Annotated in this window: 106 protein-coding genes, 1 tRNA gene and 1 pseudogene (1 of these 108 only partly in view); 54 read left to right on the top strand and 54 right to left on the bottom strand. The window is 67.1% G+C overall.

What is annotated here, in order from left to right; genetic code table 11:
• From GH2_RS17935 to efeU, 4 genes are all read right to left on the bottom strand, one after another.
• Positions 1-108 carry the beginning of an ABC transporter substrate-binding protein gene (locus GH2_RS17935; protein ID WP_066171238.1) on the bottom strand. Its footprint begins 795 nt before the window's first position, so the window shows 108 of its 903 coding nt (coding positions 1-108); it begins with the start codon at positions 106-108; its stop codon lies off the left edge, out of view.
• 145 nt (positions 109-253) lie between these two features.
• Positions 254-1,582: an iron uptake transporter deferrochelatase/peroxidase subunit gene (gene efeB, locus GH2_RS17930; RefSeq protein ID WP_066171354.1), complete on the bottom strand. Its 1,329-nt coding sequence runs from the start codon at positions 1,580-1,582 to the stop codon at positions 254-256.
• Between the two features lie 27 nt (positions 1,583-1,609).
• Positions 1,610-2,827 (bottom strand): iron uptake system protein EfeO, encoded by a 1,218-nt coding sequence (gene efeO / locus GH2_RS17925; protein ID WP_066171235.1) that lies wholly within the window; start codon positions 2,825-2,827, stop codon positions 1,610-1,612.
• A gap of 38 nt (positions 2,828-2,865) precedes the next feature.
• The gene (gene efeU, locus GH2_RS17920; protein ID WP_066171232.1) at positions 2,866-3,759 is read right to left on the bottom strand and encodes an iron uptake transporter permease EfeU; all 894 of its coding nucleotides are present in this window, start codon (positions 3,757-3,759) and stop codon (positions 2,866-2,868) included.
• A 266-nt stretch (positions 3,760-4,025) separates the two neighbouring features.
• Here efeU and GH2_RS17915 point away from each other — a divergent pair, with 266 nt between their 5' ends.
• From GH2_RS17915 to GH2_RS17895, 5 genes are all read left to right on the top strand, one after another.
• Entirely contained in the window at positions 4,026-4,742 is a 717-nt protein-coding gene (locus GH2_RS17915; RefSeq protein WP_066171229.1) for a lytic transglycosylase domain-containing protein, read from the top strand.
• A gap of 73 nt (positions 4,743-4,815) precedes the next feature.
• Positions 4,816-6,099 carry a phosphopyruvate hydratase gene (gene eno, locus GH2_RS17910; protein ID WP_066171226.1) on the top strand — a complete coding sequence of 428 codons (1,284 nt, stop codon included), beginning with the start codon at positions 4,816-4,818 and terminating at the stop codon, positions 6,097-6,099.
• A gap of 13 nt (positions 6,100-6,112) precedes the next feature.
• A complete protein-coding gene (locus tag GH2_RS21420; RefSeq protein ID WP_084247607.1) occupies positions 6,113-6,784 on the top strand; it encodes an FtsB family cell division protein in 672 nt (223 codons plus the stop codon).
• Positions 6,785-7,318 carry a DUF501 domain-containing protein gene (locus GH2_RS17900; RefSeq protein WP_066171223.1) on the top strand — a complete coding sequence of 178 codons (534 nt, stop codon included), beginning with the start codon at positions 6,785-6,787 and terminating at the stop codon, positions 7,316-7,318.
• Positions 7,315-8,268 (top strand): Ppx/GppA phosphatase family protein, encoded by a 954-nt coding sequence (locus GH2_RS17895; RefSeq protein WP_066171220.1) that lies wholly within the window; start codon positions 7,315-7,317, stop codon positions 8,266-8,268. Before GH2_RS17900 ends, GH2_RS17895 begins: the two co-directional genes overlap by 4 nt.
• A 16-nt stretch (positions 8,269-8,284) precedes the next feature.
• On the opposite strand, the gene GH2_RS17890 is transcribed toward GH2_RS17895, so the two are convergent.
• Positions 8,285-8,785, bottom strand: coding sequence for a DUF4395 domain-containing protein (locus tag GH2_RS17890; RefSeq protein WP_066171348.1), 501 nt, complete (start codon positions 8,783-8,785; stop codon positions 8,285-8,287).
• A gap of 272 nt (positions 8,786-9,057) precedes the next feature.
• Here GH2_RS17890 and GH2_RS17885 point away from each other — a divergent pair, with 272 nt between their 5' ends.
• Entirely contained in the window at positions 9,058-9,954 is an 897-nt protein-coding gene (locus GH2_RS17885) for an endonuclease domain-containing protein (RefSeq protein ID WP_066171218.1), read from the top strand.
• A gap of 86 nt (positions 9,955-10,040) precedes the next feature.
• Here GH2_RS17885 and recQ read toward each other — a convergent pair whose 3' ends face one another.
• Positions 10,041-11,873: a DNA helicase RecQ gene (gene recQ / locus GH2_RS17880; protein WP_244885423.1), complete on the bottom strand. Its 1,833-nt coding sequence runs from the start codon at positions 11,871-11,873 to the stop codon at positions 10,041-10,043.
• A gap of 7 nt (positions 11,874-11,880) precedes the next feature.
• Positions 11,881-12,174, bottom strand: coding sequence for a hypothetical protein (locus GH2_RS17875; RefSeq protein WP_066171209.1), 294 nt, complete (start codon positions 12,172-12,174; stop codon positions 11,881-11,883).
• A 203-nt stretch (positions 12,175-12,377) separates the two neighbouring features.
• On the opposite strand from GH2_RS17875, the gene GH2_RS17870 reads away from it, so the two are divergent.
• Positions 12,378-13,565, top strand: coding sequence for an acyl-CoA dehydrogenase family protein (locus GH2_RS17870; protein ID WP_066171206.1), 1,188 nt, complete (start codon positions 12,378-12,380; stop codon positions 13,563-13,565).
• A 54-nt stretch (positions 13,566-13,619) separates the two neighbouring features.
• Entirely contained in the window at positions 13,620-14,456 is an 837-nt protein-coding gene (locus tag GH2_RS17865) for a mycofactocin-coupled SDR family oxidoreductase (protein ID WP_066171203.1), read from the top strand.
• A 78-nt stretch (positions 14,457-14,534) separates the two neighbouring features.
• On the opposite strand, the gene GH2_RS17860 is transcribed toward GH2_RS17865, so the two are convergent.
• Positions 14,535-17,171 carry a LuxR C-terminal-related transcriptional regulator gene (locus GH2_RS17860; protein WP_066171200.1) on the bottom strand — a complete coding sequence of 879 codons (2,637 nt, stop codon included), beginning with the start codon at positions 17,169-17,171 and terminating at the stop codon, positions 14,535-14,537.
• A gap of 281 nt (positions 17,172-17,452) precedes the next feature.
• Between GH2_RS17860 and GH2_RS17855 the strand changes: the two genes are divergently transcribed.
• From GH2_RS17855 to GH2_RS17845, 3 genes are read left to right on the top strand one after another with little or no spacing between them, the layout of a single operon-like run.
• Positions 17,453-17,848: a nuclear transport factor 2 family protein gene (locus GH2_RS17855; protein WP_066171345.1), complete on the top strand. Its 396-nt coding sequence runs from the start codon at positions 17,453-17,455 to the stop codon at positions 17,846-17,848.
• 9 nt (positions 17,849-17,857) lie between these two features.
• Entirely contained in the window at positions 17,858-18,394 is a 537-nt protein-coding gene (locus GH2_RS17850) for a flavin reductase family protein (protein WP_066171197.1), read from the top strand.
• 28 nt (positions 18,395-18,422) lie between these two features.
• On the top strand, positions 18,423-18,827 hold the full coding sequence (locus GH2_RS17845; RefSeq protein ID WP_066171194.1) for a hypothetical protein: 405 nt from the start codon (positions 18,423-18,425) through the stop codon (positions 18,825-18,827).
• A 743-nt stretch (positions 18,828-19,570) separates the two neighbouring features.
• Here the strand turns inward: GH2_RS17845 and GH2_RS17840 are convergent.
• Positions 19,571-21,217, bottom strand: a complete 1,647-nt coding sequence (locus GH2_RS17840; protein ID WP_066171343.1) for a class I adenylate-forming enzyme family protein — start codon at positions 21,215-21,217, stop codon at positions 19,571-19,573.
• A 103-nt stretch (positions 21,218-21,320) separates the two neighbouring features.
• On the opposite strand from GH2_RS17840, the gene GH2_RS17835 reads away from it, so the two are divergent.
• The 3 genes from GH2_RS17835 (at position 21,321) to GH2_RS17825 (ending at position 24,665) form a co-directional block, all read left to right on the top strand.
• Positions 21,321-22,184: a TetR-type transcription factor C-terminal domain-containing protein gene (locus tag GH2_RS17835; RefSeq protein WP_066171191.1), complete on the top strand. Its 864-nt coding sequence runs from the start codon at positions 21,321-21,323 to the stop codon at positions 22,182-22,184.
• Positions 22,185-22,304: 120 nt separating this feature from the next.
• The gene (locus tag GH2_RS17830; RefSeq protein ID WP_066171188.1) at positions 22,305-23,720 is read left to right on the top strand and encodes a 4-hydroxyphenylacetate 3-hydroxylase N-terminal domain-containing protein; all 1,416 of its coding nucleotides are present in this window, start codon (positions 22,305-22,307) and stop codon (positions 23,718-23,720) included.
• A gap of 186 nt (positions 23,721-23,906) precedes the next feature.
• The gene (locus tag GH2_RS17825) at positions 23,907-24,665 is read left to right on the top strand and encodes a helix-turn-helix transcriptional regulator (protein ID WP_066171185.1); all 759 of its coding nucleotides are present in this window, start codon (positions 23,907-23,909) and stop codon (positions 24,663-24,665) included.
• Between the two features lie 13 nt (positions 24,666-24,678).
• Here the strand turns inward: GH2_RS17825 and ribB are convergent, their stop codons facing one another.
• From ribB to GH2_RS17795, 6 genes and pseudogenes are all read right to left on the bottom strand, one after another.
• Positions 24,679-25,890, bottom strand: a complete 1,212-nt coding sequence (gene ribB / locus GH2_RS17820) for a 3,4-dihydroxy-2-butanone-4-phosphate synthase (RefSeq protein ID WP_066171182.1) — start codon at positions 25,888-25,890, stop codon at positions 24,679-24,681.
• The gene (locus tag GH2_RS17815) at positions 25,887-26,423 is read right to left on the bottom strand and encodes a flavin reductase family protein (protein WP_084247604.1); all 537 of its coding nucleotides are present in this window, start codon (positions 26,421-26,423) and stop codon (positions 25,887-25,889) included. The genes ribB and GH2_RS17815 overlap by 4 nt, the downstream gene beginning before the upstream one ends.
• Before the next feature lie 64 nt (positions 26,424-26,487).
• A complete protein-coding gene (locus tag GH2_RS17810; protein ID WP_066171179.1) occupies positions 26,488-26,898 on the bottom strand; it encodes an SRPBCC family protein in 411 nt (136 codons plus the stop codon).
• Positions 26,899-26,901: 3 nt separating this feature from the next.
• Positions 26,902-28,068, bottom strand: coding sequence for an LLM class flavin-dependent oxidoreductase (locus GH2_RS17805; RefSeq protein ID WP_066171176.1), 1,167 nt, complete (start codon positions 28,066-28,068; stop codon positions 26,902-26,904).
• Positions 28,069-28,165: 97 nt separating this feature from the next.
• Positions 28,166-29,333, bottom strand: a pseudogene (locus GH2_RS17800) (fatty acid desaturase family protein).
• A gap of 5 nt (positions 29,334-29,338) precedes the next feature.
• A complete protein-coding gene (locus GH2_RS17795; protein ID WP_066171174.1) occupies positions 29,339-30,415 on the bottom strand; it encodes a ferredoxin reductase in 1,077 nt (358 codons plus the stop codon).
• Positions 30,416-30,585: 170 nt separating this feature from the next.
• Between GH2_RS17795 and GH2_RS17790 the strand changes: the two genes are divergently transcribed.
• The 4 genes from GH2_RS17790 to GH2_RS17775 all read left to right on the top strand — a co-directional run bounded on the left by GH2_RS17790 (position 30,586) and on the right by GH2_RS17775 (position 34,851).
• Entirely contained in the window at positions 30,586-31,281 is a 696-nt protein-coding gene (locus GH2_RS17790) for a TetR family transcriptional regulator (RefSeq protein ID WP_066171171.1), read from the top strand.
• Positions 31,282-31,349: 68 nt separating this feature from the next.
• Positions 31,350-32,903 (top strand): serine/threonine-protein kinase, encoded by a 1,554-nt coding sequence (locus tag GH2_RS17785; RefSeq protein WP_066171169.1) that lies wholly within the window; start codon positions 31,350-31,352, stop codon positions 32,901-32,903.
• Between the two features lie 55 nt (positions 32,904-32,958).
• A complete protein-coding gene (locus GH2_RS17780) occupies positions 32,959-33,849 on the top strand; it encodes a serine hydrolase (protein WP_084247603.1) in 891 nt (296 codons plus the stop codon).
• Positions 33,850-33,990: 141 nt separating this feature from the next.
• Positions 33,991-34,851, top strand: a complete 861-nt coding sequence (locus tag GH2_RS17775; protein WP_307825488.1) for a serine hydrolase — start codon at positions 33,991-33,993, stop codon at positions 34,849-34,851.
• A 111-nt stretch (positions 34,852-34,962) separates the two neighbouring features.
• Here the strand turns inward: GH2_RS17775 and GH2_RS17770 are convergent, their stop codons facing one another.
• Genes GH2_RS17770 through GH2_RS17755 form a run of 4 tightly spaced genes read right to left on the bottom strand, consistent with a single transcriptional unit; the run spans position 34,963 to position 38,551 of the window.
• On the bottom strand, positions 34,963-36,324 hold the full coding sequence (locus tag GH2_RS17770) for a dipeptidase (RefSeq protein WP_066171167.1): 1,362 nt from the start codon (positions 36,322-36,324) through the stop codon (positions 34,963-34,965).
• Positions 36,325-36,352: 28 nt separating this feature from the next.
• The gene (locus tag GH2_RS17765) at positions 36,353-37,111 is read right to left on the bottom strand and encodes a pirin family protein (protein WP_066171165.1); all 759 of its coding nucleotides are present in this window, start codon (positions 37,109-37,111) and stop codon (positions 36,353-36,355) included.
• 25 nt (positions 37,112-37,136) lie between these two features.
• Positions 37,137-37,580 (bottom strand): MarR family winged helix-turn-helix transcriptional regulator, encoded by a 444-nt coding sequence (locus tag GH2_RS17760; protein ID WP_066171163.1) that lies wholly within the window; start codon positions 37,578-37,580, stop codon positions 37,137-37,139.
• Positions 37,577-38,551 carry a pirin family protein gene (locus GH2_RS17755; RefSeq protein WP_066171162.1) on the bottom strand — a complete coding sequence of 325 codons (975 nt, stop codon included), beginning with the start codon at positions 38,549-38,551 and terminating at the stop codon, positions 37,577-37,579. The genes GH2_RS17760 and GH2_RS17755 overlap by 4 nt, the downstream gene beginning before the upstream one ends.
• Positions 38,552-38,669: 118 nt before the next feature.
• On the opposite strand from GH2_RS17755, the gene GH2_RS17750 reads away from it, so the two are divergent.
• The 3 genes from GH2_RS17750 to GH2_RS17740 all read left to right on the top strand — a co-directional run bounded on the left by GH2_RS17750 (position 38,670) and on the right by GH2_RS17740 (position 40,843).
• Complete coding sequence (locus tag GH2_RS17750; protein WP_066171159.1) at positions 38,670-39,083, top strand: hypothetical protein; 414 nt, start codon at positions 38,670-38,672, stop codon at positions 39,081-39,083.
• 106 nt (positions 39,084-39,189) lie between these two features.
• Positions 39,190-39,999, top strand: a complete 810-nt coding sequence (gene aqpZ, locus GH2_RS17745) for an aquaporin Z (RefSeq protein ID WP_066171157.1) — start codon at positions 39,190-39,192, stop codon at positions 39,997-39,999.
• Between the two features lie 4 nt (positions 40,000-40,003).
• A complete protein-coding gene (locus GH2_RS17740; protein WP_066171155.1) occupies positions 40,004-40,843 on the top strand; it encodes an alpha/beta hydrolase in 840 nt (279 codons plus the stop codon).
• A 33-nt stretch (positions 40,844-40,876) separates the two neighbouring features.
• Here GH2_RS17740 and GH2_RS17735 read toward each other — a convergent pair whose 3' ends face one another.
• Positions 40,877-41,725: an SDR family NAD(P)-dependent oxidoreductase gene (locus tag GH2_RS17735; protein ID WP_066171152.1), complete on the bottom strand. Its 849-nt coding sequence runs from the start codon at positions 41,723-41,725 to the stop codon at positions 40,877-40,879.
• 4 nt (positions 41,726-41,729) lie between these two features.
• A complete protein-coding gene (locus GH2_RS21800; RefSeq protein WP_169802480.1) occupies positions 41,730-41,891 on the bottom strand; it encodes a hypothetical protein in 162 nt (53 codons plus the stop codon).
• A gap of 218 nt (positions 41,892-42,109) precedes the next feature.
• Here GH2_RS21800 and GH2_RS17730 point away from each other — a divergent pair, with 218 nt between their 5' ends.
• Positions 42,110-43,270, top strand: a complete 1,161-nt coding sequence (locus tag GH2_RS17730; RefSeq protein ID WP_157086138.1) for a DUF3089 domain-containing protein — start codon at positions 42,110-42,112, stop codon at positions 43,268-43,270.
• Between the two features lie 19 nt (positions 43,271-43,289).
• On the opposite strand, the gene GH2_RS17725 is transcribed toward GH2_RS17730, so the two are convergent.
• The 7 genes from GH2_RS17725 to GH2_RS17695 all read right to left on the bottom strand — a co-directional run bounded on the left by GH2_RS17725 (position 43,290) and on the right by GH2_RS17695 (position 51,859).
• Positions 43,290-44,801, bottom strand: a complete 1,512-nt coding sequence (locus tag GH2_RS17725) for a serine/threonine-protein kinase (RefSeq protein WP_066171149.1) — start codon at positions 44,799-44,801, stop codon at positions 43,290-43,292.
• Between the two features lie 70 nt (positions 44,802-44,871).
• Positions 44,872-45,567, bottom strand: a complete 696-nt coding sequence (locus GH2_RS17720) for a hypothetical protein (RefSeq protein ID WP_066171328.1) — start codon at positions 45,565-45,567, stop codon at positions 44,872-44,874.
• Positions 45,568-45,626: 59 nt separating this feature from the next.
• A complete protein-coding gene (locus GH2_RS17715; protein ID WP_066171147.1) occupies positions 45,627-46,250 on the bottom strand; it encodes a TetR family transcriptional regulator in 624 nt (207 codons plus the stop codon).
• A 9-nt stretch (positions 46,251-46,259) separates the two neighbouring features.
• Complete coding sequence (locus GH2_RS17710; RefSeq protein ID WP_066171144.1) at positions 46,260-48,506, bottom strand: MMPL family transporter; 2,247 nt, start codon at positions 48,504-48,506, stop codon at positions 46,260-46,262.
• 81 nt (positions 48,507-48,587) lie between these two features.
• Positions 48,588-50,009 (bottom strand): YibE/F family protein, encoded by a 1,422-nt coding sequence (locus GH2_RS17705; RefSeq protein WP_066171142.1) that lies wholly within the window; start codon positions 50,007-50,009, stop codon positions 48,588-48,590.
• Positions 50,010-50,049: 40 nt separating this feature from the next.
• Positions 50,050-51,207 (bottom strand): acyl-CoA dehydrogenase family protein, encoded by a 1,158-nt coding sequence (locus tag GH2_RS17700; protein ID WP_066171137.1) that lies wholly within the window; start codon positions 51,205-51,207, stop codon positions 50,050-50,052.
• Positions 51,208-51,247: 40 nt separating this feature from the next.
• A complete protein-coding gene (locus tag GH2_RS17695; RefSeq protein WP_066171135.1) occupies positions 51,248-51,859 on the bottom strand; it encodes a TetR/AcrR family transcriptional regulator in 612 nt (203 codons plus the stop codon).
• Between the two features lie 113 nt (positions 51,860-51,972).
• Between GH2_RS17695 and GH2_RS17690 the strand changes: the two genes are divergently transcribed.
• Positions 51,973-52,593 carry a phosphoribosylanthranilate isomerase gene (locus tag GH2_RS17690; RefSeq protein ID WP_066171132.1) on the top strand — a complete coding sequence of 207 codons (621 nt, stop codon included), beginning with the start codon at positions 51,973-51,975 and terminating at the stop codon, positions 52,591-52,593.
• On the opposite strand, the gene nagE is transcribed toward GH2_RS17690, so the two are convergent.
• Entirely contained in the window at positions 52,586-54,637 is a 2,052-nt protein-coding gene (nagE, locus tag GH2_RS17685) for an N-acetylglucosamine-specific PTS transporter subunit IIBC (protein WP_084247602.1), read from the bottom strand. The genes GH2_RS17690 and nagE overlap by 8 nt on opposite strands.
• A gap of 173 nt (positions 54,638-54,810) precedes the next feature.
• On the opposite strand from nagE, the gene GH2_RS17680 reads away from it, so the two are divergent.
• The gene (locus GH2_RS17680) at positions 54,811-55,776 is read left to right on the top strand and encodes a siderophore-interacting protein (protein WP_066171126.1); all 966 of its coding nucleotides are present in this window, start codon (positions 54,811-54,813) and stop codon (positions 55,774-55,776) included.
• A 4-nt stretch (positions 55,777-55,780) separates the two neighbouring features.
• On the opposite strand, the gene GH2_RS17675 is transcribed toward GH2_RS17680, so the two are convergent.
• Positions 55,781-56,323: a Uma2 family endonuclease gene (locus tag GH2_RS17675; protein ID WP_066171124.1), complete on the bottom strand. Its 543-nt coding sequence runs from the start codon at positions 56,321-56,323 to the stop codon at positions 55,781-55,783.
• Positions 56,324-56,428: 105 nt separating this feature from the next.
• Here GH2_RS17675 and GH2_RS17670 point away from each other — a divergent pair, with 105 nt between their 5' ends.
• Entirely contained in the window at positions 56,429-57,835 is a 1,407-nt protein-coding gene (locus GH2_RS17670) for a class II fumarate hydratase (protein ID WP_066171121.1), read from the top strand.
• 72 nt (positions 57,836-57,907) lie between these two features.
• Here the strand turns inward: GH2_RS17670 and betT are convergent, their stop codons facing one another.
• Complete coding sequence (gene betT / locus GH2_RS17665) at positions 57,908-60,022, bottom strand: choline BCCT transporter BetT (protein ID WP_066171118.1); 2,115 nt, start codon at positions 60,020-60,022, stop codon at positions 57,908-57,910.
• Between the two features lie 450 nt (positions 60,023-60,472).
• Between betT and GH2_RS17660 the strand changes: the two genes are divergently transcribed.
• From GH2_RS17660 to GH2_RS17625, 8 genes are all read left to right on the top strand, one after another.
• On the top strand, positions 60,473-61,558 hold the full coding sequence (locus GH2_RS17660; RefSeq protein ID WP_066171114.1) for an aromatic ring-hydroxylating oxygenase subunit alpha: 1,086 nt from the start codon (positions 60,473-60,475) through the stop codon (positions 61,556-61,558).
• Positions 61,555-62,274 (top strand): FCD domain-containing protein, encoded by a 720-nt coding sequence (locus tag GH2_RS17655; RefSeq protein ID WP_084247601.1) that lies wholly within the window; start codon positions 61,555-61,557, stop codon positions 62,272-62,274. Before GH2_RS17660 ends, GH2_RS17655 begins: the two co-directional genes overlap by 4 nt.
• 85 nt (positions 62,275-62,359) lie before the next feature.
• Positions 62,360-63,157, top strand: coding sequence for an SDR family NAD(P)-dependent oxidoreductase (locus GH2_RS17650; protein WP_066171108.1), 798 nt, complete (start codon positions 62,360-62,362; stop codon positions 63,155-63,157).
• Positions 63,154-64,545 (top strand): NAD-dependent succinate-semialdehyde dehydrogenase, encoded by a 1,392-nt coding sequence (locus GH2_RS17645; RefSeq protein ID WP_239589105.1) that lies wholly within the window; start codon positions 63,154-63,156, stop codon positions 64,543-64,545. Before GH2_RS17650 ends, GH2_RS17645 begins: the two co-directional genes overlap by 4 nt.
• A gap of 22 nt (positions 64,546-64,567) precedes the next feature.
• A complete protein-coding gene (locus GH2_RS17640) occupies positions 64,568-65,560 on the top strand; it encodes a PDR/VanB family oxidoreductase (protein ID WP_084247600.1) in 993 nt (330 codons plus the stop codon).
• 30 nt (positions 65,561-65,590) lie between these two features.
• Complete coding sequence (locus tag GH2_RS17635; protein WP_204701040.1) at positions 65,591-67,045, top strand: aldehyde dehydrogenase family protein; 1,455 nt, start codon at positions 65,591-65,593, stop codon at positions 67,043-67,045.
• 42 nt (positions 67,046-67,087) lie between these two features.
• A complete protein-coding gene (locus GH2_RS17630; protein ID WP_066171102.1) occupies positions 67,088-69,067 on the top strand; it encodes an oxidoreductase in 1,980 nt (659 codons plus the stop codon).
• A gap of 36 nt (positions 69,068-69,103) precedes the next feature.
• Positions 69,104-69,865: an SDR family NAD(P)-dependent oxidoreductase gene (locus GH2_RS17625; RefSeq protein ID WP_066171098.1), complete on the top strand. Its 762-nt coding sequence runs from the start codon at positions 69,104-69,106 to the stop codon at positions 69,863-69,865.
• Positions 69,866-69,994: 129 nt separating this feature from the next.
• Here GH2_RS17625 and GH2_RS17620 read toward each other — a convergent pair whose 3' ends face one another.
• The 4 genes from GH2_RS17620 to GH2_RS17605 form a co-directional block, all read right to left on the bottom strand.
• Positions 69,995-70,540 carry a Uma2 family endonuclease gene (locus GH2_RS17620; protein WP_066171095.1) on the bottom strand — a complete coding sequence of 182 codons (546 nt, stop codon included), beginning with the start codon at positions 70,538-70,540 and terminating at the stop codon, positions 69,995-69,997.
• Between the two features lie 123 nt (positions 70,541-70,663).
• A complete protein-coding gene (locus GH2_RS17615; protein WP_066171316.1) occupies positions 70,664-72,364 on the bottom strand; it encodes a fumarate hydratase in 1,701 nt (566 codons plus the stop codon).
• Positions 72,365-72,444: 80 nt separating this feature from the next.
• On the bottom strand, positions 72,445-72,852 hold the full coding sequence (locus GH2_RS17610; protein ID WP_066171092.1) for a hypothetical protein: 408 nt from the start codon (positions 72,850-72,852) through the stop codon (positions 72,445-72,447).
• Between the two features lie 33 nt (positions 72,853-72,885).
• Complete coding sequence (locus GH2_RS17605) at positions 72,886-73,419, bottom strand: DUF2231 domain-containing protein (protein WP_066171313.1); 534 nt, start codon at positions 73,417-73,419, stop codon at positions 72,886-72,888.
• A 79-nt stretch (positions 73,420-73,498) separates the two neighbouring features.
• Here GH2_RS17605 and GH2_RS17600 point away from each other — a divergent pair, with 79 nt between their 5' ends.
• Entirely contained in the window at positions 73,499-74,179 is a 681-nt protein-coding gene (locus GH2_RS17600) for a helix-turn-helix transcriptional regulator (RefSeq protein WP_066171090.1), read from the top strand.
• Positions 74,180-74,390: 211 nt separating this feature from the next.
• Here GH2_RS17600 and GH2_RS17595 read toward each other — a convergent pair whose 3' ends face one another.
• On the bottom strand, positions 74,391-74,843 hold the full coding sequence (locus tag GH2_RS17595; RefSeq protein WP_066171087.1) for a MarR family winged helix-turn-helix transcriptional regulator: 453 nt from the start codon (positions 74,841-74,843) through the stop codon (positions 74,391-74,393).
• A 162-nt stretch (positions 74,844-75,005) separates the two neighbouring features.
• Between GH2_RS17595 and GH2_RS17590 the strand changes: the two genes are divergently transcribed.
• Both GH2_RS17590 and GH2_RS17585 read left to right on the top strand, forming a co-directional pair.
• On the top strand, positions 75,006-76,214 hold the full coding sequence (locus GH2_RS17590) for an MFS transporter (protein ID WP_066171085.1): 1,209 nt from the start codon (positions 75,006-75,008) through the stop codon (positions 76,212-76,214).
• A gap of 51 nt (positions 76,215-76,265) precedes the next feature.
• Positions 76,266-77,090, top strand: coding sequence for an aldo/keto reductase (locus GH2_RS17585; RefSeq protein WP_066171080.1), 825 nt, complete (start codon positions 76,266-76,268; stop codon positions 77,088-77,090).
• A gap of 1 nt (position 77,091) precedes the next feature.
• On the opposite strand, the gene GH2_RS17580 is transcribed toward GH2_RS17585, so the two are convergent.
• The gene (locus GH2_RS17580; RefSeq protein ID WP_066171079.1) at positions 77,092-77,943 is read right to left on the bottom strand and encodes a patatin-like phospholipase family protein; all 852 of its coding nucleotides are present in this window, start codon (positions 77,941-77,943) and stop codon (positions 77,092-77,094) included.
• Positions 77,944-78,000: 57 nt separating this feature from the next.
• Positions 78,001-78,531, bottom strand: a complete 531-nt coding sequence (locus GH2_RS17575; RefSeq protein WP_066171076.1) for a DinB family protein — start codon at positions 78,529-78,531, stop codon at positions 78,001-78,003.
• A gap of 162 nt (positions 78,532-78,693) precedes the next feature.
• On the opposite strand from GH2_RS17575, the gene GH2_RS17570 reads away from it, so the two are divergent.
• From GH2_RS17570 to GH2_RS17560, 3 genes are read left to right on the top strand one after another with little or no spacing between them, the layout of a single operon-like run.
• A complete protein-coding gene (locus GH2_RS17570) occupies positions 78,694-80,412 on the top strand; it encodes an ABC transporter transmembrane domain-containing protein (RefSeq protein ID WP_066171073.1) in 1,719 nt (572 codons plus the stop codon).
• Complete coding sequence (locus GH2_RS17565) at positions 80,409-82,160, top strand: ABC transporter ATP-binding protein (protein WP_066171070.1); 1,752 nt, start codon at positions 80,409-80,411, stop codon at positions 82,158-82,160. The genes GH2_RS17570 and GH2_RS17565 overlap by 4 nt, the downstream gene beginning before the upstream one ends.
• A 24-nt stretch (positions 82,161-82,184) precedes the next feature.
• Positions 82,185-83,453: a competence/damage-inducible protein A gene (locus GH2_RS17560; RefSeq protein WP_066171066.1), complete on the top strand. Its 1,269-nt coding sequence runs from the start codon at positions 82,185-82,187 to the stop codon at positions 83,451-83,453.
• Positions 83,454-83,484: 31 nt separating this feature from the next.
• On the opposite strand, the gene GH2_RS17555 is transcribed toward GH2_RS17560, so the two are convergent.
• Together GH2_RS17555 and GH2_RS17550 are read right to left on the bottom strand one after the other, a co-directional pair.
• Positions 83,485-84,507 (bottom strand): NADP-dependent oxidoreductase, encoded by a 1,023-nt coding sequence (locus tag GH2_RS17555; RefSeq protein WP_066171063.1) that lies wholly within the window; start codon positions 84,505-84,507, stop codon positions 83,485-83,487.
• Between the two features lie 35 nt (positions 84,508-84,542).
• A complete protein-coding gene (locus GH2_RS17550; protein ID WP_066171060.1) occupies positions 84,543-84,932 on the bottom strand; it encodes a DUF1304 domain-containing protein in 390 nt (129 codons plus the stop codon).
• A gap of 99 nt (positions 84,933-85,031) precedes the next feature.
• Between GH2_RS17550 and GH2_RS17545 the strand changes: the two genes are divergently transcribed.
• Positions 85,032-85,622: a TetR/AcrR family transcriptional regulator gene (locus tag GH2_RS17545; protein WP_066171058.1), complete on the top strand. Its 591-nt coding sequence runs from the start codon at positions 85,032-85,034 to the stop codon at positions 85,620-85,622.
• 18 nt (positions 85,623-85,640) lie between these two features.
• Here the strand turns inward: GH2_RS17545 and GH2_RS17540 are convergent, their stop codons facing one another.
• On the bottom strand, positions 85,641-86,225 hold the full coding sequence (locus GH2_RS17540; RefSeq protein WP_066171055.1) for a helix-turn-helix domain-containing protein: 585 nt from the start codon (positions 86,223-86,225) through the stop codon (positions 85,641-85,643).
• 151 nt (positions 86,226-86,376) lie between these two features.
• Here GH2_RS17540 and GH2_RS17535 point away from each other — a divergent pair, with 151 nt between their 5' ends.
• Positions 86,377-87,315 (top strand): threonine/serine dehydratase, encoded by a 939-nt coding sequence (locus tag GH2_RS17535; protein ID WP_066171052.1) that lies wholly within the window; start codon positions 86,377-86,379, stop codon positions 87,313-87,315.
• Positions 87,316-87,606: 291 nt separating this feature from the next.
• Positions 87,607-88,596: an HNH endonuclease gene (locus tag GH2_RS17530; protein ID WP_066171049.1), complete on the top strand. Its 990-nt coding sequence runs from the start codon at positions 87,607-87,609 to the stop codon at positions 88,594-88,596.
• 368 nt (positions 88,597-88,964) lie between these two features.
• On the opposite strand, the gene GH2_RS17525 is transcribed toward GH2_RS17530, so the two are convergent.
• Positions 88,965-89,627, bottom strand: a complete 663-nt coding sequence (locus GH2_RS17525) for a hypothetical protein (protein WP_066171044.1) — start codon at positions 89,625-89,627, stop codon at positions 88,965-88,967.
• Positions 89,628-89,943: 316 nt separating this feature from the next.
• Between GH2_RS17525 and GH2_RS17520 the strand changes: the two genes are divergently transcribed.
• Genes GH2_RS17520 through GH2_RS22205 form a run of 3 tightly spaced genes read left to right on the top strand, consistent with a single transcriptional unit; the run spans position 89,944 to position 92,092 of the window.
• Positions 89,944-90,675: a recombinase family protein gene (locus tag GH2_RS17520; RefSeq protein ID WP_066171041.1), complete on the top strand. Its 732-nt coding sequence runs from the start codon at positions 89,944-89,946 to the stop codon at positions 90,673-90,675.
• 2 nt (positions 90,676-90,677) lie between these two features.
• Positions 90,678-91,415 carry a tyrosine-type recombinase/integrase gene (locus GH2_RS22210; protein WP_307825494.1) on the top strand — a complete coding sequence of 246 codons (738 nt, stop codon included), beginning with the start codon at positions 90,678-90,680 and terminating at the stop codon, positions 91,413-91,415.
• Positions 91,388-92,092, top strand: coding sequence for a site-specific integrase (locus tag GH2_RS22205; RefSeq protein WP_307825495.1), 705 nt, complete (start codon positions 91,388-91,390; stop codon positions 92,090-92,092). The genes GH2_RS22210 and GH2_RS22205 overlap by 28 nt, the downstream gene beginning before the upstream one ends.
• Before the next feature lie 9 nt (positions 92,093-92,101).
• Here the strand turns inward: GH2_RS22205 and GH2_RS17510 are convergent, their stop codons facing one another.
• The 4 genes from GH2_RS17510 to GH2_RS17495 all read right to left on the bottom strand — a co-directional run bounded on the left by GH2_RS17510 (position 92,102) and on the right by GH2_RS17495 (position 94,191).
• Positions 92,102-92,563, bottom strand: coding sequence for a Swt1 family HEPN domain-containing protein (locus GH2_RS17510; RefSeq protein WP_204701042.1), 462 nt, complete (start codon positions 92,561-92,563; stop codon positions 92,102-92,104).
• 132 nt (positions 92,564-92,695) lie between these two features.
• Entirely contained in the window at positions 92,696-93,298 is a 603-nt protein-coding gene (locus GH2_RS21690; RefSeq protein WP_157086137.1) for a DUF5343 domain-containing protein, read from the bottom strand.
• A 189-nt stretch (positions 93,299-93,487) separates the two neighbouring features.
• A tRNA-Leu gene (locus tag GH2_RS17500) sits at positions 93,488-93,561 on the bottom strand.
• Positions 93,562-93,591: 30 nt separating this feature from the next.
• Complete coding sequence (locus GH2_RS17495; RefSeq protein WP_066171035.1) at positions 93,592-94,191, bottom strand: TetR/AcrR family transcriptional regulator; 600 nt, start codon at positions 94,189-94,191, stop codon at positions 93,592-93,594.
• Between the two features lie 71 nt (positions 94,192-94,262).
• Between GH2_RS17495 and GH2_RS17490 the strand changes: the two genes are divergently transcribed.
• From GH2_RS17490 to GH2_RS17480, 3 genes are all read left to right on the top strand, one after another.
• Positions 94,263-95,687, top strand: coding sequence for a DHA2 family efflux MFS transporter permease subunit (locus GH2_RS17490; protein WP_066171032.1), 1,425 nt, complete (start codon positions 94,263-94,265; stop codon positions 95,685-95,687).
• 70 nt (positions 95,688-95,757) lie between these two features.
• Positions 95,758-96,345: a hypothetical protein gene (locus tag GH2_RS17485; RefSeq protein WP_066171030.1), complete on the top strand. Its 588-nt coding sequence runs from the start codon at positions 95,758-95,760 to the stop codon at positions 96,343-96,345.
• A gap of 81 nt (positions 96,346-96,426) precedes the next feature.
• Positions 96,427-97,137 carry a DsbA family oxidoreductase gene (locus GH2_RS17480; protein WP_066171027.1) on the top strand — a complete coding sequence of 237 codons (711 nt, stop codon included), beginning with the start codon at positions 96,427-96,429 and terminating at the stop codon, positions 97,135-97,137.
• A 64-nt stretch (positions 97,138-97,201) separates the two neighbouring features.
• Here the strand turns inward: GH2_RS17480 and GH2_RS17475 are convergent, their stop codons facing one another.
• The 5 genes from GH2_RS17475 to GH2_RS17455 all read right to left on the bottom strand — a co-directional run bounded on the left by GH2_RS17475 (position 97,202) and on the right by GH2_RS17455 (position 103,389).
• Positions 97,202-98,860 carry an ABC transporter permease gene (locus GH2_RS17475; protein WP_084247597.1) on the bottom strand — a complete coding sequence of 553 codons (1,659 nt, stop codon included), beginning with the start codon at positions 98,858-98,860 and terminating at the stop codon, positions 97,202-97,204.
• Between the two features lie 6 nt (positions 98,861-98,866).
• Entirely contained in the window at positions 98,867-99,910 is a 1,044-nt protein-coding gene (locus tag GH2_RS17470) for an extracellular solute-binding protein (protein WP_066171024.1), read from the bottom strand.
• Positions 99,911-100,041: 131 nt separating this feature from the next.
• The gene (locus GH2_RS17465) at positions 100,042-101,094 is read right to left on the bottom strand and encodes an ABC transporter ATP-binding protein (RefSeq protein WP_066171021.1); all 1,053 of its coding nucleotides are present in this window, start codon (positions 101,092-101,094) and stop codon (positions 100,042-100,044) included.
• Between the two features lie 52 nt (positions 101,095-101,146).
• Positions 101,147-102,277: an Rv3169 family protein gene (locus GH2_RS17460; RefSeq protein ID WP_066171018.1), complete on the bottom strand. Its 1,131-nt coding sequence runs from the start codon at positions 102,275-102,277 to the stop codon at positions 101,147-101,149.
• Positions 102,274-103,389, bottom strand: a complete 1,116-nt coding sequence (locus GH2_RS17455; RefSeq protein WP_066171016.1) for a phosphotransferase family protein — start codon at positions 103,387-103,389, stop codon at positions 102,274-102,276. Before GH2_RS17455 ends, GH2_RS17460 begins: the two co-directional genes overlap by 4 nt.
• Positions 103,390-103,518: 129 nt before the next feature.
• Between GH2_RS17455 and GH2_RS17450 the strand changes: the two genes are divergently transcribed.
• The 4 genes from GH2_RS17450 (at position 103,519) to GH2_RS17435 (ending at position 109,130) form a co-directional block, all read left to right on the top strand.
• Positions 103,519-105,732, top strand: coding sequence for an MMPL family transporter (locus GH2_RS17450; protein WP_066171307.1), 2,214 nt, complete (start codon positions 103,519-103,521; stop codon positions 105,730-105,732).
• 9 nt (positions 105,733-105,741) lie between these two features.
• A complete protein-coding gene (locus tag GH2_RS17445) occupies positions 105,742-106,389 on the top strand; it encodes a TetR/AcrR family transcriptional regulator (RefSeq protein WP_066171011.1) in 648 nt (215 codons plus the stop codon).
• An 89-nt stretch (positions 106,390-106,478) separates the two neighbouring features.
• A complete protein-coding gene (locus tag GH2_RS17440) occupies positions 106,479-107,345 on the top strand; it encodes a Bax inhibitor-1/YccA family protein (protein WP_066171304.1) in 867 nt (288 codons plus the stop codon).
• Positions 107,346-107,630: 285 nt separating this feature from the next.
• Entirely contained in the window at positions 107,631-109,130 is a 1,500-nt protein-coding gene (locus GH2_RS17435) for an MDR family MFS transporter (RefSeq protein ID WP_239589106.1), read from the top strand.
• An 80-nt stretch (positions 109,131-109,210) separates the two neighbouring features.
• On the opposite strand, the gene GH2_RS17430 is transcribed toward GH2_RS17435, so the two are convergent.
• The gene (locus GH2_RS17430; protein WP_066171004.1) at positions 109,211-110,428 is read right to left on the bottom strand and encodes an acetyl-CoA C-acetyltransferase; all 1,218 of its coding nucleotides are present in this window, start codon (positions 110,426-110,428) and stop codon (positions 109,211-109,213) included.
• Between the two features lie 99 nt (positions 110,429-110,527).
• Between GH2_RS17430 and GH2_RS17425 the strand changes: the two genes are divergently transcribed.
• Entirely contained in the window at positions 110,528-111,943 is a 1,416-nt protein-coding gene (locus GH2_RS17425; protein ID WP_066171301.1) for a cystathionine beta-synthase, read from the top strand.
• Positions 111,943-113,085, top strand: coding sequence for a cystathionine gamma-synthase (locus GH2_RS17420; protein ID WP_066171000.1), 1,143 nt, complete (start codon positions 111,943-111,945; stop codon positions 113,083-113,085). Before GH2_RS17425 ends, GH2_RS17420 begins: the two co-directional genes overlap by 1 nt.
• A 58-nt stretch (positions 113,086-113,143) precedes the next feature.
• Here the strand turns inward: GH2_RS17420 and GH2_RS17415 are convergent, their stop codons facing one another.
• Positions 113,144-113,689, bottom strand: coding sequence for an endonuclease domain-containing protein (locus tag GH2_RS17415; protein ID WP_066170997.1), 546 nt, complete (start codon positions 113,687-113,689; stop codon positions 113,144-113,146).
• 95 nt (positions 113,690-113,784) lie between these two features.
• A complete protein-coding gene (locus GH2_RS17410; RefSeq protein ID WP_066170994.1) occupies positions 113,785-114,291 on the bottom strand; it encodes an SRPBCC family protein in 507 nt (168 codons plus the stop codon).
• Between the last annotated feature and the right edge of the window lie 48 nt (positions 114,292-114,339).

Below are 114,339 nucleotides of genomic sequence, written 5' to 3'. Positions count from 1 at the left end.
CGACGACGGATGCTCAGCGTCGCCGGACGAGCATGCCGCTGCGCCCAACGCGAGTGGGACGGCGGCGCAGACGGCAATGATTCGTTTGGTGCGCAAAGAGATTCGCATCGTCCAACCTTGCTGTGGTTTGCCCGCTGCCGATCGCAGCGTCACCTACGCATCATCCCGGTCAACCGCGGCGACGTCACCTGGAAGCGGAAATTCGATGGCCGGGCACCGCGGGCGTCGGTCGACGCGCAGCGGGGAGTCGCGACTACTTCTCGAACAGCCGCTGACCCCACCACTCGCCGGGCTTCAGACCGGGTGGGACGGCGAAATTGGCCGAGGCGTTCGGAATCAGGTACTCGGTCATCGCATCCTTGCGGGACAGCACGTGCTGAATCGGCACGAACTGTTTGAAGGTGTCGCGGTTGAACGCGATGAAGAACAGGCCGGCGTCCAGGTGGCCGAAGCCGTCGGAGCCGTCGGTGAAGTTGTAGCCGCGCCGCAGAATCTGCGCACCGCCGTTCTGATCCGGATGCGCCAGCCGCACATGGGAGGTGGCGGGAATGATCGGCGCTCCGTACGAGGTGATCTTGAAATCGGGCTCGTCGAACTCCGCGCTCTTGCCCAGCGGGGCGCCCTCGCCCTTGGTGCGGCCGATGATGTTCTCCTGCTCGAGCAGGTTGGCACGGTCCCACGGCTCGATGTCCATTCGGATACGACGTGCGACGAGGTAGGTGCCGCCGGTCATCCACTGGGCGGCGGGCGGATTGTCCTCGGCGCCGACCCACACCCACTTGTCGACGACGTCGGTGTCCTCGGCGCGGATGTTCGCGGTGCCGTCCTTGAACCCGAACATGTTGCGCGGCGTCTGCTGTGCCTGCGTCGTGGAGGCGGTCCGGCCGAACCCCAACTGCGACCAGCGCACCGACACCACGCCGACGCCCATCCGCGCCAGGTTGCGGATGGCGTGCACGGCGACCTGCGGGTCGTCGGCGCACGCCTGGATGCAGATGTCGCCGAACGAGCGCGAGGGTTCGATCTTCTCCTGTGCGAACGCGGGGAGATCGGCGAGCGCCGCCGGTTTGCGGTGGGCGAGACCGAACCGGTCTTTCGCGTCCGGGTTGGCCGCGCTCGGCCCGAACAAGCCGGGGCCGAATCCGATGGTGAGCGTCAGGTGCGCCGCCGAGAGGCCGAGCGCCTCGCCGGTGTCGGCGGGCGGGTGGTAGTCGCCCATGTCGAGCGCGCCGCCCTCCTGCGTCTCCTCGCCCCGGGTCATCCGCTCGGCGGCGGCCGTCCACCGTTTGAGCATGTCGATCAGGTCGTCGCGCGAGTCGGTGATGACGTCGAACGACGCGAAGTGAAGCCGATCCTGAGCCGCCGTGACGATGCCCGCCTGATGATCGCCCCGGAACGGGACCACCTGGTCGGCATCCTCTTCTCGGGGGCTCGAGACGGTGGCGCCCAGCGCGCCGCCGCCCGCCAGGCCGGCGACCACGCCGATTCCGGCGGCACCGAGCACCGTACGACGACTGACGCCGGACTTGCCGTCGGTCGCGCCCGAATCGGTCGCGCCCGACTCGGCCCCGGTCGGCTCCACTTCGCGTTCGTTCACGAGATCGTGCTCCTACTTCTGCATGACGATGCCGGGCACCATCGACAAGGTGGCCGACAGCGCGTCGACCTTGTCCGAGAGCTCCCTGCGCTGATCGGTCGTCACCTTGTCGTAGGAGACGTATCCGTCGCCCTCGCGGAACTGCTCGATGAACTTGCTGACGTCGGCGAACTGCGTGTTGATCTTCTCCATCAGGTTCGCGTCCTTGCTGGAGATGATGGCCTCCAGCTCGGCGATCAACGTCTGCGATCCGTCGATGTTGGCGGCGATGTCCCAGAGGTCGGTGTGGCTGTAGCGATCCTCCTCGCCGCCGACCTTGGTCTTCGCGATCTCGTCGATCAACGCCTGAGCGCCGTGGACGAACATCTGCGTCTCGAACTCGAAGTCCTTGGCGTCGACCTGGGTCTGCAGCGACTTGACGTCGGCGACCAGCTGATCGGCGATCTTGTCGATGTTGGCCTTGGTGTCGGCGACCTTGGCGTCCTTCTCGTCCGACGGCGCCACCTGGCCCTCGGCCTCACCCACCTCGTCGGCCTGGGGCGGGAAGAGGAAACGCTCGATGCGGTGGAAGCCGGTGAAGTCGGTCTTGCCGTCCTCGGTGTCGTCCCACCGCATGTCGATCTTCGGATCGAGGTCGGGGAACGACTCGGCGACCGGCTCGATGCGCTCGTAGAACGTGCGGACCAGACCGAACTGGCTGCGTGCCTTGTCGAGGTCGCCGCTCTTGACGTCGTTCGCGAAGGTCTCGGTCTGCGCGACGAGGCCGCTCAGCTGACCCCGGACGTAGTCCAGGTAGCGGACCTTGGCCTGCTCGACGTCGGCGGGCGCCTGGCTCTTCTCCTTGGTCTCACCGGTCACGGTGACGTCCTGCCGGATGCCGGCGCCGACCATGCCGGGCTTGCAGGCGACCGAGTACGTGCCCGGCTCGGTGATCTCCACGTTCAGCTTGCCGGTGAGCCCCGGACCGATGTTCTCCACCTCGGCGAGAACGCGGTTGTTCTTGCCGTACACGTAGAACTCGGTGACCTTGCCGCCGCCGTTGGTGATCTCGAAGTCCACCTTGCCGGTCTGCAGATCGGTGCTCGACAACTCGCAGGCGTCGTCGGTGGAGTTGACGGTGATGGCACCGTCGCCGCTGGATTTGGCTTCACAGGCGGCGAGCGCGAGCGGGGTGGCGGCCACGACGCCGAGGACGACGGCGCTGCGCAGAACAGGGGAGAGCTTGGCCATGAGGTTCCTTTCGGGGTTCCTTCGCGAAGAGAAGGACGTCAGTCGGCGGTGTTGAGCGCCGGGGTCGCGGGCGTGGGTTTGGCAGTCACCGAGCGCCCGCGCGCGATGAACAGTCCGCCGACGATGAGCACGTAGCCGACCCATGCGATCACCTGGAGCACCGTGGGCTCCGGCCGGAAGTTGAAGATGCCGGCGAGGATCACGCCGTACCAGGCGCCGTGGTCGTACCAGGACGAGATGTCGAACGCGATGGCGTCCAACCCGGGGAGCCAGCCGTACACCTGCAGTGCCCGGACACCGTAGGCGAGGATGCCCGCGGCGACGACGATGAGGAACAGTCCGGTGTACAGGAAGAACTTGCTGAAGTTGATCCGGATGGCGCCCTTGTAGAGCAACCAGGTCAAAACGACGGCGACCAGCATCCCGAGCAGCAGACCGACCAGCGGCCACACGCCGCCGGAGACGCTCTCGGCGTATCCGACCATCAACAGTGCGGTCTCGAAGCCCTCGCGTCCGACGGCGAGGAACGCCAGGCCGAACACGGCGCCGGCGCCTGCGGTCATCGCCGTGCTGAGCCCGGCCTTCAGATCACCCGCGATGTGTGCGGACGCCTTCCGCATCCACAGCACCATGAACGTGACGATCCCGACCGCGACCAGCGACGCGATGCCCGCGATCAACTCCGCACCCAGGCTGGTGATGGTCGACGAGCCGAACTGTATGATGAGGAACGCGGTGATCATCATGGCCAGCGCGGCGAGCACGCCGAGCCAGATCCACTTGAGCGAGTCGCGCCGGTCCGACTTCACGGCGAAGGCGATGAGTACCATGACGACGATTCCCGCCTCGAGGCCCTCGCGGACACCGATCAGCCCGCTGCCGACCATCTGGGTGACTACTGAGGGCCCTCCTTGGGCGATGAATGCCGTCATCGGACTCCTTCCCGGCGCAAGGGTTGGTGAGCCAACCCATAACTGACCGGAAAAGAATAACGCAGCGGGTGTGAGGGCTGCCTCATCTGATCGGTCACAGTGGATCCTCGGGAACTCGCGCGGCGTTTTCGGAGTTGAGCAGAGGGTGTGGGACGCTGTCTTGCGGCCGCGGGCCGTGGCGTCCGCAGTGATGCGGCGCAAGAAAGACAATAAGGAGAAGGGGGACGCGCGCAGTGAGTTCGACGATTCGTCGTCGCCGGTGGTTGATGGCACCCATCGCCGCAGTCGCGACAGTGACCGTCGCGTCGTGCAGCATGCAGATGCCCTGGGACCGACCGGACATCCCTGACGGTCTCCCGCCCGGCGTCGGCACGCAGCAGCCGTACATCGACATCAACGCGCCCGGCCGGACTGCCGACACGATGCGCGAGTGGGCCACGCCGATCTCCGACGCCACCGGCATTCCGCTCACCTCACTCGAGGCCTACGGCAACGCCGCCGAGATCCAGCGCCAGCAGCATCCCGAATGCGGCATCGGCTGGACCACGCTCGCGGGCATCGCTGCCCGCGAGACCAAGCACGGTCGCTATCACGGAGCGAGTGTCGCGCCGAACGGCGACGTGAGCCCCGAGATCCGCGGACCCGCGCTCGACGGCACCAACGGCAACCGCGTCATCCGCGACACCGACGGCGGCAAGCTCGACGGCGACAAGACCTACGACCGCGCTATGGGGCCGTTCCAGTTCATCCCCGAGACCTGGCAGCGGTACGGCGTCGACGCCAACGGCGACGGCGTGGCCGACCCCGACAACATCGACGACGCCGCGCTCTCGGCCGCCCGTTACCTGTGCGTGTATTCGGGCGGCGACATGACGACGCCGGAGGGCTGGGAGAAGGCCGTCCACGCGTACAACAATCACACCGCGTACGTGCTCGACGTGCGCAACTACGCCAACGCGTACTCCGTGAACATTCGCTACTGATCTGCGTTTATCCTGGAGCGGTACTCGTCGGCGGAGCTTCCGTCGACCCGACGAACCGAATTGGGGCTGACAAGTGGCAATTATCGAGCAGGTAGGCGCGCGCGAGATCCTCGACTCCCGCGGCAACCCGACCGTCGAGGTCGAGGTGGTCCTGGACGACGGAACGTTCTCGCGGGCTGCCGTGCCTTCGGGCGCATCGACCGGTGAGCACGAGGCCGTCGAACTGCGCGATGGCGGTGACCGCTACCTCGGCAAGGGCGTCAAGAAGGCTGTCGAGGCAGTCCTGGGCGACATCGCCCCCGAGGTCATCGGCATCGAGGCCGACGACCAGCGCGTCGTCGACCAGACCCTGGTTGATCTCGACGGCACCCCCGACAAGTCGCGCCTGGGCGCCAACGCGCTGTTGGGCGTCTCGCTCGCCGTCTCGAAGGCGGCCGCGGAGTCGGCCGGACTGCCGCTGTTCCGCTACGTCGGCGGCCCGAACGCGCACATCCTGCCGGTCCCGATGATGAACATCATCAACGGTGGCGCGCACGCCGACAACGGCATCGACTTCCAGGAGTTCATGATCGCGCCGACCGGTGCGTCGACATTCGCCGAGTCGCTCCGCTGGGGCGCCGAGGTGTACCACTCGCTGAAGTCGGAGCTCCACAAGCAGGGCATGAGCACCGCGCTCGGCGACGAGGGCGGCTTCGCCCCCGACCTGCCCAACACGCAGGCCGCCATCGACGTCATCGCCAAGGCCGTCGAGAACGCCGGTTACAAGTTCGGCAGCGACATCGTGATCGCCCTCGACGCGGCGTCGACCGAGTTCTTCACCGACGGCGCCTACCAGTTCCAGGGCAAGCCGCATTCGGCCGACGACATGATCAAGTTCTACGAGAAGCTCGTCGCCGATTACCCGATCGTGTCCATCGAGGACGGACTCGGTGAGGACGACTGGACCGGCTGGGCGGGACTGACCGAGGCCGTCGGCGACAAGGTGCAGCTGGTCGGCGACGACCTGTTCGTCACCAACCCGGAGCGCCTGGAAGAGGGCATCAGCAAGGGAATCGCCAACGCGCTGCTGGTCAAGGTCAACCAGATCGGCACCCTGACCGAGACCCTCGACGCCGTCGCACTGGCCCACAACAGCGGCTACAAGACGATGATGAGCCACCGTTCCGGCGAGACCGAGGACACCACCATCGCCGATCTGGCCGTCGCGTGCGCCTCGGGCCAGATCAAGACCGGTGCACCCGCTCGCTCCGAGCGCGTCGCCAAGTACAACCAGCTGCTCCGCATCGAAGAGGGCCTCGGCGACGCCGCGCGCTACGCCGGTGACCTGGCCTTCCCGCGTTTCTCGTTCGGTGCGTGATTAGCTAGTACGTATGGGTGTGGGCGAGACCGAGGGCGACGCGGGGGCTTCCCGGCGTCGGAGTTCGCGGAGTCGGGGTGATCGTCGGACCAGTGCGTCCCGGCGATCACGTCCCGATCCGCGGCGCACTCGGTCTCGCTCCGCATCATCTGCGCGCGCCGAGCAGACGACGCAGAGCCCCGATGCCGGCGTCGCCTCGGCGTCGCACGTCGGCGCCCGGAGACGTCGACCGACCGACCGACCCAACGGACACCCGTCCGGCGATCTGCCCGCCGCACCGTCTCGGCTCGCGCTGTTCGCGCAGCGTCGTGGAGTCAGCGTCACCACCATCGGGATCGCGATCGGTCTCGCCGTCTTCCTGATGCTGACCCTCGCGGTGCCGGTGCGGACGTACATCGCCCAGCGCAACGAGTTCCACAATCTGCAGCAGGCGAACGCCGAGTTGAAGCGGGAGACGGCCGAGTACAAGAGCCGCCTCGCGCAGCAGAGCGACCCCGCCTACATCGAGGCGGAGGCGCGCAAACGGCTGCAGATGGTCATGAAGGGCGATAAAGCCGTCGTGATCATCAACCCGTCGCGCGAAGAGCGCGAAGCCGCGCAAGCCCAGGAGCGCAAACGCAAGGCGACGCCCTGGTACGAGAACCTGATGAATGCGGTGTCGACACCGCCGGAGACCCGAGGGTAAGTGAGCATCACCGAAGCCGACCTGCAGGCGGTCGCGAAGCAGTTGGGACGTGAGCCGCGGGGCGTGCTCGAGATCAGTTATCGGACGCCGGACGGGCAACCCGCCGTGGTCAAGACCGCGCCGCGGCTGCCCGACGGGACGCCGTTCCCCACGCTGTACTACCTGACCGATCAGCGGCTCACAGGTGCGTGCAGTCGGCTGGAGTCCGGCGGCGTGATGCGCGAGATGCAGGCGCGTCTGGCCGACGACGCTGCACTGGCCGCCGGATACCGCGCCGCCTACGAGAGCTACCTGGCCGAGCGCGACGCGATCGAATCGCTCGGCACCGACTTCGCCGGCGGCGGCATGCCCGACCGGGTGAAGTGCTTGCACGTGCTGGTGGCGCATTCGCTCGCCAAAGGACCGGGGGTGAACCCGCTCGGGGACGAGGCCGTCGCGCTGCTGGCCGACGTGGAGAAGCTGCGCGGCATCGCCGTCCCCGGCGACTGGCCCGCGCTGCCTGCGCATCCCGTCGACGCGGAGGCGGACGCATGACGCGCGTCGCGGCCGTGGACTGCGGCACCAACTCGATCAGACTGCTGATCGCCGACGTCGACGCCGGCGTCCTGACCGACGTCGAACGCGACATGAAGGTGGTGCGACTGGGGCAGGGCGTCGACGCGACCGGACAGTTCGCCGACGAAGCGATCGAACGCGTCCGCGTCGCACTGACCGGCTATGTGGAGCGGATGCTGGCCGCGGGGGTGGAGCGTGTGCGGATGGTCGCGACGTCCGCGACCCGCGATGCGAGCAACCGTGACGAGTTCTTCGCCATGACCGCCGAGCTGCTCGGGAAGGTGCAGGCGGGAGCCGTCGCGGAGGTCATCACCGGCGACGAGGAGGCGAGGCTGTCGTTCCGCGGCGCCGTGGGCGGACTCGACCCGGCCGACGGACCGTTCGTCGTCACCGACCTCGGCGGCGGCAGCACCGAGGTGGTCGTCGGATCGGTGGTCGGCGGCGAAGCGGTGGTGGCGGGGGCGTACTCCGCCGACATCGGCTGCGTCCGGCTCACCGAGCGGGCGTTGCCGTCCGACCCGCCGACGCTCGACGAGCAGGCCCGTGCCGCGCTGATCGCCGCCGAGGAGTTGGCGAAGGCCTTCGCCGCGGTCGACGTGTCCGCCGCGCGCACCTGGGTCGGCGTCGCAGGCACCCTGACCACGTTCGCCGCCGTCCACGCCGGACTGGCCGCGTACGACCCCGAGGTGATCCACCATTCCCGGATCTCCCTCGCCGACCTGCACGTGCTGTGCGGGAGGATCGTCGCGATGACGCGGGACGAGCGACTGGCGCTGGGCCCGATGCATCCCGGTCGCGCTGACGTGATCGGCGGCGGCGCGCTGGTGACCCGCGAGCTGGGCCGTCAGTTCGCCGACCGCGCAGCCATCACTGAGATGGTGGTCTCCGAGCACGACATCCTCGACGGAATCGCCCTGGGCCTGGCCTGATCGGCCAGGGCTGGCCTCACCGTCCGAAGTTGTTGCAGCTCTCGCAGACGCTGTCGGGGATGACGCCTGCGCGCTGGAGCAGGCCGAAGCCGATGCAGCCGAGGCAGAGGCCGAACGCGAACTCCAGGAACGCGGCGGCGATGAGCGCGCCGACGACGATCTGCGCGGCCAGACCCAGCCCGAACAGCGAGAGCACGAACGCCGTTCCGGAGAACACCAGGCCGATGGTCTGGGCGAAGCGCTTCGGCGGTCCGGGGACCGTCTTCTCCTTCTTCCAGACCTGCGGCACGATCACGTGGACTGCCAGGCGACCGAACGGCGAGTACCGGGGACCGCCCGCCACCCGCAGCGCGAACCCGAGCGCCAGGATCCCGTACAGCCACGGCTGGTCGACGACGATCGAGACCGCGGCCAGCACGATCACCAGTCCGGCGGTGGAGCGGGCGGCGTAATCGTTGACCGGGTTCGGGAAGTCGAGCAGGCCGCGATGCCACGACGGGGTCTCTTCGACTGCGATCGACGAGTCGACCTGGGTGAAGACGTCAGAGTTGGTCACGGATACTCCTCCTAGCGATGACGATTCACCCTAAGTCCCCGCTGCGGGCGCGCCTAGGGTTTGCCTCACGCTGATCAGAATGCGCGGATGCCCCACGGTGGTCGAGTGCCGCCAGGATCTGTCTTCTCAGAGCCCTCCGCTGGAACATTGCCTGCGGAGGCCGCCCACACGACAGATCTTGGGAGCATCGGCGCGTCTCGGAACCGAACTGTGGCCGCGCGCGTCCAATCACTATGAAGGATGCAGGAATTTATCCGCGGGCCCAGCTGCTGGCGATGGGATACGACGACCATTCGATCCGAAAGGCGGTCCGGGCCGGTTCGCTCATTCGCCTCCGCATCGGATGGTTCGCCACCCCGAACGCCGACGAGACCGCGATGGCAGCAGTTCGCGACGGCGGCGTCCTGACCTGCGTCGACGCCCTGGCCTTCCACGAGTTGTGGATCCCGCCGGGGCATAAGGATCGACTGCACATGCGGCGAAGCAGGAGCATGCGTGGGAAGAACCGCGCGTGTCGGCCACTGCAGGGGTATCTGACCACTGCCGATCGTGCGGTGGACTCCATCGCCGTCGCACTCAGCTGCGCCGCGCGGTGCCTGAGCGCGGAGGAGTGGATCGCCGTCTGCGACTCATATATGAACGCGACGGGCAAGAGTCTCGGGGATCTCGCGCAGGAACTCGACGGCGCGGGGCCGACGGTGACGGACCGGCTCGGCCGGACCGAGCGGCTCTCGCAGTCGGGGACCGAGAGCATCGCTCGTCTTCGGCTGCGGGCGGTGGGATACAACGTGGTGGTCCAACCGCAGGTGGACGGGGTCGGTCGCGTCGATCTGCGGATCGGGGTGTTGCTGATCGAGTGCGACAGCATGCTCTATCACGCAAGCAAGGAAGACTACGAGCGCGACCATCACCGAGACAGACGCGCGATGGTGGCGGGATGGTTGAAGCTCCGACTGACCTACGACGACATCATCTACGACTGGGAGGGTGTGCTCGCGGACATCCGCGAGATCACCAGGGCGGAACGGCATCGCGCCCGCTCGGTCAGGAAGCGCGCCCTGGTGGAACGATCAGTACGGCAGTCGCTGACCGGTGGAAGCGTGCCGTCGAACGAGGACTGGGGATGTTGACGCCTAAGATCTGCACGGTGAGCGGCCTCCGCTGGAACATTGCCGGCGGAGGCCGCTCAGGGAGCAGATTGTAGCGATAGTCGTCGCTAAGCCGACTCGAACTCGGCGAGGATCTCCAGAACCTGGTCGCCGTAGTTGTCGAGTTTGGCCTGACCGATGCCGGAGACGCCGAGAAGCTCGTCGCGGCTCGACGGTTTGACGGCGGCGATCTCCTCGAGCGTCTTGTTGCTGAACACCGTGAACGCGGGGGCGCCCGCCTCTTTCGCGACCCCGGCGCGCCACCGGCGCAGCACCTCGAACAGGTTCCGATCCTCGTCGGACAGATCCGGTGCGGCCGACACCGGCCGCGACGCTTTGCGGACGCGAGGGGTGGCCTTGACGTCTTCGCGCAGCATCACAGTCTGCTCGCCGCGGAGAACCGGGGCGGCCTTCTCTGTCAGTCGGAGGACGCCGTAGTCGCCGTGCGGGACGATGATCCCGAGCGCCACCAGCTGTCGTACCACGCTGCGCCAGCCGCTGCCGTCGAGTTCGGTGCCGATCCCGTAGGTGCTCAGTCGAGTATGTCCCTGCTGCTGGATGCGGGCGTTGTCGGCGCCGAGCAGGATGTCGATGAGATGTCCGGCGCCGTAGGCCGACCGGTTGAACTCGCGGTCCAGACGGAAGACGGTCGACAGCAGTTTCTGCGCGGGCACGGTGCCGTCCCAGGTGGCGGGCGGCGCCAGACACGTGTCGCAGTTGCCGCACGGCTCGATCTGCTGGTCGAAGTAGCCGAGCAGCTGCTGCCTGCGGCAGGTCGGCGTCTCACACAGGGCGAGCATCGCGTCGAGCAGTTGGGATTGGACGCGGCGGTGAGCGGCGTCGCCGTCGGACTGGTCGATCAGTCGTCGCTGATTCATCACGTCGGCCAGCCCGTACGCCATCCACGCCACCGACGGCAGCCCGTCGCGGCCGGCACGACCGGTCTCCTGGTAGTAGCCCTCGATGCTCTTCGGGAGATCGATGTGCGCGACGAACCGGACGTCGGGTTTGTCGATGCCCATGCCGAACGCGATGGTCGCGACCACCACGATCCCGTCCTCACGGAGAAAGCGGTGCAGCGTGTCCTCGCGGACGCGTCGATCCAGCCCTGCGTGGTACGGGACCGCGTTGACACCGTTCGCTGCCAGGAACTCGGCGATCTTCTCGACGCTCTTGCGGCTCAGCGCGTAGACGATGCCAGTCGCGGGCTCGCCGTCGACGACGCCCTCGGTGCGGATGAAGTCCAGCAGCTGCTTGTTGGCGCTGGCCTTGGGTTCGATGCGGTAGGTGATGTTGGGGCGGTCGAAGCTGGAGACGAAGTGGCGGGCGTTCTCCAGGTGCAGCCGCGACGTCAGCTCCTCGTGGGTCCGACGCGTGGCCGTCGCGGTGAGCGCGATCCGCGGGACGTCGGGCCAGATCTCGGCGAGCTCGCCGAGTGCGAGGTAATCGGGTCGGAAGTCGTGGCCCCACTGGGACACACAGTGCGCCTCGTCGATCGCGATCAGCGCGAGTCTGCCGCGCGCGAGGAACTCGCGGGTGCCGCGCTGGCTGAGTCGTTCCGGGGCGATGTAGATGAGGTCCAGTTCGCCGGCGAGGTACGCGCGCTCCACCTCGGCGCGATCCTCCGGGAACTGCGTCGAGTTCAGGTATGCGGCGCGAACGCCGAGCTGCTGCAACGCCCCGACCTGGTCGGCCATCAGCGCGATCAGTGGCGACACCACCACGGCGCAGCCCTCGCGCACCAGCGCAGGCACCTGGTAGCAGAGGCTCTTTCCGCCGCCGGTCGGCATCAGGACGACGGCGTCGCCACCGCCGATGACATGGGAGACGATCTGGTCCTGGTCGCCGCGGAAGTCGTCGTAGCCGAAGACGTTGCGGAGGACCTCGTACTGGTCTGACACGCCGCGATCAGTCGTCCTCGGAGTCAGCGTCATCGGTCTCGTCGGCGTCGTCGCTGTCGTAGCCGTTGAGCGAATCCTGCTCCACCGGCTGCGACTTGGGGTGCGGCGTGGGCGCCGAGTCGCGGCGGGCGGCTTTCGCGGCCTCGCGCATCTCGAAACCGTCCGTGACCAGGTCGCCGATCTCGCGGGCGACGTCGGCCACCGCAGCGGTGATGATCGAGGCGATGTTCCCGACCCGGTGCGCGGTGTTCTCCACGACGTCCTGGATCAAGTCCTTGTTGCGCTCTGCCCGTCCGACCACTGCTCGTCCCTCCAAGATCGATGCCGACTGCCGAGTCCCATGGTAAGCGGGGCCGCCCGGCGACGGCGCGCGCGCACCGTGAACCCCACCCGTCGAGTGATCACGTAGTGGATCACGTAGTCACCCCGCTGACGATCGAATCGAAACCCGACAGTGTGGTCTGTGTCACCCACAGTGAGTTCGGCCTTGAAAGGGGCAGCACCATGACCATTCTCGACAATCCGGCGGCAGTCGACGCCGACACCTACCTCGACCGCGCTCGGACCGCCGCGACGGTCATCGAGGCCGAGGCGAATGCGATCGAGGAGGCGGCGACCATCACGACGCCGGTGTTCGAGGCGCTCTCGGAGGCCGGTCTGTTCTGGGCACTGGTCCCGAAACAGTACGGCGGCGCCGGACTCGACATCGTCACCACGTTCAAGATCATTCAGGAGATCTCCCGCGCCGACGGGTCCACCGGGTGGGCGTTCATGGCCAATGCGTGCAGCACCGGAGTCGCGGTCGGCTTCATGGATCCGGTCGGCGCCGAAGAGATCTTCGGCGGCGAACTGAAGGGCATCACCGCGGGCATGATCGTTCCGACCGGGCGTGGCGTCCGTGTGGACGGCGGCTTCCGCATCGACGGCCGGTTCCAGTTCGCGAGCGGCTCCGCCCACGCCTCGTGGATCGGTGTGGGCTTCGTCGTCCACGACGAGAACGGTGAGCCCGTCATCGACGACGACGGGCAACCGGACTGCCGGATCGCCTTCGTCCCGCGCGACCAGGTCGAGTTCCTGGGCAACTGGGACGTGATGGGCATGGTCGGGACCGGATCGTACGACTACCAGGTGGCGGACTGCTTCGCCGCCGACCGGTTCACCATGAAGACGTTCTCCACCACCCCCACCCAGCCGGAACCGGTCTACGAACTGGGACTGTTGGGCATCGGCGTCGGCGGGCACGCACCCGTCGCGCTGGGACTCGCCGAGCGCGCGCTGCAGGAGATCGCCGGGATTCTGGAGACCAAGGTCCGGCCGGGATACGACGGCGTGGTCGGCGACTCCGATGTCTTCCGTCTGGAGTTCGGCCGACGCGAGGCGCTTTTCCGCGCCGCACAGGCATACGTCTACGAGGTGTACGGCGACGCCGAGGCGACGGCGGCACGCGGCGAGACCATCACCGCCGAGCAGCGCGCCCGGATGCGGCAGACAGCGACCTGGGCGCAGGAGGTGGCAGGCGACGTGGTGATGTTCGCGCACCGCTGGGCCGGCAGCGCGACGGTCCGGAACCCCAGCGCGCTCGGCCGGTGCGTGCGCGACGCGGCCGTCGCCACCCAGCACGCGTTGATCGACCGGATGACGATCGCGGAAGCGGCCGCCGACATCCTGCCCGCCTACCGACGCGCGCGCTGACGCCCGCGCCGACCCACGACGAACCACACGAACGACGAGAAGAAGGACGTGACGATGGGACAACTGGACAACAAGGTGGCACTGGTGACCGGCGCGGCGCGCGGTCAGGGACGCTCGCATGCGATTCGGCTCGCTGAAGAGGGCGCCGACATCATCGCGATCGACCTCTGCGCGAAGGTCGACACCACGGAGTACCGCGGCAGCACCGTCGAAGAGCTGGACGAGACCGCGCGGTACGTGGAGAAGGCGGGGCAGCGCGCGGTGACAGCGGTGGCCGACGTCCGCGACCTCGGCGCGATGGAGAAGGCCGTCGCCGCGGGCATCGCCGAACTCGGTCGGCTCGACATCGTCGTCGCCAACGCGGGGATCTTCTCCTCGGCGCCCCTGCACGAGCTGACCGAACACCAGTGGGACGAGATGATCGACATCAATCTCAGCGGTGTGTGGAAGACGATGCGCGCCACCGTCCCCCACTTGATCGACCAGGGGGAGGGCGGGTCGATCATCTTGATCAGCTCCACCGGCGGCTTGCAGGGCTTCCCGAACTTCGCGCACTACGTCGCAGCCAAGCACGGTGTCACCGGGCTGGCGCGGACCGCGTCGAACGAGTTGGGCGCCCATCGGATCCGCTGCAACTCGATCCATCCGACGTCGGTGCTGACCGACATGATCGATCACGAGGCGATGTATCGGCTGTTCCGGCCCGACCTGGAGAGTCCGACGCACGACGACTTCCGGGAGGCCTGCCAGAGCGGCATGAACGTGCTTCCGACGCCGTGGCTGGAGCCGAGCGACATCTCGAACGCGGTGCTCTGGTTGGCTTCGGACGCATCCCGGTACGTCACCGGAATCGCGCTGCCGGTGGATGCCGGAGCGATGTCGAAGGTGTGAGTCCGCCACCCCGATCCGGGCCGCCCCGAACTGTGCTCGACACAGGTCGGGGCGGCCCTCGTCGTCTCCTCGAGGCGATCAGTCCACGGTGTCGAGCACCGCGGCGACCATGCTGCGTCGACCGATGTGGAGCTTGCTCAGAATGTGCTCGACGTGCCCTTCGACGGTGCGGTGCGACAACACCAGACGCTCGGCGATCTGCTTGTTGGTGAGCCCCTCCGCCACCATCTCGGCCACCTCTCGTTCTCGCTCGGAGAGATCGTCGACGGTGCCGAGGCGGCGCTGCGTGACCTTCGGCGGACACGGCTCGTCGTCGGGTTCGGCGTCGAAGAGGCACGCGAGCAGTTCGGTCTGCGACATCGCGCGGCCGCGGTCCCAGGCGCGTTCGAAGGCAGTGTCGCCGAGATCTCTGCGGGCGGTCTCGATCGCGCTGGCGCGCAAGCTGTTCCAGTGATCCGAGCCGTACAGCTGACGACCGACGGACGCCCACATCGCGGTCGCGGCGCCGAGGATCACCGCGGCGCGTTCACTGGAACCGTCTTCGGCGAGAGCCCAGCCCAGCAGGTCCGACATCAGCGTCATGCCGATGGTGTCGCCGAAGGCTCGGTGCCCGCGCAGCGCTTGGTCGGCCATCGTCGCCGCGGACGACGGATCGCCGCGGAGCAGCGCGACCAGCCCGAGACCGTACGTCGCATACGAGTGGAACCACAGCTCGCCGACGGCCTCGGTGTCGTCGTACACCGCGGCGAAGGTCGCCTCCGCCGCATCCACCTCGAGCGTCGCGGACAGCAGCATGCCGCGATGAACGGCGAGGGTCGCGTGCAGGGCCGCCGGCGCGCCGATCGACCGATAGGCGGACTCGGCGGCGTCGAGGTTGATGCGTGCGGCGTCGAAATCGCCCGCGAAGAAGTCGCGCAGCCCGGCGGTGTGCGTCGCAAACGCCGCAGTCTCCGCATCGTGTTCGCGGGCGGCGAGCTCGCGGGCGCGTTGCAGCGCGAAGTCCGCCGACTCGCGATCGCCCTGCAGGGTCTGCAGCAGCGCGAGCACGCCGAACATCCGGGCCTTGTGTGCGGCCGGCGCGTGCGGCAGGTCGAGGGCCTTGGTGAGCCACATCCGATGCTCACGCGCGGAGACACCGCACGCCCACAGGAACGTGGCGCGGCTCAAGGCCGCGGTGGCCGTGGTCGTGAGGGCGACGTCGTCGGGAGCCGACATCGCCGATTCGAGCGCCGCCCGCACATTCCCACGATTGTCTTGGACCACCGTGATCGTGGCGAGCTGCTCCGGGCCGTACCAGCTGTCGGCGGACTCGACGATCGCCCTCGCGCTCCAATCCAGCAGCCGCGCGGTCATCGCATCGCGCTCGGCCTTCTCGGCTTTGCCCCACCCGTACGCCCTGATCGATTCGAGCATCCGGAATCGCACGTGTGCGCCGCTGCCGCCGTGCTCGAACCGGGAGATCACCGATTTCGCGACCAGTCCGGAGAGCGCCTCCATGATCGCGGCGTCGTCCAACGAGTCGTCGCCGCAGACCTCGACGGCGGTCGCGAGATCGAAGCCGCCGACGAAGACCGACACGCGCGACCAGAGCAGGCGTTCGTCGGCGGAGCACAGATCGAAACTCCAGTCGATCGTCGCCTCCAGGCTGCGGTGGCGCGACGTCCGACGACGCGAGCCGACGGTCAGCATCGACAGGTGCCGGTCGAGGAGATCGGCGAGGTCGCGCACCGACAGCACACTCAGCCGCGTGCAGGCCAGTTCGATGGCCAGGGGCAGGCCGTCGAGCCGTCGGCAGATCCGTTGGACAAAGGCCAGATTCGCATCCGTGAGCTCGAATCCGTCGACGGTCGCGGTGGCGCGCTGGGTGAACAGTTCGACGGCGGCGCCCACCGAGTCGTGCTCGCCGGTCGGCAGGGGAGACAGATGGAAGACGTACTCGCCGGGCACGGCCAGGTACTCGCGCGAGGTGATCAGGATGCGCAGATTGGCGGTCTCCTCGACCAGGCGGTCGACCAGCGTCGCGATCTCTTCGACGAGATGCTCGCAGTTGTCGAGAACCAGCAGCATCCGGCGGGAGTGCAGGTGGTCGACGATCAAGTCATCGAGCGATGTGCCCTGGGTTTCGCTGACATCCAATCCCAGTGCGTCGCAGACGGTCTGGGCCAGCAGGCTCTCGCTGCGGAGTCCGGAGAACTCGACGAAGCGCACCCCTTCGGGGAAGGCGCGACGGAACTCCTCGGCCGCTTCGACCGCCAGCCGGGTCTTGCCCATGCCGCCCGAGCCGACGATCGACACCAGTCGATGCTCGCCGAGCAGCCGCCGCAGGTCGCGGATCTCGTCGAGCCGACCGACGAAACTCGTCGCCGGGCGGGGAATGGTGGCTCGGCCGGCGGTGGGAGTCCCGCCTGCCGCGGTGTCGTCGACGCGCAGTGCGTTCACGCGGCGTGACAGCAGGGTGCGGGATCGGTCCCACCCGATGATCCGGCCGATCTCGGCGATCGAGATCGACGGCTGCTCGATCAGCAACTCGCGGATCTGGTCTTCGACGGCGTCGGTCGCCGAGCCCTTCAGGCGGCGATGATCGTTGGGCGGCTCGGTGGTTGCGAGTGCTCGCTTGACCGTGTTCCGAGACATCCGGAGGCGGCCTGCGATTCCGGAGATGGACTCGCCTTGTGCTCGACAACGATGGATCTCGGCCCACTCGTCGGCGTTCATTCGCGGCTCCCAGCGGTCGACAATGATGTGAATCACTATCGACAACCGGTGTGGTGTCCATCAACCCGGGTGGTCAAGATGTGTCATTCCGGTGTGGAAGGTGCCCCGGAAAGCGGGCGGCTTTCCTGGGTATGAGACCTGTGACCAGCGTGAACGGTCCGGCAGAGGTGGTGGCGACCGGTGCCGTGGGCGACCACGTGGTTGGACGGTTCTCGGTCGGCGTGAGATCGAACACAGTTGAGGTACGGGCTTCGCGCCGCACTTCATCGAAGGGAATGCACATGTCTCAGCACAACGCCGACGCACTCAAGGCGGCCTTCGCCGCCGCCGACGCCGGTGACCCCGGCCCGCTGGTCGCGCTCTACTCCGACGACATGACCTGGGCGGGCTTCACCTTGGACGGCTCGCTCCGGCTCTACAGCAAGGGGGAGTTCCTCGAGGCCTTCGGCGTGCTGGCCAAGCTCGACGAGTCGCGCAACGAAGTGGTCGACTGCGAGGTGATCGACGACGAGCTCGTCGTCGCCAAGGTGCGGGCCTACCGCCGCCTGGGCAGCGAGGAACTCGACATCACGATGGTGATGACGCACCGCTTCGTCGACGGCGTGGTGACGCGGGGCGGCGACCTGGTGCCGTCCTCGTTCGAGAAGTTCTGGGCCACCGTCGGCATCGCGGCCTGAGGCGGCGTCATGACTGCTGACGTGATGGAACGCAGATTCGGCGCCGACGTCGACGCGCTGATGCCGGCCGGCGCCGGATCGGAGCAGATCCGAGCGGTGTTCAACGGCTTCCCCGCGGCCGTCGTGGCCCTGTGCTCCGTCGACGAGGACGGCGCCCACGGGTTGGTCGCGACCTCGGTGAGCGTCGGCGTCTCGTACGACCCGCCGATGGTGCTGTTCTCGGTCCGCAAGGAGTCGACCACCTGGCCCGCCCTGCGCCGATCGCCGCATCTGGGACTGTCGGTGCTCGGTGAGGACCAGAGCGACCTGTGCCGACGGCTGGCCGGTGCGGGCGACCGTTTCGACGGCGTCCGCACGCATGCCGCCGACGGCGGCGCGCTGTTCATCGGCGACGCGATGAGTTGGCTGGACTGCACCATCGAATCCGAGGTCGAGGCCGGTGACCACACGGTCGTCATCCTGCGCGTGCATGCGGTCGGGCACGCGCAGGACACCGCGCCCCTCGTCTTCCATCGCAGCACGTTCCCGGTGCTGCGCGGACTGTGACCGATCCACCGAGTTTGAGGAGTACGACATGACCGCAGTACTGGCCGAGACCGCGGCCCCGAGCGAATCCGCCTGCCGGGTGAGGCTCGTCGTCGATCGACGGACGACGCCGCCGTCGCTGGTGGAGCGACGCTATGTTTCGCTGCAGGCCGCCTTGGCGGGACGCGGCGGCGGACCGAGCGCGTCGGTGCTCCACGTGCGCGTGATCGACGAACCGCGTGCAGCAGAAGGACTCTCGGGGATCGCGGTGCTGGGCCGTCCGCGGTCTATCGCGAGTTTCGTCGCCGACATCGTCGCGCTCGACATCGCCGCGGGCGTCGACCTGGACTTCGGCGATGCGGCAGTGCCCGCCGCGGGCTTCTTCGCCGAGATCTCCGACGACCTGCGCAGTCACGGCGTTCCGATCTCCGTGACATACCTGGCGGGGTCGTAGCGGGGCGACGCCCCACGCTGATCGAGTGCCACCTGCGAGCGCAGCGACCACGCTGATCGAGTGCCACCCACGCACGCACCTCCCCACGCTGATCGAGTAGCCACCTGCGAGCGTCGACGAGCACACGCCCCCACGCTGATCGAGTAGCCACCTGCGAGCGCAGCGAGCAAGTGGCGTATCGAGATCGCCCGCACCCGAAGCAGGCACCAAACTGCAGAACGCCAATGCCGTATTCCGTGACCCGACTCAGGTCACGGAATACGGCATTCTGCGTCGTGCCGACTTCGGCCAACTCGATGTCGTGAGGTGACAGCAGGCGGCGGTAACGCACCACTTGTCGTCGAGCCGCACCATTTCTGGTTCGCGCACTCGGTCGCGACCGAGTGCCGGAACCACAACTGGTGCGGCTCGACGATAAGTGGTGCAGGCCGCCGCCGTCTGCTGCTGTGCTGTGGTCGGTACGACGCGGAAATCGGTTTGGGTAGGTGCGGCGATCTCGATACGCCACTTGCTCGCTGCGCTCGCAGGCGGCTACTCGATCGGCGTGGGGGTGGCTGTGCTCGCAGGTGGCACTCGATCAGCGTAGGGGTCCGCTGCGATCGCAGGTGACATTCGATCAGCGTGGGAGGGCGTGGGGTGGTGTGGTCGCCGGGGTCGATCGGCGTGGGGGCGTGGGAGGCGTGGGGGTCGCTGCGCTCGCAGGAGGCACTCGATCAGCGTGGGGCACTCGATCGGCGCGGGAGTCAATCAATCGGCTCGTCGCGCAGCGCGCGGCGGAGCAGTTTGCCGCTCGCGGTCTTCGGAATGTCGTCGAGGACAAGGACGTCGCGCGGCGCCTTGTAGGCGGCCAGGCGTTCCTTCGCGAAGGCGATGAGCTCCTCGGCATTGGTCTCCAGTCCCGGCCGCAGGCTCACGAAGGCGCGGACGGTCTCGCCGCGGTAGTCGTCGGGGACGCCGACCACCGCGGCCTCCCGCACCGCGGGATGCTCGTAGAGCACGTCCTCCACCTCGCGCGGCCACACCTTGAAACCGCTGGCGTTGATCTGATCCTTCATCCGGTCGACGAGGAAGAACCAGCCGTCGCGGTTCATGAACCCGACGTCGCCGGTGCGCAGTCCCGCCGCGGTCAGCGCGGCCGTCGTCGCATCCGGCTTGTTCCAATAGCCTGCGACGATCTGCGGTCCGGCGATCACGATCTCGCCCGCCTCGCCGACGGGCAGGTCCGCGCCGTCGGCGCCGATCACGCGGACCACGGTGTCGAAGACCGGGACGCCGACGGCGGTGGTGCCCGATGCGGGATCGTTCGGCGCGGTGGTGCCGAACGGGACGGCGATCGCGGGCGACGTGGTCTCGGTGAGTCCGTAGATGTTGTGGATTCGATGGCCGAAGGCGTCCTGGAACGCGGTGAGCGTGGCCGGGGGAATGGGAGCTCCGCCCGAATAGATCTTCGTCAGCGACGCGAGTTTCTCGCGTGAGGACTCGGCGGCATTGAGCAGCGCGATGAAGACGGTGATGGAGCCGACCGTGAACGTCACTCCGTGTCGAGCGATCGCCCGGACGGTGTCGTCCGCGTCGAATCGATGGGTCAGGACCAGCGGGGCTCCGGTCACCAGCGACAGCCCCACGTGTCCGACGATCCCGGTGACGTGGAACAGCGGAGCGATGCCTCCGATCACGTCGGAGGCGTCGATGCCGATCCAGTCACGGTAGACGCAGGCGCTGAACAGCAGGTTCGCGTGCGTGGTCATGGCGCCCTTGGGCGGGCCCGTGGTTCCGGAGGTGTACGTGAGAACCGCGACGTCGTCGGGATTCGGCCGGGCACGGTCCGGTCGGCGGCCGTCGGCGGCGGCGATCATCGTCGTCATGTCGAGCTGCTCGCCGGTGTTGCGGGGACCGCTCGACGCATCGCGATATTCGAGTTCGGACGTGGTGATGACGGTGTCGATGCTGTGCGAGGCGGCGACGGATGCGGCGACGTCGCGATGCAGTGACTCGAGGGTCACGAGCACGGTGGCGCCGGAGTCGGCGACGATCTCGGCCAACTCGCGGTCGCGGTACATCGGATTGGCCGAGACGACGATGCCGCCCGCCTTCCAGATGCCGAGTTGGGCGATGACGTACTGGGGAACGTTCTGCAGGTACAGCACGGCGCGGTCCCCGACGGCGAAGCCGCGGTCGACGAGCGCCACCGCGAACGCGTCACTGAGCCGGTCCAGGTCGGCGGCGGTCAGAGTGGTGTCGAAGTAGTGGATGGCCGGTTGGTCGGCCCGGGCCGCGACGACGTCGGCGAACGCGTCCAGCACCGTGCGGACTGCGGTGTCGGTGGGTCGCAGCGTCTGCCGGTCTGGCGGGTACTGCGTGAGCCACACGCGGTCGTCGTACGCGGTCATCGAATCGGCCTCCACACAATCAAGTGCCGAGCGATCGCTCGGTTTCCTAGAAGGTGACATTGAATACGCATCGGTGTCAACCACTATTAGATAAGCTAAACAGATGGACGGCGTTCTGCGGATGGTGGACACCTCGGTCGGAGAGCGGCTGCGCCGCGCTCGTCTCTCGCGCGGGCTCAAGGTTCGGGACCTCGCGACTCGGATCGGCGTCAGTCCCGCGACCGTCAGTCAACTCGAGAACGACAAAGCGCAGTTGACCGTGGTCCGGCTGGAGCAGGTGGCGCGGGAATTGGCCATCCCGGCGGCGTCGATCCTCGCCGGCGACCTGCCTGCGTCGCACCCCCGCGCGGCCGGAGTGCCGATCGGCGAGTCGACGACGCGCGATTGGCGCGAGTATCTGCCGATGCCGTTCGATCCCATTGTCGATGCGGCACTCGCCGAGTTCCTCGACGTCGGCTATCACGGCACAACGATGCGCCGGATCTCTGCTCGCAGCGGCGTCTCGGTGCCGGGGATCTACACGCACTTCGCGAGCAAGCAGGCCATCCTGGTCCGAATTCTCGATGCGACGATGACCGATCTCGAGTGGCGAACCCGCGCTGTGCTGGCCGAGTGCGAGGGGCCCGTCGACCGCTTCCGGTGCCTCGTCGAGAACCTCGCGCTCTATCACACGCATCGTCGTGAACTGGGCTTCATCGGCGTCAGTGAAGTGCGTGCCCTGGAACCGGAGAATCGAAGGTCGGTCGCGGCGCGACGCACGGCTCAGCAAGAAGTGGTCGACGAGGTGATCGCGGAGGGCAGTCGCGGCGGCGTCTTCCGCGTCGCCAACGAACGCGACGCCGGCCGCGTCGTGGTGTCCATGTGCACGGCGTTGCCGACGTGGTGGCATCCGGGCGGCCGCTTGACGCCGGAAGGGGTGGCGAGCGAGTGCGTCGGCTTCGCGACCAGGCTGGTCGGCGCAAATTAGTATTTCTAATCCGATGGATGCGGTGAGCTTTGTATCTTGACTTATCTCTGAACGGTTGATCAGTGTTGGCAGTACCTGAGCACACGCTCGGTCACGCCGATCAACCAGAAGAGGGATCTCATGGCACTCCGCACTCCGCAGGCTTACCGCGACGGGCTTCGCGACGGCCGACGCGTCGTCTACCGTGGGCAGCACGTCGCCGACGTCACCGCCTTCGCTGAATTCGATGCGGCGATCTCGCATTCGGCCTTGGCCTACGACATCGCCCGTCGAGAACCGGACCTGGCCGTCGCCGACGACGGCGACGGGCCCTACACCGCGTTCTATCGGGTGCCCCGTACGGCGGACGACATCGTCGAGCGCGGACGGTTGATCGAATCGCTGTCGCGCCTGGGCGCCGGCACCATCGTCCTGAAGGAGGTCGGCAGCGACGCGCTCTTCGCCCTGCTCCGTGCACTCGACGGTGACGGCCTGGAGAATGCGCGCGCCTTCTACCGGTACTGCTGCGAGAACGACGTCGCGCTCGCCGTCGCGCAGACCGACGTGAAGGGTGACCGGTCCCTGCCGCCGCACCGACAGGCCGATCCCGACTTCTACCTGCGGGTCGTCGACGAGGACGACGAGTCGATCACGGTGTCGGGCGCCAAGGTGCACACCTCGTTCAGCGCCAACGCCGACGAGATCATCGTCCTTCCGACGCGGGCGATGGGTGCGGCCGACGCCGACTGGGCCGTCAGCTTCGCGATTCCGGTCGACACCGAAGGTCTCACGCTGTATGTCTCGCCGTACCTGCACGGTGAACCGGACCCCTTCGAGCATCCGATCTCGGCGCGGCACAAGCTGCTCGAAAGCCTCACGGTGTTCGACAACGTCCGCGTCCCGAAGTCGCGGGTGTTTCTCAATCGGCAGCCCGAGCTCGCCGGACCGCTGGCCCTCGCCTTCGTCGATTACCACCGGTTCACCGCCGTGAACTACAAGCTCCCGATCCTGGACCTCATCGTCGGCGCCGCTCTCGCGATGGCCGAGGCCAACGGCATCGCAGGCGCCGGACACGTCAAGACCAAGATCACCGAGCTCATCACCTACGCCGAGACGGTTCGGGGCTTCGCCGAACTCGCCGCCGTCCGGTCGGCGCCCGGCGGCAACGACATCCGCCTGCCGGACCCGCTCGCCGTGAACATGGCGAAATACCATTTCGCGCATGGTTTTCACGCGGCGACGGCGACGCTCATCGACCTCGCGGGAGGGCTGATCGTCACCGGACCGGGCGGCGCCGACTGGGCCGATCCGAGCACCCGCGCGGTCCTGGAGAAGTACTTCGCCGGCGCGGTGCCCGCCGAGCAACGACTGCGGACGATCAACCTGATCGGCGACATCTGCGCAGGCCAATGGGGTGGCTACCAAGCGGTGCTCGCCACTCACGCCGAGGGGTCGCTGGAGGCGGAGAAGCTGCAGATCGCGCGGGCCTTCGACGACACGCGGGCGCGCGCGGCCGTGGCTCAGGTGCTCCGGGAGGCGCAGGAGCCGCGCGCCTGAACGGCCCCATCGCGGTGGTCCAGGCGGAACCTGTGTTTAGAGAAGCTAAAACAAACGCGGACCGGTGTCTCCGAATGGAACACTGGACCACGACTTAACGCAGGACGACCGGGGCTGCCGGCCTGCGAACGACGAACGATCGTTCGCAGGCGGCAGGCCTCGGCGTAAGGAACGGATCCACACTCGATGACGACACAGGCCCACGAGGTTCTCTCTGCCAGGCAGATGCGCGCGGTGCTCTCGGTCCTCGAACGCTGCGAGGAGCTCGATGACGGACCGTCGTTCCGGGTCGGTCTGGCCGATGCGGTCGCCTCGGCGTTCGGCGTCGGCAATATGACGTTCTTCCACGGCCGGACGTTCTCGACGATCTTCGACGATCCCGCGCCGCTGTTGACCGGCGCGACGGCGTCGCTGCTGCCCGTCTATCAGGAACGCTGGCGGGACAAGGACATCTTCGCCCTCCCGGAGGCGCGCACCATGTTGACCACGCGCGGTTTCGCGACGATGGACGAACTGGCACGACTGCCACGACCGCAGCACTCGTACGTCGTCGACTATCTGGTGCCGCACGGGATCGCGTGCGCGTCGGCGATCCATCTCACGCTCGCGGACGGGGAGGCATTGCTGGGGATGTTCGACGCCGACGGCGTCTGGGATGATGCCGACCTCATCGCGATCCGACTCCTCGCGCGGCAGCTGCGGGCTCGGTCGGTGACCGTGTCGGCAGCTGCCGCATCGACGGACGCCTTCGTCGGACTCACGCCGCGTCAGAACGACGTCGCGGCCCTGGTCTCCGAAGGGCTGAGCAACGCGGAGATCGCCGCCCAGCTGTTCCTGTCGGAATTGTCGATCAAGAAGTACGTCAGCCGGATCTTCGAGGTGACCGGCTTCCGGAATCGCTCCGAACTGGCGACGGCCTGGCTCCGGCGCCCCCGGGCATCGTGAGGTCGGGGGCGGGTCAGCCCGCGGCCGCGCCGGGGTTTCCGAGGAGTAGATGACCCATCCGGTCGCGCTTGGTCGAGAGATACTCGGCGTTCTCCGGGATCGGCACCGTCTCCAGCCCGACGACGGACTCGATGACCACGCCGGCATCGCGGAGCCCGGCGACCTTGGTGGGGTTGTTCGACAGCAGGCTGATCCGGCCGATCCCGAGGTCGTCGAGCATCGTCGCGGCATCGGCGTAGTCGCGGGCGTCGACCGGGCGCCCGAGCCGCAGATTGGCGTCGACGGTGTCGAGCCCGTCGTTCTCCTGCAGCGCGTAGGCGGCGATCTTCGCGGCCAGCCCGATGCCGCGGCCCTCGTGTCCGCCCATGTAGAGCAGCACACCGCCGTCGGCCTCGGCCAGTCGTGCCATCGCCGTGTGGAGCTGCTCGCCGCAGTCGCACCGATGCGATCCGAGCGTGTCGCCCGTCAGGCATTCGCTGTGCACTCGGACCAGCGGCGTCGACGACGTCGGATCGCCGTGTACCAGCGCCAGGTGTTCGCTTCCCGACTCGGAGGTGTACACCGTCGCGCTGAACCGGCCGTACGCCGTCGGCAGCGTGCAGGTGGCTCCGCGCGTCGTACCGGACTGCGCGCGACGGTAGCGCACCAACTCGTCGATGGTGACGACGGCGAGGTCGTGGCGGCGGGCGAACGCGTCGACGTCGTCCCGAGCGAGCATTCCGCGACGGTCGGGCGTCACCATCTCGCAGATCAGTCCGGCCGGTGCGAGTCCGGCGGCCGCGCACAGGTCGACGGCGGCTTCGGTGTGTCCGCGGCGGGTCACGACGCCGCCGGCCCGCGCGCGCAGCGGCATCACGTGCCCGGGGCGAGTGAAGTCGGCGGGCTCGGCGTCGGGGCTGCCGAGCAGCGCGATGGTGCGGGCCCGGTCGGCCGCACTGATGCCGGTGGTGACACCGACCGCGGCGTCGACGGACACGGTGAACGCGGTGCCCAGCGGATCCGACGGGTGGCCCACCATCTGCGGCAGGTCGAGTCGGTCGGTCTGCTCGGGAGTCAGTGCGACGCACAGGAATCCGGAGGTGTGGGCGAGGAAGAACGCGACACTGTCGACGTCCGCGTGCTCGGCGGCCATGATGAGATCGGCCTCGTTCTCGCGCGAGGCATCGTCGAGCACGATCACCGGGCGGCCGGCACGGAGCTGATGGAGGCAGTCGTCGATGCTCATCGGGTCGGTCGCAATCCGTGGAACATCGACCGATGGAACAGCAGGGGATCGGACTCGGTCGGGATCACCAGGGTGTCGACGGCGCCGACGACGAGGTCGTGATCGCCGATCGATGTGCGGACGTCGAGGGTGCAGCCGATCCACGCGTGGGCGTCGGCCAGGCGCGGTGATCCGGCGGCGTCGGGCGTCCACTCCACCCCGGCGAACTTGTCCGCACCGGTGCGGGCGAAGCTGCGGGCCAGCGCATGTTGGGATTCGGCGAGGACATTCACGCAGAACGTGCCGCGACCCAGGATGCCGGGCAGCGTGGTGGAGGTGTGGGCGGCGAAGAAGCCGACCAGCGGCGGTTCCATCGAGATGGACGAGAACGAGCCGACCGTCATTCCGATCGGCGACCCGTCGTCGTCGGTGGACGTCACGATGACGACGCCCGAACCGAAATGGGACAGGGCGGTGCGGTACTGCTCGCGCACCGCGTCGGGGCAGGTCGCCTCGATCACGTGCGTACGGGACGAGCGGAGGGGAGTGTCCATGAGGGGTCCTTTGCGAAGAACGGGCGGGGACGCGTGTGGTCCCCGCCCGCTCGCGGTGGTCGGGTCAGGCGGTGAGCTGACCGAGGAGTTCGTCGAGTGCACCCGAGTAGATCTCGGTGATGGAGGCCGCCAGGGACTCCTCGACCTCGGCCGAGGCGGCGCCGAACTCGGCACTCCACGTCACCGAACTGGCGCCGGCGGACGTCGCTGTCACGGTCACCGTCGACTCGTAATGCTCCAACGGCAGCGGACCGTCGACGTACGAGTACGTGTAGGTGCGCGCGGCGTCGTCGTGCGCGACGATGCGCTCGCGAGCGGGCTCGCCGTCGACGAACACCACCTGCCGCAGATCGCCGTCCTGACGGGACGAGCCGATCGCCGGAATCCAGTCGGCGACGTTCGCGGTGTCGCCGATGCGACCCCAGACGGTGTCGGCGTCGACGGGGAACTCCCTGATCACTTCGATGGCGGCCATGGGTCAGCGCCCCAACTCGGCTTCGTACTTCTTGGTCATGTGGGCGAGAGCTTCGGCGTGCGCGGCTGCCTGCCCTTCGCGAACGGCGGCCGCGCGGGCGGCGGCGTCGATCATCGGCTGCGCCTGACCCTGGAAGTGCGGCATCACGTCTTGCGCGAACAACTCGTACGACCGACGGGTCGCCTGCGGGTTGGCCCAGTCGTGGCCCTGAATGAGCAGCGTGCCGAAGCCGCCCGACTGGTCGATGAGCCGCTGCACCTGAGCACGTGCCTCCTCGGCGGTGCCGATGACGCCGATCCCGGCGGTGTTGATGAACTCGATCATCTCGCGCTTGGTGTCGCCGCGAACGTCCATCTGGGGGAACGCGGCCACGTGCTGGAGGTAGTTGAACCAGTACTCGATGCCGTGCTCCACGTCCTTGTACGCCTGCTCCTTGGTCTCGGCGATGTGGAACGGCCCCACCAGACGCCAGGTGGAGCGATCCACCTCGTCGGATCGGCCGGCCTGCTCGGCGAACTCCTCGAGCAGCCCCCAGTGGTGCTGCAGAGCGCTGAAGCCGTCGGCGGTGAGGGTCGCGGCGATCGACAGCAGGCCGATGCCGTGCTTGCCTGCGAGCCGCGCGCCGGACGGCGAGGCGACGGCGGCGACGACGACGTCGAAGAGGGGATCGGAGTACGGCGCCATCTGGATCTTGGCGTCGACCAGCTTGTGCGTCTTGGTCTGGGCGCTGACGGTCTCACCGCGCAGCAGTCGCATGATGATGTCGGCGTTGTCCGAGAGCAGTTCGCGGGTGTCGATCTGCGACAGCCCCAGCATGGAGGCGTCGGTCGGCAGCGAACCCGGGCCCAGCCCGAACAGTGCGCGACCGCGGGTCAGGTGATCGAGCATCACCATGCGCTCGGCGGCCCACAGCGGGTTGTGGTACGAGACGGAGGTGACGCCGGTGCCCAGTTTGATGCGGCTGGTCCGGGCGCCCGCCGACGCGATCATGAGCTCCGGCGACGCGTAGATCTCCGCGCCCGCTGAGTGATGCTCGCCGAACCACGCCTCGTCGTAGCCGAGCTGCTCCAGGTACTGCACCAGCTCGATGTCGCGCTCCAGCAGGAGCGTCGGATTCTGCCCCGGTTCGTGGATCGGTGCGAGGAAAGTGCCGAACTTGAGTCTGGACATGTGTGCCTCCCGGCGACGTGGTGCTGAATTGGTGTCACCACGGTATGGCGGAGGTCACAGACGGAGTAAGTCCACGAAAGTAGACACCGGCGCGACGTCAGGCGACGTCGACCGCCGTCGGCGTGCGCTCGATGGTGACGACGACGTCGTTGTCGTCGCGCGTCATCCAGTTGGGGAGCGAGAGCTTGGCGATCTTCATCCACGTGGAGCCGAGCTGCCTGCGCAGCGAGCCGGTGTTGTACGGCAGGCCGTACTTGGTGCAGATCGCCTCCACCTCGGGCGCCATCTCCGGGTAGCGGTTGGCGGGGACGTCGGGGAAGAGGTGGTGTTCGATCTGGTGGGACAGGTTGCCGCTCATGATGTGGAACAGGTCGCTGCCGTCGATGTTGGCCGAGCCGAGCATCTGCCGCAGGTACCACTGGCCCTTGGTCTCGTCCTGGCAGTCTTCGGCTGCGAACGTCTGTGCGCCGGAAGGGAAGTGACCGCAGAAGATGATGGAGTACGTCCACACGTTGCGGATCAGGTTGGCGCCCGCGTTGCCGACGAGCGTGGAGACGAAGAACGGCCCGGTCAGAGCGGGCCAGAGCAGGTAGTCCTTGGCGACCTGCTTGCTGGCCTTGCGCCACATGCCCTTCACGAGGCCCTTGACGTCGGACCACTTGCGCTTGCCCTGGATGATGTTCTCGACCTCGAGGTCGTGCAGCATGACGCCCCACTCGAACAGCAGCATCAGAGCGGTCGCGTACCCGAGGTTCCCGAGGTAGTAGGGGTTCCACTTCTGGTCGCGAGCCATGCGCAGGACGCCGTAGCCGATGTCGCGGTCCTCACCGAGGATGTTGGTGAAGGTGTGGTGCATGTAGTTGTGGCTGTGCTTCCACTGCTCGCCCGGGCAGACGGTGTCCCAGTCGAATTCGCGGGAGTTGTAGGTGTCCTCGCGCATCCAGTCGTACTGGCCGTGCATGACGTTGTGGCCGATCTCCATGTTGTCGAGGATCTTGGCCGCGCCGAGGGACGCGACGCCGGCCAGCCACACCGGCGGGAGGAACGGCACGTACATCATGGCGCGGCCGGCGAACTCCAGCGTGCGCTGTGCACGGATGATTCCGTAGATGTACTCGCGATCGGACTCGCCCAGGGTGGAGACGGTGCGCGCGGAGGTCGTCGAGGTCGCGGCCCAGGGCCTCCACCTGTTCGTACGAGAGGGTGATCTCGTTGTTCTTGCGCTGCTGGTCGGAACGGAAGTAGTCGGTGATGTTGATTGCCATAGCTGTTAAACCTCGATTTCCACGTCGCCGACGGGGGCGTTGACACAGATCTGGATGTGCTGATCGGGCTCGGAGTCGAGCTCGCCGGTCAGGATGTTGCGGGTGCATCCGCTCTTGCGGACCTTGGTGCAGGAGAAGCAGATGCCCATGCGGCATCCGTACTCCGGGTTCAGGCCGGCGGCCTCGGCCTGCTCGAGCAGGGTGCGGCCGTCGTTCGGAGTGGTGACCTCGGCGTCGGTGTAGGTCACGTCGCCGGTGATCGGCTGGTTGGGATCGAGCACCGGGGCGGTGTCGATGGTGAACGCCTCCGAGAACAGTCGGTCGCTCAGGCCGCGCTCGTCGGCGTACTCGCGCACCGCGCTCATCAGCGACGCCGGGCCGCAGAGGAACACCTGTGCACCGTCCGCGTCGGCGAGACCGTCGAGGTGCGACGGCGCGAAGTGCTCGGCGTCGTCGGTCCGGGTGTAGTGAAACTGCACGTCAACGTGCGCCAGCGTGCGGTCCAGCGCGTCCAGTTCGGCGCGGTATGGGACGTCGTCGGGGGTGCGGGCGTAGTGGACGAAGGTGATCGGCTCGGTGTGACCTTCGGCGATCAGTGTGCGCAGCATCGAGAGGACAGGTGTAATCCCACTGCCGCCGCTCACGAGGACGGTGCGCTCCGGGCGCACTGCCGGAAGCGTGAAGTCGCCCGCCGGTGCGCCCAGGCCGAGGACCATGCCGGGGCGAGCGTTCTCGCGGAGGTGTCGGGAGACGAAGCCGCCGGCGTGGGCGGTGATCGTCAGTTCCAGGGAGTCGGTGTGCGCGGCAGCGCCCGCCGGCGAGAAGAATCGACGGTGGCGAACGCCGTCGACAACCACGCTGACCTCGACATACTGGCCTGCCTCGTGGCCCTTCCACTGTCGGGTGGGGCGGAGGGTCAGGGTCACCGAACGGTCGGTCTGGCGGCGGACGTCGACGATCTTGGCGCGGGCGTCGCGCCACGTGATCATCGGGTCGACGAGTTCCAGGTAGCGGTCGACGGGGTAGGGGGTGGCGACCTGTTCGACGATCGTTTCGACGAGGCGCGCGAGCTTGTGGGCCATCGTTCTACTCCTCAGTGATTGCGTTCCGTTTTTCAGTGAACGTCTGTACACGAATTAGAATGACACACGGGCACGGTGGGGTGTCAAGGGAACGGCGGTGTGTCTGCTGTCACGACGGGTTTCGGACCGCCTCTCCGGGGGTGCGACGGCGACCGCCTAGACTGGCAGGCGTGACTTCTACGCCCGATTCACCAGGCACGACGTCGCGCAGAACCCGAACCAAGCGGGCGCGCGGCGAGTCCGGTGGCAGTCGTGCGGAGAAGAAGGAGCAGACCCGGCAGGCGCTGTTGGACGCCACGATCGAATTGGTGGACGACCGTTCTTTCGGAAGCATCAGCCTGCGGGAGGTCGCGCGCGGCGCGGGAATCGTGCCGACCGCCTTCTATCGGCACTTCGCGTCGATGGAGGACCTCGGCGTCACCCTGGTCGAGGATGCGATGCGCGTGTTGCGCCGCGCCCTTCGCGAAGCGCGGCGAGACCTGACCTCACGCGGTATGCCGACCGCGCGCGACTCGTTGTCCACGCTGCTGAAGAAGGTGCACTCCGACGAGTCGCAGTTCCGATTCCTCATCCGTGAGCGGCACGGCGGCGTCGCCGAGGTTCGGCGGGCGATCGCCACCGAGCTGCTGCTGTTCTCGAGAGAGCTGGCGATCGACCTCGCGCGCGTTCCGCCGCTCGCCGAGTGGGGCGCCGTGGATCTGGAGGTGGCCGCCGATCTGATCGTCTCGATCATGATGACGACGGTCGCCGAACTGCTCGACGGCGACGGCCGCGAGGCCACCGAACGTGCGCTCGTGGAGCGCGCCGAGAAGCAACTGGTGATGGTGTTTCTCGGCATGGCGCAGTGGCGGCCAGAATCCTCGTGACACCTTTTCGTCTGCCCGGGTTCCCGGTGTGTGCGACAGTGTCGGAGGGATAGGGGAGGATTGCCGGTATGGCAGACCAGGGATCACGCGTCGGCACGCAGTTCGGGCCGTACCGCCTCGACGCGCTGCTCGGCTACGGCGGCATGGGTGAGGTGTATCGCGCGCACGACACGGTTCGCGATCGTGAAGTCGCGGTGAAGCTGCTGCATGAGCGGTTCGCCGGTGATTCGACGTACGAGGAGCGATTCCGTCGCGAGGCGCAGGCCGTCGCGAAACTCGGCGAGCCGCACATCATTCCGATCCACGATTACGGCGAGATCGATGGGGTCCTGTTCCTCGATATGCGACTGGTCGAGGGCGAGGACCTGCGTGCCCGCCTGCGCCGATCGGGACCGATGTCGCCCGCCGATGCGGTGTCGATCATCGAACAGGTGGCGGCCGCCCTCGATGCCGCGCATGCCGTCGGCGTGGTGCATCGGGACGTGAAGCCGGAGAACGTGCTGGTGACGCCGTCAGACTTCGCGTACTTGGTCGACTTCGGGATCGCACATCAGGGAACCGACACGCATCTGACGCAGACCGGGACGGCGATCGGCTCGCTGGCCTACATGGCGCCCGAGCAACTCGACGGAGTGCCGACCACAGCGGCGTCGGACGTGTACTCCCTGGCCGCGGTGATGTTCGAGGTGCTCACCGGCGCGCCGCCGTTCCCCGGAGCCACCGTCACCCAGATCGTCCGCGCGACGGTGATGAACCAGGTGCCGTCGCCGCGTGAGCAGGCGCCCGCGGTGTCGCCGCAGCTCGACGCCGTCGTCAAGCGCGGACTGGCGAAGACCGCGGAGGCACGCTTCGCGTCGGCAGGCGCGTTCGCGAAGGCCTCGCGGGAAGCGCTCGGCGGGCAGTGGCCCGACGGCGCAGCGCCGACCGGAACACAGACTGCCGCGCCGACTGACCCGGCGTACGACTCGACGATGATCGGGCAGCGCCCGCCGACGTCGCCGATGTCAGGCCCGCAATCGTTTTCGGGACCCCAATCGTTCTCCGGGCCCCAGGCTTATTCGGGGCCGCCCGCCCAGAACTCGGGTCCGCAGAACTTTTCCGGACCCCAGTACTCGGGTCCGCAGTACACCGGAGCCCAGTATTCAGGTCCTCAGTACTCGGGTCCCCAGTATTACGGCGGGTCGCAGTATGCGGAGCCGCAGAACAGCGGGCGTGCACTGCAAGTGGTCCTCGGCGCCCTGATCGGACTGCTGCTCCTGGCGTTGATCGGCATGGCGGTCTATTGGTTCGGTTTCCGCGGTGAGAACACTCCCGGGTCGGCGGCGTCGTCCTCGACCACTACGTTGACGCACACGGTGGACCCGCAGACGTCCCAGGCGCCGACGCCGCCGGTCGGCACCGTCAACTGCAGTCCCGAGGTGGGAGTGGTCGGCGGAGTCACGAGCTGCGAGTTCGCCTACAACGTCCGACGCGCCTACCTGGCGGAGGGCGAGAAGGGGCCCGCGCGAACAGTCACCGCATACAGTCCGGTGACGAATCAGGGGTACTCGATGGCGTGCGCCCCGGAATCGGGAGTCGTGGTGTGTCGCGGTGGCAATAATGCCGTGGTGGTGATCTTCTGAGCTGTCGCACCGTCACGCAGTCGGGAGTGACGCCGATCGTTGAAGGAGTTCGCCGGTGAAGACACGCAGGGGTCGCCGCGCGCCGGCGCTCGTTATCGCGGGACTCTGCCTGGTCGCCACCGTCGGATGCGGGACTGCACAGTCCGGCGACGACGTCGTGACGGTCGTCGTCACCGAGACCGCAGGTTCCACGACGAAGGCATCGACGTCGACGGCGGGCGATCGGAAGCTCTCGGCCAGCTTTGCGGCGTTGGAGAAGACGTTGTCGGCTCCGGTCGGGCTTGCGCTGGTGCCGGTCGGGGGCGGCGACGTCGTCACTTTCGGCGATCAGACGACCGGCGTCGCATGGTCCACCAGCAAGGTTCCGCTCGCGGTGGCCGCAGATCGTGCGAACGGCGTCACCGATGCGGAGACCAGTGCCATCGTCAACTCCGACAATGCGGCGGCCGAGACGCTGTGGGCGTCGCTCGGCACACCCGCGCAGGCCGCCGCCGCGATGACCGCCGTGCTGCGCGAAGGCGGCGACTCGACCACGACGGTCCCGTCGGCGAGGCGGCGATCGGAGTTCTCGATCTTCGGCCAGACCGAGTGGGCGTTGCGTGACGCGGCCACCTTCGCCGCAGGCCTGCCGTGCCTTCGCGGCACGACGCACGTGCTGTCGCTGATGGAGAACGTCGCGGGCAATCAGCAGTGGGGGCTCAAGGCGATCGAGAAGCGGACGTCGTCGGTGAAGGGCGGTTGGGGGCCCACCGCGGGAAGCGGATACCTGGTGCGGCAACTCGGCGTGTTGACCCTGCGCGACGGCAGGCAGGTCGGGGTCGCGATGAGCACCCAGACCACGGCCGGATCGATGGAGCCCGGCGCGGCAGTGCTCAGCGCGGTGGGGCGGTGGATGTCGCAGCACCTCGCGGCGTTGCCCGCCGGCCGGTGCGCTCCCGCTCGGTAACGGCACGGCATCGCTGAGGTTGCGCTACGGCTAGCGGCTTCTCGTCTCGAGCGACACTCACTAGTGTTACTAGAGTTGTCTAAGTGGCTTGAGGTGCAAATGTTTCGTGTGGGTCGTGTGGTTGGAACTGTCTGTGCTGCGGTGGCAGTGACCGTCGCCGGGGCGGGAGTTGCGCAGGCCGCGCCGCCTCCACTGCCGAACGTCCTCCCGAAACTGCCCGCACTGCCGCCCATCCCGGGTCTGCCGACGCCGGGCGTCGACCTGTCGAAGAGCTTCGAAACGATGTCGGCCAAGGTGGTCAAGAAGACTCCGGGGCGCATCGGCGTGGCCATCACGGCGACCGGCAGTGGCGAACCCCTGTTCTTCGGCACGGTGAAGACCGCTCGTGCCTGGTCGACGCTGAAGGCACCGGTCGCCGTCGCCGCGGAGCGCAAACACGTGAAGAACCTGGTCGCGATGGAGGACAAATCGATCCGCGACTCGGACAACGCCTCCGCCGAGGCCATCTGGGGTGCTCTCGGATCCACGCAGCAGGCGATCGACGCGGTCACCGCCGTGCTGCGCGAGGGCGGCGACGCGCGCACCCAGATCGCCTCCGAGCTCAGCCGGCCCCGCAGTTACCCGGGCGCCACCCAGTGGGCCACCGCCGATCAATCGGTGTTCGCTGCGAACCTCCCGTGCGTGGCCGACTCGCACGCGGTGCTGCGCAACATGAGCCGCGTCGGACCCAATCAACAGTGGGGCGTCGCCAAGGGACGCAAGGGCGTCGACACCGCGGTCAAGGGCGGTTGGGGACCGGTGTCTGACGCGACCGGCAAGTACGTCGTCCGTCAGCTCGCCACGGTCACCACGTCGCGCGGGATCGTCGGCGTCAGCCTCGTCGCGATTCCGCGGAGCGGCACCTTCGAGGACGGCACGGCGATGCTCACCAGCGTCGGCAACTGGGTGCAGCGGAATCTGAAGAACCTCCCCGCAGGCCAGTGCCCGCCGGTGGCCCTGTAGAGCGAGTTTCCCGCTACACCTTCCTGTTCACGCGTGAGGCGTCGACAGCCGCTCCTTGTCCGACAATGAGCGGGAACCGACGCCTCAGGCGTGAATCGAGAAGTAGAGCGGTCAGCGGGTGGCGGTGAACGTGCTCAGCAGGATCGCCTCGGTGAGTGCGGTGCGACGGATCTCGCCGGGGTCGACGCTCTCGTTGGGCGCGTGAATCGCCGACAGCGGCTCTTCGACGCCGAGGAGTGCGATCTCCGCGTGCGGGATGGTCTCGGCCAGCACGGTGGTGAGCGGGATGGACCCGCCCTGACCTGCGAATTGGACGGGGAGGTCGTGGTACGCGGTGCTCATCGCCGCAATCAGCTGCTGGTAGGCGGGGCCGTCGGGGTCGGCGGAGAACGCTGCGCCGAAGGCGTCGGGCTCGAAGTCCAGCTCCACCCCCCACGGAATGTGTTTGCGCAGATGCGCGACCATCAGCTCGTACGCCTCCCGCGTGTCGGTGCCGGGCGGGACGCGCAGGTTCAGCATGGCGGCGGCGGTCGGCATGATCGCAGCGGCGCACTCGGCGGTGCTGGGCGCGTCGATGCCGATCACGGTGACGGTCGGCCGTGCCCACGCCATGTCGGCGGGGGTGCCGCTGCCGAGTACCTCGGTGCCGGGCAGCGCGCCGACGGTCTCGCGGAACTGATCGTCGGTGAACTCGAAGCCGCTCCACTTCTGGTCGGCCCGCAGCCCCTCGATCGTGGTGTCGCCCTTCTCGTTCCGCAGCGACGCCAAGCCCGTGATCAGGGCCGCCATCGCATCGGGTGCGGGACCGCCCGCACCACCGGAGTGGACGCCGTTCTGCAGCGCCTTCACGCTGACCTTCACATTGGTGACGCCGCGCAGGCTGGTGGTCAGGGTCGGGATGCCCACCGCGAGGTTGCCGGTGTCGCCGATGATGATGAGGTCGGCGTCGAACAGCTCGGGCCGGGTGCGGACGAGGTCCTCGAGACCCTCGCCGCCCGCCTCTTCCGAGCCCTCGATGATCAGCCGGACATTGCAGGCCAGCTGGTCGCCGACGGCGCGGAGCGCGGTCAAGTGCGCAACCAGGTTGCCCTTGCAGTCGGCGCTGCCGCGGCCATACCAACGCCCGTCGCGCTCCGTGAGCTCGAACGGCGCGGTCTCCCACAACGACAGATCGCCCGCGGGCTGCACATCGTGATGACTGTAGAGCGCGACCGTGGGGCTGCCCTCGGGGCCGGCCAGGTGGCCGACGACGGCGGGCGAGTTGTCTGACGTCACGATCACCTCGGCGTCGAAGCCGAGCGCCGTGAAGGCCCTCGCGACCCAGCCAGCGCTGGCGTGGCTGGCGTCGACGGGGCCGTCGTCGGCATGGATCGACGGGAATGCGACGAGCTCGGCGAGATCGGCGCGGGCCTGGTCCATCAGTTCGTCGACGCGGGCGGCGAGGGTGTCCAGAGTGACTTCCACGGGGCTCATACTCTCCAGAATGGCATGAGGGCCGCGGTCATGCCGGACGAGCGACGTCGAAGCCCGCGTGCATCTCCCAGTAAACGATCTCGGCGTCGGTCGACGCCGTCAGCGTGATCGTGCCGCCGTCGGTCAGTCGGAGCGCGTCGCCCTCGGTCATGACGCAGCCGGTGAGGTCTCCGGCCTCGACGACCACCTCGCCGCCGACGACGTACAGATGTCCGAAGGGCGCACCCGGCAGATCGATCCGCCTACCGGCGCCCGGACGTGCGATGTGCAGCGCAGCGAACCGGTTCGCGATCGGCAGGGCGTCGGACGCCGCGTGCTCGCTGCGTCCCGACGCCACGACCACCGGCCGCCCGGCAGCCAGCGCCTCAGTGAAGTCGCGGGTGCGGTGATCGGGGTCGAGCCCGTCCGTGTGCGGCGGCACCCACATCTGCACCACGCGCAGCTTCTGTCGGGACCGGCGTCCGTTGGCGTTGCGCTCGGAGTGCCGAATCCCGCGGCCCGCGGTCATCGCGCCGAGACCGCCTGCGGAGATCACCTCGGTGTGGCCGTGCGAATCACGGTGCTCGACGGCGCCTTCCACCACCCACGTCAGGATCTCCATGTTCTGGTGCTGGTGGGAGTCCAGCCCCTCGCCGGGCACCACCTCGTCGTCGTTGTGCATGGCCAGGACGCCGTGTGCGTTGGCGAAGATGTCGAAGTTTCCGGTGCCGGGAAACGACTGCCGCGAGGTGAGCCACTCGTTGTTCCAGAAGTAGCGGTCGGCGGCCCGGATCAGGGTGGCGGTCATGAGTGCTCCTCGCACGTAGGCGCCGTCATAGACGGCGGTCGAGATGGTCGGCCAGGGCGCGCATGGCCTGCGCCAGAGTGGCGGCATCGTCGTCGGACACGGCGCCGAAGAACAGTTCGTCGACGTCGTCGCCGTGGGTGCGCGCCGCGGACTCGAAAGCGGCGGCACCGGCGTCGGTGAGGGCCGCGTAGCTGCCGCGACGGTCCTCGGCGACGTTCTCCCGGCGCAGCCAACCGCGTTTGCAGAGGGTTGCGACCTGGTACGACAGCCGCGACGCCGAGAACACCATGGCCCGGCTGAGCTCGTTCATCCGCAGCCGACGGTCGGGGGCCTCGTGCAGGAGAAGCAGCACGTGGTAATCGGCCAGACACAGTCCGTCGGCGCGGAGTCGACGATCGAGCTCGGTCTGAATGCGCGCCGAGTTCTCGATGAACAACCGCCAGGCGCGCTGTTTGGCGGCGGTGGTCATCGCTGCACGCGGTGCGGGCGCAGTGCGTCGGCGGGGATCTGGCCGAAGCGGCCGGACTGGAAGTCCTCCATCGCCGTCATGATCTCCTCGCGGGTGTTCATGACGAACGGTCCGTACTGCACGACGGGCTCGCGGATCGGCTGTCCGCCGAGCAGCAGGATCTCCATGGCCGGACGATGGGAGTCCTGGCTCGCGTCGGCGGCCACGGTGATGCGGTCGCCCTTCCCGAGGACCGCGAGCTGCCCGCCCTCGATGGGGCGCTGTTCGGCACCGATGGTGCCACGTCCGGACAGGACGTAGACCAGCGCGTTGAAATCCTGACGCCAGGGGGTCGACAACTGGGCGCCGGGCTGAATGGTCGCATGCGCGAACGTGATCGGCGTGTGCGTGGCACCCGGTCCGGTGTGGCCGTCGACCTCGCCTGCGATGATGCGGACCAGTGCGCCGCCGTCGGCGGAGGACAGCAGCGTGGACTGACCGCCCTCGAGGCTCTGGTACTTCGGTGCGAGGAACTTGTCGGTGGCAGGCAGGTTGACCCACAGTTGGATGCCGTGGAAGGTCCCGCCGGATTCGACCAGCGCCGCGGGCGGGGTCTCGATGTGCAGGACGCCTGCGCCGGCCGTCATCCACTGGGTGGCGCCGTTCTCGATCAGACCGCCGCCGCCGTGCGAATCCTGGTGCTGGAAGCGGCCGTCGATGATGTAGGTGACGGTCTCGAAGCCGCGGTGCGGGTGCCAGTCGGTGCCCTTGGGCTCTCCCGGCTGGTACTCCACCTCGCCCATCTGGTCCATGTGCACGAAGGGATCGAGGGCGCGCGCTGAGACGCCGGCGAAGGCACGGACGACCGGGAATCCCTCGCCTTCGTATCCGCGCGGGCCGGTGGTGATGCCGGTGACGGTGCGGTCGGTGTTGGTCTCGGTGGGACCCGAGATGCGCGGCAGAGTGAGTGTGTCGGCGGTGACGGCGGGCATGGTGACCTCCTCAAGTCGTCTTCCATTGTAGTTCAATTTTGAACTACTTCATTGATCTGGAACGCCGACGATCCTGATTTGATTCCCTTCGCCGAGAAATCGCGCCATACTTGCACTCATGGCTATCAACCCGATCGTCGATCGCCCCACCCGGAGCGGAGAGCGCCAGCGCTTGCGAAAGCTGGCCCAAGCTGCGCTGAACGCTGACCAGACGGTCGACCAGGTGGAAGGCATCCTGGGCGAGGTGGGACCCGTTCTGGGCTCGATGGGCAACACCATCGACGGACTCGACATGACCATCGAGAAGCTGAACGTCGCGCTCGACGAACTCAACACGACGCTCGCCAAGGTGGATTCGACGATCGGGCGGATGAGTGATGTGGTGGTGCGGCTCGAGCGAGTCGTCAGTCGCGTCGAGACGATCGTCGCCGTGGCCGAGCAGGCGTTCAAACCGGTGCAGATGATTGAAAGCGCCGGTCATACCATCGAGTCCGTCGGTCGGGGGATCGCATCCCGAATAGGTCTCGGCTGAGTCTCGATCTGGGCCAAGGCCTCGACTCCCGCTAGGGTTGTGCGCGAGTACTGGAAGCGCAGGTATTTCAGTGCTGGGGAAGAAACACAACACCAGGGGATTCGGTATGACAGACGTTGTTTCGACGCGCGCCAAATGGCTCGCGGAGCTCTTCGGTACGTTCTGGCTCGTCTTCGGCGGCGCGGGAACGGCGGTGTTCGCTGCCAAGCAGGTGGCCAGCGGCACCAGTGACGACGGACATTTCGCCGCCTACAACATCGGCGTCGGGTTCCTCGGCGTCGCACTCGCCTTCGGTCTGACCGTCGTCACCATGGCGTACGCGGTCGGACACATCTCCGGCGGACACTTCAATCCCGCGGTCACCCTGGGTGCCGCCGTCGGCGGTCGCCTCCCGTGGAAAGACGTCCCCGGTTACTGGGTCTCGCAGCTCATCGGTGGTCTCATCGCCGGTACGGCGATCTTCACGATCGCGGGCGGCAAGGAGGGATGGGAGGCCGCGGGCAACATGGCGGCCAACGGCTACGGCGACCACTCGCCTGCCGGGTACTCCCTGGCGGCGGTGGCGATCGCCGAGGTGATCCTCACCGCGTTCTTCATCATCGTGATCCTGGGCGCGACCGACGGTCGTGCACCGAAGGGCTTCGGACCGCTCGCCATCGGTCTGTCGCTGACCCTGATCCACCTCATCTCGATCCCGATCTCGAACACGTCGGTGAACCCGGCGCGCTCGATGGGCGTCGCGTTCTTCAACGGCGACGGCGCTCCCGGCCAGTTGTGGGCGTTCTTCCTGTTCCCGCTCCTCGGCGGTGCGATCGGCGGTGTGCTGTATCCGTTGCTCTTCGAGAACGGCAAGTTCGGCGCGGTGATGGCCGCGGCGGCAAAGCGCGACGGAGACCGCGAACCTGCCGCAGAATGAGAGGATGAAGTCCCAAACACTGTCCGTGGCAGGCGTTCACGGAAACACGATCGTGTACGACGTCCACCGTCCCGAGTCGGGGCCGGTGGGCGTCGTCGTTCTGGCCCACGGGCTCGGCGAGCACGCCGCCCGCTACCTGCATCTCGCTGCGCGATTGACCGACGTCGGCTACGTGGTGGTCGCGCCGGATCACGCAGGCCACGGACGGTCGAGCGGGAAGCGGCTCGGGGTCACCGACTTCGACGACTTCATCGCGGATCTGCACACCGTGATCGGGAACATCGACCGCGTCGACGGTCCCACGTTCCTCCTTGGTCACAGTATGGGTGGCGCCATCGCGCTGAAGTACGCCCTCGATCACCCGGAGGCGCTCGACGGCCTCATCCTCTCCGGGCCGGCGCTGATGCCGGGCGCCGATCTGCCCCCGGTGCTGGTCAAGCTCGCGCCGATCCTGGGCAAGGTGGCGCCGTGGCTGCCCTCGGCGGCACTGCCCGCCTCGGGTGTCAGCCGCGATCCGAAGGTCGTCGCCGCCTACGAGGCGGACCCGCTGGTGTGGCACGGCAAGATCCCGGCTGGGCTCGGCGGCACGCTCATCGCCACGATGGGCACCTTCCCGGACCGCCTCCCACAACTGACGATGCCGGTGCTCGCCATGCACGGCGGCGCTGACACGCTGGCGAACCCCGACGGCACGCGCATGCTGGGCCGACGTGCGGGAGGCGACGACGTGACCGTCACGATCTTCGACGGCCTCTACCACGAGATCTTCAACGAGCCGGAGCAGGACGAGGTGATCACGACGGTCGTCGACTGGCTGGAGAAGCACCGGACGGCACAGTCCTGACGCCGTCTTGACCCCGGCGCGCCGGACAGTGGCTCAGATGCCCAGACGAGTGGTGAGCTGTCCGGCGAGCCGCGGCGACACTGCCGAGACGGCCCGCAGCACCAGCGCGTACCCGGGATACAGCTCGGCGGGACGGGTGTCGTAGGCGCGGAGCAGCCACGCGGCGGCTTCGTCGCTGGTGAGCGCGGGCGCGTCGGAGTAGTCGGCGGTGGGTGCGATCATCGGTGTTCGCACCAGCGGGAAGCCTGCGTTGGTGACGACGACGCCGGTCCCGTCCAGTTCGGCGTCGAGCGAGCGGCCGAAGGCGGCCAACGCCGCTTTGGACGCGTGGTACGCGCCGAACTTGGGCATGGAGCCTGCGCTCACGCCCCACGTGACGACGTTGATGATGTGGCCGCGGTCGGCGTCGACCATCGCGGGCAGCAGGCCCAGGACCAGTTGGACGGGCCCGAAGTAGTTCAGCGCCATGGTGCGCTGGTAGTCGTGAAAACGCTCGGACGTGTCCAGGACCGATCGACGGATGGACCGACCCGCGTTGTTGATCAGGACGTCGGGGACCCCGAAGCGCTCGAGAAGGTGGTCCGCGAGGCGCTTGGCGTCATCGGGATCGGAGAGGTCGGCGGTGATCGGGTGGGCGGTGCCGCCGTCGACGGCGATGGAGTCGCACACCGCTTCCAGAGCGTCCAGGTGCCGTGCGACGGCGACGACGGTGGCGCCGCGTTGGGCAAATCCGCGGGCTGCGGAGGCGCCGATGCCGGAAGAGGCACCCGTGATGACCACGGTCCTCCCGGTGAGGGGACGAGGGCGACCGCCGACCAGGTGTCGGAGTTCGCCGATCGTCTGCGGTGGGTTCAGCAGCGCGTTGCGAACAGCGCGCAGCATGGGGTCACTTGGACTTCTTGATCACTTTGAGGGCTTCCTCTGCGGTGACGTTCTTGGCGACAAGTTTGCCGTTCTTGACTTTGCGAATACTGAACAAGTCAGCCTTCTTCGCGTCTGCGACGTGGAGGCCTGCTGACTTGGCCTTCTTATTGAGATCCTCGAGCACGTCTGGATGGTAACCCGTCAAGGTGAACTCGCTTGCAGGGTCGGGCCACTCGGCTCGGGCAAAGTCGGATTTGCCGGTGAAAAAGTTGCTGCGGCACCGTCCTGAGCGGGGAATTCCGAGACGAGCATATAAGTTTTGTCTCATTCGGTTACCGTTCGTGCAGGTCGTTGCGAATGCAAGCGACGTCACAAGCTCAAGCACGAAATGGCGAGGTCGACATGTCCAGACTCCTTCGACGCAGTGCGATCATCCTGATGGTGACGGCCACCGTCGCGCTCCTGACGTCGGCCCTGCCGCCCGGTCCGGCGGACGCCGCTCAGGGGACCACGTGGCTGTGCCACCCCGGGACGGCACACGACCCCTGCGACATCCCCGACGACACCACCGATCTCGGCGCCCGGACCGCCACCCCCGCGTCGTCGGTGCGCGAGGCCGACAAGAAGGTGGATTGCTTCTACGTGTATCCGACGGTCACCGATCAACCGTCGCTCATCGCCGACCGGCGTGCCGTTCCTGCGGTGACGTCGATCGCTCGGTTCCAGGCCGCCCGCTTCAACAGCCAGTGTCGCGTCTTCGCGCCCGTCTACCGGCAGATGACGACCTGGGGGCTGTCGCCTGCCGCGGCGGCGTCCTGGGTCGGCAACCGCGACCTCCCGAACATCGCGTACGGCGACGTGCTCCGTGCGTGGCGCGAGTACCTGCGCACGGACAACCGGGGACGCGGTGTCATCTTCATCGGGCATTCGCAGGGCACGATGATGCTGCGCAAGCTGCTGCGCGAAGAAGTGGATCCGAACCCGGCACTGCGCAAGCGGATGGTGGGAGCCTTCCTCCTGGGCGGCAACGTGATGACCGCGCCGGGGAAGGCGACCGGCGGCGATTTCCGGCACATCCCGATCTGTACCGGCCGGGTGACGGTGGGATGCGTCATGGCGTACTCGACCGAGACGATCGGCCTGCCGTCGATCTTCGGCAACAGCAGCCTGGACGTGCTCAGCACCCCGATGAATCTGCCGACCGGCCCGCGCTATCAGGTGGCGTGCACCGATCCGATGACGCTCACCGGCGATCACCGCCCCGTCGGTGCAACGGCGCCGAGCAAGCCGTACGCGATGGGCATCATCGCTCTGCTGATGAAGTACACCACGTTCCCCGAGTCGTTGCCGTCCACGCGGTCGACGTGGACCACCGGACGCGGACGCGCAACCTTCGCGTGCACCAACACCCTCGGTTTCCACCGCCTTCACGTGACGATGGTCCGCCCGCAGCAGGTCAACGAAGTGCCGCTCTTCAATACGCACCTGCTCGACATGAATCTCGGCATCGACCTCCTCGTCGACATCGCGAAGAAGCAGATCGCCGGATACACGGCCGCGTGACGGCCGACGTCCGGGGCGGTCAGCAGAGTTCGGTGCCGACCGGAGTCGTGTCATCGAGCCGCCGCGTATAGGCGCCGCCTCCGCTGCGGGCCTTGTCGGCGCAGGTGTCGGCCAGTGACGCGCCGGGCAGGTAGACGGCGTAGATCGGGTTGCCGTTCTCCGACTGTTTGAGCGACGCGCAACTCTGATCGGTGCGCAGATAGGCCGCTCCCGGGTGATCGGCCAGCGCCGCCGCGATCTCGGCGGCGTAGTTGCCGGGCGCGACGGCGTTGTAGACCACGGTGATCGTGGTGCCGTCGCACGCCGGGGTGCTGATGGGCGTGCTGAGGCCGAGGTCGCCGACCCCGCGCTGCGGACGTTGCGGCGTGACGGCGGTCGACGGCGGCGGCGCACTGGTCACGGTGGTCTCCACCGGCGCTGTCTGGGTGACGGTCACCGGGGCCGACGTCGTCGGACTGGCCGCAGCGACCTCCGGCTGGGATGACACCTCGGGTTGCGATGCCGAGTTCGACGACGTCAGGGCCAGGGCGATTCCGCCTGCGGCGAGAAGGAGAGCGGCGGCGACGCCGCCCGCGATGAGGGCCGTCTTGGATCGGTTGGGCTTCGCCGCGCGGGCTGTCGGGTACGGCGGGTGGGCAGGCCGAGCAGCGGCCGGTTCCCGGGTCGACGTGGGGACGTGCGGTGCGGGCGCGACGAGCGTCGGTGAGACCGCCGCGGGGGAGCGGCCCGCCAGGACGTCGCGGGCCGCCGCGGCGAGGACTCCCGGCGACGCGATCCGCGTGCGCGGATCCTTCGCCATCCCGGCGGCGATCACGGCGTCGAACGGGGTGCCGGTGGTCGGGACGGGCCGGCTCAGATGTCCGGCGATGATCTGTTCGATGCTGTTCGCGGCGTACGGCTGCGCGCCGGTGAGGCACTCGTACAGGACGCACGTGAGCGCGTAGACGTCGCTGGCCGGTCCCGGCTCCACGTCGTTGCCGAAGCGCTCGGGCGCCATGTACGCGAACGAGCCGATCGCCATCCCCGTCGAGGTCAGACGCGTCTGGCCGGCGGACTGCGCGAGGCCGAAGTCGGCGAGGTAGGCGAAGTCGTTGGAGTCGAGCAGGACGTTCTCCGGCTTCACATCGCGATGGAGCAGCCCGGAGGCGTGTGCGGTGTCGAGGGCGGCGGCGATCTGCTCGACGATCGCCACAGCTCGGGCGGCGGGCAACGGCCCGCCGCTGATGATCGAGCGGAGGTCGCGACCGTGCACGATCCGCATGTCGAGAAAGAGCTGGCCGTCGAGCTCGCCGAAATCGTGGATCGGGATGATGTGCGGGTCGTTGAGCTTGGCGACCGTCCGCGACTCGCGGAGGAACCGGGCCCGGAAGTCGGCGTCGTCCGCGAGCGCTGCGGGCAGGAGCTTCAACGCGACCGTACGATCCTTGACGGTGTCGACGGCCTCGTACACCTCACCCATCCCGCCGCGGCCGATGAGCCGAACGAGGCGGTACGGCCCGAGATGGGTGTCGGAACGGTCCGACTCGGTCATCCGATGTCCATTCGTCGATCAGCGAGTTGTCCCGATCGACCCTAAGCCATGCCGACGCTCTGTTCAGTGATCAGTCGTCGCCCGAGCCGAGTGCGAGCTGCAAGTTCCGCTCCAACTCGGCGGCCCCCGCGGCGGGCAGGTCGATCAGGCCGTCGAGCTCTCGCCGGGCCCGCCTGTACGCCTGCTGTCGTTCCTGCGGGCTGGCGGCGTCGTTGCTCGCGAGGTCGAGGAGCCGTTGCGCGCGTGTGAGACGCTGCTGATCAGCGCGGTCGAAATCGCCGCGCTTGCGTCGGTGGGCCTCGTCCTCGGCGACTGCGAGCGCCGTGCTGTAGTCGTGCACCGCATCGCGGTATTGCTCGACGGCGGCCGGCGACGACGCCGATTCGCCGGTCGGACGCAGGAGGTCGGCGCGGCCGCGTGCACGGTGGAAAGCGACGGTCAGCGGCTCGCGCATGTCGACGAGCATCGGGTAGTCGAGGATCGTCGAGAGATCGATCTCGTACGCGAACCAGCGGTCGTCGGCAGCTTGATGGGCGGCGACGGCGCGCTGGAGTTCCCGCTGGACCGACTCGGCGTCGACCCGTCCCTGACTCTGCGCCTGGGCCACCGCGACCTTGGTCTCCTGCTTGATCCGAAACCGCTCGAGGCGGCGCTGTGCGCGCCGTTCGTTCCATGCGCCGACCGCACGCGCCGCGCCGCCGATCGCTCCGCCGAACACGAAGATCAGCCACCAGTGGTCGACAACAGCGCTCACGATGTCACTCACACGATCAGCGTACGTCGGGATTCCGGCCGACGAAGCCCGGTCGCGGACGAGCACGACCGCTACGGCAGCGGGAAGCCCGCCTCCATCATGTCCAGCGCCTCCATGAGACGGTCGAGAGGCAGTTCGGCGGGATCATCGAGATCGGCCAGGTGGAACATCACGCCTGAGACGGCGGCGACGAAGACCAGCAGGTGCGGATCGTCGTGCTCGACGCCGAGGTAATCGCTCAGGTACTGCGTCGCCGTGGAGATGATGCGATCGGATTCCAACTGGTACACGGCACGCAGGGCTGGTTCGGTATGCAGCAGCCGATGTCGTTCGGGATCGCTGGCCCACGGGTCGGCCATCGCGGTGTTGTACATCCGTGTGATGAGTTCGCGGATCATCGCGAACTTGCCCAGCCCGCGCGGAACCTCGCGCAGCAGGGCGTCGCGTTGATCGTCGAGGTCGTCGGAGATGATCACCTGTTCCTTGGACTGGAAGTAGCGGAAGAAGGTGGTGTGCGAGACGTTGGCGGCCTCGGCGATCTGCGCGACCGTGGTGGCCTCGTAGCCGTTCTCGGTGAAGAGCGTGAGCGCGGCCGCGCGAATGTCCGCGCGGGTCTGAGCCTTCTGCCGCTCGCGCAAGCCGGGCCGCGGCCCCGGGGAGGTCCCCGGGGCCGCGGCGGTGGGATTGCTGCTCATCGTCGGATCCTATGCCGCGCCCGTCGGCGTCGGCTCAGGATTCTCGAGCGTCGAGGACCCCTCGGCGGGGAGGCCGCGGTTGCGGACCTTCTCGCCCTCGATGTCGAAGTTGATGACCAGCTTGTCGAGCCACTGCGGCAGGCCCCAGGCGCGCTCGCCGAGCATGGCCAAGACACCGGGCACGATGATCATGCGGACCAGGAAGGCGTCGAAGAAGACGGCGATCGCGAGGGCGAAGCCCATCATCTTAGCGGTGGTGTCCGGCGAGAGCATGAACGCCGCGAAGACGCTGATCATGATGATCGCTGCGGAGACGACGACGCGGGAACCGTGGCGGTAACCTGCGACGATCGCATCCTTCGCGCTCATGCCGTGCATGAACTCCTCGCGCATGCGCGTCACCAGGAACACCTGGTAGTCCATCGCGAGGCCGAACACGACGCCGATCAAGAAGATCGGGAGGAACGAGATCAGCGGCTTGGTGTGGTCGATGAGGCCGAAGGCGCCGTCGGTGAAGATGGCCGTGGTGATGCCGAACGTGGCGATCATCGAGAAGATGAAGCCGAGCGTGCCGATCAGCGGAACCAGGATCGAGCGGAACACGCCGATCATGATCAGGAACGCCAGGCCGACGACGACGATCAAGTACGGGATCAGTGCCTTGTCGAGCTTGGCGGAGAGGTCCGACAGGATCGCGGTCTGACCGCCGACATGGATCTCGGCGCCCTTCTCACCGATCGCGTCCGACGTCGCGCGGATCTTCTCGACGAGGTCGTGCGTCTCCTCCGACGACGGTGAGCTGATCGGCGTCACCGTGATCATCGCCGAGTTCGCATTCGCGTTCGGGTTCTGGAGGTCGGCGCCGTTGCCCATCCATCGGAGGGTCTGCGGGCTCTCCACGCCGGGCATGGCCTGGATCTCGGCGACCGCGGTGTTCGCAGCGTCGTCGATGGTGCCCTCCTCGGTGTGCAGGACCACCATGAGCTGGCCGCCGACGCCTTCGCCGAAGCCCTTCGAGATGAGCTTCTGCGCGGCCACTTGATCGTCGGTCGTGGTGTCCATGCCCAGCTGCATGCCCTTCATCGGGATGGCTGCGGCGATCAGGATCGCCAGTGCGGCGACGACGAACGGGATCGGTCGCTTGACGAGCTGACGACCGAACTTCACGCCCAGGCTGTCGGCGGTGGGGTGCTCTTCGGCGTGCTTGATCCACGGAATCCGCGGGGTGAACGCGAAGCGACCGAACGCACCGAGCAGTGCCGGGATGAAGGTCAGTGCGGCGCAGACGGCGACCAGGATGGCCACGGCGGCGCCCAGACCCATCTGGGTGATGATCGGGATGCCGATCACCATCAGGGCGGCGACGGCGATGATGACCGTGAGCCCTGCGAAGACGACCGCCGAACCCGCGGTGCCGACGGCACGACCGGCCGCGTCCTCCCGGGCGCCGCCGCGATTGACCTCGGACCGATAGCGCGAGACCACGAACAGCGAGTAGTCGATGCAGACGGCGATGCCGAGCATCGTGATGATCGCGGTGGCCGCCTGGTTGATCGAGAGGACCTCAGCGCTCAACGTCACCAGCATCATGGTGAGGCCGACGCCGACGAGGCCGGTGACGAGCGGGATGAAGGCGGCGACCAAGGCGCCGAACGCGATGATCATGACGACGAACGCGATGGCGAAGCCGATCAGCTCGGCTTTGCCTGCCGGCTCCATGGACGACATGACGCCGCCCATCGCCTCGACGTTGAGGCCGTCGCCGCGGTGCTCGGCCAGGGTGTCGACGAGCTGGTTCTTCAACTCGACGTCGACATCCATCATGTTCACCGACTGCGAGACGCTGATGAGTCCCACGCGGCCGTCGTCGCCGATGACCGTCGCGGCCAGCTGCGGCTGCGCGGCGGCGACGGCAAGTGGGCTGACGATGGTGTCCGGCTCGGCCTTGTCGAGTTTCTTGAGGTCGCCGACGAGCGCGTCGATGGCCTCGGCGTGCTTGGCCAGTCCGTCGTCGGCCTGAACCACGACGGTGGTGGTCGGCTTCTCCATCTGACTGCTCAGCTGGGGGAAGTACTCCTGCATCTGCTCCATGGCGATGCCGCCGTCGGTGCCGGGCAGATCGAAGTCCTGGGAGAACTTAGGCTGGAGAGCACTGACGGAGCCTGCGACCACGACGAGCGCGGCGAGCCAGCCGACCAGGACCCACCACTTGTGCCGGAATGAGAACCGTCCGACGCGGTACAAGATGGATGACATGCTAACGATTGTTAGTCAGTCCCACATTTGACGCAAGGGCGGGTGACAGGCGTCATGAACGGGCCGCGGGCATGGCGGTCGTCACGACGCCGCGGATGCGGTGCGCGTCGCCGCTGCGCCGGGCACGACCAGCATCGCGGCGATCGCCGTCGTGAGGGGCACGCTGCCCGCGATCGCGATGCCGCCGACGAAGGCGCGGGCCAGTTCGATTGCGACCTCCTCGCTGGTGATCAGCGATCCGAACGGCTGGCCGGCCACGGAGAACAGCAACAGCAGCGGCAGCGCGCTGCCCGCGTAGGCGAACACCAGCGTGTACACGGTGGAGGCGATGTGGTCGCGACCCACGCGCATCGCCGCGCGGAACGCGGTCGCGCGGGTTTGGCCCGGCATCGCGGCGAGCTCGAAGGTCGCCGACGCCTGAGTGATGGTCACGTCGTTCAGGACGCCGATGGTGCCGATGACGAAGCCGGCCAGGAGGAGCCCGTTCAGTGAGATGGTTCCCTGGTACACCTGCAGGCTGGCGGTGGACTCGGTGGAGAGGCCGGTGAGGCTCATCGTCGCGATCGCCAACGCGCTCAACAGCACGGCGAGCAGGAGGGACGCCAGAGTGCCCAGGAGAGCCGAACTGGTGCGCATGCTGAAACCGTGTGCCAGATAGAGGACGACGAAGAGGATGGCGGCCGCCGAGACGACAGCGACGGCCACCACCGAGTTTCCGTCGAGCACGGACGGCAGGGTGAAGAAGCCGAGTACGGCGAACGCCACCGCCAACGCGGCGATCGCGCGAGCGCCGCGCCAGGTCGCGACCGCGACGATCGCGAGAATGAAGGCGATCGCCCAGCCGATGATGGAGGTTCCGCGCTGGTAGTCGTAGAAGGAGTACAGCGCGCGGCCGTCCGGCCCCGGAACCGAGGTCACCCGGATCTTGTCGTTGACCTCGAGCTTCGGTTGACCGGGCTGCGGGTCGTCGGGCGCACCGGTCGTGGCGGCCACGGTGCCGGGCATGGTGGAGTCGGCACCGGTCTGCGAGGCATTGGTCGCCACCATCAGGAGCACGTACTTGTCACGGTCCGGGCCGGAGGTCAGCTGAAGTGTGGACGCGCGGCACGGGCCCTGCTCCGCCGGGAGCGTCGGCAGGTCGGGCGACGCGACGCCGACCGACGGCGCCGAGCAGTCGGCTTTGCGCTGGGACACCACCTCGGCGTCGAAGGTCTGGATGGGTCCGCCGGTGACCGACCGGAACTGCATGGGAATCGGTCGCTCGGCGTGACTGGGCCACAGGGCGATGGCGCCGATGCCGACCGCGACGGCCGCGGCCACCAGGATGGCGACCACCACCGGCTTCGCATACCGGGCCAGTTGGCCGGGGAGCTCGCCACCGTGGTCATGGTGGTGATGGTGCGACGACGCCGCCGCGCGAGGAACGGGTCCGGAGGGGGACCGTTCCGCGCGCGGCGGAGTCGGGTTCTGCGTCGGCTCGGGTTCCGGCAGGCGATGGCTCACCGTGCCGAGCCTACGGCCTTGGCCGAAGGACGGACGAGACCTACAGGCCCATGTCCTTGGCGATGATTGAGCGCATGACCTCGCTGGTGCCGCCGTAGATGCGGTTGACGCGGTTGTCGGCGTACAGGCGGGCGATCGGGTACTCGTTCATGTAGCCGTAGCCGCCGTGGAGCTGGAGGCAACGGTCGATCACGTCGGCAGCGGCCTCGGTGCAGAACAACTTGGCCGACGCGGCGTCGGCGGCAGACAGTTCTTTGCGGTCGTAGGCCTCGAGGCAGCGGTCGACGACGGCTTCCATCGCGTCGACCTTCGCCTTGCAGGCGGCGAGCTCGAACTTGGTGTTCTGGAACGAGGCGACCGGCTTGCCGAAGACGTTGCGCTCCTGCGTGTACTCCTTCGCGAAGCGGATGGCGGCGGCGCCCTGCGCATACGCGGACTGAGCGATCGACAGGCGCTCGCGCGGCAGGTGCTGGCCCAGGTAGTAGAAGCCCTGGTTCTCCTCGCCGAGCAGATCCTCGACGGGAACCTTGACGTCGGTGAACGAGAGCTCGGCGGTGTCGGAGGTGCGCAGACCCAGCTTGTCGAGCTTGCGGCCGACGGCGTAGCCCTCGGCCTTGGTGTCGACGACGAGGAGCGTGATGCCGAAACGGCGGTCGGTCTCGCTAGGCGCCGAGGTGCGGGCACAGACGATCACCCGGTCGGCGTTGACGCCGCCGGTGATGAACGTCTTCGCGCCGTTGAGGACGTAGTGCGAGCCGTCCTCCGACAGCTTCGCGGTGGTGCGCATGCCTGCGAGGTCGGAGCCGGTGCCCGGCTCGGTCATCGCGATGGCCCACATCAGCTCACCGGACGCCATGCCCGGAAGCCAGCGACCCTTCTGCTCGTCGTTGGCGTGCTTGAGCAGGTAGGGAAGGCACAGCGGGATGTGTGCCGCGCTGCCGCCGAGGCTGACGCCTGCACGGGCCATTTCCTCGGTGGTGACGGCCTCGAACTTGTAGGAGTCGATGCCTGCGCCGCCGAACTCTTCCGGGATCTCGATGCCGAACAGGCCGAGCTCGCCGACCTTCAGGTAGAAGTCGCGCGGCACGATGCCGTTCTCGAGCCACTGGTCGTACACCGGTACGATCTCGCTCTCGATGAACGCGCGCACTGTCTTGCGGAACGCTTCGTGGTCTTCGTTGTAGATTTCGCGGCGCACGGCGCCACCTCCTTCATTGGTGGACAGATGGTGAGGGGATTCAGGGGGTCACGCCCGCGATGCGGAGCGCGGAGTCGGCGTAGAACTGGCCGACGTCGGCCGGTGACCAGGAACCGCCGTCGCGGTACCAGCGGGCGATGTCGATGCAGCCGCCGACGATCGCGACCGCAGCCATCCGCGGATTCGGGGTGTGGAACACCCCGCGATCGAGGCCACGCTGCAGAATCGCATCGACCACGTCGTCGATCTGCATGCGCAGCGCAGTGATCTCCGCGCGATGTTCGGGTTCGAGCGCATTCAGTTCGTAGTTCACGACGCGGGCGCTGACGTGCTCGTCGGCGTGATGCTTGGCCAGCGCGTAGGCGAAGGCACGGAGTTGCTCGACGGGGAGCTCGGAACTCGCGGCGCCCTCGCGGACCGCGGCGAGGATCGCTTCGTGGCCGAACTTGGAGATGCGGTAGAGGAGCTCTTCCTTGGACTTGTAGTGCACATAGACCGCGGCCGGACTCATGCCCGCGGCCGTCGCGATGTGCCGCGTGCTGGTGCCGTGGAAGCCGAGTTCGGAGAACGACGCCATCGCACCGATGCGGAGGCGCTGCTTGGTCTGCTCCGCTTTGCTCAGCGGGTCGGCGTGCGCAGCCTCGTCGGACATCGTTCACCTCCAGGCGATCTTCTCGACAGATTTATAAGCGATCGCTTATTTCCCTGACGGTAGCACGACTTACCGGTGAGTAATCAAATCGAGGTCGCGCTAACCTCGATGGCATGTACGTGAAGGTGTGCGGTCTCAAGACGGTCGACGCGGTGCACGCCGCCGTCGACGCGGGCGCGGACGCGATCGGCGTCGTGATGAACGAGACCAGTGCGCGTGCCGTGGGCGCGGACGTCGCGCAGACGGTCGTCGAGGCGGCCCGTGCCGCGGGCGACGCAACGCTCGACATCGTCCTCGTGGTGAACGACAAAGCGGCCGTCGAAGCCGCCGAGCTGGCGTCGGAACTGGGCTTCACCGCACTGCAATTACACGGTCGCCGCTACGCGGCCGACGACTTCGCAGCGGCCGCGCAGGTGTTCGGAACCCTGTGGCGGGCAACGTCGTTAGCGCACGATCCGCCGCTGACGGTCGGCGCTTACGGGGAGCGTCGCCTCCTGCTGGATGCGCCCAAGCCCGGGTCGGGTGAGCGCTGGGACTCCTCCGGTCTCGCCGACTTGGGATTGACGGGTGAATGGCTCCTCGCCGGCGGGCTGACTCCCGACAACGTCGCCGACGCCATCGCCGCGGCGCGCCCGTGGGGCGTCGACGTCTCGAGCGGCGTCGAGTCGGCGCCCGGGGTGAAGGACCTCGCGGCGATCGGCCGATTCGTGAGGGCGGCGAAGGCCGTCAGCTGAACTCGACGGTCGCGGTCTTGTCGTTCATCACCACCACCGGGGTGACGGTGGCGTAGCCCGCCGCCTGGATCTTCGCCAGGTCGACGTTGATGAGCGGCTGCCCGGCCGTGACCTCGTCCTTCGCCTTGACGAGCGGCTCAAAGCCGTCGCCCTTCATCTTCACGGTGTCGAGACCGATGTGGATCAGCACCTGAGTTCCGTCCGCGAGTTGCAGACCCACCGCATGGCCGGTCGGGAACACGGTGACCACGGTGGCGTCGGCCGGTGCGACCACCTCGCCGGAGGTCGGGACGATCGCCATGCCGGGCCCCATCATGCCGCTGGCGAACGTCTCGTCGGGGACCTCCGACAGCGCGATCGCGTACCCCGGGATGGGGCGCCGCAGGGTGACGACCTTGGTGTCCGGTTTGGTGAGCACGACGGTGTCGCCCGCCTGCTCCTCGGCGGCCTGGACGGCGGCGTCGGCCTCGTCGACGGCTTCGACCGCCGCGTCGACGGTCGTCGAATCCACCTCGCCCGCCATGATCTTGTCCATCGCGTCCTTGACGAACTGGACGTTGAGTCCGTAGATGACCTGGAACGAATGCCCGCCCGGCTTCATGGTGCCCGCGGCGCCCGCCTTCTTGAGTGCGGCCTCGTCGACCTTGCCGGTGTCGCCGAGTTCCATGCGGAGTCGAGTGGCGCAATTGTCGACCTCGCGGATGTTGTCCGCGCCGCCGAGCGCGTCGATGAACTTCGACGCGGTGCCGATGAAGCCTGCGGAGACGCCGTCGCCGTCGTCGTCGCCCTCGGGCTCGTCGTCTTCGCGGCCGGGCGTCTTGAGCTGGAACTTCAGAATGACCCAGCGGAACACGAAGAAGTAGACGAAGAACCAGCCGATGCCCATCACGATGATGAGCCAGGGGTTCTCCGCCATGGGGCTCTGCCAGTTGAGCACCAGGTCCACGAAGCCGCCTGAGAAGCCGAAGCCCATTCGGACCGGCAGCAGCTGCGAGATGGCCATCGAGATACCCATGAACACCGCGTGGATCACGAACAGGAACGGCGCGAGGAACATGAACGCGAACTCGAGCGGCTCGGTGACTCCGACGAAGAACGACGAGACCGCGCCCGACAGCAGGATGCCGTAGGCGATCTTCTTGCGGGTGGTCTTGGCGGTCACGTACATCGCCAGCGCGGCGCCGGGCAGGCCGAACATCATGATCGGGAAGAAGCCGGTCATGTACTGGCCGGTGACGCCGTAGGTGCCGTCGCCGGACAAGAAGTTGTTGAGGTCGTTGATGCCGGCGACGTCGAACCAGAACACCGAGTTGAGTGCGTGGTGCAGGCCGAAGGGGATCAGCAGCCGGTTGAAGAATCCGTAGAGCCCGGTGCCGACGGCCCCGAGGTCGACGATGTGCTCGCCGAACCACACCAGGCCGCTGTAGACCAGCGGCCAGATGAACAGCAGGATCAGCGCGACGATCAGCGAGACGCCCGCGGTGACGATGGCGACCGACCGGCGGCCGGAGAAGAACGACAGCGCGTCGGGCAGCTTGACGTCCTTGAAGCGGTTGTAGCAGGCCGCACCGATGATGCCGCAGAGGATGCCGATGAACGCGTTCTGGAAGTTGCCGGGGGTGAACGCGGCATTGACGTCGGGCGACTGAAGCAGCCACTGCCCGTTCTGCTGCACGACCGTGGCGCCGTCGGTGGCGACGGAACCGTCTTCGAGCGGTGCGGTGGTGACGCCGCGGTTGAGAAGGGTCATCACCGATTCCGGTGCCAGCAGGCTGGTGATGACCAGCCAGGAGACCAGTCCGGCCAGGGCCGAGGTGCCGTCGGACTTGCGCGCCATGCCGATCGAGACGCCGACCGCGAACAGCAGAGCGAGATTGGCGAGGATCGCCAGGCCCGCGGTCTGCAGGAAGGAGGTGACGACGTTGGCCTCGCCGTCGTTGATGCCGATGATCCAGTTGGCGATACCGACGAGGATGGCGGCGACGGGCAGGACCGCCACCGGCAGCATGATCGATTTGCCGAGGTTCTGCAGGAATTTCATCATCTGGGTGGGTCCCAATCGGTCGTACGATCTGCGAACGGAGGGTGTGCTGCATCGGACTTTATCGTGGGTGACGCCAGTCACGGGGGCGATCGAGGCCGCCGGTCGCACTGATACATTAGGGCAGCCTGACTTTGATCAGGGTGACCTAAACGAAACGTCGAAAGCGACCCGACATGTCCGTGCGCACTGACCAGATCGTCGACGAGCATCCGTACGCCGTCGTCCGAGCCCGAGTCGACGCGGTGCACCGACTGTCTCCGAATTTCGTCCGCATCACGCTGGGCGGCGACGCTCTCACTGATTTCGGCAACCCCGGCGCGACGTTCGACCAGCGCGTCAAGCTGATCTTCCCGCCCGCGTCGGGCGTGCTGCCGACGATCACCGCCGGTGCGGACTGGCACCGGTCGTGGCTCGCGATTCCGGAGAGCGAGCGCGGCTGGATGCGCACCTATTCGGTCCGCGACCTCCGCATCGCCGACGACGGCGCCACGTCGGTCGACGTCGACTTCGTCCTCCACCTGGTGCCGGGCCAGACCGGCCCGGCGTCCACCTGGGCCGCCGCGGCGGACGTCGGCGACGAACTGCTGATGGTGGGGCCGCGCCGCGGACGGCTCGACGGCGGCGGCGTGGAGTTCGCGCCGGGATCGGTGGGGCAGGTCCTGCTCGCGGGCGACGAGACCGCCGCGCCCGCCATCGCACGCATTCTCGCGGACGCTCCCGACGGCCTCCGCGGCGTCGCCTACATCGAGATTCCGACGGCCGACGACGCGCAGCCGATCGACTCGCCCGAAGGCGTGGCCGTGCATTGGCTGCCTCGGGACGGGGTGCGGCATGGCGAGAGGCTCCGACCTGCGGTGCTCAGTCATCTCGGAACGACGGCCGGCGATGGCGACGGCGAGGGTGCAGGCGACGTCGATGCGCCCGGCGACGCGCTGGTGTGGGAGACGCCGACGTTCTCCCGACTCGGCGAAGCGCTCGACGGTGCGGTCGCGCCCGCCGACGAGTTCTACTACTGGATCGCGGGGGAGAGCCGCGTGGTCACGACGCTGCGTCGCCGGCTGGTCAAAGATCTCGGCATCCCGCGCGCCCAGGTGGCGTTCATGGGCTACTGGCGCGAGGGCGTCGCCATGAAGGGGTGAGCGCTCACGTCAGGGCGTCGAGGTTCAGTGCGGCAGTGAAGGGGGCGGTCACCTCGACGGTCCCGGCGTGCCAGTCGCCGATGTAGCGTCCGTCGTCGCGGGTGAGGAGCTCGATGCTCGGGCGATCGTCGGGGTCCACGATCCAGTAGTGGGGGATGCCCGCGTCGGCGTACTCGCCGCGTTTGCGGACGAGGTCGACGTGGCGGGTTCCGGGGGAGAGGATCTCGATCACCACGACGACGTCGTCGGCGGTCAGCGCGACGAGGTCGTCGCGGTCTCGTGCCACCACGATGTCGGGCACACGGACCGTTGCGCGATCGGTGTCGGTCAACACCACTTCGGGTTCCGCCGCGATCACGAACTCGGGCGGGGCCTGCACGATCAATTCCGAGGCGAGTCGGGTGAGGAGTCGCTGATGGAGAAAGCGCGGCCTCGGCGCCACGATCAGGACCCCCTCCTGCAGTTCTGACCGCTCGGACGTGTCCTCCCCCAGGGCACGCCACTGCTCCAACGACATCGGTTGAGGATGCAATGGAGCCCTGGTCATGAACCCGACTGTAATCGGTGCGCCCGGTCCTGCCCAGCGCGTTGTCCACAGGTCTGCGCGGAGACGGTTTGGAACATTTCGACCCGCGGATCGGTTGGAACGGGCATGGCTGATGACACTGGTGACTTCCGGATCGAGCACGACACGATGGGCGAGGTGCGGGTTCCCGCAGCCGCACTCTGGCGGGCGCAGACCCAACGTGCCGTCGAGAACTTTCCGATCAGTTTCCGGCCGCTCGAGCGCACGCAGATCCGTGCGCTCGGGCTGCTGAAGGCGGCGACCGCGCAGGTCAACCGCGATCTGGGCCTGCTCGACGCCGATAAGGCCGAGGCGATCATCGCCGCCGCGCAGGAGATCGCGGACGGCCGCCACGACGACCAGTTCCCGATCGACGTCTTCCAGACCGGGTCGGGCACGTCGTCGAACATGAATGCCAACGAGGTCATCGCATCCATCGCCGCCGCGAACGGGGTGACAGTGCACCCCAACGATCACGTCAACATGTCGCAGAGCTCCAACGACACCTTCCCGACGGCGACGCACGTCGCAGCGACCGAAGCCGTTGAGCGGCAGCTGATTCCGGCGCTCGAGCAGCTGCATGCGGCGCTGGCAGAGAAGTCGACGCAGTGGCGGACCGTCGTGAAGTCGGGACGCACGCATCTGATGGACGCCGTCCCGGTGACCCTGGGGCAGGAGTTCGGCGGATACGCACGCCAGGTGGAGGCCGGCGTCGAGCGGCTGCGATCGGCGTTGCCGCGCGTCGGTGAGCTCCCGATCGGCGGCACCGCCGTCGGCACCGGACTCAACGCGCCCGAACGCTTCGGGTCGCTCGTCGTCGCCGAGCTGATCCGCCTGACCGGCGTCGACGACCTCAGCCTGGCCCGCGACAACTTCGAGTCGCAGGCGGCCCGCGACGGTCTGGTGGAACTCTCCGGACAGCTGAAGACGATCGCCGTCTCGCTGACCAAGATCGCCAACGACGTCCGCTGGATGGGGTCGGGCCCGTTGACCGGTCTCGGCGAGATCTCCCTTCCCGATCTGCAGCCCGGCAGCTCGATCATGCCCGGCAAGGTGAATCCCGTTCTCCCCGAAGCGGTCACCCAGGTGGCGGCGCAGGTGATCGGCAACGACGCCGCGGTCACGTGGGGCGGCGGCAACGGGGCCTTCGAGCTCAACGTGTACATCCCGATGATGGCGCGGAACGTCCTCGAATCGGTGACGCTGCTGGCCAACGTGTCCCGGTTGTTCGCCGAGCGCTGCATCAGCGGCCTGGTGGCGCACGAGGATCGGCTGCGGACCCTCGCCGAGTCGTCGCCGTCGATCGTGACCCCGCTGAACTCGGCGATCGGCTACGAGGAGGCCGCGGCGGTCGCCAAGGAGGCGCTGCGCGACGGCAAGACCATCCGGCAGGCCGTCGTCGACCGCGGTCTCCTCGGCGAGAAGCTGTCCGAAGAGGAACTGGACCGTCGCCTCGACGTGCTGAAGATGGCGAACGTCGACCGCGAGCGGTAGCCCAGGCCCGACAACGACTCTGACCGTAGAGTTTTTACCCGCAGCGGGTAAAAACTCTACGGTCAGCGGACTCTATGCCGTGGTGCGTCGACCTCCGGTGCGGTTCGATGCCGTTGCCAGATGATCGAGCCGCAGGAACTCCAGGTATCGCTCGTAATTGTCGAGTAGATCGTTGATGAGTTGCGGCTTGGTATAACCCATGACGTCGTAGCCTTGGCCTCCGCTCTCCAGATGGACCACGAGACGGGCCGACAGCGTGCAGTCCGACGACGGGCGCCTGCGCGCGTACTCAGGGGTACTGAACCGCTCGCTGTGCACGGCGTACTTGAACTTCAGCTTGCGCTCGTCATCGTGGCAGTCGATCTCGATCACGGCGCGCGGCGTCTCCTCGTCGGGGAGCACGGCGACCGTCGCGCAGTAGCCCTCCTTGAGCAGTTCCTCGGCGACGTCGTCCAGTGCGTGGACAACGGTGGAGTAGAGGAACGCATCGGCGACGGCCGGAGTGGGGAAAGTGACGTCGCGCTTGAGGCGGGACCGCCACGACTGATGGTTGGCGTTCTCGTCGCGACCGCTGAGCGCGGCGGGGAAGGACGTTCTGGCCGCGGACATGAGAGTCCCCTCCTCCCTCAGCGCCTTGAAGAGACTGATCATGACCAGGACGATGACGATGGCGGCGGGAATCGCCATCACGACCGTGGCCTGCTGCAGCGCGCCGACGCCGCCGACACTCAGCATCGCAATGGTCAGGAGTCCGGTGGCGACAGCCCAGAAGACTCGCGGCGCACGTTTGCCGTCATCGTTGGGGTCGTCGATCTTCGACGTCAGCGTCGACATCACCATGGCGGCCGAGTCGGCCGACGTGACGTAGAACAACAACGCCGTCAGTCCGGCGGCAGCGGCGATGAAGGTGAAGAACGGGTACTGCTGGAGTAGCGCGAAGAAGCCCTCTTCGGGGTTGTTGACAGTGAGATCACCGAAGTCGGTGTTGCCCGAGCGAACCATCTCTAGCGCTGAGTTCCCGTAGATCGACACCCACATCAGAATGTAGGTGAACGGGATGATCAACACACCGGCGACGAACTGTCTGATGGTGCGCCCTCGGGAGATGCGCGCCAGAAACATGCCGATGAATGCGGCCCACGCGCACCACCACGCCCAGAAGAAGACGGTCCAGTCCGCGAGCCAGGCGTGTGCTTCGGGACTGCCCATCGCGAACGTGTCCATCGTCATGCCCGGAAAGAACCTGACGAAGTCACCGATGTTCATGACGAGTGCGTTGAGCAGGTAGTCGGTCTTTCCTGCGAACAGCACGAACACGGTGAGTGCCACGGCCAGGAAGGTGTTCGCCTGCGAGAGTCGTTTGATGCCCCTGTCGATGCCGGAGACCGCGGATAAGGTGGCGACGAGGACTCCGACGATCACGAGAACGACCTGGGCGGGAATGCCGACCGCGACACCGAAGATCACTTCGAGTCCGACATTGATCAACACCACACCGATGCCGAGCGACGCCGAGACGCCGAAGATGGTGCCGAGGACGGCGGCGACGTCGATCGCGTCGCCTGCTCTGCCGTGGATCCGCTTGCCGAGCAGGGGATACACGGCGGAGCGGACCGCGAGCGGCATGCCGCGTCGATAGGCGAAGTAGCCGAGTGCGATACCCATCACCGTGTACAACGCCCAGCCGTTGATTCCGTAGTGGAAGATCGTGAACACCGACGCATGCCGTGCAGCGTCCTCGGTTCCCGCTGTGCCCTCCGGGGGTGCGAGGTAGTGGGTGAGCGGGCCGGAGACGGCGAAGTACATGAGATCGGTGCCGATCCCTGCGGCGAACAGCATGGACGTCCACGTCAACATGCCGAACTCGGGACGGGAGTGATCCGGCCCGATACGGATCTTCCCGTATCTCGAGACCGCCAAGTAGACGACGAAGACGAGGGCGCCGGTGGCCAGGAGGATGTACGCCCACCCCAGCCATTGGGTGATCCATCCGAATGCGGAATTCATGCTGCCTTGGAATCCGCTGGGCCAGACGAGCGCCCAGATCGCGATGGCGACGGCGCCGGCTGCGGAAGGGAAGAACACTGCTTTTCGAATATTGCGGGACCCGGCGTCGGTGGGCGCCCCGGTGTCGGGCTTCGGAACTGTCGGAGCGTCCTCGGACGCGACCGCGGGTTGTGCTGTCATAACTTTCCGTTCAGTCACGCTGTGACCGGCCTGCTTCGAGCGAAGGGCGGGTGACAGCGGCGAATACTCGTGGTCATCTACGGGAGAGAGGGAGTTGCACGAGCGCCTCGATCCGGTGACATCGGTCGAGGCGAGCTTGTCAGGTGTCGAGAGTGCGCCGCCCTATCACGCTCAACTGTTGAACAATCATGGCAGAAATGTGATCCATGTCAATATCTCTGGTGGCTGTGATTGCCGACGGCAGTGTGGAACTGTCGGTTGCCGCGGGGCTCCGAGGATCGACGTCGAGGGTTGTCTGCGCACTTCAGGGGCACGGGGACGCTCGCACGAGGGCCTCGGGGTTGACCTGGATCACAATCTCGCCTAGATTGTTCAACAACTGCACAGCCTCGCAGTTTCAAGGCCTCAGCCGCCCAGGCCTAGTCAACTTCCTGAGTTAAGGAGCCCGCCTTGTCGATTCTCGATCATGCCGCGACCGCTGCAACGTCGCAGGAGCAGTACAACCCGAGGACACTTCCGTTCTCCTGGTACTCGGATCCGGCGATCTTCCGTCGCGAAACACAGGAGATCTTCCACAAGTTCTGGCAGTACGTCGGGCCGACGCACTCGATTCCCAACGCTGGTGACTTCTTCCGCATTCAGCTCGGCGATGTTCCGGTGCTGGTCACGCGTGGAAAGGATGGCAATATCAATGCGATCGTCAACGTGTGCCGTCATCGTGGCGCCGAGGTGAAGCTTGAGGAGCGCGGCAATTGTGACGCACTGACCTGCCACTACCATGCATGGACCTATTCGCTCGAGGGCGATCTCAAGTCGGCTCCGCGCACACGTAAGGAAGTGGACTTCGACAAGTCGAAGTTTGGACTGCGGAAACTCCGCGTTGAGACGTATGGCCCGTTCATCTTCGTCTCGCTCAACGACGACGTGCCCCCGCTCGCCGAATTCATGGGTGATCTCCCAGCGATCATCGAGGGCACGGGAGTCAACCTCGACAACCTGAAACTCCAGCAGCGCAAGGAGTACCGGCTCAAAGCGAACTGGAAGATCGTCGTCGAGAACTTCCTCGAGTGCTATCACTGCCCCAATGCTCATCCGAGCTTCGGAGACACGATCGATCTGAGCAGCTACGACAGTGAGGAATCAGGTTGGATCTCCACCCAGTTCGGTCCGCCGGTCGAGGACGGCGAGACGGTCGAGCGTCAAGTTCGCGAAGGTCGTTACAACTTCCTGTTCCCGACTCTGAGCCTGAACATCTACCCCGGACCGGGCAATCTGTCGACCAATCAGCTCATTCCAATCGATGAAGAGAACACGCTCGCCGTCTACGAGTACTTCTATGAGGAAGGCGCTGACCCGACATTCGTCGAGGAGACCAGTGAGTTGATCCATCAGGTGATGGTCGAGGACCTGACGCTTTGTGAGTCGGCGCATCGCGGTGCCAAGTCGGGTCAGGTCGACGCGGGGCGCCTCGTCACCAAGCACGAGCACTCCATCGCTCACTTCCAGGACCTCATCCGAAGTATTGTGAGCGAATGATGGCTGCCGATGGGTTCGCAGGCTTGGGAAACGCTGTGCAGCGTAAGGGAAGTGCACAGCAGCTCGCCGACGAGATCCTTGGTCGGATCCTCGGGGGCGACATCTCTCCCGGCACACCGCTGCGCGAGTCGGTCGTGGCGCGCGAAGCGGGAGTCGCACGTAACACGGTGCGCGAAGCGATCAGGATCCTGGTCGCTGATGGTCTGGTGCAGCATTTCCCGAACAGGGGAGCTGCAGTCTGCGAACTCACCGGCGACGACGTTCGCGACCTCTACCGGGTCCGGCTGATGGCCGAGCTGGAGGGGATCCGATCAGCGACCGGACTCTCTCCAGCGCAACAGGCGACGTTCGAGCAGTCGCTTGCCGCGTTCGGCGAAGCCGCCGAATCGAACGATCCGAATGCCTTCGTCGCAGCTGACCTGAACTTCCACACCCTGCTCGTCGATCTCGCAGGCAGCCCCCGACTGGATCGGCTGTACCGGAGCATCACCAATGAGGTTCGGTTCGGATTCTCGCTGCTCACGGCCGCCGACCGCGAGGTGGAGTACTCCGAGCCTCTGGTGAGCGAGCATCGGGCCATCTACCAGGCTCTGGCCGGCGGCAAACTCGATCGTTGTGCCGAATTGCTCACCGAGCATCTTGAACACTACAAGTGCCGTATGGCCGACTTGGTGGAACGCAGGTCCGAGCAACGACCTGCGGCCGCCGGCGAATAGGCCGAATCTCTTCCACGTAACCACAGAAAGCAGACCCGCCTCCCAAGGTGCGGTCGATCTGGTCCTGCCACGAAACAGGTGAACTATGTCTTCAACCAACTCTGCCGGCCGTTTGGCGGGCAAGATCGCCGTCGTCACCGGCGGTAGCCGTGGCGTCGGCGAGGCCGTCGTCCAACGATTCCTTACAGAAGGCGCCGACGTCGTCGCAGTGAGCCGTTCGGGTGTGTCGAGCAGCGACGGGGCTGTCTCGGTGCAGGGCGATGTCAGCTCCGAGGCCGACGTCATCGCACTGATGAACACCGTTCGCGAGCGGTTCGGCAAGCTCGACGTTCTGGTGAACAACGCCGCCGTCGAGTACGAGGCCACGATCGAACACACGAGTGTGGACGACTGGGATCGGGTGATGGCGATCAACGTGCGCGGCCCATTCCTGACGGCCAAGCACGCTCTGCCGTTGATGCGGGAAGCAGGAGGCGGGTCGATCGTGAACCTGGCTTCGGTCGACGGCTTCTGGGCGGAACCGCATCTGGCCGTCTACAACACCTCCAAGGGTGCCGTTCAGGCCTTCACACGCGCACTGGCGATCGATCACGGTCGCGAGAACATTCGAGCCAACGCCATCTGCCCGAGCTACGTCCTCACCGACATGCTCAGCCAGTTCTTCGACGCGCAGCACGATCCGGACGAAGCGCGCGCTCAGGCCGCATCGATTCATCCTCTCAACCGGATGTCCTACCCGGCCGACATCGCCAATCTGGCGCTCTGGCTCGCAAGCGACGAATCATCGTTCGCCACCGGACAGAGCTACGTGCTCGACGGCGGACTCACCGCCGGCCGCACCGTTGACCTCAGCCGTCTCCGTCCCGAAGGGCAGCACTCATGATGACCACTACAGTGGCCGCACGACCCATCCGTAGCGTCAATCCGGCGTCCGGCGAGACCATCGCCGAGTACAGCGCACACAGCCCGGAAGCGATCGACGCCGCGTTGACACGTACTCGCACGGCCTTCGAGGGCTGGCGCACGACGACCGTCGACGCCCGTGCCGCCAAACTGCATGCGATGGCGGCGGCGATCCGTGCTGGATCCGACCGCTTGGCTGCGCTGATCACTGCTGAGATGGGGAAGCCCATCGCCCAGGCGGAAGCCGAGATCGAGAAGTCAGCGGGCGTGTGCGAGTTCTACGCCGACCACGCCGCCGATATGCTCGCCCCCGAACCCGCCGAGCTGGTGGGCCGCGAGGCATTCGTGCAGTTCCTTCCGTTGGGACCGGTGCTCGCGATCATGCCGTGGAACTACCCGATCTGGCAGGTGATGCGGGCTGCGGCACCGATCCTGTCCGGCGGCAACACCCTCGTCATCAAGCACGCGGAAAGCGTCAGCGGGTGTGCGCTGGCGCTCCAGAAGATCTTCGACGACGCAGGGCTCGGTGACGGCGTGGTCCAGACCCTTCTGCTCGACGGTCCCAGCGCGAGCATGGTGATCGCCGACGACCGAATCGCAGCGGCGACGCTCACCGGCAGTGAGCGTGCCGGGGTCGCGGTCGGTGGCGCGGCAGGTGCGGCGCTCAAGCCGTGTGTCCTGGAGTTGGGCGGGAGCGACGCCTTCATCGTCGTCGACGATGCCGACGTCCACGCCGCCGCGCAGGTCGCGGTCAACGCCCGCTTCCAGAACACTGGCCAGAGTTGTATCGCCGCCAAGCGTTTCATCGTCACCGACGCCGTCGCCGACGAGTTCATTGCAGCGTTCACGGCAGCGACGAAGGCATTGACGATCGGCGATCCGTTCGACCGGTCCACCGACGTCGGTCCGATGTCACGCGTGGAACTCCGCGACGAACTGGACGATCAGGTGACCCGCGCCGTCGCACATGGGGACACGGTCTTGGTGGGCGGCACCCGTAGTGACGGGCCGGGCGCCTTCTATCCGCCGACAATCGTCGAAGTGGCCGACACATCGTCTCCGATCATGCAGGAGGAGACCTTCGGTCCGGTCGCTGCGGTGATCCGCGTGGCCGATGAGGACGCAGCGATCCGTGTGGCGAACGACTCGGCGTACGGCCTCAGCTCAGCACTGTGGTGCGGAGATCGTGATCGTGCAGTGTCGATCGCAGCCCGCCTCGACACCGGCGGTTGCTTCATCAACGGGATGACCGCGTCGGATCCGCATATTCCGTTCGGTGGCGTCAAGCGCAGCGGTTTCGGTCGTGAACTCGGCGCGTACGGTCTCCGCGAATTCGTCAACGTTCAGACCGTGACCATTCCGGACTGACGACGATAAGACGAGGGCTGAGATGACTACCACCATCGGCCGGTCTCACACGATCGGCGATCTGGGCACCGACGAGATGCTGCTGACTGTGGCGGCCAAGGAGGATGTCGCGACGGATGTCGTGGCGTTGGAGCTGCAGAGTATCGACGGAACGCCGCTGCCGGCGTGGGCGCCCGGAGCTCATCTGGAGTTTCGACTTCCCGCACCGGGCGGCGACCTGATCCGCCACTATTCGCTGTGCGGCGACCCAGCAGACACCGCGAGTTGGCGCGTCGCAGTGCTTCGCGAGCCGGCCGGCCGAGGCGGCAGCGCCTACATCCATGACGCAGTGGCGGCCGGAGACACCCTCGTCGTGACCGGTTTGCGAAACAACTTTCCACTACGAGAGTCCACGAAGTACCTGTTCGTGTCCGGTGGGATCGGCATCACGCCGATCTTGCCCATGGTTCGGGCCGTCGCCGAGACCGGGGGCGACTGGCGGTTCGTCGGCTGCACACGCAGTACCGATCGATTGCCGTTTCCGGACGAGGTGGACGCATTGCCCACCGATCACGTCACGGTCCACGTCGACTCGGAGTCCGGTCTTCTGGACTTGGAGTCGCTGTTGAACTCGTGCGATGCCGACACAGCAGTGTACGTCTGCGGCCCGACCGGCCTCATCGATGCGATCGAAGCGCGCAGCGAGGGCCAGGACTGGACGTTCTTCGCCGAGCAGTTCGCCGCAGAAACGGTTGACAGCTCACGTGACCAGGCGTTCGAAGTCGTCATCGACAGTACTGGCGAGGTGGTCACGATCCCCGCGGACAAATCGATTCTCCACACGCTGAACGACAAGGGGTTCGACATCCCGTCGTCCTGCGAAGAGGGGACCTGCGGAACGTGCGAGACCGGGGTGCTCGACGGGATCCCGGATCACCGTGACGTCGTCCTGTCCAAGGCGGAGAAGGCGGAGAACGACTGCATGATGCTGTGCGTTTCGCGTGCCGCGTGTCCTCGGCTCGTCCTTGAACTGTAGATCCCGACCTTGAGAGAAATGGATAGACCAGTGACTCTTGAAACAATTTCCTTCGACGTCAACGACCTGTCCAGCGTCGTCGACGGCGAGTTCGCCATGATGTCCGGTGCGAAGACGGCAGTGGTGGCTCCCGCCACGGGTGAGACCATCGTCGAATTGCCGTCGGCCACGGTCGAAGACACACATGCCGCGATCGAAGCAGCAGGCCGTGCAGCTAGGACCTGGCGCTTCTCGACTCCCGCACGACGGGCCGAAGTCCTCCTGGACATCGCGAACGCCATCGACGCGAACGCGTCGGACCTCGCGTGCCTGGAGAGTCTGAACGTCGGCAAACCACTGGCTGCCGCGACCGAGGAAGTGGCCGGCGCGGCCGACTGCTTCCGATTCTTCGCCGGCGCCGCACGCAACCTCGAGGGGAAGGCCGTCACCGAGTACGTCGACGGATATACGTCGATGATCCGTCGTGAACCGATCGGTGTCGCGGGCCTCATCTCGGCATGGAACTACCCGCTGATGATCACTGCGTGGAAGCTGGGCGCCTCGCTCGCAGCGGGCAACACGGTGGTCCTCAAGCCCGCGACGCAGACTCCGCTCACCGCTCTTCGTCTCGCGGCTCTGATCCGCGATGCCGCTCCGGTCGGAGTCATCAACACGTTGTTCGGTTCTGGCGCCGCGGTCGGCAACACGCTGGTGGAGAGCCCCGACATCGGCATCGTGTCGATGACCGGCGGGACTCCGACCGGCAAGGGCATCGCGGCGCGGGGCGCCGAGACGCTCAAGCACGTGCATCTCGAGCTCGGAGGCAAAGCTCCGGTCATCGTGTTCGGCGACGCCGATCCCGTCCAGACTGCTCAGGTCCTCAAGGTCGGCAGCTTCTGGAATTCCGGTCAGGACTGCGGTGCCGCTGCGCGTGTGTTCGCACACCGCACGGTGTACGACCGTCTCGTCGAGGAGCTCGTCGGCCAGGCGGAGTCGCTGAACGTCGGCGACCCGGCATCGAGCAACGACATCGAGATGGGGCCGGTTGCGTACGCGGCTCGGCAGCGCGAGGTCCTCGACCTCGTCGACCGCGCCGTCTCGGAAGGTGCTCAGGTGCTGACCGGCGGCCGAGCATTGGGAGAGCGCGGGGCATTCGTCGCGCCGACGGTTCTCACCGGCGTCGCCAACGAGCACCACCTCGCGAAGACCGAGATCTTTGGCCCCGTGGTCGACGTTCAGCCGTTCGACGACGACACCGACGTGTTCGCGTTGGCGAACGACACACCGTACGGGCTCGCGTCGTCCGTGTTCACCCGCGACATCGGTACCGCGATGGAAGCCTCCCGTGTCCTCAACTTCGGCACCGTATGGATCAACGACCACATGCCGATGGCAGCGGAGATGCCGTGGGGCGGATTCAAGGCTTCCGGCTACGGCAAAGACCAGTCCATGTACTCCCTCGAGGATTACACGCAGGTCAAACACGTGATGATCAAGCTCGGCTGAGTCCACCGATCACCGCCCTACGACTTCGAACGGAGTAGACCGATGTCTGCACCCGCCATCCAAAGCACGCAGTTCTCGCTGCTGTCGTCCCCGATCGACATCGGTCGGGTGACGGTCAAGAACCGCATCGTGTCGTCCGGGCACGACACCGGCATGTCTGTCGACAGTGCAGTGAGCGACCAACTCGTCGCCTACCACCGCGCTCGCGCTGCAGGCGGGGTCGGACTCATCGTCCTGCAGGTCAGCGGCATTCACGAGACGGCCCGATACACCACGCACATGCTGATGGCGACGGACGACTCGGCGATCGACGGATACCGTCGCATCGCCGAGGCAGTGCACCCGTACGGCACCAAGGTGTTCGGACAGGTGTTCCACCCGGGACGGGAGATGATGGAGTCGCTCGACGGTTCGCGGCCGGTCGCCTACTCGGCGTCGAACGCCATCAACGACCGTTTTCACCAGGTGCCCGCGGCGATGCCTAAAGACATGATCGACGAAGTCATCACCGGCTACGCCGATGGTGCGGAGCGCATGCGCAAGGGAGGGCTCGACGGTACTGAGATCGTCGCCAGTCACGGATATCTCCCCGCCCAGTTTCTCAATGCGCGCTTCAACCAGCGGACCGACGAATACGGCGGCAGTTACGAGAACCGACTACGGTTCCTTCGGGACACCGTCCGGGCCGTCCGCGACCGAGTAGGACCCGATTTCGTGGTCGGCCTGCGGATCTCCGGGGAGGAGATGAGCGAGGACGGACTGGTGATCGACGAAGTGGTCCAGGCATGCCGGGACCTCGACGCCGACGGTCTGCTCGACTACATCAGCGTCACTGCAGGTACCTCGGCGACACTGGGCGGAGCCGTCCACATCGTGCCGCCGATGTCCCAGCAGGTCGGCTACACAGCGCCGATCTCCGCACAGATCAAGAAGATCGTTGACGTTCCGGTGATGGTCGCCGGCCGGGTCAACCAGCCGCAGGATGCCGAAACCGTGTTGGCGAACGGGCAGGCGGATCTCTGCGCGATGACTCGCGCCCTGATCTGTGATCCCGAGATGCCGAACAAGGCACTCGATGGCGAACTCGACTCCATCCGCGCGTGCATCGGCTGCAACCAGGCTTGCATCGGACACCATCACGCCGGCTATCCGATCTCGTGCATCCAACGTCCCGAGAGCGGGCGGGAACTCGTCTACGACCTGCCGAACCCTGTCGTGCGCCGCAAATCAGTGATGGTCATCGGCGGCGGACCCGCAGGGCTCAAGGCGGCGACAGTCGCCGCCCAGCGCGGACATGAGGTGACTTTGTATGAGGCCGAGCGCCGTGTAGGAGGTCAGGTTCTGCTTGCCGAGCAGCTTCCTGGACGGGCCGAATTCGGCGGTGCCGCAACGAACATCATCGCGGAGGCGCAACGCGCCGGAGTCAATATCGTGACCCGACACCGCGTGGACGGTGATTTCGTTCGCGCCAGTGCACCCGATGCCGTCATCGTCGCGACTGGCTCGGTCCCTCGTCAACCGGAGATCGAGATCATGGACGAACCGACGATTCTCGAGGCACGGGATGTGGTCGGTGGCGTGGAACTGCCGCACGGACGCATCGTCATCGCTGATTGGCGCTGCGATTGGATCGGCCTCGGCGTAGCGCAGATGATCGTGCAGAAGGGTCGTAAGGCAGTCCTCTGCGTCGACGGGTACATGGCGGGGGAGATGTTGCAGCAGTACGTTCGCGACGACATGCTCGCTGCGGCGCATGCTGCGGGGGTCGAGATCGTCACCAACGTTCGCGTCATGGGAGTCGATGAGGACACCGTCTACCTGCAGCATCGCCTGAGTGGGCAGCCTGTGATGGTCGAGGACGTCGCTGCAACGGTGTTCTCGCTGGGCCCACTGCCCGAGAACTCGTTGGTCCGCGAACTCGACGACGTCGGCTGCGACGTCATCGCGATCGGCGACGCCGTCGCACCCCGCACCGTCGAGGAGGCCATCCTCGAAGGCCTCAAGGCCGCTTGGAACATCTGACAGCCCATCAGCTTCATTCAATCGCAAGGAGTACCCATGTCTGATCGTCTCGCAGGCAAAGTTGCCATCGTCACCGGAGCGAGCCGTGGAATCGGCGAGGCCATCGCCCGCAGATTGGCCGACGACGGCGCCACCGTGGTCAACGCCAGCATCATTGACCCGACCTTCGACGACCGCCCCGACATCGAGTTCGAGCACCTCGACGTCACTTCCGCAGAATCGGTCAATCAAGTGGTGGCGAAGGTGGTCGAGAAGTACGGTCGCCTCGACATCGTCATGAACAACGCGGGCACCGAGATCGAGAAGTCGGTCCCGGACACCTCCGAAGAGGAGTGGGACTTCGTTATGAACGTCAACGTCAAGGGGGTGTTCTTGATGTCGAAGGCGGTCATCGGGCATCTCATCGAGTCCAAAGGCGTGCTCATCAACCAAGCGTCGATCAACGCCTACTGGGCGGAGCCCGATCTCGCGGTCTACTCGACGTCCAAGGCCGCGGTTCTGCAACTCACCAAGTGCATCGCCCTCGATCACGGCCGCGACGGCCTCCGCGCCGTCGCGATCTGCCCGGGGTACGTCCGAACTGATATGACCGAACAGTACTTCGAGAGCCAGGCCGATCCGGCTGCGGTACGCGCAGGCATGACGGGCAAGATGCCGCTCAACAATCGCCTCGCAGAGCCGTCGGACATCGCATCGATGGCGGCTTTCCTCGCCAGCGACGACGCGTCGTACCTGTCCGGGCAGGCATTCGTCGTCGACGGTGCGCTGTCAGCGGGCCGTGCCTTCGAATGGCATTGAGTTCATGCTCGGCGGACTGTGCCGGAATGCCGATCGGGACAACCGGTGACCACTGAACTACTGGCCGCGAACCGAGTCGGCTCACGTCGACCCGGCGACAGCGTGAGTGGGATCTGTGGAATCAGGCGCTCATCGCGCAGGGAAGAGTGCCTCGGGGTCGAGGGTGACGGTGACGGGGCCGTCCGTGGTGACGGTGCCGTCGCCCCAGTCGCCCACGTACTCGCCCGCGACGAGGGACAGCGCCTCCAGGCGAGATGTCGTGAGGTCGACGATCCAGTAGTTCGGGATCTGTGCGGCCGCGTATTCATGACGCTTCATCACCAGGTCGGTGCCGCGGGTGCCGGGAGAGGGAACCTCCACGACGAGTGCGACGTCCTGGGCGACGAGCCTGGGCCCACTGGCACGCGAGTGAACGACGACGTCGGGGATGCGGACCGTCGCAGGAGTTTTCGTTTCGAGCACGAGTTCCGGTTCTGCCGCGACGTGCCAGTCGCTCGGCAGCTGTGGGAGGATCGCGGCGCAGAGCCGAGCGATCGCGTTCTGATGCTCGATTCTTGCCTTGGGTGACACGATCAGGACCCCCTCCTGAAGCTCCGACCGCGCAGAATCGTCCTCCCCCAGGGCGTCCCACTGCGCAAGCGACAGAAGCTCGCGAGGCTGTGTCTGTGCGGTCATGCACCCGAGTCTAGGTTCGGGGCGCGAGCAGGCCAACCGCGCTGTCCGCAGCTTCGCCATCAACGACATCAGCTCCGTACTTCTCCTCGCAGAGAAGTACGGAGCTGATGCGATGCGGAGGTGCTAGCGCTCCTTGGACCGGATCCTGATCCCGCTCAGCGGGATGCTGACGCTGCCGCCCGGATCGGTGAAGAAGTCGTTGCCCTTGTCGTCGACGACGATGAAGGCCGGGAAGTTCTCCACCTCGATCTTCCACACGGCTTCCATGCCGAGTTCGGGGTACTCGATGACCTCCTGGCTCTTGATGCAGTCGAGCGCCAGACGTGCCGCGGGGCCGCCGATGGAGCCGAGGTAGAAGCCGCCGTGGGTATCGCACGCGGTGGTGACCTGCTTGGAGCGGTTGCCCTTGGCGAGCATCACCATGGAACCGCCCGCAGCCTGGAACTGCTCCACGTAACTGTCCATCCGTCCCGCGGTGGTGGGGCCGAACGAGCCGGACGCCATGCCCTCCGGAGTCTTCGCGGGACCGGCGTAATACACCGGGTGGTTCTTCAGGTACTCCGGCATCGGCTCGCCGGCGTCGAGGCGCTCCTTGATCTTCGCGTGTGCGATGTCGCGGGCGACGACGAGCGGGCCGGTCAACGAGAGTCGGGTCTTCACCGGGTGCTTCGAGAGCTCAGCGAGGATCTGATCCATCGGCTGATTGAGGTCGATCTCGACGACCTCGCCGCCCGCGATGTCCTCGGCGGTACCGGTGTCGGGCATGTACTGAGCGGGATCGGTCTCGAGCTGCTCCAGGAACACCCCGTCCGCGGTGATCTTGCCGAGCGCCTGGCGGTCGGCCGAACACGAGACGGCGATCGCCACGGGGAGCGACGCACCGTGGCGCGGGAGTCGGACTGCGCGGACGTCGTGGCAGAAGTACTTGCCGCCGAACTGCGCACCGATGCCGAACGACTGCGTGAGCTTGAAGATCTCCTCCTCCAGCTCCGGATCGCGGAACGCGTGCCCGGCCATGCTGCCTTCGGTGGGCAACGAGTCCAGGTAGTGCGCCGAGGCGTACTTCGCGGTCTTGAGCGCGAACTCAGCAGACGTGCCGCCGATCACCACGGCGAGGTGGTAGGGCGGGCACGCGGCGGTGCCGAGCGACCGGATCTTCTCGTCCAAGTACTCGAGCAGGCGCTTCGGGTTCAGAATCGCCTTGGTCTCCTGAAACAGGAACGACTTGTTGGCCGAGCCGCCGCCCTTGGCCATGAACAGGAACTTGTACTCCGGGCCCTTCGGTCCCTGCTCGGTCGCGTAGATCTCGATCTGCGCGGGCAGGTTGGTCCCGGTGTTGCGCTCCTCGTACACGGTGAGCGGCGCGTTCTGCGAGTACCGCAGATTGAGCTTGGTGTACGCGTCGTACACGCCGCGCGAAATCCACTCGCCGTCCTCGACGCCGGTCAGGACGCCCTCGGACTTCTTGCCCATGACGATCGCGGTGCCGGTGTCCTGGCACATCGGCAGCACACCGCCCGCCGAGATGTTGACGTTCTTCAGCAGATCCAGCGCCACGAAGCGGTCGTTGCCCGACGCCTCGGGATCGTCGATGATCTTGCGGAGCTGCTTGAGATGCGCAGGCCGCAGATAGTGGCTGATGTCGTGCATCGCCTCCGCGGTCAGTTTCTGAATGGCCTCGGGATCCACCTTGAGGAAGGTCTGACCGTCGACGTCGAACGTCGAGACTCCCTCCTTGGTGATGAGGCGGTACGGGGTCTCGTCTTCACCGATCGGCAGCAGGTCGGAGTAGAGGAATTCGGGGGCTGAAGCAGATTCACTCACGACTTGCATGGTAACTCTCCTGCTGAGCGCGCCCGCCCGCCGCCGGTGGTAGGCCGACGGAAGGCACGCGCGCTGCCGCGTCAACCGCCGATGCCGACCGCGGTCAGCACCACCGTCACGATCGTGGCGACCGCGAAGACGCCGTGCGCCGCGACGACGGCGAGCGGGAACGACTTCTCCGGCGGATTGTTCTCACCCGCATCCCGCGAAACACTCGGCAGCCACCGTGCGACCATCCCGAAACCGGTCAACGCCAACAGCACCAGCAAGGCCAACGACACCCACGCGAGCGCGTCCACGTCGGCGATCAGATACACGATCCAGAGGACCAGGCCGACAGCGGCGACGAGAAAGTGCGCGAAGACGACCGGCGCGGGCAGTCGGCTGGTAGTACCCGGCTTGGCGCCTCCTCCCATCAACCACTTGGCGAGGAGGACGAATCCGCCACCCGCGGTGATCACCCACAGAATCAGGGCTGCGATGTCCATGGTGCTCTACTCCATTCTGTTGTTGAAACGGTTTCAATACGTGTTCGCTGAACGCTCCGCGCCCAGGAACCCGGTGGCCTGGGTGGCTTCGTCGGCCACCCGGACGCCGTAGCGGTAGGCGAGCTTGCCGCCGAGCGACCCGGCGATCGTGAGGACCACCAGGCAGATCACCGTGAGCACGAGCGGGCCGAAGGGCACCGGGCCGTCGAGCATTCCCACGGCACGCCACGCGAAGCCCGCGCCGAAGCCGACGGTCACGGCGAGCATCAAGCTCATGTGCCAGATGCCCGTGCGGAACGCCGGCGTCCGCGTCGGAATCATCAGCAGATCGAGAGACCCGACGGTCGCTGCGGCGAGCGCGCCGAGCACGCCGATGCCGATCAGCCAGAGCGCGCCGCGGTTCAGGAACGCAGGATCGGCGACGATGTGCGACGCGACGTCGAAGACCAGGCTGGTGACCCACGCGCCGATCGGAACGGTCACCAGGATCGGGTGGTACGGGTGCCCGTACGGGCCGGCGAGCGCAGCGCTGGCAGGATGTTTCGCCCGGTCAGGAGTGCTTTCCATCGAGATCACCTCTAAAAATCATAAGTATCGTCATTAGAGGTGACATTACGCCCACGATTGTTGGTTTTACAATGGGGGCATGGCTCTCTTCTCTCGGTTCCGCCGTGCACGACCCGATCCGGACGACGTCGCCGCGGTGTCGGTCCTCGATGAGCCGACCCGCCGCCGCATCTACGAGTTCGTCTGCCCCAAACGTGACGCGGTGAGCCGTGACGAGGTCAGTGAGGCGCTGGGGATCCCACGGCAGACGGCGGCGTTCCATTTGGAGAAGCTGGCCGACGCCGGGTTGCTGGACGTGGAATTCGCACGACGGAGCGGTCGCAGCGGGCCGGGTGCCGGGCGGCCGTCGAAGCTGTACCGACGGAGCGCGCGGGAGGTGAGCGTGGAACTGCCCGGGCGGTCGTACGACATCGCGGGTGCCTTGCTGGCCCAGGCGGTGGAGGATGCGGATCGGACAGGGGAGTCGCCGCGAGCGTGCCTGGCTCGGGGCGCAGCGGATCTGGGGCGCGACATCGGCGTGCCGGACGACGCGACGGATGAGGAATTGCTGGCCGCACTCACCGAGTGCGGGTACGAGCCGCGCATCGAAGGCGACGACATCGTCCTGGTCAACTGCCCGTTCCATGCCTTGGCGAAGACTCACACCGGACTGGTGTGCGGGATGAATCTGGATCTGCTGTCGGGCGTGCTCGGCGACGCGACTCGGCCGCGGCTCGACCCGCAGGAGGGCTACTGCTGCGTGCGGATCACCCGGCGGTAGCGGATTGATTCCCGGTGGTCGTCACGACTCGGGCGCGGTGACGCATCACTTCGCGTCGAGCCGCACCACTTCTCGTTCCCGCACTCGGTCGCGACCAAGTGCGGGAGCCGCAAGTGGTGCGGCTCGACGCGAAGTGGTGCGCGGGGTTCACCCGCCCTCGTGACGCCCACTGCGGCGACCTCCACTAACGCCGGTCGCCGGAATCCGACATCTAATGCGCGGCGGGTGTGCGGGCGTGAATGGCGTCCGCGAGTGGCGCCAACTCGGGTTGTTCGGCGGCCGTGGTCAGCGCTTCTTCCAGCACGGCATCGTGTGTGGGACGCGCCTGCTGGAGGAGTTCGACCCCCGCCGGCGTGAGCTCGGTATAGATGCCCCGCCGGTCGTCGGCGCACAAGATGCGGGTGAGGAGTGCGCGGTCCTCGAGTCGAGTGACCAGGCGCGTGGTCGCGCTGCTGGAGAGGGCGGCGGCGCGTGCGAGCTGCTGCATGCGCATATGCCAGCCGTCCTGTCGGCTCAGGGCGTCCAGGACGGTGAATTCGACGACGGACAGTCCGTGCTCGCTCTGCAGTGACTTCTCGAGGCGGGTCTCGATCAGCGAATGCAGCGCGACGAGAGTGCGCCATCCCCGCGCGCGGATTTCGACGGCGTCGTCGGCAATTCCCATGTCACAGCCTTTCGTGAGGTCGACAACAGCATAACACCTTGCGCGGGTAAGCCGCGTGTGCAACTATCTACGTTGCGTCTGCAATGATTGCACACGCGGCTTATTGCGTACGACGTTCGTCAGGGCGGTCGTGCCAATCCATCACCTCGCCAAGGAGTAATCATGCCCGTCGCGCTCTACGCGCTCGCCCTGGGCGGATTCGGCATCGGACTGACCGAATTCGGCATCATGGGCCTCCTACCGGAGGTGGCGAGCGACTTCGCCGTCTCCGAGTCCGTCGCCGGCTACCTCATCTCCGGCTACGCGCTCTCGGTCGCCGTCGGCGCCATCATCATCACCGCCGGACTCGGCCGCGTCGACCGGAAGAAGGCGCTGCTGGGGCTGCTCGTCCTGTTCATCATCGGGAACCTCATGTCGGCCGTGGCCGGCAGTTACGAACTGATGCTCGCCGGTCGGATCGTCGCCGCGCTGTGCCACGGAGCGTTCTTCGGCATCGGCTCGGTGGTGGCTGCGGACCTCGTCTCGCCGAACCGTCGCGCCGCCGCCATCTCGATCATGTTCGCCGGTCTGACCATCGCCAACGTGCTCGGCGTGCCACTCGGAACCTTCCTCGGCCAAGCGGCAGGCTGGCGCGCCACCTTCTGGGCGATCACGATCATCGGCGTCGTCGCTCTGGTCGGCATCGCGGTGCTCGTCGCACCGACCGCCGCACCGGAACGCGAGGGCCGTGTCCTCGACGAGTTCGTCATCTTCCGCAGTCGGCAGGTGTGGCTCTCGATGATCGTCACGATCCTCGGATACGGGGGCATGTTCGGCGCCTTCAGTTACATCGCCTTCACCCTCACCGGAGTCAGCGACTTCGACTCGTCGACGGTCCCGTGGCTGCTGGTCCTCTTCGGCGTCGGCTTGTTCGTCGGCAACCTGGTGGGCGGACGCGCCGCCGACAAGAACCTGCCGCGCACCCTGATCGTGCTGTTCGTCGGACTGACCGTGGTCCTGGCGGCCTTCGCACTCACCGCGACCTCGCAGGTCGCCACCCTGATCGCGTTGGTCTTGATGGGTGGACTCGGATTCGCGACGGTTCCCGGACTGCAGATGCGCATCATGAACTTCGCCTCCGACGCCCCGACGCTGGCCTCGGGCGCCAACATCGCCGCGTTCAACGTCGGCAACGCATTCGGCGCCTGGATCGCCGGCCTGACCCTGGCGGCGGGCCTCGGCTACACCGCGCCGCTGTGGGTGGGCGCCGCCATCACCGCCGCAGGCCTCCTCGTCTTCGGCGTTGCGACCACACTGCCCGGCGGCGAGTACGCACGCATCCGCACACCGGAATCACAGCCCGTTCAGCGTGCATCGGCCGGCGTCGGCTGACACCGTAGACACCACGACCACATCGTCATCGCATCGAACATCAGGAGAGAAATGTCCGAGATTCCCACCATCACCCTCAACAACGGCGTGCAGATGCCCCAGGTCGGCTTCGGGGTGTTCCAGGTGCCCGACGACGGCGCGCAGGAGGCCGTCGAAGTAGCGCTGGAGAAGGGCTACCGCAGCATCGACACCGCGACGATCTACGGCAACGAGCAGGGCGTCGGCCGCGCACTGGCCGCGTCGGGCGTCGACCGCGACGAACTGTTCATCACCACCAAGCTGTGGATCGGTGACCTCGGCGCGGGCAAGGCCGCGGATGCACTCGACGCGAGCCTGGAACGACTGGCGCTGGACTACGTGGACCTCTACCTGATCCACTGGCCCGCGCCCGCGACCGACGACTACCTCGACACCTGGCAGCAACTCGACGCGCTCGGCACCGCCAAGACCCGGGCCATCGGCGTCTCCAACTTCCTGCCCGAGCACCTCGACCGCGTCGCCGCGCTCGGTGGCGCCGTTCCCGCCGTCAACCAGGTGGAACTGCACCCGGCGTTCCAGAACCGGGAGACCGTCGAGGCCAACCGGCGCTACGGGATCGCCACCGAGGCGTGGAGCCCGCTCGCACAGGGCGCCGCGCTCTCGGAGCCCGCGGTGGTCGACGCCGCCGAGCGGCACGAGGTGACCCCGGCCCAGGTGGTGCTGCGCTGGCATGTGCAGCACGGCACCATCGTCATCCCGAAGTCGGTGACGCCGTCGCGCATCGAATCGAACTTCGATCTGTTCGGCTTCGACTTGACGGCCTCCGAGATGACCGCGATCGACGACCTCGAGGCCGGCGGTCGTATCGGCAAGCACCCGGCGACGTTCAACGGCTGAGTCAGTGTGTGTGGACCGCGATGTGGTCGGCGGGATTGCTCCGCCGACCACCGTCGGTCTGCAGGAACGCCACCGAGGTCTGGTATCCACGGACGATGAGCTCGTCGGCCCGCGAGAAGTCCAGCGGCCCGATGTCGAGTGGGCACGGCGGAGGCAGGACGATCAGATCGGCGTCGTCGGTGTACTCGCGGATGTCGCGCAACAGTCGCTTGTGGATCAGCAGCGTCATCGTGTGCAGCAAGGTGTCCGGGACGCCCTTCGGCGGATCGGCGAGCGCACACGGATATCCGCAGGGCAGGACGTAGATGGTGTCGGCGCCGCCCTCGACAGCGTTGGAGATGGCGGTGTTGTCGGCGATGCCGCCGTCGATCAGCAGGCGGCCGTGCCACGGCACGGGCGGCAGCAGCCCGGGGATCGCCGCACTCGCGACGATCGCGTCGGACGCCGGACCGGCGGTGATGTCGACCTCGTTGCCGGTCACCAGGTCGGTCGCGACCACGGTCAGCGGGATCCGCGTCTCCTCGATCCGATCGAAGTCGAGGTGCTTCTCCGCGAGTCGACGGATGCCTTGATCACCGAACAGTGAGGACTTGCGACCGAGCAGTGCGCCGAGGAGTTGCTGCGGACGCGGCGGAAACAGCTGCCACGTGGTGAGCCCGTGCCAGATCTTCTCCAGATCGTCGACGATGTCGGGCCGCAGACCGCGTCCCGCGACGAATGCCGCGTTGAGCGCGCCGACCGACGTGCCCACCAGAAAGTCCGGTTGCACGTCGATCTCGGTGAGCGCGCGCAACATCCCGACTTGGATCGCGCCGAGATTCGCGCCACCGGAGAGAACCAGCGCTGTGGTCATGACGACACCTCCCTGACCCCACGATAGGACGATTCGGGCACCCCGGGGCCGAATGGGTCAGGTGCGGGCGGGGAGGCCGACGTCGACGCGGTGATGCTCGAGGTCGTGGAGCGCGTAGATCCCCAACGTCTCGACGGTGAACGCAGATCCATTGCTGCGCAGGCCCTGCCGGCTCCAGTCGTTCTCGCCGACGGTCCGGTACAGCTCGGCGAACCCGGTGGTCGCGGCCTCCAGTTGGTCGCCGACCGTGGCCGGATTCTGGGCGTTGTACTCCGCTTCCGCCTCGGCGGAATCCTGATCCCAGTCGGCGAAGGTCACCGGCTGCGTCCGCAGCATCAGCTCCAGGCGCTCGGTCATCACGGCGTTCACGTCGCGCACGTGGCACGCGTACTCCAGCGGCGACCAGGTGTCCGGATCGGGCCGCGTCGTGACATCCGGCCGGGCGAGGACGGTGCGCCAGCCGTCTGCGGTCGCGCGGATGCGGGCGTCGATCTCGGTGCGGCGGAACTGCGCGGGATCGAACCCGCATTCGTCGCACTGCCGTTGGATCACCCAGGTCCAGTCCTTGGTATCCGGTTTGCGGGTCATGAGACCAGCGTAGGACGTGATTCACCTGGGCGGCGCCGCGAGGGAAAGTCCCGTCGAACAGATGAGGGCGCGTGATGGGGTCGGCGACCGGTGCGCAGCCGCCGCACCCTGCAAGTTAGGCTGTCCTACGTTGGGCTGACTCCGTGCCCGACGGGAGGCGATGTGGCGGACTGGACCCAGAGCAGGCTCCCGGTGTTCTTCGAAGCTCCGGACGAGCCGCAGCACTTGCGACCGATCCGGGTCGACGAGCACACCACGCCGCGAAAGCTGGTCCTGCGCACCGCGTTCGGTCGGCGATCGCTGACCGTTCCGGCGATGTTCCTGATCATCGGGCATCAGATCGGCGAAGCGCTGGTGCCGGTCGTGATGGGTCTGGCGATCGACCGCGGCATCGCCACGGGCGACTGGGCGGCCACGCTGCGCTGGGTCGCGATCCTCGCGGCGGTCTTCGCGTTCTTGTCGTTCAGCTACCGCTTCGGCTCGCGGATCGGCTTCCTCGGGATGCAGACCATTCAGCATCGGCTGCGCACGCAGGTCACCGACCGCATCCTGGACCCGCGTGGGCTCGGCGGCGGCCACTCGCCGGGCGTCCTGCTCTCGATCGCGACGTCGGATGTGCAGCGGCTCGCCATCGCCGTCTCCCTCACGCTGTATCCGATCGGCGAAGTCGCGTCCGTCTTCTTCTGCGGCATCGTGTTGTTCACCGTCTCGTGGCAGGTGGGGCTGCTGGTCCTCGTCGGGGCACCGCTCATCCTCTGGCTGCTCGACAAGGCGGGCGGTCCGCTGCGCCGCCGCAGCGAATCCGAGCAGCAGGCCGCAGGCGACGCCGCCGCCTCGGCCGCCGATCTGGTCGCCGGGTTCCGGGTGATCAAGGGTGTGCACGTCGAGGACGAGGCGCTGCGCCGCTACCGTGGCGCCAGTTCACGGGCACTGGCCGCAGTGATCCAAGCGCGGCGGTCGCAGGGCGTCTACGTCGGGTCGATGGAGGCGATCGCCGCGGTCTTCGTCGTCGCGGTCGGCGTGGTCGGCGGCATCATGGCCGTGTCCGGGTCGCTGACCGTCGGTCAACTCATCACCGTCGTCGGTCTGACCCAGTTCGTGATGGGTCCGCTCGGTGCGCTCGGCACCAACTTCGGACGGGTGTGGGCGGGTGCCCAGGCGTCGGCCAAGCGGGTGCTGCTGGTGTTGCGGGCGCCCGTCGCCCGGCCGGCGGGCGACGACCCGGCGGTCGGGACGGCGGTGACGCCGATCCGGTTCGACGGCGTCGGCGCCGCAGCAACGCCGGTCGATCTCACGCTGCCGTCGGAGGGTGTCACCGTCATCCGGTGCGACGCCGACGTCGCGGCCCAGTTGACCGCACTCCTCGCGCGCACCGCGCCACCGCAGCAGGGGCGGGTGTGGGCCGGCGAGACGGATCTGTTCGCGCTCACCGAAGACGCCGCGCTGCGGGCGGTGCGCGTCGCGCCCGCGGCCACCACGTTGTTCGAAGGCAGCATCGCCGACAACATCGACAGCGGCGCCGGCGACCGGGTGGCGGCCGCGCTCCTGGCGGCGGCCTGCGAGGACATCATCGAGGTCCTCCCGAACGGACTCGACACCCCGGTCGGCGAAGCCGGACGCCTGCTCTCGGGCGGGCAGCGGCAGCGCGTGGCGTTGGCCCGTGCACTCGCGTCGGACACCGAGACGCTGGTGCTCGTGGAACCCACGAGCGCCGTCGACTCGGTCACCGAGGCGACGATCGCGGGCCGACTCGCCGACGTCCGACGCGGTCGCGCCACGGTGATCTTCACCTGGTCGCCGACTCTCGTGGCCGTCGCCGACACCGTCGTCGATCTCGGCCGGCTGGACTCGGGACGAATGGACCCCGGGGTGGCGCGATGACCGCGGACCGCACCCTGGCCGTCGCCGACGGCCGCAGCACGCTGGCCTACGTCCGTGGACTGCTCGCGGGCAGGCACTGGGCACTGGCCGGCGTCGTCACCATCCTGTTCGGCGGTGCCGCGCTCGGCCTCGTCGTCCCGTGGGGCTTCGGCGCCATGGTCGACACCGCGATCGATTCCGGCTCCACCGCCGACATCGCGCGCATCGGCATCGCGATGGCGGTCGCCGCGCTGGGATCGGCGGTGCTGACCGGGCTCGGTGTGGCGTTGTCGGCGCAGTTGTTCGAGACCGCGCTCGCCCGACTCCGCGAGGACATGGTCGGCGCGGCGTTGGCATTGCCGCAGTCCCGAGTGGAGGAGGCCGGGTCGGGCGACCTCGTCTCGCGGGCCACCGACGACGTGGAAGTGGTCAGCGAGGCCATCGCGACCGGGGTGCCGATGCTGTCGAGATCGGCGTTCACGGTCGTGGTCACCGCGATCGGCTTCGCCGCGCTGGACTGGCGCTTCCTCGCCGTGATCGTGGTGATCGTTCCGGTGTACTGGTTCGCCATGCGCATGTTCCTGACGGTGGCGCCGCCGGTGTATCGCGGGGAACGCGCCGCCATGGCGCGCCGTGCGCACCACGTGCTCGGCGCCGTCCGCGGGCTCGCGACGGTCCACGCGTTCGGTCTGGTCGGGCGGTCGGCCGAACGGATCGACGCCGGCTCGTGGGGCGTCGTGAAGTGGTCGATGCGCGCCCGCATCACCAACAACCGGCTGTTCGGCCGGCTCAACTTCGCCGAGTTCCTCGGCATGGCGACCATCGTGATCGTCGGCTTCCTCCTCGTCGACGCCGGCAGCGCCACCGTCGGCGCCGCCACGACCGCCATGCTCCTGTTCCTACGGTTGTTCGACCCCATCGCCGGGCTGCTGCTGGTGATGGATCCGATCCAGTCCGGCGCGGCGTCGCTCAGTCGCATCGTCGGCGTGATCGGGGATGGAGAAGGGCCGCCCGAGGACGCCGTCGCCGTCGGGAGCGGGGCGCGCAGGCTGCAGACCGACGCCGTCACCTTCCGCTACCACCGCGACGCCCGCACGGTGCTCCACGAGGTCAGCATCGTCGTCGAACCGGGGGAGACCGTCGCCGTCGTCGGCAGTTCCGGGGCGGGCAAGACGACCCTCGCCGCCCTGCTCGCCGGCATCCACGAGCCCGAGTCCGGGACCATCACGGTCGGCGACGTCGACCTCCGCGACCTCGCGATCGACGAGCGTCCCGTGCTGGTGACGCAGGAGGTGCACGTCTTCTCGGGTCCGCTGATCGACGATCTCCGGCTCACCGCGCCCGACGCCACGCCCGACCAAGTGCGCTCGGCGCTGGAGGCCGTCGGCGCGTGGGAGTGGGTCGCGCTGCTGCCGGACGGACTCGAGACCGTGGTCGGCGCGGGCGGTCACGCGTTGACGCCGATGCGCGAACAACAGATCGCGTTGGCGCGGTTGATGCTGCTGGATCCACCGGTGGTCATCTTCGACGAGGCCACCGCCGACGCCGACAGCGCCGACGCCGACGTCCTCGAGGACGGCGCGCAGGCGGCGCTCGAAGGGCGGACGGCCCTGGTGATCGCCCATCGACTCACTCAGGCCGCGCGCGCCGATCGGATTCTGGTGATGGAGGGCGGCCGCATCGTCGAGAACGGAACACACGACGCGCTGCGCCGGGCCGGCGGTCGCTACGCCGAACTGTGGTCGGCATGGAGCCGATTCCGCGGGTGAGCGGTCAGAACGTAACCTCGAAGCGTGAGCACACGCGCTGGAATCGTCGTCACCGGAACCGAAGTCCTCAGCGGCCGGATCTCTGATCGCAACGGACCCTGGGTGTCGGCCCAGCTCCTGGAGCTCGGCGTCGAGGTCGCCCACATCACGGTCTGCGGCGACCGTTCCGACGACCTCCTGGCGCAGCTGCGGTTCCTCGCCGACGAAGGCGTCGATCTCATCGTCACAACCGGGGGACTCGGGCCGACGGCCGACGACCTCACCGTCGCCGTCGTCAGCGAGTTCACCGGTCGGGAGCTGCACACCGATCCGGAGATGCGGGCCACGATCGAGGCAGTGATCCGCAACTGGCGCAAGGTCAGCGGCGACCTGACCCCGGCGATGACCGCGGCCATCGACAAACAGGCGCTGATCCCTGACGGGGCCGAGGCCGTTCCGCCGACGGGAACGGCACCGGGCGTCGCCGTCGCCGCGACCGACGAGCTGCCTGCGATCCTGGTCCTGCCCGGACCGCCCCACGAGGTGCAGGCGATGTGGGCGTCCGCGCTCGCGACGCCGGCCGTGGTCGCAGCGATTGCCGACCGCGATTCGTACCGCCAGCACACGTTGCGCGCCTACGGTCTCTCCGAAGCCGACCTCGCGGAGTCGCTGCTGCAGGCCGAGAGCGAGATCGCGGGGTTCGACGCGCTGGAGATCACCACGTGCATGAGCGACGGCGAACTGGAGATCGTCACGCGGTTCGAAGCCGGCGCCGCACCGACGTATCAGGCGGTGGAGGACGTGATCCTCGCGCGGCACGGGGATCGGGTCTACTCGACCGACGGCTCGACGATCGGCGAGGTCCTCGCGGGTCTGCTCGACGGCCGCACCATCGGCACCGCCGAGTCGTGCACCGGCGGGCTGGTGGCCGCCGCGCTCACCGACCGCGCGGGCTCGTCGTCGTACCTGCTCGGCGGCGTGGTCTCGTATGCGAACGAGGTGAAGTCGGGCGTCCTCGGCGTGCCCGCGGATCTGATCGGCGAGGTCGGCGCCGTGAGCGAACCCGTCGCGAAGGCGATGGCCGAGGGCGCACGCCGCGTCCTCGGCTCCGACATCGCCGTGTCGACCACCGGCATCGCCGGGCCCGGCGGCGCTGTGCCGGGCAAGCCGGTCGGCACCGTCTGCTTCGGCCTGGCGATCGACGGCCGCGAGACGGTCACGATCACGCGCAACTTCCCGGGCGATCGCGCCGCCGTCCGCCGCCGTGCGACGTCGGCGGCGCTGCATCTGGCGGCGCGAGCGCTGAGGGAGTGAGGGCGGGGGACCGCCCTGTCGGGACCGGCCGTCAGGCGTCGGAGGCGATGCGGACGAGCATCTTTCCGGTGTTGGCGCCGCGCATCATGTCGAGGAACGCGTCCACCGCGTGCTCGATGCCGTCGACGATGGTCTCGTCGTAGGCGATCTTCCCTTCGCCGAACCAGGCGGTCATGCGCTGGGAGAACTCCGGGGCCAGGTGGACGTAGTTGCCCAGCGTGAAGCCCTTGAGCGTGAGTCCGCGGGTGATGATGTTCGCCATGTTGTTCGGGCCGACGGGCCGGCCGGCCGTGTTCATGACGCTGATGACCCCGCACAGGGCGACGCGTCCGCCGTCGTTCATGACGTCGAGGGCTGCTTCCAGATGCTCGCCGCCGACGTTGTCGAAGTACACGTCGACGCCTTCCGGCGCCAGGGCGGCCAACTGCTTGCGCACCGGGCCGTCCTTGTAGTTGAACGCGGCGTCGTAGCCGTACTTCTCGGTCAGCAGGGCCACCTTCTCCGCAGAGCCCGCGGATCCGATGACGCGCTTGGCGCCGAGGAGACGGGCGATCTGCCCGGCGGCGGTGCCGACTGCGCCCGCGGCGCCCGAGACGAAGACGGTGTCGCCCTCGGTCATTCCGGCGATCGCGGTGAGGCCGACGTAGGCGGTCATGCCCGTCATGCCGAGGATGCCGAGCCGCACCGAGAGGGGGACGCCCGGCAGTTCGGGGACGGCCCGGAACGCGGCGGCGTCGGCCTGCGCGATGTCGCGCCAGCCGAGGTCGTGCTGCACCAGCGTACCGACCGGAAGCGCTTCGTCGGCGGACTCAACGACGTGCCCGATGGCGCCGCCGGTCATCGTCTCGCCGAGCACGAACGGCGGAATGTAGCTCTTGGCGTCGTTCATACGGCCGCGCATGTAGGGATCGACGGACAGGAAGTCGTTGCGCACCCGCACCTGACCCGGCGCGAGGTCGTCGTAGTCGACGGCGACGGTGCGGAAGTCGTCGTGTGTAGGCCAACCGCGGGGACGGGTGACGAGCTGGACCTGGGTGCTGGTGGTGTGCGACATGTGGTGTGGCCTTTCTGTGCAGGTAGGGGGCGCGGTCAGAGTGCGAGGCCGATGGCGAGGGCGATGACGCCGAGCGTCGGGATGACGCCCTGCTTCAACGCGGCCGCAGCCTTGTCAGGGCTCGACAGGAGCAGGACCGCAGACGCGGCGACCATGGAGCCGGCGCCGGTGAACACGAGCGTCGCGCCGACCGCGTGCTGCCCGGCGGAGTACAGCACGATGCCGAGGCCGACGGCGATGGCGAGGAACAGGTTGTAGAACCCTTGATTGAACGCCAAGTCCTTCTGCGCGGCGGCCTCGTCCACCGTGCCGGTGCCGAACGTCGCGCGGGCGCGCTCGCTGGTCCACGCGATGGATTCCAGATAGAAGATGAAGACGTGTACCAGCGCCGCGACGCCGGCGAGGATGAGACCCGTGATGACCATGGTGTGACTCCTTGGCAAGGCGCCGGACGGCGCACCCGTTTAGTGAACTGACCGATCCAATATATACTGGAATGGTCAGTTCATAAACTGGAGGGTGAGATGGGGCGCAATCAGACGTTCGACACGGACGACGTGATCCGTGCCGCGCGCGGAGTGTTCTGGGCACGCGGGTTCGAAGGGGCGTCGTTGCCCGAGTTGGAGCGGGCGACCGGTCTGAGCCGGTCGAGCATCTACCATGCGTTCGGCTCCAAGCGCGGCCTGTTCGACGCCGCCGTCGACAGTTACCTCGGCGAGGTCGTCCGTCCGCGGCTGCGGCCGCTGACCGGCGGCGACGTCGACCCCGAGGCGATCGACCAGTACCTCGCCGGGCTTCGCGCCGCACTCCTGCGGGCGGGCACGCTGCCTGCCACCAGCGGCTGCCTCCTGGTCAACACCGCAGGCGCTCCGATCGGTCACGACGCCGCCGTCGCACACGTCATCAGTGCGTACGCCGCGGAACTGCGGACCGCATTCACCGCGGGCGTCCGCGCGCGGCTGCCGCACCTGACCGCTGCGACGCAGGAGGCGATCGCCGACGCCTGCACCAGCCACGTCATCACTGCGTTCACCCTGGTGCGCATCGACCCCGACATCGCCGCGCAGGCACTCGACGCCGCGCGAAACCTCCTTGCCGTGCAGCAGTCCGCGTAGGCCGAGGCGGAGTCCGCGTCAGGTGACCGGCGTGGCGAACGTCACCGTGAGGTCGACGGGCTCGTCTCCGGTTCGGTAGTGGTGCGGTACGTCGCCCGCGTACGCGAGCATGTCTCCGGGGCCCAGGTCCACCAAAGCGTCTGTCGGTCCCGCGGTGAGATGGCCGGCGGCGACGTAGAGGTGCTCGATCGTGCCGGGTGCGTGGGGAACGCCGTCGCTCGCGTGATGGGCGGGCAGGCGCATGCGCCAGATCTCCAGACTGTGGCCGCCGCTGATGCGTCGCAGCAACTCCCGCTTCTCCTCGCCGTCCGCGATCTCGGTGCCGGGCATGTGCACGGGACCGGGCTCGGTGTCGTGGGCCAGCAGATCGGTCATCGGGATGCGCAGTGCGACGGCGATGGCGTCGAGGGTCGAGATGGTCGGGTTCGCAGTGCCCGCCTCGATGGCGGACATGGTGCCTTTGGAGAGTCCGGCACGTCTGGCGAGTTCTGCGGCCGACATCCCTCGAAGTGTGCGACGTTGCGCGATGCGGGTGCCGATCGCCGCGGCAATCGTGCTCACGGCGGGTCCGGCGGCTTTCGATTCGTCAGTCACGTCGTCCATGATCCCATCGTGCGGATGCTGTGATGCGCACTCGCTGCCGGTGCGGGGCGGGGTGATTCAGACGCCCCCCTCCGAGGTTGCTCGATCACGTGAGTTCATTAAAATGAACGGTACGTTCATGATAATAAGCCATCCAATCGGAGGATCTCACATGTTGACCGTTGCTGATGTGGAGGCGGCGTGCGAGCGAACCGCAGCGTATGTGCGTCGTACGCCGTTGTTCGCCGCCGACCCGATCGGCGGCGCGCAGATCTGGATCAAGGCGGAGTTCCTGCAGAAGTGCGGTGTGTTCAAGACCCGTGGTGCGTTCAATCGGCAGCTCGCTGCCGTTGCGCGCGGCGAGGTGGACGAGAGTGTGGGTGTGGTTGCGGCCTCCGGCGGCAATGCCGGGCTGGCGAACGCCTTCGCCGCGGCAGCGCTCGGCGTGCCGGCGACGGTGTTCGTCCCCGAGACTGTGCCGCAGGTCAAAGTGGAGCGGCTCCGACAGTACGGTGCGCAGGTGCGGCAGGTCGGCACCGAGTACGCCGAGGCGTATGAGGCTGCGCAGGAATACGTCGCCGCCACGGGTGCGCTGTTCTGTCACGCTTACGACCAGCCCGACATCGCCGCCGGTGCCGGCGTGATCGGCGTGGAGATCATCGAGGATCTGCCCGACGTCGACACGATCGTCGTGGCGGTGGGTGGCGGTGGTCTGTACGCCGGTGTCGCGACGGTCGCGGCAGCTCACGATGTGCGGGTCGTCGCCGTGGAGCCTGCGCGCATTCCGACCCTGCATTCGGCGCTGAGCGCCGGGCATCCGGTCGACGTGACGGTGTCCGGAGTCGCCGCAGACTCACTCGGTGCGCGCCGTATCGGTGCCGAGGCGTTCGAGGTCGCGACCGCGACGCCTCCGCGCAGCGTGCTCGTCGACGATGCGGCGATCGTCGCTGCCCGCGACGTGTTGTGGGACGACTATCGCATCGCGGCGGAGCACGGTGCGGCGACGGCTCTCGCCGCCCTGACGTCGGGCGTGTATCAACCGGTGCCGGGCGAGCGGATCGCCGTCATCGTGTGCGGAGCGAACACTGATCTGCGGAGCCTCGGCGAGTAGCGAGGCCCGACGGTGTCGATGCGGTGCCCCCAGTCGGATTCGAACCGACACTGTGCGGATTTTAAGAACGGACGGTGGGCGTTTCCTGGGACTTCGCGGACCTGCGCAGATCGCTATCGAGCACCCTGGATTACCCCACTTGACCAGCGGAAACGGTGACTGTTCGGGACGGTTCGGGACGGACCGGGGTCGGCGCAGGACGACCTGATATCGCCCTCGGTCGCCGGGGTGAGACCGGGGTGACCGGGGTGACCGGGCGAGTTTGTCGCACGTCGCCGATAATCTGGCGCGGTGAAGCTCTCTGACCTGACCGTCGAAGCGGTAAACCTCGCCCTGGATGAGTTCGATTTGCGAGGTCGAGACGGCTTTCTGTCGAAGTACCACTACGGACCCGCTCGTGCGTACTTTGTCGTTCGCAACGGCACGCGGTACGACTCGAAGGCTGTCGTCGGTGCGGCGTACGGATACCTGCCAGGCCAGGATGCGGTTCGATCAAACGACTTCAGCGGCGGGGACAAGACTGTGGCGACGGTGCTTCGCAAGCTCGGCTTTGAAGTGCAAGTAGCGCCGACACAGAACCCAGACTGGGCGCGGGACGAGTTGATTCTGGCGTGCGATCTCGTGGCTAAGAACGGGTGGCGAGAACTTCGGTCCACGGACGATCGGGTAGGAGAGCTGTCCGCGCTCTTGCAGCAGCTGCCACTGCATCCGCCCGCGACGCGCTTGGACACTTTTCGCAATCGAAAGGGGGTCGCGCGCAAGACTCTTGATCTAGCGTCGCTGCTGCCAGGTCGGACGGCGATACATAGCGGCAAGCTGGACCTGTTGGTTCTCAACGATTTTCGGGCTGCGCCCGAGGATATGGCGCGTGTCGCGGATCAGATTCGGCAAACCGTCGCGGACGGCTCGACGTCGGTGGACCTGAGTGTGGCGTTCGAGGATGAAGACGAGGGAGCGAGCGAGGGGCGCATCCTCCAGAGGCAGCACTTCGCACGCGAGCGCGATCGAAAACTCCGCCAGAGGAAGATCAACGACTTCAAGGCGAAGCACGACAACCAGGTCTACTGCGAGGTTTGCTTGTTTGACTTCGGCTACTTCTACGGAGCGCGTGGGCGTGACTACATCGAGGTCCATCACGTCGTGCCGCTGTCTCAGTCAGGCGAGACAACGAATCGACTGAAGGATCTGGTGTTGCTCTGCGCGAATTGTCACCGGATGATTCATCGACGGTCGCCGTGGCTGAAGCCGGACGAGCTTCGGGCGCTCATCGGCAACGTGTAGTTATCTATGTCGCTTCGGCGAAGGTGCCACGGCGGGGCGACGGCTCAGCAGTCGTGCTTGGGCCTTGACGGCCTCGGCAACTGTGTCGCTGGCGATGGTGCCTCGGTACTCCAGGCCCGGTGCAATCGGCGGCGTAACCGATGCGGGCGGCGCAGTACCGCGACGGCGTGCCGCGCGACCGCCTGAACGGGCGGGAGAGAACTCTGAAGCACCGGGGTCGGTAGATCGTTGCATCGCTATTCCTCAACTAGATACGAAACGCCCCGCCCTGGCTGACCGGGAGCGTGGCCAGGCAGAACGGGGCGATTTCCTCACCAACTCCAGGGCGGCTGCGGCCCAGGTGCAACGGCGCTGGGTTGGCGAAGCTGTTACACCGCGAACGTCGGTGCGGTGTAGGTCGCGTCCTCGGTCACCTGGAGCACTGCCGCCGCACCACGATGCCGTGCGCCGACGCCGAAGCTGCGCTGGCAGTAGCTGTTGATGAGCGGGTACTGCTCAGCACCGGGGATCTCGCGGAAACCCTGGTATGCGGCGTTCGGGTGCTGGCGGATGGCGATGGGGTTGCCCTCGCTGTTCGGGCCACCGGTCGCTGCCGCGATCACGTACCCCGCAGGGATCAGCTCGCTCTTGATGACGAAGGCCTCGCCGTAGCTGTCGAACACTGGGAGGCCGTTGAAGTCGCTGGGTGCCTGGCGGCCGACGATGGTTTCGTCGGTGAGGTAAGCCGGGGCGCTGGCGCTGAGTACGAAGTCGTACTTGGCGGTCGGCCCGACTGCGTTCGCGTCAGCCGCGACCTCATCCGCCGTCGCTTCGCGGGACGGCAGTCCCCGGCGCCAAGTTGAGATGAGGTCGGCCTCGCGCTCGTTGCACAGCAGCACCAGCTGCGCGCCGGCCACCGGACCGTAACCCTTGGAGGTGACAGCCTTGAGTGCTGCCTCCACGCCTGCGCTGTCGAGTACGTCGGTGCCGGTGGTCAGGTAGTGACTCGTGGTTTCGGGGAACGTACGGCCCATGTAGGGCGGCGGGGTCACGCCGTCCGTGCCGGTGTAGAGACCGTTTGGCCGTCGAAAACCTCTCGCTCCGCTCTCGCCGCGCTGGCAGTCTGCCACCGCCCCGCACCCCATCGCCACGCTAAGCGCCTGAACCCTCGCGCTCACCTTCCTCGCCGTAGACGCCCGTCAACTTGGCGAGCGATGGAGGCAGGCGGCATTCAGTGGCTACCCCGTATGCCGTCGTGCGTTCGGGTAGCCGGAATCGTTTTTGACCGTTTTGAACGTATACGGCTACCGAGACCAAACCATTCGAGCAGCGGCAGGCACGCCGCCGACAGACAGCAAGCCCAGCATCATGTCCAAGACTTCAACCTCAGAACGGACGGCGGCGCTACGCCGCGCCCTGGCCGACACCCCACAGCGCCCAACCGAGACGCCGCGTGGACCGCTGCGCGTGATCGGGTACGTCCGCGTGTCCACTGCCACGCAGGGTCAGAACGGCTACGGCCTGCGCGCCCAACAGGAAGCGCTCGCCGCGTACTGCGAGGCCCACGGCAACGAGCTACTGACTGTGACCAGCGACGTTGTCAGCGGTACCAAGGCGAGCATGATGCATGGGCGCGCCGTCGCGATCACCGCCCTGGAGGCTGGACTAGCGGACGTGCTGCTGGTGCGAGCGCTTGACCGAGCCACGCGAGACGAGCTCGACGCCGCAGAGTTGTACAAGCGTGCCGAGCAGCGCGGTTGGCGCCTGATGGACTGCGAAGGTGCCGACAGCGGCGAACCGAGCCAACGGTTCACGGCTGACATTCGCCTCGCCGTGGCTGCTGAGGAACGTCGGCGGATCAGCGACCGCACGAAAGAGGGCCTGACGAGGGCGAAGCGCGAGGGTAAGAAGCTTGGCCGGCCAAGTCGCATTCACCCGCTCGTCGTGGAGGAAATCGTGGTGATGCGTCGGGATGAAGGGCTAGGGACGAAAGCGATTGCCGCGCAACTAGATTCAATCGGTGTACCGACGCCTGGAGGCGGTGCGAAGTGGGCGTATGCGACCGTTCGCCGCGTGCTCGACCGTGAGGGGGTGGCGTAGCGATGGCATACATTCGCACGTACGAGACGGCCCAGCGACGAAAAGGCAAGGCACTCAAGCGATATGAAGTCGTGTGGACTGAGCCGGTGCGGGATGAGATGGGACTGCCGGTACCGCTGAACCCTGAGCGCCCGAACGGACGGAAGAAGCAGCGTAGCCGCCAAGAGTCCTTCGCCACCCGTGAGGCTGCTGAGATTCGCCGCGACGAGCTCAACGCCGCCCGTCGAACCGCCCAAGGGACGACGCCGCTGGCCGATGCGAAGATCGCCGGTGAGCAGCCGTTCGGCTACTACTGCCAAGGCTCGCTCGATGCGCAGGCGTTGAAGGTGGCGCGTGGCCGGCTGAAGCAACGGACGCTGGACGACTACGAGCGGCTGCTGAGGTTCAACGTGCTGCCGACGTTCGGCCACCGGGCCATCGCGTCCATCACGCCCCGCGACGTTCAAGAGTTCCTGGCCGTACTGGTCACTCGACCCGCACGGCAGAACGGCGGTAAGCCGCTCACCTCAGCCAGCGTCAAGCACGTGTGGAGCGTGCTGCGCCGAGTGATGAAGTACGCGACCCAGCACGACGCCCTGGCGAGCAATCCATGCGACCGCGTGGACTTCGACACCGCCCGATCCCACGCCGAGCGCAGCGAGTTCGAGCACCCCCGCTGGCCTCGCGGCAAATCGCCGCGCTGTCGGGCGCTATCGGCGGCGAGGTGGATGGATTGCCCGCGTATCCGATCTATGCGCTGATGGTGGAGTTCCTGGCGTACAGCGGCCTACGTGCTGCCGAGAACGCGGGACTGGAGGTGCGTGACCTCGTGTTCACGACCCGCCCCAATGGTGAGACCCGATGCACAGTGCGCGTCGAGCGAACCAAGGCCCGACGCAACGGCGAGTGGGTCACCGGCACGCCGAAGTCCAAGAAGTCCCGGCGCACCGTGCCACTCCCGCCCTGGCTAGCGGCGAAGCTGGCGACGTACCTGAATGAGGTCCACCCTCACGCCCACAACCCGACCGCGCCGCTGTGGCCGAGCCGACAGAATGGCGGTGGCTACAGGCCCAAGGGGGAGCGGTACGCGGTGCCGCACGACTGGACGCAGCCGTTGGCGATGGGGACGTTCTACGACACCATCATGAAGCCTGCGTTGGAGGCAATCGGCCTGCCGGTGTCCACGCCAGCCACAGCCGACGCCCCGGCGACTCGCGGCGTGCGAGTGCATGACCTGCGGCATACGTTCGCCTGTATGCAGCTGATGTCAGGGGTCCACTTCATGCAGGTGTCAAAGTGGTTGGGGCACAGCACTTTTACCCTCACGCTCGACACCTACGGGGACTGGATTCCAGAAGAGGACGGCGGCGCACTGAACGAGCTGCCAGAACCGACGCCTGCCAGGGCGGTCGGGGCGGTGACCCAGATGTTCGGGTAGGTTGCGGAACTACTCCATGAGGCGAAAATAATCGCGAACTGCGAGCTGGAGACGGACTACTTCGTCTTCAGCAAGCGGTGAGCAGTGGGCTATGGGGAGTCGGAGGGTGTTCAGTGTACCCATTACTCGCTCTACGGCCTTGACGTTAGAGTAGGTCTGGGCAAATATCCCCCAGTTCGCTTTGATTATCTCGCTGAGCTCGCCGAAATTGGAATAGGCTAAGAGGTCACTCGATCGCGGTGTTATTCCAGACTCGCGCTCAGTTTTCTTCCGCTTCTCGCAATCCTTTTTTATCTGACCGGGAATGTATTCCGTTGTCCACCAGTCCTCAGATTCGGAAGATAGTATTTCAGTGATGTGTTGCCGGATGGTGTTCTCAAGCGAGTAGAATACTTCGTAGTGCTTCCCCATCTGGGCAGCCTCGGCGCGTAGGTGGGTTTGGATCTGCGGGTAGTAGTCCTCGTCCGTCATCGTCGGCTGGGCTTCTTGGACGGCGCCGAGGTCGGTTCCTAACTGGCGCTCAACTCGGCCTAAGTCATGGATGAGAAGTTGATTTGTTGCAAAGAACTGCTTGAGTCTATCTTTTGTCATATCAAAGCGCCCCTACAGAAGATGCTCTTTGAGGCTCTTGAAGATTGCGTTAAATACGGCGACATCGGTTGTGGCTGGAAGGTTCAAATTGATCGTGTAGGAGAGCTTGATGTCGGGCGACTCTGTAATGGTTGGGATTTCAGTGCCGTCAGTGGATGAGGCGCGTTCTGTGTCTGCGTACTCTAGTTGGTCCGGATGGGGGTCTTCAGTATCGAAATCTGCGTATGCGCGCAGTGCCTTGAAGGATCCGACGGCCGCCCGAACATTGCTATTCGACTTCTCCCATCCCGTGGCTTGGAGGATGGTGTCCTTCAATTGATCATCGCTCAGGTCGTGGACGTACTCGTGAGATTCGTATAGTGCTGCGTACCCCTTACGCATTGCTTCAGCGGCGGCTTTCCCAGCGGTGATTGAGCTGCGAAATCGCCGGTACAGGTCGGTTGGTGACCCATCGGAGTTTAGAAATCCTGTTCGCTTGAGGAATGGAATCACGGGACGCGCGCCACCGCCGGTGAGTCCGATCTTTGTCTCAAGAAAGTCTTGAGTGAAGCGCGGCGGCGTGCTCGCCTCCTTGATCCGATCCAGCGCCTTCGTGATATTCCCGTACGCAGCCATGTAAGGGATCTTGTTATCTGATGCCACGAGTGCCTCGCTTGTTGCAGGTGAGAGTCCGGTTGCAAGTATTCCACGCCCCACCGACAAAACCGGCGCTTACGGCGCGCGGTCACCGGGGTAGGACCGGGGTGAAGTCCTAGAAACGCCGCAAGCCGCAACGTGAAAAGGCTGCGACCTGCTGTGATGCGGTGCCCCCAGTCGGATTCGAACCGACACTGTGCGGATTTTAAGTCCGCTGCCTCTGCCAGTTGGGCTATAGGGGCCGTGGGATAAGCATGCCAGGTCCACTGCGCTCACTCATCGCGTGGTGTGACCAAGGGGAGGAAGACTTCGTCGACGATCGCTTCCAGAGTGCGGTCCGGCACGGCGTGCAGGGACATCATCACCTCGTGGCGGTAGAGGTTGTACGGCACGGCGCGGACGAGTGGAGTGAGTCGGTCGGGGTCGGCTTCGCCGCGGGCGACAGCGCGGTCCAGGATGACGTCGATCGAGAGGCGGTGCCGACCGAGGAGGAACTCGCGCACATCGCTCGGGCTGCGCCCGGTCTCCTCGTAATACTCACCGAGGCTGGCGCTGAGCAGGACTAAGAAGTCGGAGCGTTTGTCGTTGGATCGACGCAGTGCGGCGAGGAGATCACCGCGCAGGCTGCCGGTGTCCGGGCTCGACGTGTCCTGTCTGTCGCCGTGAAACTCGACGGCGGCTTGAAGCAGTTCGGCGCGCGTCGGCCACCGGCGGTACAGCACGGGACGACTGGTGCCTGCACGGTCGGCGACGGCCTCGAACGTCAGCCCGGAATAGCCCCGCTCGGCCAACTGCGCCCACGCGGCGTCGAGGATGGCGGCTTCCAGTTCCGCGCCCCGCCGTCGCGTCGGACGATTCTCGTTAAGATCCACTTGCGCATCTTAACGCACAGGCCTATCTTTGATCTCGCAATAAGATACACATCTGAATCTAAGGGGATGTGATGGCCAACGAATCCGTCGCGCCGATTCCACCTGAAGCGAAACGCGTGGCCGTCGCCGTCGTCGCGGGACTGATCGCACCGATCCTCGACACCACGATCGTCACGATCGCGTTCGACCGGCTGACCACGGACCTGGGCACGACGGTCGACCTGGTGCAGTGGGTCGCCACGGCCTACCTTCTCGCTCTGGCGGTGGGCGTCCCGCTCGCAGGTTGGGCGGCGTACCGCTTCGGCTCCCGCCGCGCGTGGCGGACCGGCCTGCTGCTGTTCCTGATCGGCTCTGTGCTGTGTGCGCTGTCGTGGAATGTGGAGGCGCTCATCGTTTTTCGCGCGGTGCAGGGAGTGGGCGCAGGCCTGCTGTTCCCGCTGATGACGTCGGTGCTCGTCGCCGCGAGCGGCGGCCAGGCCCTGGGACGACTGGTCGCGATGGTGAGTCTGCCGACCGCCCTCGGGCCGATCCTGGGACCGGTGATCGGCGGCGTCATCCTCCACTGGCTGGACTGGCAGTGGATGTTCGTCGTCAACGTGCCCATCTGCCTCATCGCACTGGCGCTGGCGGGACGCATCCCCGACGACCGCGACGCGGCGGGAAGCGTCCGCACCCGCCTCGACGTGATCGGCCTGGCGCTCCTGGCCCCGGGACTGGTCTGCGTCCTCCTCGGGCTCTCCAACTCGCACAACGGCATCGTCCGCACCGACGTCCTGATCCCGGTGATCGTCGGACTCGTCCTGCTCACGGCGTTCGCGCTCCGATCTCTCCGCGCTGCGCACGCCACTCTCGTCGACGTGCGCGTCCTCGCGAAGAAGCCGGTGTCGGCGTCGTCGATCGCCCTGTTCTTCTTCAGCGTCGCCAACTTCGGGGCGATGCTGCTCCTACCGCTGTACCTCCAGCAGGAACGCGGCGAGACAGTGCTCGCCGCGGCCCTCATCCTGATCCCGCAGGGCGTCGGCGCGCTGCTGTCACGGTCGATCGCCGGTGTCCTCACCGACCGGTTCGGCGCTCGCTGGGTCGGTGTCAGCGGGTTCGCGATCGTGGCGATCGCGACGGTGCCGTTCGCGATGTCGGACCAGTCGACGAACCTGGTGTCGTTGATGGCGGTGCTGCTGGTCCGCGGGCTGGGACTCGGCACGCTGCTCAGCCCGCTGATGGCGTCCGGGTTCTACGGCGTCTCCGCCGTTGAGCGCCACGACGTCAGCATCGTGACCAGGACGTTCCAGCAAGTCGGCGGCTCGTTCGGGACGGCGGTCGTCGCCGTGGTGTTGACCGCCGGAGCGACCTCCGGCGTCGGCTTCCGTGACGCGTTCTGGTGGTCGACGGCGCTGGCGGCCGTGGGCGCGCTCCTGGCACTGCTGCTGCCGAACCGGCCCGCGCCCGCGTCAGCGAGCGGCCCGCAGACACGAGTCGTCGTCCATTCACACGAATGACGCCGGGGTAACAGGTCCGGCACCGCCTCCGACCTCCGAGTGTCGGGACCACAGCACCTCAGGAGGCATCATGAATCGTCGAACCATCGCTGCAGCGCTGCTCGCCGGCGGCGTTCTCGCCAGTCTGAGCACCGCCTGTTCGGCGACCGACTCGGCGGTCTCGGCGCCCTCATCGAGTACCGGGGCACAGCCGACCGCACCGCACTCGACGTCCGACACGTCCGCGCAGCGTCCGGCGAGATCGGTACCCGAGACAGCAGTGCCACCCGCCGACGAGCCGACCACGACTCAGGTCCAGCAGCCGGCGGCCACGCAGACACCGCAGGCGACGACACCGGCACCGGAGGTCACGACACAGCCGACCGTCGTCCCGTGCGATTCGGCGTCAGCAGGCTCCTTCGCATCGATCGCCGCGAACTCGTCGATCGCCTACCAGTTGGTCACGCCGGTCGTCTTCGACAGCGTCCAATGCTCGGGGACTTCGGCGCGCGCCCGCACTCAGCCCGACGGAGTGCACCAGCCGACCGGCGTCCTGTTCCGGTACTCACCGGGGACGGACGGCGGTCAGTGGATCGCCGTCGCCGTCGGCAGCGCCATCGACTGCGTTGATTATGGTTCCACCCCGGCCGATGCTGCGAACCTCGAGGGCTGTCGTTAGCGTCGTGCCCCCGTCCGGGGAACAGGACCGCCGCCGTCGGTGTTGAACTCCGCAGAACACCCAACACTGGAGGCACCCACCATGCAGGTCGAGATCTGGACCGACGTCAACTGTCCCTTCTGCTACATCGGCAAGAAGCGGTTCTCCGACGCCCTGGCGACGTTCGACCACGCCGATCAGGTGAACGTGGTCCATCGTTCCTTCGAGCTGGACCCGACGGCGCCCACGGGCACCTCGGGCAATGTGATCGACCATCTGGCGCGCAAGTACGGGCGGACCCCCGAAGAGGCCGAGGCCGGCGAACGACAGTTGGGCGCGTCGGCGAACGAGGCGGGCCTGGAATATGTGGTGACCGGGCGCGACGTCGGCAACTCGTTCGACATGCATCGACTGCTGCACTGGGCCAAGGAGCTCGGACGACAAGAAGAACTGCTCGACGCCCTGTACCTGGCCAACTTCGCCGACGCGGCACCGCTGTTCGGCGACGCCGAGCGGCTGGTCCAGGTGGCGGTGGACGCGGGATTCGAGGAGGCCGCGGTGCGCGAGGTGCTCGATGATCCGATCCGCTATGCCGAGGATGTCCGGCAGGACGAGCGACAGGCGCAGGAGTTCGGCGTCAACGGCGTCCCGTTCTACGTGTTCGACCGCAAGTACGCCGTGTCCGGCGCACAGCCCAGCGAGCTGTTCAGCCAGGTGCTCGACAAGGCGTGGACGGAGGCCCAGCCGCAGCCGCTGGTGGTCGCCGACGGTGAGGCGTGCGGACCGGACGGGTGCGCCGTTCCGCAGAACTGACGACGCGAACGTCTGTGGGATCTGCGCCCTCCAGGGGCGCAGATCCCACAGACGTTTGGGTGGCTCAGTTCCGCAGCGTTGCGCGCGCCAGCAGCACCGCGGGCACGGCGCCGATCAACAGCAGGGCGAGGCCGTAGGGACTGGCCGCGGTGAAGTCGAGGACCTCACCGTCGGTCGTCGCCCACAGGGCCGTCGCGAGCGTGTGCTCGCCGGTCGGTTTCATCAACAGCGTCGTCGTCAGTTCCTTGCCCGCATCGAGCCCGACGAGCAGCGCGCCGGTGCCGATCGCCGGGAGTGAGAGCGGCAGCGTGATCCGCGAGAACGTCTGCACCGGTCCCTTCCCGAGGGCGCGGGACATCTCGTCGAACTGGACCGACGCCTGGCCGATGCCGACCTGTTGCGCGCCGACGGCGAGCGGCAGAAACATCACCACGTACCCGATCACCAGCAACGACGGTGTCTGGTACAGCGGATACAGCCAGCGGACGGACAGATAGACCAGCGAGAGCGCCATGATCACGCCGGGCAGCGCATGCGCGAGCCAGGTGGAGCGCTCGACGAACGTCGAGACCGGCCCCGGGTACCGGACGGCGAGCAGGGAGACCGGCAGCGCGCATGCGGTCGCGATCACTGCGGCGGCCGTCGCCCACTGGGCGGTGTTGCCGAGCGCCTGCCACAGTGCGTCCCAGTCGACGTCGCCGCCGGAGCCGGTGAGGTGGTCGACGATGCCCGACGCCGTCACCCACAGCGGGATCGCGAGTGCCGCGACGACCACCGCGGCGCACAGCGCCAACCACAGCGGAGTGCTTGCGCCGAGCCGCCATTTCATGGGCGGTCGCGGCGTGCCGCCGCCGGTGCGGACCGGAGTCACCCGGCCGCGGAGCAGGCGGTCCGCACCCAACAGCAGTAGGGCGCCGAGCGCGAGGACCACGGCCAGCGCTCGCGCCGACTCCGGCATGCCGAGCAGGTTGGCGCGCTGCACGATCGCGGTGGTGAGCGTCTCGTAGTTCAGCATCTGCACGGCGCCGTACTCGGCGAGCAGGTGCAGACTGATGATCAGGGTGCCCGTCGCGATCGCCGTCCGCAGCTGCGGCAGCGTGATCCGGCAGAAGGCGTGCACCGGTCCGTGTCCCAGGGCGCGGGCCGCCTCCTCCTGCGCGGGATCCAGACGACGCAGCGCGGTGAGGGTCGGCAGAAAGACATAGGGGAACAGCGTGAGGGTGAGGATCGCAGCGGATCCGCCCAGCCCGAAGATCAGCTGGGACTCGGGGAAGTAGCGGTAGCTGAACGCAACCCACGCGTACGACCCGACGAACGTCGGAACACCCAGCGGCAGGGTGAGCAGCACCGTCCACACCCGGGGGAACGGGAGGGTGGTCCGGGCGATCAGCGTCGCGGCGCCGACACCGAGAATCACCGTCCCGAGGGTGACGATGACGACGAGCTTGAGGGTGTTGCCGATGAGCGGCAGCGTGGTGGGACTGCTGAGCTCGTCGCGCAACAGGGAGAAGCTGAACCCGGCGCGCAGCAGCAGATACGCGGCAGGGGAGAGCGCCGCGACGGCGATCAGGACACCCGGGACGACCAGCGTCAGCGGCAGTCGACGACCGGGGCGGGCGCGTCGGGCGTCGTCGGGAAGCGCGGTGTGGACAGCCGACGGCTCCGGCTCGAGCGCCGCGAGGGCGGTCGAGCCGGAACCGTCGAACTGATCACTCGGCGACATGGGCGCTTAGACGATTCCCGCCTGCTTCAGCACCTCGTTGGCCTCGTCGACGTTCTGCAGCGACGCTTGGTCGAACTGCGGGAACGTCAGCGAATCGAGCGCGGGCAGACCGTACTCGCTCGTCACTCCGGCCACCAGCGGGAACTGCGGAGTGGCGGAGGCGACGACCTTCTGGCCGCCGTCGGCGGAACTGAGCCACTTGACGAACTCGGCGGCCTGCTCCTGCTTGCTGCTGGACTTCAGCACCCCGGCGCCGGAGGCGAGCATCAGCGCACCGGCGTCGTCGCTGTTCACGTAGTGCACGCGCGAGGTGAGCTTGTCCTGTCCGCCCTTGTCCTTCGCGAGGATGTACCAGTAGTAGTGGTTCGAGAGCCCGAACTCGTGCTGACCGGCTTCGACGCTGTCACGCACCTTGCCGTTCTTCTGCTCGTTGACGCCGTTCTCCTTGATGCCCTTGAGCCATTCGAGCGTCCGGTCCTTGCCGATCGTGTTGATCAGGTACGCGGTGGTCGACTTGAACGCGCCCGACGGGGCGTAGGCGAACCGGCCCTTCCACTCGGGCTTGGTGAGGTCGAGGACCGACTGCGGAAGCTTGTCCTCGGTGATCTTCTCCGGGTTGAAGAACATCACGCGTGAGCGCGCCGCGATCGGCAGCCAGTTGCCGGTGGACGGGACGAAGCGCTGGTCCGGCGCGGCGAGCACGTCCTTCGCGACGGGCGCGAGGAGACCCTTGCTGTCCAGCGATCCCATGGGGCCGGGCTCCTCGGTGATGATGACGTCGGCCTTCGACCGGTCGCCCTCCTCGATGATCTGCCCGGTCATCTCGGCGTCCTTGCCTGCGCGCACCTCCACCTTGACGCCGGTGGCCTCCTCGTAACCGGAGGCGAGGGCCTTCGCGAAGTCCTCGTGCTGACCCGAGTACAGGGTCAACGTGGTGTCGTCGGGGTCGTCCGACGACGAGCAGCCCGCGGCGAGGCCGATCGTGGCGATCGCGGCGGTGGCACAAGCCAGCAGTCGGACGCTGCGCTTGCGTTTCCACTGAGGCGACATAGGTGTTCTCGATTCTTTCGGCGTTCAACGTCGCGGGGGTGACGTGGTCGGTGCCACAGTCTTGCGACTAGGTAAGGATAGTCTCACCTTGTGGCCGCCGGAACAATGGGGTGTTTGCGCGGAAAAGTCCGTCACCGGCCGGTGACAGTGCGCACCAGGACGGAGGCGTCGAGGGCGGGGAGGTCGGTCCCGGCCACGCGTAGGCGGAGCGGCGTGCCGTCGTCGAGCCGTAACTGGACCAGGCCGTCGTGGCCGAAGAACCGGGTCGCGAACACCGTTGCGGGAACTCCGGTCTCGGCGATCTCGAGTTGTTCGGGCCGCAGCACCAGGGTGCCGTCGTGCACCGACGCGGCGGGGACGCGCAGCGAGCCGAGCGGGGAGTCCACCACCAGCATGCCGTCGTGGCCGGCGTCGTCGTCGAGCAGAACGCTGCACGGGACCTGCACCGAGTCGCCGAGGAACGCGGCGGCCTCCGGATCGGCGGGATGGTCGTACACCTGCTGCGGCGTGCCGGATTGGACCACGAGTCCGTCGCGCATCAGCGCCACGTGATCGGCGAGGGACAGGGCCTCGTTCTGGTCGTGCGTCACCAGCACGGCGGTGGTCTCGATGGAGCGGAGGAGGTCGCGCACTTCCTCGCGCAACTCCACCCGGAGGGCGGCGTCGAGCGCGGAGAACGGCTCGTCGAGCAGGACCACCGACGGTGCAGGCGCCAGCGCGCGGGCGAGCGCGACGCGCTGCTGCTGGCCGCCGGACAACTGCGCCGGGCGGCGGTCGCCGTACCCGGGCAGCCCCACCAGGCGGAGCATCGCCTCGACCCGCTCGGTGCGACTGCGCCGCTCGGCCGCCGACCAGGCGTTTCCGGGCAGTCCGTACGCGATGTTCGCGGCGACGCTCAGGTGCGGGAACAGCGCGCCCTCCTGGGCGACGATGCCCACGCTGCGCTTCTCCGGCTTCACGAAGACGCCCGGGCTGGCCACCACTCGCTCGCCGAGCCGCACTTCGCCGGCGTCGGGGCGGTCGAAGCCCGCGAGGATGCGCAACAGCGTGGTCTTACCGCATCCGGAGGCGCCGAGGATCGCGGTGAGACCGCCGTCGACGACGTCGAGGTCGATGCCTCGGAGTGCCTGCACCGGCTCTGGGCGGGACGGGAACGTCCGCGTGACGCCGCGAATCTGGAACATCGACTCAGGTTACTCAGCGGTGGACGCCGGGGGTCCGGGTGCCGTCGGTTCGCTACGGCGCCACATCGGTGTACTCGGCGAAACCGTACTGGTCGTGCGGGCCGATGACCGCGAACTCGAACAGCCCCTGGCCGGTCTCGGAACTGCCGTCGACGTCGGTGAGCTCGAAGGTCGCGAGATAGTCGGCCGGACAGAACAGCTTCATCGTCGCATCGAGTTCGGAGACCTTGTGACGCAGCGCCTCCACCTTCTCCGCGCCCTGCCACATGCCGTGGCGCCAGTCCTGCTCGAGGCCGTACCCGGTGCCGAAGCCGATGAAGTTGGCCAGCTGCGGAGCGCATTCGACGGTGACCGTGTGGCCGTTCGGCTTCACGAAGCGGAGGGTGGCCGACGCAGGCTCCCGGCCGCCGGGGACGAACCGGATGTCGTGCTCCACGCGGCCGAGCCATTCGGGCTCGCGTTCGGGGTTGTTCCAGATGCGGCGCGCGTCGCCCATGATCCGTTCACCGGTGCGCAGTTCCTGCACCAGGACACTGATCGCGTACTCGTCAAAGCGCATCACCGCATAGATCCAGAAGAACGACGTCGCATCGGTGTTCGCGGCGCGTCGACCGGGCGGCTCGGCCTCGCCGACCGGACGCACACCCCACGACCGGTCGCGATTGCCGCGCCAGGTCTGAGGTTCCACCTCGAACTCCCGGCCGTCGACCGTCAGCGATCCGGTCCACCGGCCGGTCTGGACAAAGCGCATGGTGTCGAAGGTGACGCGTTCCAATTGGCGCTGAAAGTGGCGCGGCTCCAGCGCGGCGGGTCCGTCGGCGTCGAAGACGAGGTCGAACGAGACGTCGCCGTGACCGGGTGCGAGTCGCACGCGCAGCTGCGCCAGCCCGTCGAGGACTTCGACGAGGAACGGCCCCACCTGGAGGTCGTTGCGGTTGGCGCCCAGCGCTGTGGAGCCGCGGACGACGATGTGCTCGTCGTGATGCCGCACCACCGCGAAGCAGTCGACCACCCCGAGGTTCGGGTAGACGCCGAGTCCGACGATCAGCCACGGATCGTCGGGACTGCCGTGGTGGCAGTTGAAGTAGTAGCGGTCGTAGAAGTTGCGGTCGGACGTGCCGACGTGCCGGATCACCTCCGCGACCTGGTGGATCGGGTAGTCGTCCATCTCCGAGAGTGTCATGAGATCTGTCCCCAGTAGGTGCCTGCGAGCATGGCGTCGAGTGTGGCGCGGTGCATGATCAGTTCGTCGGGATCGGCGGGTTCCTGCGCGTGCCCGAAGTGGATGGCGCGGCACTGGATGCGGAACATCACCACCGCGTGGATCAGCGCCGCGTAGGCGGTGTAGAAGTCCAGGTGCTGCGGTTGGTGTCCGGTCTGCCGCAGGTACTCCGCGGCGACGTCCTCGCGGCGCAGGAAGTCGGGGAGCCCGTCCATGCCCGCCATGGTGGCGAGGTCTTGGAAGAAGCGGTGCAGGAAGATCATCCAGGCGACGTCGAGTTCGCGCGGGCCGATCGCCGCCATCTCCCAGTCCAGCACGGCGACGGGCGCGAAGTCGCGGTACATGATGTTGCCGATGCGGGCGTCGCCCCAGGTCAGGACGTTCTCGTCGGTCTCGGGGAGGTTGGCTTCGATCCACGTGAACGCGCGGTCGATCAACGGCGAACCGGCCCGGTCGCGGGCCGCCCAGTCGTAGAATCCGCGGAGGCGTCGGACGTGCGCGCGCAGCGGGCTGTCGTCGCCGGTGGGACGGGCGACGAAGACGTCGGGGATCGGGACCGAGTGCACGCGGGCGAGGACGCTCACCGAGCCGCGCATCAATGCCGTGCGCTGCTCGTCGGTCGCCTCGCTGACCCACGAGCCGAAGTTGTAGGGCATCACGTCGGGCGGGACCTCGCCGTCGACCCGGTCCATCACGAAGAACGGTGCGCCGAGGGCGGCGTCGCTCGGTTCGGACCACCACAGGCGGGGAAGCGGGACGTCGGAGTGTGCGCGGACGTGCTCGATGATCCGGTACTGGCCGTCGAGGTCGTAGTGGGGAAACACCGGATCGCTGTCGGCCTGGGGCGCCACGCGGACCACAAGTCGACGGTCCTCGCCGCCCCACGTCGCTTCCGCGAGGAGCGTCTCGCTGGACATTCCGTTCGACTCCGGGATCGTCACGTCGGTGATCTCGGCGTCGGGTCCGGCCTGGGATTTGAGCCACCGATCGAGTCGTTCCCGCAGCCACTGCGGGTCGCGGCGCGATTCGCTCGGCCGGGCCACCTGTGCGCTGTCGTCGTCTATCGCCGCCATGAGTGCATTGAAACACGTTCTACTCGAGATGAGGGGTGAATCACTCACGGTGGCACGGGACTGTCGATGATGGGATATCGCTGTTAACTTAACGTCGGTAAGTGACGACGTCTGCGAAGGACTCCCATGATGATCACCCGACTGGCCGAGCGCGTCGTCGCCGCGCCGAAACTCGTGCTCGGCCTGGCCGTCGTCCTGCTGGCGTTGTGCGGCGCCTACGGTCTCGGCGCCGCGGACAAGATGCTGGCCGGCGGTTTCGAGGACCCGCACGCGGAGTCGTCGCACGCGCGTGACGTCCTGGAACAGCAGTTCCATCGCGGCGGGCCGACCCTCGTCGTCAAACTCGACGGCGCTCCCGGCACTGATCTCTCGACCAGTCCCGAGGCCGAGGCGCTCGGTACCAGAATCGTCGGGCAGCTCGAAGCCACCGGTCACATCGAGGCGCCGATCCTCTCGGTCTGGGCCGACCCCGGACTCGCAGGCGAACTGCTCAGCACCGACAAGTCGTCGACCCTGATCATCGCGGGTGTGGCGGGCGGCGACGAACTCGCGCCGGGCCGGGCCGCCGACCTCGCTGAGCGACTCACCGGGACCGTCGACGGCTTCGAGGTCTCCGTCGGCGGACAGGCGCTCATGTTCGAGCAGGTCAACGAGCAGACGTCGAAGGACCTCCTGGTGGCCGAGGCCATCGCCATTCCCATCAGCTTTCTGCTGTTGATCGTGGTGTTCGGCGGACTCGTCGCGGCGTCGTTGCCGATCATCGTCGGTGTTGCGGCGATCGTCGGCACCCTCGCATTCCTTCGGGTGATCGCGGGAGTCGCGGACGTCTCGATCTTCGCGCTCAACCTGACCACCGCCATGGGTCTGGCTCTGGCCATCGATTACACGCTGCTCATCGTCACGCGCTATCGCGAAGAGGTGGATCGCGGACTCGACCGGCGCGCCGCCATCATTCGCACCATGGACACAGCCGGCCGAACGGTCCTGTTCTCCGGAATCACCGTCGGCTTGTCGCTCGCCGCGCTGGCGATCTTCCCGATGTACTTCCTCCGTTCGTTCGCGTACGCCGGGGTCGGGGTCGTCGTGGTGGCCGTCGCCGCGGCGCTGATCATAACCCCGGCGCTGCTGATGGTGCTCGGCGACCGCGTCGACGCCCTCAATGTGCGCGCCTGGCTCCGCCGTCGGCTGGGGCGAGAAGAACCTGAGGTCAAACCCGTCGAACAGACCGGTTGGTACCGGACGGCGACGGCGGTGCTGAAACGCGCGATCCCCGTCGCGATCGTGGTCCCCGCGATCCTGCTGATCCTCGGCGCACCATTTCTCGGCATCAAGTTCGGCTTCCCCGACACCCGGGTGCTGCCCGCGTCCGCGACGTCGCACGCCGTGCAAGCCGAGATCGACGACGAGTTCGCGCAAGACTCGGGCGGTACCGCCACGGCTGTCGTGGAGGGCGCGGTGTCCGACGACGCGCTCGGCGCCTATGCCGCGCGGCTGTCGCAGGTCGACGGTGTGGGTGCCGTGACCAGCCCGGTCGGCGTCTTCGTTCACGGTCGACAGGTGGCGCCCGGCAACCCCGCGGACCGGTCCGGGGATCTGGGTGTGGTCACCGTATCGAGCACCGAGGATCCGCTGAGCGACGCCGGGCAGGAGCAGATCGACGCCCTGCGCGCGGTCGCCGCTCCCGCGGATGCGGACGTCGACTTCACCGGCATGGCGGCGATGAACTCCGACGTCGTCGCATCGCTGTTCACCTATCTGCCGTGGGTCCTCGTGGTGATCGCCGTGCTGACCTATCTGCTGCTGTTCCTGTTCAGCGGCAGCGTGCTGCTTCCGCTGAAGGCGCTGGTCCTCAACGTGCTCTCGCTGTCGGCGACGTTCGGGGCCATGGTGTGGATCTTCCAGGACGGGCACCTCGGGGCGTTCGGCACCACGCCGACCGGCTACCTGGTCGCGACGATGCCCGTGCTGATGTTCTGCATCGCCTTCGGACTGTCGATGGACTACGAGGTCTTCCTCCTCGGACGGATCCGCGAGGAGTGGTTGAAGTCCGACCGCACACGCGCGGCCAACGACCACGCCGTCGCGGTCGGACTCGCGCGCACCGGCCGGGTCGTCACCGCCGCCGCACTCCTGATGAGCATCGTCTTCGCGGGCATCGCGGCGTCGGAGGTGTCATTCATGCGGATGTTCGGAGTGGGGCTGGCGATCGCGGTCCTGATGGACGCGTCGTTCATCCGAATGCTTCTGGTTCCGGCATTCATGCGGTTGATGGGAGTGGGAAACTGGTGGGCACCGGCCCCGCTGAGAAGACTGCACGAGCGGATCGGATTCACAGAGGAGTGATCAGCGAACATGAGTCAGGGTGTCGCGACGCAGGGGAGCGGTGACGGGACAGTGCGACCGCGGTCGCCACGCGGATCCGGGGAGCAGCTCGCCGAGGAGATCATCGCGGCCACCACTGACCTGCTGATCGAGGCCGGGACCGAGGACCAGGTGTCGATTCGCGCCGTCGCGCGACGGGTGGGCGTCACGTCGCCGTCGATCTATCTGCATTTCGAGGACAAGGAAGCGCTGCTCGACGCCGTCTGCGCACGCTTCTTCGAGCAGTTCGATCAGGTGATGATGGAGGCGTCGGCGGGGATCGACGACCCCTTCGACCGCGGCCTCGCGCAGGGCATGGCCTACGTGCGCTTCGCGATCGACAGCGCGGTGATGTATCGGATCACCTTCGCTCGCATCACCCCACCCGGTGAACCGACGCTGACCGACGAGGTGCTGCTGTCGTCGGCGTTCGTCCATTTCTCGGACACCGTCGAGGCGCTGATGGCCGAGGGCGCCATCCCGCGCGGCGACGTCGTCCAGACTGTCCTGCAACTGTGGTCGACGGCGCACGGTCTCGCGTCCCTGATGATCGCCAAACCGGGACTGCCGTGGGGCGACGATCTGGCACTCGCCGAGTCCACTTTGCGAGCGGTGTGCAGAGGTCTGAGTCCGGAATAGGTAGTGTGGGAACTGAACGGCGATGACGAGCGTTATCTACGTGAGTAGGCCAAGAAAGACTGACCCACATCTTTGCTGAAGGAGCAGTGGTGCGAGAAAGTTCCAACCCGATCATGCGTGGCGTGGTCCGTGACAACAAGAAGGAGAACGGCGGTTACGCCTCCTTCAGTCAGGGCTTCGCCGGCGCCGGACAGGCGTCGATGGCTGCGACCCAGCAGCAGTACACCGACCAGTACACGCAGGGATACACCCCGCAGACTGGCACCCGACCACTGACGATCGACGACGTCGTCACCAAGACTGCGATGACCCTCGGCGTCCTCGTCGTGTTCGCGGCAGGCGCATACTTTGCGATCAGCCAGAACGAGTCGCTCGCGATGCCACTGTGGCTCGTCGGCATGCTCGGCGGCCTCGGACTGGTTCTGGTCGCGACCTTCGGTCGCAAGCAGGACAACCCCGGCATCGTCCTGGCGTACGCCGCTTTCGAAGGGCTCTTCGTCGGTGCAATCTCGTACGTCTTCGGCAACTTCATGGTGTCGAACACCAGCGCCGGCGCGCTCATCGGACAGGCCGTCCTGGGCACGCTGGGCGTCTTCCTCGGCATGCTCGTCGTCTACAAGGTCGGCGCCATCCGCGTGACCCCGCGCTTCACGCGCATGCTGATGGCAGGCCTGGTCGGCGTCCTGGTGCTGATGCTCGGCAACCTGGTGATCGGCATGTTCACCGGCAGTGCGGGCATCCTGCGCGACGGTGGCCCCATCGCCATCATCTTCTCGCTGGTGTGCATCGGCCTCGCGGCGTTCTCGTTCCTGCTCGACTTCGATCAGGCCGACCAGCTCATCCGTGCCGGTGCACCGTCGAAGGCCGCCTGGGGCATCGCCCTCGGCCTGACGGTCACCCTGGTGTGGCTGTACATCGAGATCCTGCGTCTGCTGAGTTACTTCAATAGCGACTAGGAGTGTGCTGAGCTCTACTGAGCCCGGCGGTGCCTCGTGCGCCGTCGGGCTCTGTGCTGTCCGGCAGAATTTCTCGGGAGGCACCGATCAGTTTCGCGGCCGGTTCCGGTCTATTTCTGTGACGGCGCCCGACGGGTGCCGCAGACGACGGGAGCGTGCTGTGCCTGAGATCGCCTTCGTGATCGGTCGAGAACCGCGAAACTCGATTGCACGATCAGCCTCCGATGCTGTTGTCTTGAACAGTTCTCAGATCCCACCGAGCGATTGGCAGTGATGACCTCCGAAATGACCGCGCAGACATCGGACGACCGTCTGTCGCGGACGAATCTCACGATCATCGCGACCCTCATCGTCGCGACCTTCGTCGTCATCCTCAACGAGACGGTGATGAGCATCGCGCTGCCGGTGCTGCAGCGCGACCTCGGCGTCGATCCGACGCACGGCCAGTGGCTCACCACCATCTTCATGCTGACGATGGCCGTCGTGATTCCGCTGACCGGATTCCTGATCCAGCGCTTCGGTACCCGGACCATGTACCTGGCCGCGATGACGCTGTTCGCGCTTGGCACCCTGCTGGCGCTGGTCGCGCCCGGATTCGTGGTGCTGCTCATCGCCCGGGTAGTGCAGGCGCTCGGCACCGCCGTCATGCTGCCGCTGCTGATGACGACGGTGATGACACTGGTGCCGGAGCACCGTCGTGGCGCCATGATGGGCAACATCTCGGTGGTCATCGCCGTGGCCCCCGCGCTCGGTCCCACCCTGTCCGGCGTGATCCTCGACCACTGGCACTGGCGCGCGATCTTCGGTGTGGTGCTGCCGATCGCCGTCGTCGCGCTGGTCATCGGCGCGATCTTCGTGCGGCCGGTCGGTGACCGTACGTCCGAGCAGATCGACTACGTGTCCCTGCCGATGGCCGTCTTCGGCTTCGGCGGCTTCGTCTACGGGCTCGTCGCCATCGGCGAATCCGCGAGGGGCGAGGCGGCGATGCCGATCTGGATCCCGTTCGTCCTCGGCGGAGCCGCTCTCGCGGTGTTCGTTCTTCGCCAGCTGCAACTGCAGAAGTCCGATCGGGCGTTGCTGGACCTGCGGGTCTTCGCCTCCCCGACGTTCACGCTGGCGATCGTGCTGATGGTCGCAGCGATGGCGACCATGATGGGCACCTTCATCGTCGTCCCGTACTTCGCGCAAGAGGTGCTGGCGCTGAGTCCATCGGCGACCGGGCTGCTGATGCTGCCCGGCGGGCTGCTGATGGGTCTGGCTTCGCCGCTCATCGGGCGGATCTACGACGCCCGCGGTGCTCGGGTGCTGGTGATCCCCGGGACGGTGCTGATTGCGAGCGGCGTCTGGCTGCTGACGAGTGTGAACTCGGGCGTCTCCGCCTGGCTGCTGGTAGCCGCGCAGACCGTGCTCTGTGTGGGCCTGGCCGCTACCTTCACACCGTTGATGACGGTCAGCCTCAGCGCCCTCGCGCCGCGACTGTACGCCCACGGTTCTGCCGTGCTCGGCACGCTGCAGCAGGTGGCGGGCGCCGCGGGCACCGCCCTGTTCATCACGGTCATGACCGTGGTCGCGACCGCCGATCAGGACTCCGGTGTCGCCGCGCCCGAGGCGATCACCAACGGCGTACGGACCGTGTTCTTCTGCGCGGGCGTGCTCGGTCTGGTGCTGATCGGACTCGGACTGCTGGTGCGGACCCCGGAGACCGACGAGGTCGCTCCGTCGGATGATGACGCTGCGACCGGCAGCAGTGCGACTCAGGCCGAGAAGGTCGGCGCTGCCGAGTAGACGGCAGGTGAGGCAAGCGCAATGGCTGCATCTTTCGAGTCTGAGACTCGAAAGATGCAGCCATCGGTCTGCGGGGTTGGCTACAGGCGCTCAAGCACCATGGCCATGCCCTGTCCGCCACCGACACACATGGTCTCGATGCCGAACTGGCCGTCGTAGGTGTTGAGGTTGTTCAGCAGGGTGGTGGTGATGCGGGCACCGGTCATGCCGAACGGGTGGCCCAGAGCGATCGCGCCACCCGAGACGTTCAGCTTGTCGTGGTCGATGCCGAGTTCGGCGGCCGAACCCAGAACCTGAACGGCGAACGCCTCGTTGATCTCGAACAGGTCGATGTCGGAGATCGACATTCCCGCCACGCGCAGCACCTTGCGGACCGCCTCGATCGGGCCGAGGCCCATGATCTCCGGCGACAGGCCGGTGGCCGCGGTCGCGACGACGCGGGCCAGCGGCTTGAGGCCGAGGGCCTTGGCCTTGGTGTCGCTCATGATGACGAGCGCGGCGGCGCCGTCGTTCAGCGGGCAGGCGTTGCCCGCCGTGATGGTGCCGTCGGGACGGAAGACCGGGTTCAACTGCGAGATCTTCTCGTAGGTGGTGCCTGCACGCGGGCCGTCGTCGGTGGTCACCTGGGTGCCGTCGGCGAGGGTGATCGGGTCGATCTCGCGGGCGAAGAAGCCGTCGTTGATGGCCTTCTCGGCGCGATTCTGGCTCCGGACGCCCCAGCGGTCCTGGTCCTCACGCGAGATGCCGGTCAGGGAGGCGACGTTCTCGGCGGTCTGACCCATCGGGATGTAGACGTCGGGGATCAGGCCGTCCTCGCGGGGGTCGTGCCAGGCGACGCCGCCCTCGGCGGTCTTCACCGTGCGGGCCTCGGCGTCGGCGAACAGCGGGTTCTTGGAGTTCGGCAGTCCGTCTGCGGCTCCGGCGTAACCGAAGCTCGAGACGCTCTCGACGCCGCCCGAGATGAAGACCTCGCCCTCACCGGACTTGATGGCGTGCAGCGCCATGCGGGTGGTCTGCAGCGACGAGGAGCAGTAGCGGTTCACCGAAACGCCGGGGACGTGGTCCAGGCCCAGCTGGACGGCGACCGAACGAGCGATGTTGTAGCCGCCCGCACCGCCGGGCTGGCCGATGCCGAGGTGGATGTCCTCGATGTCGGCGGTGTCGAGCTCGGGGACCTTGGCGAGGGCGGCCGCGATCATCTGGCGTGCGAGCTCGTCAGGACGAACGTCCTTGAGCGAGCCCTTTCCGGCGCGGCCGATAGGGGAACGGGCAGTGGCGACAATGACAGCTTCTGGCATGAGCGTCAGGTTACGCTACTTGCGAGTCCGGGTACCGCGTTCGCCCCACTTGTCGGCCCGATCCGGCGCGAACTTGGCCGGGATGGGAACATGGACGTCATGCGTATCGCCAATCATGTCGTGGACCTGGTCGGAAACACTCCACTGGTCAAGCTGAACAAGGTCGTGAAGCCGGGGTCCGGTCTGGTTGCGGCCAAGGTCGAGTACATGAACCCGGGTGGCAGTTCCAAGGACCGCATCGCCACTCGCATGATCGACGCGGCCGAAGCGTCCGGGGAGCTGAAGCCCGGCGGCACCATCGTCGAACCGACTTCGGGCAACACCGGTGTCGGCCTGGCGCTCGTCGCGCAGCAGCGCGGGTACAAGTGCGTCTTCGTGTGCCCGGACAAGGTAGCCGAGGACAAGCGGAATGTGTTGCGCGCGTACGGCGCCGAGGTGGTCGTGTGCCCGACGGCGGTGCCGCCGGAGCATCCCGACAGCTACTACAACGTCTCCGACCGCCTCACGCGGGAGATCGAGGGCGGGTGGAAGCCCAATCAGTACGAGAACCAGAACGGCCCGCTGAGCCACTACGAGACCACCGGTCCGGAGATCTGGAACGACACCGACGGCAAGGTGACGCATTTCGTCGCCGGCGTCGGCACCGGTGGCACCATCACCGGCACCGGCCGCTACCTCAAAGAGGTGTCCGAGGGCCGGGTCAAGGTCGTCGGTGTGGACCCCGAGGGGTCGGTGTACTCGGGCGGGTCCGGTCGGCCGTACCTCGTCGAAGGCGTCGGTGAAGACTTCTGGCCGGGTGCCTACGACCCGACCGTGCCCGACGAGATCATCGCCGTCTCCGACGCCGACTCGTTCGAGATGACGCGTCGCCTGGCTCGCGAGGAGGGCCTGTTGGTCGGTGGCTCGTGCGGCATGGCCGTCGTCGCCGGACTGAAGGTCGCCGAGCGCGAGGGCCCCGACGCCGTGGTGGTCGTGCTACTGCCGGACGGCGGGCGCGGTTACATGTCGAAGATCTTCAACGACGACTGGATGAGCAGCTACGGCTTCCTGCGCACCCCGCTCGACGGCGTGGAGCGCACCGAGTCGCTCGTCGGCGATGTGCTGCGCGGCAAGGACGGCGCGCTGCCGGATCTGGTGCACACGCATCCGCAGGAGACGTTGCGCGATGCGATCGAGATTCTCCGCGAGTTCGGCGTCTCGCAGATGCCGGTGGTCGGCGCCGAGCCGCCCATCACTGCGGGCGAGGTCGCGGGCGCGGTGTCCGAGCGTGACCTGCTCAGCGCAGTGTTCGAAGGCCGTGCCAACCTGGCCGACCCGGTGGCGGCGCACATGGGCGAAGCGTTCCCGCTGATCGGTGCCGGTGAGCCGGTTTCCTCGGCGATGGAAGCTTTGAGCACCTCCGATGCGTTGATGGTGGTGGAGGACGGTAAGCCGGTCGGCGTCATCACGCGTCACGACCTGCTCGCCTTCGCAAGCACGCACCCCATCGTTCACCAGCAGCAAGAGGAGAAGTAGTGGCTGACCAGGGATTTTCAACCAAGGCGATTCACGCGGGCTGGGATCCCGACGGTCGCACCGGTGCGGTCAACGTGCCGATCTACGCGAGCTCGACATTCGCGCAGGACGGCGTCGGCGGCATGCGCGACGGATTCGAATACGCCCGCACCGGCAACCCGACGCGTCGTGTCCTCGAAGCCAACCTGGCCGCCATCGAAGCCGGCACGTACGGTCGGGCGTTCGCGTCCGGCATGGCTGCCACCGATGCGCTGCTCCGCGCCACCATGCGCCCCGGCGATCACCTGGTGATCCCGAACGACGCGTACGGCGGCACCTTCCGGCTGATCGACAAGGTCTTCACGCAATGGGGGCTCACCTACTCTGCGGCCCCGGTCGTCGACGTCGACGCGATCCGCGAGGCCATCACGCCGCAGACCAAGCTGGTGTGGGTCGAGACGCCGACCAACCCGCTGCTCAATGTCGGTGACATCGCCGCCATCGCCGAGGTCGCGCATGCGGCAGGCGCCAAGCTGGTGGTCGACAACACCTTCGCGAGCCCGTACCTGGAGCAGCCGTTGACGCTGGGTGCCGACGTCGTGGTGCATTCGACGACCAAGTACCTCGGTGGTCACTCGGATGTGGTCGGCGGCGCCATCGTCACCAATGACGAGCAGCTCGATGCCGACATCGCGTTTCTGCAGAACGGCGCGGGCGCCGTGCCCGGGCCGTTCGATGCGTACCTCACCATGCGCGGCATCAAAACCCTCGCCGTCCGCATGGATCGGCACAGCGACAATGCCGAGGCACTCGTCGAGTTCTTCACCTCGCACCCGAAGATCGAGAAGGTCCTGTACCCGGGCCTTGCCGATCACCCCGGTCACGAGGCTGCCGCCAAGCAGATGCGGCGGTTCGGCGGCATGATCTCCGTGCAGCTGGCAGGCGGTCGTGAGGCCGCGCTGGAGTTCTGCTCGCGCACCAAGATCTTCACCCTCGCGGAGTCGCTCGGCGGCATCGAATCGCTGATCGAGCACCCGGGCGCGATGACGCACGCCTCGACCGCAGGCTCCCTGCTCGAGGTTCCGGACAACCTCGTCCGCCTGTCGGTCGGCATCGAGGACGTCGATGACCTCGTGGAGGATGTGCGCCAGGCTCTCGCCTGATTCTGATCGAAATATGGTGCGTCCGTGCGGCTATAGGCCGCACGGACGCACCATTTTCTTACTGTCGTAGTTCGATGGCCGCGCACAACTCGCTGCGCACGCCGTCAGGTTCGAATTCGAGGCGCTTCCAGGTGAAGATCAGCGGCAACCAGCCGAGGCCGACGAGCATGTTGGTGGTCTCCTGATCGCCTTCCCAGCGGTCGTGGACGTGGTGGAATGCCCAGCCGTGGAGGGAGACCGCGATTCTCTCGGCGGGCCAGACGAAGTCGATGCGTCGATGACCGACGTATACCTGCTGTTGCCAGCCGGTGATGCGGTGTCGACGGAGGAAGCGGACGAACTTGCGTTCCAACTCGGATTCGGACAGGTCTTCGGCTGCGGCGAGCAGACGCCGGGCGTGGAGCATCCCGATGGCGCCGGAATTGCGGTCGAGTGCTGCTCGGAGTTCGTGGAGGGACACCTTTCTGGTCTGTAAGGCGCGATCCATGATCGCGAGGCCGTCATCGAGTTCGCCTGCGGCCGCAAGAATGGTGAGTGGGAGAGCGGTGGTCGGGATGCCCCGCACTTCAGTGAGGTCTTCACTCGGGAACGAGCGTCGGCGCACTCTGGTCGATCGTTTGTTCTCCACGATCGATTAGACGCGCAGCGTGGCCGCCGGGTTCCATTTCGGTCATCCCGGGCGTGTCGGGAGAACTGCGATTACCGAGAGAACGTCGAGAAGTGCTTGATCGTGTCGCTCTCGACGGTGCCGAACGCGCCGCTGGAGATGGGCCCTGACAGGAACGAGGGGAGCGCGATCCCGCCGAGTTCCATGGCGAACTTCCAGACCAGACGGGACCCGTTGTCGGTGGGCGACACTGCGGTGTACTCGCCGAACTTCTTGAGGCCGGGCACATTCGCGCGGACACCATGGAAGGCGTGCTGGTACGTGGCGGTGGTGGCGTTGTCGTTCCACAGGAAGAACAACTCGTCCATCTTGACCAGGCCTCCAGGTCCCAACGCCACCGACCGGGTGGTCCCGACCTGGTACGGCTCCGGAGAGGTGAAGCGCACCGAGTTCAGGGCGCGGCACCAGTCGAGCGTGTTCTGCCGGGTGAACTCCGCCCACGCGGTCTGCGGAGCGACAGGGATGTCGACGTCGATGACGTACCGCATCGGCGCAGTGTCGAAGAAGGACTGGTCGAACGGTTCGAGGTCGTAGGCCATGCGATCGACTGTAGCGCCCCCCGGATCCGAGCCACATCCGCGAATGTT

It is taken from the genome of Gordonia hydrophobica NBRC 16057 (assembly GCF_001592365.1).
GTDB classification, from domain to species: Bacteria; Actinomycetota; Actinomycetes; order Mycobacteriales; family Mycobacteriaceae; genus Gordonia; species Gordonia hydrophobica.
Note: the sequence above shows the minus strand (reverse complement) of the source record. Positions and strands in the feature narration are given on the sequence as shown.

Coding starts and splice junctions, on each gene's coding strand:
- GH2_RS17595 (WP_066171087.1), bottom strand. CDS start 74,843: ATGGGAATTGCCGACGACGCCGTCGAAATCCGCGCGCGGGGATGGCGC.
- GH2_RS17620 (WP_066171095.1), bottom strand. CDS start 70,540: ATGACCGCACAGACACAGCCTCGCGAGCTTCTGTCGCTTGCGCAGTGG.
- GH2_RS17605 (WP_066171313.1), bottom strand. CDS start 73,419: ATGGAAAGCACTCCTGACCGGGCGAAACATCCTGCCAGCGCTGCGCTC.
- GH2_RS17735 (WP_066171152.1), bottom strand. CDS start 41,725: ATGCTGCGCGCTGTTCGCAACGCGCTGCTGAACCCACCGCAGACGATC.
- GH2_RS21420 (WP_084247607.1), top strand. CDS start 6,113: ATGGGTGTGGGCGAGACCGAGGGCGACGCGGGGGCTTCCCGGCGTCGG.
- GH2_RS21690 (WP_157086137.1), bottom strand. CDS start 93,298: ATGGCTGCGTACGGGAATATCACGAAGGCGCTGGATCGGATCAAGGAG.
- GH2_RS17565 (WP_066171070.1), top strand. CDS start 80,409: ATGACCGCGGACCGCACCCTGGCCGTCGCCGACGGCCGCAGCACGCTG.
- GH2_RS17785 (WP_066171169.1), top strand. CDS start 31,350: ATGGCAGACCAGGGATCACGCGTCGGCACGCAGTTCGGGCCGTACCGC.
- GH2_RS17850 (WP_066171197.1), top strand. CDS start 17,858: ATGACTGCTGACGTGATGGAACGCAGATTCGGCGCCGACGTCGACGCG.
- efeU (WP_066171232.1), bottom strand. CDS start 3,759: ATGACGGCATTCATCGCCCAAGGAGGGCCCTCAGTAGTCACCCAGATG.
- GH2_RS17590 (WP_066171085.1), top strand. CDS start 75,006: ATGCCCGTCGCGCTCTACGCGCTCGCCCTGGGCGGATTCGGCATCGGA.
- GH2_RS17710 (WP_066171144.1), bottom strand. CDS start 48,506: ATGTCATCCATCTTGTACCGCGTCGGACGGTTCTCATTCCGGCACAAG.
- GH2_RS17545 (WP_066171058.1), top strand. CDS start 85,032: ATGGGGCGCAATCAGACGTTCGACACGGACGACGTGATCCGTGCCGCG.
- GH2_RS17650 (WP_066171108.1), top strand. CDS start 62,360: ATGTCTTCAACCAACTCTGCCGGCCGTTTGGCGGGCAAGATCGCCGTC.
- GH2_RS17795 (WP_066171174.1), bottom strand. CDS start 30,415: ATGGCCCACAAGCTCGCGCGCCTCGTCGAAACGATCGTCGAACAGGTC.
- GH2_RS17915 (WP_066171229.1), top strand. CDS start 4,026: ATGGCACCCATCGCCGCAGTCGCGACAGTGACCGTCGCGTCGTGCAGC.
- GH2_RS17805 (WP_066171176.1), bottom strand. CDS start 28,068: ATGTCCAGACTCAAGTTCGGCACTTTCCTCGCACCGATCCACGAACCG.
- GH2_RS17630 (WP_066171102.1), top strand. CDS start 67,088: ATGTCTGCACCCGCCATCCAAAGCACGCAGTTCTCGCTGCTGTCGTCC.
- GH2_RS17465 (WP_066171021.1), bottom strand. CDS start 101,094: ATGTTCCAGATTCGCGGCGTCACGCGGACGTTCCCGTCCCGCCCAGAG.
- GH2_RS17430 (WP_066171004.1), bottom strand. CDS start 110,428: ATGCCAGAAGCTGTCATTGTCGCCACTGCCCGTTCCCCTATCGGCCGC.
- GH2_RS17450 (WP_066171307.1), top strand. CDS start 103,519: ATGATCACCCGACTGGCCGAGCGCGTCGTCGCCGCGCCGAAACTCGTG.
- GH2_RS17760 (WP_066171163.1), bottom strand. CDS start 37,580: ATGACCACCGCCGCCAAACAGCGCGCCTGGCGGTTGTTCATCGAGAAC.
- GH2_RS17535 (WP_066171052.1), top strand. CDS start 86,377: ATGTTGACCGTTGCTGATGTGGAGGCGGCGTGCGAGCGAACCGCAGCG.
- GH2_RS17725 (WP_066171149.1), bottom strand. CDS start 44,801: ATGACCGAGTCGGACCGTTCCGACACCCATCTCGGGCCGTACCGCCTC.
- GH2_RS17885 (WP_066171218.1), top strand. CDS start 9,058: ATGAAGGATGCAGGAATTTATCCGCGGGCCCAGCTGCTGGCGATGGGA.
- GH2_RS17755 (WP_066171162.1), bottom strand. CDS start 38,551: ATGCCCGCCGTCACCGCCGACACACTCACTCTGCCGCGCATCTCGGGT.
- GH2_RS17645 (WP_239589105.1), top strand. CDS start 63,154: ATGATGACCACTACAGTGGCCGCACGACCCATCCGTAGCGTCAATCCG.
- GH2_RS22210 (WP_307825494.1), top strand. CDS start 90,678: ATGGCATACATTCGCACGTACGAGACGGCCCAGCGACGAAAAGGCAAG.
- GH2_RS17460 (WP_066171018.1), bottom strand. CDS start 102,277: ATGACACTCTCGGAGATGGACGACTACCCGATCCACCAGGTCGCGGAG.
- GH2_RS17490 (WP_066171032.1), top strand. CDS start 94,263: ATGGCCAACGAATCCGTCGCGCCGATTCCACCTGAAGCGAAACGCGTG.
- GH2_RS17870 (WP_066171206.1), top strand. CDS start 12,378: ATGACCATTCTCGACAATCCGGCGGCAGTCGACGCCGACACCTACCTC.
- GH2_RS17895 (WP_066171220.1), top strand. CDS start 7,315: ATGACGCGCGTCGCGGCCGTGGACTGCGGCACCAACTCGATCAGACTG.
- GH2_RS17485 (WP_066171030.1), top strand. CDS start 95,758: ATGAATCGTCGAACCATCGCTGCAGCGCTGCTCGCCGGCGGCGTTCTC.
- GH2_RS17475 (WP_084247597.1), bottom strand. CDS start 98,860: ATGTCGCCGAGTGATCAGTTCGACGGTTCCGGCTCGACCGCCCTCGCG.
- GH2_RS17425 (WP_066171301.1), top strand. CDS start 110,528: ATGCGTATCGCCAATCATGTCGTGGACCTGGTCGGAAACACTCCACTG.
- GH2_RS17480 (WP_066171027.1), top strand. CDS start 96,427: ATGCAGGTCGAGATCTGGACCGACGTCAACTGTCCCTTCTGCTACATC.
- GH2_RS17445 (WP_066171011.1), top strand. CDS start 105,742: ATGAGTCAGGGTGTCGCGACGCAGGGGAGCGGTGACGGGACAGTGCGA.
- betT (WP_066171118.1), bottom strand. CDS start 60,022: ATGACAGCACAACCCGCGGTCGCGTCCGAGGACGCTCCGACAGTTCCG.
- GH2_RS17860 (WP_066171200.1), bottom strand. CDS start 17,171: ATGAACGCCGACGAGTGGGCCGAGATCCATCGTTGTCGAGCACAAGGC.
- ribB (WP_066171182.1), bottom strand. CDS start 25,890: ATGAGCATCGACGACTGCCTCCATCAGCTCCGTGCCGGCCGCCCGGTG.
- GH2_RS17585 (WP_066171080.1), top strand. CDS start 76,266: ATGTCCGAGATTCCCACCATCACCCTCAACAACGGCGTGCAGATGCCC.
- GH2_RS17680 (WP_066171126.1), top strand. CDS start 54,811: ATGTCCGTGCGCACTGACCAGATCGTCGACGAGCATCCGTACGCCGTC.
- efeO (WP_066171235.1), bottom strand. CDS start 2,827: ATGGCCAAGCTCTCCCCTGTTCTGCGCAGCGCCGTCGTCCTCGGCGTC.
- GH2_RS17770 (WP_066171167.1), bottom strand. CDS start 36,324: ATGAGCCCCGTGGAAGTCACTCTGGACACCCTCGCCGCCCGCGTCGAC.
- GH2_RS17600 (WP_066171090.1), top strand. CDS start 73,499: ATGGCTCTCTTCTCTCGGTTCCGCCGTGCACGACCCGATCCGGACGAC.
- GH2_RS17695 (WP_066171135.1), bottom strand. CDS start 51,859: ATGTCCGACGAGGCTGCGCACGCCGACCCGCTGAGCAAAGCGGAGCAG.
- aqpZ (WP_066171157.1), top strand. CDS start 39,190: ATGACAGACGTTGTTTCGACGCGCGCCAAATGGCTCGCGGAGCTCTTC.
- GH2_RS17675 (WP_066171124.1), bottom strand. CDS start 56,323: ATGACCAGGGCTCCATTGCATCCTCAACCGATGTCGTTGGAGCAGTGG.
- GH2_RS17750 (WP_066171159.1), top strand. CDS start 38,670: ATGGCTATCAACCCGATCGTCGATCGCCCCACCCGGAGCGGAGAGCGC.
- GH2_RS17410 (WP_066170994.1), bottom strand. CDS start 114,291: ATGGCCTACGACCTCGAACCGTTCGACCAGTCCTTCTTCGACACTGCG.
- GH2_RS17610 (WP_066171092.1), bottom strand. CDS start 72,852: ATGGACATCGCAGCCCTGATTCTGTGGGTGATCACCGCGGGTGGCGGA.
- GH2_RS17815 (WP_084247604.1), bottom strand. CDS start 26,423: ATGGACACTCCCCTCCGCTCGTCCCGTACGCACGTGATCGAGGCGACC.
- GH2_RS17810 (WP_066171179.1), bottom strand. CDS start 26,898: ATGGCCGCCATCGAAGTGATCAGGGAGTTCCCCGTCGACGCCGACACC.
- GH2_RS17865 (WP_066171203.1), top strand. CDS start 13,620: ATGGGACAACTGGACAACAAGGTGGCACTGGTGACCGGCGCGGCGCGC.
- GH2_RS17855 (WP_066171345.1), top strand. CDS start 17,453: ATGTCTCAGCACAACGCCGACGCACTCAAGGCGGCCTTCGCCGCCGCC.
- GH2_RS17845 (WP_066171194.1), top strand. CDS start 18,423: ATGACCGCAGTACTGGCCGAGACCGCGGCCCCGAGCGAATCCGCCTGC.
- GH2_RS17670 (WP_066171121.1), top strand. CDS start 56,429: ATGGCTGATGACACTGGTGACTTCCGGATCGAGCACGACACGATGGGC.
- GH2_RS17835 (WP_066171191.1), top strand. CDS start 21,321: ATGGACGGCGTTCTGCGGATGGTGGACACCTCGGTCGGAGAGCGGCTG.
- GH2_RS17715 (WP_066171147.1), bottom strand. CDS start 46,250: ATGAGCAGCAATCCCACCGCCGCGGCCCCGGGGACCTCCCCGGGGCCG.
- GH2_RS17830 (WP_066171188.1), top strand. CDS start 22,305: ATGGCACTCCGCACTCCGCAGGCTTACCGCGACGGGCTTCGCGACGGC.
- nagE (WP_084247602.1), bottom strand. CDS start 54,637: ATGATGAAATTCCTGCAGAACCTCGGCAAATCGATCATGCTGCCGGTG.
- GH2_RS17690 (WP_066171132.1), top strand. CDS start 51,973: ATGTACGTGAAGGTGTGCGGTCTCAAGACGGTCGACGCGGTGCACGCC.
- GH2_RS17510 (WP_204701042.1), bottom strand. CDS start 92,563: ATGACGGACGAGGACTACTACCCGCAGATCCAAACCCACCTACGCGCC.
- GH2_RS17640 (WP_084247600.1), top strand. CDS start 64,568: ATGACTACCACCATCGGCCGGTCTCACACGATCGGCGATCTGGGCACC.
- GH2_RS17840 (WP_066171343.1), bottom strand. CDS start 21,217: ATGACCGCGTACGACGACCGCGTGTGGCTCACGCAGTACCCGCCAGAC.
- GH2_RS17555 (WP_066171063.1), bottom strand. CDS start 84,507: ATGTCGCACACCACCAGCACCCAGGTCCAGCTCGTCACCCGTCCCCGC.
- GH2_RS17550 (WP_066171060.1), bottom strand. CDS start 84,932: ATGGTCATCACGGGTCTCATCCTCGCCGGCGTCGCGGCGCTGGTACAC.
- GH2_RS17575 (WP_066171076.1), bottom strand. CDS start 78,531: ATGACCCGCAAACCGGATACCAAGGACTGGACCTGGGTGATCCAACGG.
- GH2_RS17825 (WP_066171185.1), top strand. CDS start 23,907: ATGACGACACAGGCCCACGAGGTTCTCTCTGCCAGGCAGATGCGCGCG.
- GH2_RS17520 (WP_066171041.1), top strand. CDS start 89,944: ATGTCCAAGACTTCAACCTCAGAACGGACGGCGGCGCTACGCCGCGCC.
- GH2_RS17765 (WP_066171165.1), bottom strand. CDS start 37,111: ATGACCGCCACCCTGATCCGGGCCGCCGACCGCTACTTCTGGAACAAC.
- GH2_RS17540 (WP_066171055.1), bottom strand. CDS start 86,225: ATGGACGACGTGACTGACGAATCGAAAGCCGCCGGACCCGCCGTGAGC.
- GH2_RS17740 (WP_066171155.1), top strand. CDS start 40,004: ATGAAGTCCCAAACACTGTCCGTGGCAGGCGTTCACGGAAACACGATC.
- GH2_RS17580 (WP_066171079.1), bottom strand. CDS start 77,943: ATGACCACAGCGCTGGTTCTCTCCGGTGGCGCGAATCTCGGCGCGATC.
- GH2_RS17730 (WP_157086138.1), top strand. CDS start 42,110: ATGTCCAGACTCCTTCGACGCAGTGCGATCATCCTGATGGTGACGGCC.
- GH2_RS17655 (WP_084247601.1), top strand. CDS start 61,555: ATGATGGCTGCCGATGGGTTCGCAGGCTTGGGAAACGCTGTGCAGCGT.
- GH2_RS17470 (WP_066171024.1), bottom strand. CDS start 99,910: ATGTCGCCTCAGTGGAAACGCAAGCGCAGCGTCCGACTGCTGGCTTGT.
- GH2_RS17455 (WP_066171016.1), bottom strand. CDS start 103,389: ATGGCGGCGATAGACGACGACAGCGCACAGGTGGCCCGGCCGAGCGAA.
- GH2_RS17435 (WP_239589106.1), top strand. CDS start 107,631: ATGACCGCGCAGACATCGGACGACCGTCTGTCGCGGACGAATCTCACG.
- GH2_RS17625 (WP_066171098.1), top strand. CDS start 69,104: ATGTCTGATCGTCTCGCAGGCAAAGTTGCCATCGTCACCGGAGCGAGC.